A 110670-nucleotide genomic window follows, 5' to 3' on the forward strand; every position below is an offset into this window, starting at 1 on the left:
GCCAGCCGAAGGTCCACCTGCCCCGCGCGGGACGGGAGGCGATCCACGTGGCGGCGAGCGCCAGGCCGAGCGCGGCGGTGTCGGAGAGCATGTGCCCGGCGTCGGCCAGCAGGGCGAGCGAGCCCGAGAGCCACCCGCCGACGGCCTCGACCACCATGACGGTGGCCGTGACGAGGAAGGCCGCGAGGAGCCGGGAGCGGTGGGCCGCGGCGGCGGTGCGGTGGTGGTCGTGGCCCACGTCAGCCCCAGCCGAGCTCGTGGAGTCGCTCGTCGTCGATGCCGAAGTGGTGGGCGATCTCGTGGACGACCGTCACGGCGACCTCCTCGACCACCTCCTCGACGCTCTCGCACATGCGCAGCGTCGGGCCGCGGAAGATCGTGATGCGGTCGGGCAGGGAGCCGGCCGCCCACCAGGAGTCCCGCTCGGTCAGCGGGGTGCCCTCGTAGAGGCCGAGCAGGTCGGGGTCACCCGCGTCGGCCGGCGGCTCGTCCTCGACGAGGACGACGACGTTGTCCATCTGCGCGGTCAGCTCGGGCGGCACGAGGTCCAGGCCGTCACTGACGGCCTCCTCGAACTCCGCGCGGGACATCTCGACCATGGGCCCATCATCACCCACACCCCCGGCGCCCCGGCAGGCCGTCCGGGGACGTGCCGCAGACCACACCGAGGCGTTTTGCTCCTACGCCGTTCTTCCCCCTATGCTTATGGAGGTCTTGGGGCGCCTCGGCGTCACGGGCGTCCGAACGGGCCCCCATCGTCTAGCGGCCTAGGACCCCGCCCTTTCACGGCGGTAGCACGGGTTCGAATCCCGTTGGGGGTACGAACCAGCACGACAGAAGTACAGCAGGAAGCCTTACCACAAGGCCCCGTAGCGCAGTTGGTTAGCGCGCCGCCCTGTCACGGCGGAGGTCGCGGGTTCAAGTCCCGTCGGGGTCGCGGCGGAAGGCCCGGTCAGAGTTCTGGCCGGGCCTTCGCTCACCAGGCTCTGTAGCTCAGTTGGTAGAGCGTTCGACTGAAAATCGAAAGGTCACCGGATCGACGCCGGTCGGAGCCACACCGAGAAACCCCCGCCTCGTGCGGGGGTTTTTCCTTTGCCGGCCTGCGCGGCAGCCGCAGCGGGCGAGGGCCCCGCACCTGGTCGGTGCGAGGCCCCCGCTCGTGCGCTACGAGGTCAGGAGGCCGGGGGGCGACGCACACCCAGGGTGTCGCGGCCGTCGCCGTTCCAGTCGCCCACGTACACCTCGTCACCCGAGCGTCCGTAGACGATCGCGAAGTCGGCGGGGCCGCCGCGCAGGGAGTTCTTCACGTGGAACTCCCGGTCGCGCCGGATCGCGAAGGTGTCCGTGCCGTTGCCGTCCCAGTCCCCGGCGAGGGTGACGTCGTCGGGCCGGCCGTAGGTGAAGACCACGTCGGCGTCGCCACCGGCGATGCGGTTCTTCACGTGGTACGTCGCGCCACGGCGCACCGCGAAGGTGTCCGTGCCGTTGCCGTCCCAGTCCCCGACCACGACGGCGTCGCTCGCGCGGCCGTAGGTGATGACGTGGTCGGCGTCGCCGCCACGCAGGGAGTTCTTCACGTGGTACTGCGCGCCACGGCGCACCGCCAGCGTGTCGACGCCGTTGCCGTCCCAGTCGCCGACGAGGACGACGTCGCCGTCCCTGCCGTAGGTGAAGACGCTCGTCGCGGGCCCGCCCCGGGGCGCGTCGTTGACGAAGTACCGGCTCCCGCGGCGCACCGTGATGGTGTCGCGCCCGTCACCGTCCCAGTCGCCGATGAGCACCTCGTCGGTGCGCCTGCCGTACTGGAAGGCGTAGTGCGCGGTCCCGGACCAGTCGTTGGACAGGAAGAAGCCGAACCGCTGCGCCGGCGGCTCGCCGCCCTCGACCGTCACGGGCACCCGGACGGTGGTGCCGCTGGGGGCGGCCTCCATCTCCAGGGTGTACCCGCCGTCGAGGTCGGCCGGGACCGTGAAGGTGACCGTGGCCGCGCCGTCGGTGACGGGGGCGGTGTGCACGGCCTCGCCCCGCTCGCCGTCCTCGCCGACCAGGTAGACGGCCAGCTCGGTGTTGTCCGGGCTGCCCAGCGAGGTGAGGTCGAGCTGGGACACCTCGAAGGAGACCTCCTCGCCGGCGACGAGCTCACTCGGCAGCGGGTCGACGACCGTCGCGCGGCGCGCGAAGTCGGGCGACAGCGGCGAGCTCTCCCGGATGTAGGCGATCCACGCGTCGCGGTCGATGAGCCCCGTCTGCTGGACGTCCGCGCCATCCTCGAAGACGGTGAAGTTGTCACCGCCCTGCGCCAGGAAGGAGAACGTGCCCACGCGGTAGTCCGCCTCGGGGTCGAGGGGCTGGCCGTCGATCGTCACGGAGGTGATCCGCTCACCGCGCGGCGCCGTCGGGTCCATCGTGTAGGACACGTTGTCCGACAGGCCGAGGTGCAGGAAGGGCCGCGAGCTCCCGTCCGGCTGCCACTGCTGCTCGAGCATCTGGGTGAACTGCTCGCCCGTGAGGGTGACGGTCCACAGGTCGTTGAGGAACGGCAGCACGGCGTTGGCCTCCGCGAAGGTGACCTCCCCGTCCTGCTCCTCCCCGGCGGCCGCGTAGAGCAGCTCGGCCCGGAGACCGCCCGGGTTGACGACCCCGATCTCGGCGGCGCCCAGGCGCTCCTCGCTCAGGGTGTCGCGCAGCGCATCGGCGACGAGGTTGCCGAGCGTGGACTCGCGGCTGCGGTCGTCCCGCACCGGCTGGCCGGTGGCACCGGTGGTGTGCGCCGTCGTGATGTCGGCGGTCACCTCACCGACGACCTCCTTGCCGATCTCCGCCGCCTGCGCGAGCGCGGCGTCCAGGATCTCCTTGACGGCCTCGACACGGGGGTAGGTCTCGACGAGCTCCTCCCAGTGGGTGGCGGTCGCGGGCACGTTGCCGTGGGTGTAGTCGACGACGTCGCCCGTCTCGCGGTCGACGGTGAGGACGACCTGGGAGACGTACTCGCCGTAGCTCTCGCCCTGGATGACGGGGCGGGTGGTGCCCTCGGCGCCGGGGAGGGGGCCGTCCCAGGCGTAGGCCTTGTGGGTGTGCCCGGTGAAGATCGCGTCGACCTCGGCGCTCGTGCCGTTGACGATGGAGGCGAAGACCTCGCTGCTCGCGACCTCCTCCTCGAGGGTCGAGCTGTCCTCGTCGAAGCCGGCACCCTCGTGGTACGCGGCGACGATGACGTCGGCCTCGCCGTTGTCCTCCTCGCCGTCGGTGAGCTGGGCCGCGACCCGGTTGACCGCCTCGACCGGGTCACCGAAGGTCAGCCCCTCGATACCGCCCGGGCTGACGAGGCTGCGGGTCTCCTCGGTGACCGCCCCGATGACCGCCACCCGGACCCCCTCGACCTCGACGGTCGCGTACTCGGGCAGGACGGGCTCCCCGTCTGCGCCGTAGACGTTGGCGCCGAGGTACTCGAAGTCGGCCCAGTCGCTCACCTGGCCGGTGAGGTTGTCGAAGCCGGCGTCGAACTCGTGGTTGCCCACGGCCGAGGTCGCCAGGTCGAGCGCGTTGAGGATCTCGATCGTCGGCTCGTCCTCCTGGAGGGAGGAGGTGAACAGGGAGGCGCCGATGTTGTCGCCGGAGGAGAAGAGGACGGTGTTCTCCTCGCCCTCCGCGGCCCGCAGCTCCTCGATCGTGCCGGCGAAGGCGAGCGTGTCGTTGGTGACGACGCCGGTCTCCCGGTCCGTCACGTAGTCGAACAGCCGGCCGTGGAAGTCGTTGAAGGCCAGCAGGTTGATGTCGACCGTCGGCCCGGGCTCGTCCGCGACGAGGTCGAGGCCCACGATGATCGGGTCGTGGTCGCTGGACCGGTAGGGCGAGGAGTCGTGGAAGTCGGTGACGTTGTAGTTGTACCGGCTGTACTCGAAGGCGATCGACTCGTAGGCGTTGATGTTCCAGATGTCCGCGCCGGTCACCGCCGCGGTGGCCGCCTCGCTGGCGAGGACGTGGTCGAGCGAGCCGACCATCGAGCCGAAGGAGTAGGTCGACTTCTCGGTCAGCTCGTCGCCGAGGTCGGTGTACCCGTTGTCGTAGAAGACCTGCATCGGGTCTTCCTGGGTGTAGGAGTTGAAGTCACCCGCGAGGAGGACCAGCTCGGTGCCGGCGTTCGCGGCGACCTCGTCGGCGAACGTGACCAGTGCCTGCGCCTGGCGGACGCGGTCCGGGTTGGAGGCCCCCTGCCCGTCGCCCTGGTCGGCGTTCTCGCCGGAACCTGAGCCCTTGGACTTGAAGTGGTTGTTGATCACGACGAAGGACTCGGCCCCCTCGATGACCTCACCGGACTCGTCGACCGGCGCGAACTCCTGGGCCATGGGCTCCCGGGCGTTGGCGAACGCCGTGCTCCCGAGGAGGATCTCGGTGCCCCCCACCGGGGCGACGGCGTCGACCTGGTAGATGAAGGCGTTACGGATGACGTCCTCCGCCGCGGGGAACTCCGCGGGCGACGCGACGTACTCCCACCGGTCCTCGCCGGCGCCCGCGTTGAGGGCGTCGACGAGGTCGGCCAGGGCGTGGTCCCGGTCCGCCGGGGCGTCGCCGGGGACGAAGGTGATCGAGTTCTCGATCTCCTGGAGGGCGACGACGTCGGCGTCCAGGGCGTTGACGGCGGTGACGATCTTCTCGGTCTGCCGCGCGAGGTTCGCGGCGTCGTAGGCGCCGCGGACGTCGCAGCCCCGGGCCGTCGTCGGGTTGCCGAGGCGGTCCTCGAAGAAGCCGCAGCCGGCCTCCTCGTCCCCGAGGCTGGTGAAGTAGTTGAGCACGTTGAAGGTGGCGAGAGTGACGTCCCCGCCGACCTCGCCCGGGACCTCGGGGCGGGTGTTCTCCCAGCTGATCGGCTGGACCTCGGCCGCGTTGGCACCGGTGAGACGCGTCTGGGGCTGCAGCGCCCAGGTGGAGTCCTGGTTGGCGACGGTGCGGCGGTAGTCGAGGATGACCGGACGCTCGAACTCGACCGGCGCACCGACGCGGACCGGGTTGTCCGGGGTCAGGTAGGCGACCGGGGTGTTGTGGTCCTCGAAGTCGAAGTTGGTCCAGCTGAAGCTGGAGCCGTCGTCCATCCGGATCTCGCGGTCCGCGTTCGCGGCGACGAGCTCGTCGTAGGCGTCGGTGCGGGGGCGCACGACGTCGGTGGGCTGGCGCAGCGGCTCGGTGCCGGCCGCCAGGCCCACCCAGCCGGTGACGTTGGTGTGGTAGGTGTCGGTGACGGTGAAGTCGCCCTGCGGGGCGAGGAGCATGCCCTCGAAGGCCTCCCGGTCCTCGACTCCGGGCAGGGGGATCTGCGCCGGGACGACGTCCTCGGCCACCTCGTCCAGGACGCTGTAGCTCGCCGCACCGATCTGGGTCAGGCCGAAGTACTCGCCGGCGGTGCCGGTCACCTCGACGACCTCGCCGAGCTCGACGTCGCCGGCGAGGCCGGTGCCGCCGCCGAAGACGAAGATGCCGTGCGAGGCGTCGTGCCCGTCCAGGTCACCGCCGGTGCCCGCGGTCTGGATGAACGCGCCGTTGAAGCCGCCCTCCGGGTACACGCCGGTGACGACGCCGCGGGTGGTGACGGTCTGGCCCAGCAGCGGGGTCTCGCTGCCCGTGCCCTGGATCTCCGCGATGGGCGTCACCGGGCCCGGCTCGAGGTCGGGGTCGGGGTCGGGGTCCTCGGCCGCACTGTTGACGGCGCCGAAGGAGCTCGCGAGCGGGCCGGTCCACACGCCGTCGATGCGCTGGAGCGACTCACCGACCGGGGTGGTGTTCGTCTGGGCGACGCCGATGTCCGTGCTCGCCGTCCCGGCGGCCGGACCGTCGGCGGCCGTCATGACGCCCTCGTAGGAGAGGAACTCGACGACCGTCCCCTCGGGGTCGACCAGGGCGACGCCGTCCGGGCTGCCGTTCTGGATCCCGTCCGTCGGGTACTCCTCCACCACGACGCCGGAGTCGCCGACGACGCCGGACAGGGTCCGCGGGCCGTACGCCGTGTTGTTGCTGCCGTTGTAGAGGACGATCTGCCAGCCGCTGAGGTCGGTCCCGACCGGTGCCTGGACCTCGATCGCCTCACCGACGTCGGTGCCGGCGTTGTCGTAGTGGATCTCGCTGATGAACACGGGTCCCGTGCTCATGAGCGCGGCCGCTGGGGTGACGGCGACGAGCGGGGTGAGGATGAGGGAAGCGACTCCGACCGCGGCCACACCCCCTCTGCCACGGGCGGCGGACCTGCGGGGAACTCGGCTCACGGGTGCTCCTTCTCCGGCCGTTCGGGCCGGCGTCTTCGTGCGCGCGCCGACGCGCGCAGTGGAGGGGTAGGCCCGTTCATCATGTGGCACGGGCCACGTCGCCGTCAACGTCTCACACTCCGAGACATCACCCGTTCACCCGCTCGACGCCGGACGGACACCCGGGCGCGCACCGCGCCGCAGGGGACGGTCCAGGAGCGGCTCGCGGGGCGAGGACGTGCACGGCGCGCCGATCCCCGCGATCATGGGGCAGCAACGACCGACAGCACGTCAACGGCGCTTCGGCGCGGAGAAGAGGGAGACGCGTGAGCACTGCGGGACCGCAGCACCTCGGGACCGGCCAGCAGCCGCCCGGCCGCCCGACCGTCGGTGAGCTGGTAGCCAGGATCTCCGACCAGTTCTCGCGCATCCTGCGCGGGGAGCTCGAGCTCATCCAGGTCAAGGCGGCCGCCAAGGCCAAGAAGGTCGGCGCGGGAGCGGCGATGTTCGCCGTCGCCGGCCTCCTCGGCTTCTTCGCCCTCGCGCTCCTCATCACCACCGCGGTGCTGGGTCTGGCCGAGGCGCTTCCGGCGTGGCTGTCCGCGCTCATCGTCGCGGTCGTCCTCCTCGTCGTCGCCGGCATCATCGCCCTCGTCGGCAAGAAGATGCTCCAGTCGGGCGAGGCGCCCTCCGCCGAGGAGACCAAGGCCAACCTCAAGGCCGACCTCGACGCCGTGAAGAAGGGGCTCAGCTCATGAGCGACCAGGACAAGCGCACCCCCGAGCAGATCCAGGCGGACCTCGCCCGTACCCGCCAGGAGCTGGCCGGCTCCGTCGACGAGCTCAGCTCGATGCTCGACCCGCGCGAGCAGATCAAGGAGGCGAGGTCGAGCCTCAAGGCCGCCCTCGGGCGCACCGGCGAGTCCGCCAGGCACGCGGCGAAGGGAGCCGAGGCCAAGGCCCAGTCGCTCCTGGACGACGCCAAGGGCGGGGACCCCAGGGCCATCGGCATCGTCGGCGCCGGGGTGGCCGCCCTCGCCGCCGTCCTCACGGTGGCGGCACGCCGCTCCCGCTGAGCCCCCACCACCGCACGCGCGCAGGGTCCCGGGAGGCCCTGGCGCGCGCCCCCGCTCAGCCTGCGGTGCGCTGCGCGCTCATGCCGCTCGCCAGGAGCAGCTCGTCCACCTCGCTGCGCCGGTAGCGCCGGTGCCCACCGAGCGTACGGACCGCGGTGAGCTTGCCCGCGTTCGCCCACCGGGTGACCGTCTTGGGATCCACCCGGAACCGCGCTGCCACCTCCCCCGGGGTCAGCAGCGTCTCCTCGCGGAGGTTGTCGTCCATGGTGCACCTCAGTTCCGTCACGGCCCGGGCCGGCTCACCCGCCAGATCACTCACGGTAACTCGCCCGTTTCGGGCGAAAAGCGGACGAAGGTCCCATGTCGGCCGACGGTCCGGACGTGGGGCCGGTGGGCGGAGTGAGCCGCCGCACGTGCGCTGGATGGTCGAACCCACGCTCGACCATGTACCGTGGGCACCACGAACCATGACCACATAAATGGGGCCGCACTGACACCGTCGGTGCCTGCCCCTCTTCTACGTTGGAGGGGGTCGACGCCATGGGGCGCGGCCGTCAGAAGGCCAAGCAGACGAAGGTCGCTCGCCGGCTGAAGTACTACAGCCCGGAGACCGACTACCGAGCGCTCGAGAGAGAGCTCACGTCGCAGAGCCATGACCGGGACATGCACGACTTCGAGATCCCCTCCGCAGAGGATGACGACGACTGGCGTCTCCGCTCGGACTAAGGTTCACCGTCGCCCACGGCGACGGCGTGACAGCGACACCCAGGTCGCCGCTCCCCCATGGGGGACGCGGCGACCTGGGCTGACGGCGACTCTCAGCTGCGGTACTCGCCGTGCATCCGCACGGCGCCGCCCCGCATGCCCTTGGTGCCGGTGACGACGTCGTCGTCCCGGTCGGTGAGGCGCTCCACCGTGCCCAGCTGCCACGCGTCGATGCCGGCCGCCCGAGCGGCCCGCACGGCCTGCTCCGCCGTGGAGGGGGCGAGGACCGCGACCATGCCGACACCGAGGTTGAGCGTCTGCTCGAGGTCGGACCACTCGACCGGCCCGAGACGTCGCACGACGTCGAAGACGGCCGGGACCTGCCACGAGCCGCGCTCCACGTGGCCGACGAGCCCGGCGGGCAGCACCCGGGCGAGGTTCGCCGCGAGCCCGCCCCCGGTGACGTGCGAGAGGGCGTGGAGGCCGTCGTCCTGCGCGAGCTCGAGGCACAGCCGCGTGTAGAGACGGGTGGGCTCGAGGAGCTCCTCCCCCACGGTGCGCCCGAGCTCGGCGACCTCGCGCTCCAGCGAACAGCCGCTCACCTCGAGGACCCGGCGGACGAGGGAGTAGCCGTTGGCGTGCAGCCCCGAGGAGGCGAGCGCGACGAGGACGTCGCCCTCGGCCACCCGCTCCGGGCCCAGCACGCGGTCGGCCTCGACCACGCCCGTGGCGGCGCCCGCGACGTCGTACTCGTCAGGGCCGAGGAGGCCGGGGTGCTCGGCCGTCTCCCCGCCCACGAGCGCGGTCCCGGTGAGGGCACAGGCCTCGGCGATGCCGCGGACGATGTCGGCGATGCGCTCGGGCACGACCCGCCCGCAGGCGATGTAGTCGGTCATGACGAGCGGCCTGGCCCCCACGACGACGATGTCGTCGACGACCATGCCGACGAGGTCGTGCCCGATCGTGTCGTGGACGTCCATCGCCTGGGCGATCGCGACCTTCGTGCCGACGCCGTCGGTGGAGGTCGCGAGGAGCGGGCGGCGGTACTCGCGCAGCGCGGAGGCGTCGTAGAGACCGGCGAAGCCGCCGGCGCCCCCGACGACCTCGGGCCCGTGGGTGGCGCGCAGGGCGCCCTTCATGAGCTCGACGGCGCGGTCACCGGCCTCGGTGTCGACGCCCGCCGCGGCGTAGCTGATGGGGGCTCGGTTCTCGGTGCTCACTGCGCTCCAGCGATCGTCAGGGACCCCGGGTGCCGGGGCGGGAGGACCTGGTAGTCACGCCGCTCGGCCGCGGCCTCGGCGTCCTCCACGGGCACGGGGTACTCGCCGGTGAAGCACGCGGTGCACAGCCGTGCGCGGGGCACGGCGGTGGCCTCGATCATCCCGTCGGTCGAGATGTAGCCGAGGCTGTCGGCGCCGAGCGACGCGCGGATCTCCTCGATGCTCATGCCGTTGGCGATGAGCTCGGCCCTCGTGGCGAAGTCGATGCCGTAGAAGCACGGCCACTTGACCGGCGGGGAGGAGATGCGGACGTGGATCTCCGCCGCCCCGGCCTCGCGCAGCATCCGGACGAGGGCGCGCTGGGTGTTGCCGCGGACGATGGAGTCGTCGACGACGACGAGCCGCTTGCCGGCGATGACCTCGCGCAGCGGGTTGAGCTTGAGCTTGATCCCGAGCTGGCGGATCGTGTCGGTCGGCTGGATGAAGGTCCGCCCGACGTAGGCGTTCTTCACCAGCCCCTGCGCGAAGGGGATGCCGGACTCCTGCGCGTACCCGATGGCGGCCGGTGTGCCCGAGTCCGGCGTGGGGATGACGAGGTCGGCGTCGACGGGGTGCTCACGGGCCAGCACCCGGCCCATCTCGCTGCGGGCCGCGTTGACCGAGCGGCCGGCGATCTGCGTGTCCGGTCGGGCGAGGTAGACGTACTCGAAGACGCAGCCGCGCGGACTGGGCGCGGCGAAGTGCTGGGAGCGCAGCCCGTCCTCGTCGACGACGACGAGCTCGCCGGGCTCGATCTCCCGCACGAAGGTGGCGCCGACGATGTCGAGGGCCGCCGTCTCCGACGCGACCGCCCAGCCCCGCTGCAGCCGGCCGAGCACGAGGGGCCGGAAGCCGTGCGGGTCGCGGGCGGCGTAGAGGGAGTGCTCGTCCATGAAGACGAGGGAGAACGCGCCCTCGAGGAGCGGGAGCACCTTCATCGCCGTCGCCTCGAGGGAGCGGGTGCCCTCGTCGGCGGTCCCGGACAGCAGGGCGGTGATGACGGCGGTGTCCGTGGAGCTGCCCCGTCCGAGCTCGCCGGACAGGTCCGTCCCCGACTGCTCGCGCACGAGCTCCATGAGCCGGCGCGTGTTGGTGAGGTTGCCGTTGTGGCCCAGGGCCACGGTGCCGGTCCCTGCCGGACCGAGGGTGGGCTGGGCGTTCTCCCACGCGCTGGCGCCCGTCGTCGCGTAGCGCACGTGCCCGACGGCGATGTGCCCCTGCAGCGCGGACAGCGTCTGGTCGTCGAAGACCTGGGACACGAGACCCATGTCCTTGTAGACGAGGAGCTGCTCGCCGTTGCTCGTCGCGATGCCGGCAGACTCCTGGCCGCGGTGCTGCAGGGCGTAGATGCCGAAGTAGGTGAGGCGGGAGACCTCCTCGCCCGGCGCCCAGACCCCGAAGACCCCGCACTCGTCCTGGGGAGGGGCTTCCCCCGGGAGCAGGTCGTGACTCAGCCGTCCGTCTCCGCGTCGCACGTGTGCCATGGTCCCACACCCCGGCGGGTGCCACCGGGTCTGTCAGACAGGTGAGAAACGCACCCGCCGCCCCGGGACGTCGACCTCCTCCAGCCGGACGGTCATCTGCTCGCCGAGCGGCAGCCCGGGCGCCCGGACGGAGGCCTCGACCGCGGGCTCGGCGATGACGACGGTGCCGCGGGCGCCGTCGTCGTCCTCGTCGACCTCGACGACGACACCGCGGAACTCCTCCCCGACCCGCCCCTCGAGGACCAGCGCCTCGACCGCGTTGACCGCGCCCCGCTCGTAACGCCCGGCCCGCTGGGTGCCGCGGGCCATGACCCGGGGCAGCTCGGGCAGCGCGGCGTGCACCCACTCGGGAACCGGCTCGCCCGCGCAGACGGCGCGGCACACCTCGAGGCCGGCGCGGTCGACGAGGCGGCGCAGCGGCGCGGTGACGTGGGCGTAGTGGGCGGCGATGGCGGCGTGCCGGGTGTCGCCGTCCTCGTCCTGCCCGAGGACGGCGTAACCGGCGCCGCGGAAGAGCGTGGTCGCCTCGGTGAGGAAGGCGGCGTGGGCGGGGACGGCGGAGTCGAGCGTGGGGAGGAGGTCGGAGTAGGAGACCTCCTCGGGCCACGGGATGCCGAGGCCGTGGGCGGTGCGGCGCAGGCGGGCGAGGTCGCGCGGGTCGGCCGGCGGCAGGGTGCGCAGGATGCCCACGCCGGCGTCGCGCATGAGCTCGGCCGCGCAGATGCCGGTGAGGAGGGAGATCTGGGCGTTCCACTCCTCCACGGGGAGGGTGGCGCGGAAGGCGAGGGCGTAGCCGCCGTCACGGGCGACGACCTCCTGCTCGGGGATCTCGAGGGAGACTCCGCCGCGTGCCCGCTGCTGCGACAGGCGCAGCTCACCGACCCGCCGCAGCAGCCCGGGCAGGGCAGGCGGGACGGCCGGGTCGCTGCCGCCGTCGACGACGCCCTGGACCTGGGTGTAGGTGAGCTGGGCGCGGCTGCGCACGACGGCCCGGCGGACCGAGGCCTCGCGGACCGCGCCGTCGGCGGCGAGCGCGATGCGCCACAGGTAGGCGGGGCGGTCCTGGTCGGGCAGGAGGCTCGCGGCGCCGGCGCTGAGGGTCTCGGGGTGCAGGGGCGTGGAGCCGGTGGGGCCGTAGACCGTGACGCCGCGCTCGTGGACGGCGGCGTCGAGGGCACCGCCGGGCGTCACGAAGGAGGCGACGTCGGCGATGGCGTAGTGGACGACGAAGCCCGCGCCGTCCTCCTCGAGGTGGACGGCCTGGTCGAGGTCACGGGAGCCCGGCGGGTCGACGGTGACGAGGGGGAGGTCGCGCGCGTCCGGCAGCGCGGGCAGCGGGCTGCGGGCGGCCTCCTCCGCCTCCCGCAGCGCCTGGGGCGGGAAGGCGACGGGGATGTCGAGCTCGGCGCGGAGCCGGTCGAGGGCATCGGCGACGCGCGCCGGCGGGGCCGGCAGGTGGAGCTGGCGGGTGCGCACGCCGGGGTCAGTCCCGGCCACGGCGGCGCACGGATCGACGGTCGGCGACCAGCGCCCAGGTGAGGCCCGCGAAGACGCCGACCGTGCCGGTCGCCAGGAGCAGCAGGAGGAAGAGGGTCCCCGGTGAGACGTTGTCGGCCCCCACCGGGAGGACGCTGAGGACGGCCGCGACGACGACGCCGAGGAGGAAGCCGAGGAACCCGAAGCGCCCGTAGCGGGGCGCGCGCCGCACCCGGCTCGGGTCCGCGACGTCGACCACCCGGGCCACGGGCCCGTCCTCGGCCGGCGGGGCGGCGTCACCCGCCGGCGGGGCGGCGTCCGCGTCCGGGGCGGCGGGTTCGGGTGACGCGGCGGAGGCGGGGTCGGGCGTGCTCACCCGGCCAACCTACCCCGCGGCCGGCGCGCTCTCGCTCGCTGCTACCGCGTGATGAGCGGGAGCACACCGGACAGGTCGGCGCGGACCCCGGAGGCCGTCACCGCGCCGGACCTGCGGGCCTCGTCCCAGGAGAGGCGGCCGGTCGCCATGCGCAGCCACGTCTGCATGTCGGTCTCGACGACGTTGGGCGGGGTCCCGCGAGTGTGCCGCGGCCCGGCGATCGCCTGGACGGCCGCAGCCGGGGGCACACGGACCTCGACGGAGCTGCCGGGTGAGCTCACCGCGAGCTCCTCGAGGGTGAACCGGACCGCGGTGCGGACGACGGCGGCCGGCACCTGCTCCCCGGCGTCCTCGGCGCTGCGCCACCGGCGCAGCGCCGCCATGCCCTCGCCCGGGTCGATGCGTCGTCGTGCCACGGACCCACCGTATCGGGGGTCAGCGGCCGGCGAGCGCGGCGCTCACCGCCTCGAGCGTCGACCGGTCGGTGACGTCGTACCCGGAAGGGCCGCCTCCCGGGCCGGTGGGTCCGCCGTCGGGGACGCGGCGTCGCGCCGAGAGGTGGACCGCGTCGACCCCGGTGCCGAGGAGGCCCGGCACGTCCTCGGCCCGGACGCCGCCACCCGCCATGACCTGCAGGCGCCCGCCGGCGGCCTCGACCATGCGACGCAGGGCGGGCACGCCGTCGGCGACGGTCGGGGCACCACCGGAGGTGAGGACCCGGGTGAACCCGAGCCCGGCGAGGTCGTCGACGGCGGCGGCGGGGTCCTCGAGGACGTCGACGCAGCGGTGGGCGGTCACCTCGAGCCCCTCGGCGGCGTACTGCAGCGCCTCGAGCGCGTGCCGGTCCAGGGTGTCCCGCGCGGTGAGGGCGCCGACGACGACGCCCGCGGCCCCGGCGTCGACGATCGCCTCGATGTCCCGCACCATGAGGGACACCTCGGTCGCGGAGTACCGGAAGCCCCCGGGCCGGGGGCGGACGAGGACGTGGACGGGGATGCCCGTGGCCACGACCGCCTCGACCATGGCGATGCTCGGGGTGAGACCGCCGACGTCGAGCGCCGAGCAGAGCTCGACGCGGTCCGCGCCCGTGTCGAGGGCAAGCGCGGCCCCGCTCGCGTCCTGGACCGCGACCTCCAGCTTCACACCCATGCCCCCACGATCCCGCATGTGGCCGGTGGGCGTCGCCCGGGGCCGGCGTGACGGCGGCCTCAGCGCGGCTCACACCTCCGAGGGCCCGACCCGGAGCGTGGCGGCACGCGCCTCCTCGCTCCGTGTCGGGTCGATGGAGGAGCGCGGCGCGTGGGCGTACTTGCGCTCGAGCTCCTCGTCGATGCGGTCCTGCACGGGGTCGTCGGCGGGCACGTGCGTGACACGGACCGGCTCGCGCGGCAGGGTGAGCGCGGCGCCGCGGTCACGCTCCGCGACGGCACCATCACCCAGGACGATCGCGACCGGTCGGCCCGACACCGCGTGCCGGTACCACCACGAGCCCGCGCCGAACGCGGAGCGCAGGTAGGGCACGCCGTCGACCACCATCGCCCAGATCGGCGTCGCGACCCGGCTACCGCCGGCCCGCGTCGTCACCACCGCGACGACCTCGGTCCGGTCGAGGACGTCCCTCACGTCGTCGAAGCTCATGACGAACCGAACCGCGGGAACCCCGAAGGTGTTCCCGCGGTTCGGTGACGACCTCGGTCAGATGACGCCCTGGGCGAGCATCGCGTCGGCCACCTTGATGAAGCCGGCGATGTTCGCCCCGACGACGTAGTCGCCCGGACGGCCGTACTCGTCGGCGGTGGCGGCGCAGCGCGCGTGGACGTCCCGCATGATGTCGGCGAGACGCTCCTCGGTGTACTCGAAGGTCCACGAGTCCCGGCTGGCGTTCTGCTGCATCTCCAGCGCGGACGTCGCGACGCCGCCGGCGTTGGCCGCCTTACCGGGGGCGAAGAGCGTGCCGGCCTCCTGGAAGAGCCGCAGCGCGTCCGGGGTGGTGGGCATGTTGGCGCCCTCGGCGACGGCCACGACACCGTTCTTCAGCAGCGTGCGCGCGTCGTTCTCGTCGAGCTCGTTCTGGGTGGCGCAGGGCAGCGCGACGTCGGTGGGGACGTCCCAGATGGAGCCGTCCGTGACGAGTCGGGCACCGGGGCGACGGTCGACGTAGTCCTTGCCACGGCCGCGGTCGACGAGCTTGATCTCCTTGAGGAGGTCGAGGTCGATGCCGGCCTCGTCGACGACGTAGCCGGAGGAGTCGGAGAACGCGATCGCGGTGGCCCCGAGCTGCACCGCCTTCTCGATGGCGAAGATCGCGACGTTGCCGGAGCCGGAGACGGTGACGCGGCGGCCGTCGAGGTCGTGGCCCTTCGTCGCGAGCATCTCGTTGGCGAAGAGAACCGTGCCGTAGCCGGTGGCCTCGGTGCGCACGAGCGACCCGCCCCAGCTGATGCCCTTGCCGGTGAGGACGCCGGACTCGTAGCGGTTGGTGATGCGCTTGTACTGGCCGAAGAGGTAGCCGATCTCGCGCTGACCCACGCCGATGTCGCCGGCGGGGACGTCGGTGTACTCACCCAGGTGGCGGTACAGCTCGGTCATGAAGGACTGGCAGAAGCGCATGATCTCCTGCGTGCTCCGACCGCGGGGGTCGAAGTCCGAGCCGCCCTTGCCGCCGCCGATCGGCATGCCGGACAGGGCGTTCTTGAAGATCTGCTCGAAGCCGAGGAACTTGACGATGCCGAGGTACACCGAGGGGTGGAACCGCAGGCCGCCCTTGTACGGCCCGAGCGCGGAGTTGTACTCCACGCGGAAGCCGCGGTTGATCCGCACCCGGCCGGCGTCGTCGACCCACGGCACGCGGAAGATGATCTGCCGCTCGGGCTCGCACAGGCGCTCGAGGACGGCGGCGTCGACGTAGCGCGGGTTCTTGCGCAGGACAGGACCCAGGGAGTCGAAGACCTCACGGACGGCCTGGTGGAACTCGGCCTCACCGGGGTTGCGGCGCAGGACCTCCTCGTAGGCGTGCTCGAGCTGCTGTTCCATGGACCACTCCTTCATCTCAGACGTTCAGGGCCCGGCGGGGGCGCCGGGGTGGTGCTCAGCCGAAGTAGGCGGGGAGGGTCGCCGTGGCGGCCTCCCGCAGCTCGCTGAGCGGCAACGTGCCGACACCCTCGATGTCGAGCACGGGACGGCCCTCGTGGGACTCGGGGCCGGTGTCGTCGGTGGTCCCGATGCGCAGCAGGGCCACGCCGCGGGCGGTGCACAGGTCCTGGAGGTGGACCTCCTGGCTGCGCGGGACCGAGACGACGGCGCGTGCCCCGGTCTCGGAGAACAGGGCGGTGGCGAGGTCGACGCCGTCGCGCTCGCACAGCGCGGTGAGGTCGACGCGCGCGCCGACGTCGAAGCGCAGGCACGAGTCGACGAGCGCCTGGAGCAGGCCGCCGGCCGACAGGTCGTGCGCGGACTCGACGATCCGGTCGCGGGAGGCGTTGACGAGCACCTCCGCGAGCCGCCGCTCGGCCGCGAGGTCGACGGCGGGGGGCCGGCCACCGAGGTGGCCGTGGACGACGTCGGCCCACACGGATCCGGACAGCTCCTCGGCGGTCGTGCCGAGCACGTAGACGGCGCGCCCGGGCGCCGTCCAGCCGGAGCGGGTGGCGCGGCTGACGTCGTCGATGACGCCGAGGACACCGACGACGGGCGTCGGGTTGATCGACGAGTCGATGCGGCCGGGCTCACCGGTGCCGTTGTACAGGGAGACGTTGCCGCCGGTGACGGGCACGCCGAGCTCGGCGCACGCGTCGGCCAGGCCGGTGATGGCCTGGACGAGCTGCCACATCGCGTCCGGGTCCTCGGGGGAGCCGAAGTTGAGGCAGTCGGTGACGGCGGTGGGCTGGGCGCCCACGGTCGCGACGTTCCGGTACGCCTCGGCGAGCGCCTGCCGGGCCCCGGTGTACGGGTCGAGCTTGGTGAAGCGGCCGTTGGCGTCGGTGCTGATCGCCACGCCCAGGCCGGTGGCCTCGTCGACGCGGACCACGCCGGCGTCGTCGGGCTGGGCCAGGGCGGTGTTGCCCTGGACGTAGCGGTCGTACTGGTCGGTGACCCACGACTTGCTCGCGAGGTTGGGGGAGGCGACCAGGCGCAGCGCCTGCGCCCGCAGCTCCTCCGAGCTGCCCGGACGGGGCAGCCGCTCGGCGTCGTCGGCGTTGAGGGCGTCCTGCCACGCGGGGCGCGCGTAGGGGCGGTCGTAGACGGGGCCCTCGTGGGCGACGGTGCGCGGGTCGACGTCGACGATCCGCTCGCCGTGGTGGTCGATGACGAGGCGGCCGGTGTCGGTGACCTCGCCGATGACGGAGGCCTCGACGTTCCAGCGGCCGGTGATCGCGAGGAACTCCTCGAGCCGGTCGGGCCGCACGACGGCCATCATCCGCTCCTGGGACTCCGACATGAGGATCTCCCCGGCCGTCAGCTGCTCACGGAGCAGGACGTTCTCGAGGTGGACGTGCATGCCGCCGTCGCCGTTGGAGGCGAGCTCGGAGGTGGCGCAGGAGATGCCGGCCGCTCCGAGGTCCTGGATCCCCTCGACGACCCCGGCCGCGAAGAGCTCGAGGCAGCACTCGATGAGGACCTTCTCCATGAAGGGGTCCCCGACCTGCACGGCGGGCCGCTTGGTGGGGCCCTCGCCGGTGAAGGTCTCGCTCGCGAGGATCGAGGCGCCGCCGATGCCGTCGCCGCCGGTGCGCGCCCCGAAGAGGATCACCTGGTTGCCGACGCCGGAGGCGTTGGCGAGGTGGATGTCCTCGTGGCGCAGGACGCCCACGGCGAGGGCGTTGACGAGCGGGTTGGTCTGGTAGGAGGCGTCGAACTCGGTCTCGCCGCCGATGTTGGGCAGCCCGAGGCAGTTGCCGTAGAAGCTGATCCCGGAGACGACGCCGTGGACGACGCGCGCGGTGTCGGGCTGGTCGACGGCCCCGAAGCGGAGCTGGTCCATGACGGCCACGGGCCGCGCGCCCATCGAGATGATGTCGCGGACGATGCCGCCGACGCCGGTGGCGGCGCCCTGGTGCGGCTCGACGAAGCTCGGGTGGTTGTGCGACTCGACCTTGAAGGTCACCGCCCAGCCGTCGCCGATGTCGACGACGCCGGCGTTCTCCCCGATCCCGACGAGCAGGTGCTCGCGCATCGCCTCGGTGGTCTTGTCACCGAACTGACGCAGGTGGACCTTCGAGGACTTGTACGAGCAGTGCTCGGACCACATGACCGAGTACATGGCGAGCTCGGCGGCCGTGGGCCGACGGCCGAGGATCTCGACGATCCGGGCGTACTCGTCGTCCTTGAGGCCCAGGTCCCGGTAGGGGAGGGTGTGGTCCGGTGTGGCCGCGGCGTTCGCGACGGTGTCGGACCGCTGCTCGTCAGACATCGGTGCCCCGTGACAGGACGGTGAAGGCATGCACGGCGGACAATCTACAGGCCTGCGGGGCGGGTGGTTGAGGCGGCCACCAGGCGGACCTGTGCGGCCGGCGTTCGCCGGGGCAGCTCCACAGGCCCGGCCCGGGTGGGTGCCATCCACGGGACGAGGGCACTTTTCGGCGTTATGCCGCGGGAATGTCGGTGGTCGGTCCTAGCCTGGAGACATGTCCAGCACCGACGCGACCGGCCCCGGTGCACCGCCCGCGGTGGTGCTGGGCGCGGCCGAGGTCGGTGAGATGAGGCGGCTGCTCGAGGGGTTGGCCCCGGGAGGGCAAGGTCTCACCGAGGCCGAGCGCATCGACCTCCTCCGCGAGCTGGAGGGCCTCAAGGCTGCGGCATCCGGTGCGCAGGCGGCGGCCACGGGCCCACCTCGAGGCGAAGGTACGCATCATCGTCGGGCACTCTGGCGCCAGGACGCGCTACGAGCAGGCCAACGATGCCGACACCCACGAGCGCGGCTGCGACTCCGGCGCCCGGCCGCTTCAGTCGCTCGTCGTGTTCAGTGGGTCGCGGACTGCGCGGGCGCCGGCAGGGGCGCCCGCGCGGGATCTAGCCGAGCCGCTCGGGCAGGGCGCGGCGGCGGCGCTGGAGCGCCGCGGCCTCCTCCTGGCGGGCGCGCTCCACGCCGGAGGCGATCGGTGCCCGCAGGTGCTCGGGGGTGTAGCCGAAGGCGTCGACGAGGTCGACGGCGTGCGGCCGCAGCCGAGTGAGCAGCCGGTTGATGTAGCCGGTGACCACCCGGGCGCGCTGGGCGGTGATCCGTCCGTTGACGAGGTACCAGGCGAGGTTGCGCTCGATGCGCTCCAGCCCGTAGAGGTCACGCAGCCAGGTGAGCACCTCACGCGTGGTGCCGGCGGGCGCCTGGTCGAGCGCGGCGGTAAAGGCCTCCCACTGGAGCAGCTCGGCGTGGGCGCGCGCGGCGCCGATGAGGGCGTCCTGGTGCTCGTTGAAGACGGCGGCCGCCTTCTCCGGCGGTGCGTCCCTCACGTCGCGCAGCGCACCGGCGATCTCCGCGACCATCGTCTCGACGCGGTCCTCGAGCAGCTCGCGCTGCGCCTCCGGGTCGCGCAGCTGGCCCACGGAGCGGGCCTTGGAGCCGGAGTCGAGCACCGACTGCGCGGCCCGCCGCAGGGGCGTGCGGTGCAGGGCCATGTCCCCGGCGCGGGCGGCGACGAAGCGGGCGGCACCGGCGATGTCGATCTTCGCCATCGCCCGGCCGTAGTCGGTGAGGAGCCGCTTGCCCACGAGCTGGAGGAGGACGTTGTTGTCCCCCTCGAAGGTGGCGTACACGTCGAAGTCCTGCCGCCAGGTGACGAGGCGGTTCTCGGCCATGTACCCGGCCCCGCCGCAGGCCTCGCGCGACTCCTGGATCGCCTCGAGCGCCAGCCAGGTCGCCGTCGGCTTGAAGGCGGCGGCGAGCGTCTCGAGGTCCTGGCGCGACTCGTCGTCGTCGTGCTCGCCGTTGAAGACCTCGTGGAAGCGCTCGAGGAGGACGCCCTGGGAGAAGGCAGCGGCGTAGGTGCGCGCGACGAGCGGGAGGAGCCGGCGCTGGTGGCGCTGGTAGTCGAGGAGCGTGACCTCGCGGTGCTCGTCCGCGCCGGTGAACTGACGCCGCTCGTCGCCGTAGCGCACCGCGATCGAGAGCGCCGCCTTGCTCACGCCGACGGCCGCGCCGCCCAGCGAGACGCGGCCCTGGACCAGGGTCCCGAGCATCGTGAAGAAGCGACGCCCCTTGCTCGCGATCGGGGAGGAGTAGGTGCCGTCCGCTGCGACGTCGCCGTAGCGCCGGAGGAGGTTCTCGCGGGGCACACGGACGTGGTCGAACCACAGCTGACCGTTGTCCACGCCGTTGAGCCCACCCTTGGGACCGTCGTCCTTGCCGCCGATGCCGCTCAGGAACCGGAGCTTCCCGTGCTCGTCACGCTCGCGGAGCGGCACGTAGAAGGCGTGGACGCCGTGGTTGCGGCCCTGGGTGTAGAGCTGGGCGAAGACGACCGCAGCGATCCCGTGGACGGCGGCGTTGCCGATGTACTCCTTGCGGGCCGAGGGGAAGGGGGTGTGGAGGACGAACTCCTCGGTGGTGGGGTCGTAGGTGGCGGTGGTGGCGATCGATGCGACGTCCGAGCCGTGGCCCACCTCGGTCATCGCGAAGCAGCCGGGCACCTCGAGCCGCATGATCGGCGGCAGCAGTCGCGCGTGCTGCTCGGGCACGCCAAGGTGCTGGACGGCCGAGCCGAACAGCCCCCACTGCACCCCGCCCTTGATCTGGAGGGAGGGGTCGGAGAGGAAGAGCTCCTCGAACCCGGCGAGGTTGCCGCCCGGGTCTCCCCCGCCGCCGACCTCCGTCGGGAAGCCGCGCAGCACCTCGCCGCGGCCCACGAGCTCGCGCAGCTGCCACAGGACACGCTCGCGGTGCTCGGCGACGGTCTGGTCGGGCAGGCGCTGGAAGTCCGGCTCGAGCGCGAGGTCGCGCGAGGCGCGGCGCTGCTCCTGCCAGCGGCCGTCGAGCAGGTCCCCGACGGCGCGGCCGTCGAAGGCCTCGCCGGAGGCCACCGCGGTGTCCGGGCTCATCGCCGACGTCGCGGTGCTCACGGACATGGGCTGCGCCCCGGGAGGGAAGTCGGGCAGGTCCGGTGCCGCCGGGCGGGCGGAGCGCTCACGGTGGACGGCGTCGTCCTCGCGGTGGGTGGTCGTGGTGCTCATGACGGGTCTCCGATCGCGTCGTCGGTCTCGGTGCGGGCGCTGGCGTTCCGGGAGCGACGGGCGACGCCCATCGCTCCCGTCCACAGCCAGTCGGTGAGGTGGGCCGCGAGCTGGGCGCGGTCCATGGCGGCGATGTCGTTCTCGACGGCGGGAGCACCGTCGTCGACAACTCGGCTCTCGGCGGGAACTCGGCTCTCGGCGGGAACTCGGCTCTCGGCGGGAACTCGGCTCTCGGCGGGAACTCGGCTGTCGGCGGGAACTCGGCTGTCGGCGACAACTCGGCTGTCGGCGGGGTGGGAGGCGCTGGCGCGCGCGGCGATCCAGCGCTCCGCGACGCTGCGGACGTGGCCGACGACGCCGGCGCCCCACAGGGCGGCGAGCGCGTCGTCCTTCTCCGCAGCTCCGCCGCCGTGCCGGAGCACGGGCAGCAGCGCCGCGGCGACGATGTCCTCGATCTCCGCGACGAAGCCGCGCAGCGCCCCCGCGGTGGCGGTGGCCTCGGGTTGGGTGACGAACGCGTAGACACCGGCGGAGGACTCGACGACGCCGAGGTAGACGTCGACCATGGCGGCGATGCGGTCCCGCGGCCGGGTCACCCGCGCGCCCACCTCCCCCAGGGCGGTGCGGAGGTCGTCGATGACGGCGGCGCCGACGGCCCCCTGCAGGCCCGACTTGTCGCTGAAGTAGCGGTAGATGATCGACTTCGAGGTGCCGATCTCCGCGGCGAGGTCGTCCATCGACAGGTCCGGGCCCCGGTGGTGCACGGCCCGGCGGGCGGCGCGCACGAGCTCGGCGCGCCGCGAGCTGCGGTGCTCGGCCCAGCGGGCGTCACGACCGTCCACGCGCACGTCGTCCTCGGCAGGTGTGCTCGGCATCACGGAACCGAGAGTATCAGGTACTCTGAGTTTCACGATGGCCAGGGACCTTCGTCCCCTCCCGATCCGAAGGAACAACGCCGTGACCTCATCCATCCGCCCGGCAGTCGTCGTCGGGGCGAACCGCATCCCTTTCGCCCGCGCCGGTGGCCGCTACGCCGCGTCGTCCAACAAGGACATGCTCACCGCCGCCCTCGAGGGCCTCGTCGCGCGCTTCGGCCTCGCCGGTGAACGCCTCGACGAGGTGAGCGCCGGCGCCGTCCTCAAGCACTCGCGGGACTTCAACCTCGCCCGCGAGGTCGTGCTCGGCTCCTCCCTGGACCCCCACACCCCCGCCTACGACGTCCAGCGTGCCTGCGCCACGGGTCTGGAGGCGATCGTCGGGGTGAGCAACAAGATCGCGCTCGGGCAGGTCGAGGTGGGCGTCGGCGGCGGCGTCGACTCCGCCTCCGACGCCCCGATCGTCGTCTCCGACCGACTGCGCCGCACCATCCTGCGTGCCTCCCGCGCCAAGAGCCTGCCCGAGCGACTCAAGGCGCTCTCCGCGATCCGCCCCAAGGACCTCGCGCCGGTGGCACCGGACACCGCCGAGCCGCGCACCGGGCTGAGCATGGGCCAGCACCAGGCCATCACCACCGAGCGCTGGGGCATCACCCGCGAGCAGCAGGACGAGCTCGCCCTGCGCTCCCACCAGAACCTCGCTGCCGCCTACGACCGCGGCTTCTTCGACGACCTCCTCACCCCCTACCGCGGCGTCACCCGCGACGAGTTCCTCCGCGGCGACACCTCGATGGAGAAGCTCGGCAAGCTCCGCACCGCCTTCACCGCCCCGGGCAGCGACAACCCGACGATGACGGCCGGCAACTCCACGCCGCTCTCCGACGGCGCCTCCACCGTCCTCCTCGCCACCGAGGAGTGGGCCGCCGAGCGCGGCCTGCCCGCCCTCGCCCGCGTCGTGGACGCCCAGACGGCGGCGGTCGACTTCACCAGCGGCGCCGAGGGGCTCCTCATGGGTGGCTGCTACGCCGTCCCGCGGCTGCTCGAGCGCCACGGGCTCACGCTCGCGGACTTCGACTACGTCGAGATCCACGAGGCCTTCGCCAGCACGGTCCTCGCCACGCTGTCCGCGTGGAACGACACCGAGTTCTGCCGCGAGCGCCTGGGCCGGGGGCCGCTCGGCACGGTCGCCCCGGACCGGCTCAACGTCACCGGCTCCTCCCTCGCCGCCGGGCACCCCTTCGGCGCCACCGGCGGGCGGATCGTCGGCACCCTGGCCAAGCTCCTCGCCGAGAGCAGGGCCGCGACCGGGACCCCCGTGCGCGGCCTCATCTCCGTGTGCGCCGCCGGCGGGCAGGCCACCGCGATGATCCTGGAGGCGTGATGAGCGACCGCTACCTCGACCTCGTCTCCGGCGGTCCCGGCAGGTCCGCCGCCGGGAGGCTCGGCCTGCCCCAGCCGGTACGCCTGCGCCGCACCGACCCGGGCAGCGTCGACCAGCCGCTCGTCCCCGGCCCGGTGCTCGTCCTGGACGACGGCGTCTCCCAGGGCGCCGCCGACGAGCTCGCCGAGACCCTCCTCGGCTGGGACCTCGACGTCCGGCGCGACCCTCAGGAGCTGGCCAAGGGCCGCCGCTGGGGTGCCGTCGTCCTCGTCCTCACCGAGGCCACCTCCCCCGCCGACCTCGCCGGGCCGGCCCTCGCGCTCGGTGGCGTGCTGCGCCGCCTCGCGCCCGGAGGCCGCGTCGTCACCGTCTCCCGGCGCCCCGACGACGCGAGCGCACCCGCCGTCGTCGCCGTCAGGCAGGGCGTGGACGGCTTCCTCCGCTCCCTGGCCAAGGAGCTCCGGGCCGGGGCGACCGCCAACGGCGTCGTCCTGGGCCGGGACGTGCCCGTGGGCGCCCCCTCGAGCACCGGCGCGCTGCGCTTCTTCCTCTCGGCCCGCTCCGCCTTCGTCGACGGCCAGCTGCTCCACGTCACCTCCGCCGACGGCACCGCCCCGGCGGACTGGACCCGCCCCCTCGAGGGGATGGTCGCCGTCGTCACGGGCGCCGCGCGCGGTATCGGCGCGGCGATCGTCGAGGTCCTCGCCCGGGACGGCGCCCGTGTGGTCGGTGTGGACGTGCCGGCCGCCGGGGAGGCGCTGAGCCGGGTGATGAACGCGGTCCGCGGCAGCGCGCTGCAGCTCGACATCACCGCGGACGACGCCGCCGAGCGGATCCTCACGCACGTGCACGAGCGCTACGGACGCCTCGACGTCGTCGTGCACAACGCCGGGATCCTGCGCGACAAGCTGCTCGCCAACATGACCGACGACCGCTGGAACGACCTGCTCGCCGTCAACGTCCTCGCCCCGCTGCGGATGAACGAGACCTTCGCCGAGGAGCTCGGCGCGGGCGGGCGGATCATCTCGCTCGCCTCGACGTCCGGGATCGCCGGCAACCGCGGGCAGACGAACTACGCGGCGGCCAAGGCCGGGATCATCGGGATGACCCGGGCGCTCGCTCCGGTCGTCGCGGCGAGCGGCGCCACGGCGAACGCGGTGGCCCCCGGGTTCATCGAGACCGACATGACGGCGAGGATCCCCCCGGTCCCGCGGCAGGTGGCCCGCCGGGCGAACTCCCTGCAGCAGGGCGGGCAGCCGGTGGACGTGGCCGAGGCGATCGCGTTCCTCGCCTCGCCGCAGGCGGGCGGGGTCAACGGGCAGACGCTGCGGGTCTGCGGCCAGAACCTGGTGGGGCAGTGATGAGGGAGCAGCGCCTGGAGCCCGTCCCCAGCCTCGGCTCGCTCTACTCGCGGGCACTGGCGGCCACGGCACGCACGACGATGCGCCGCGGCCCGGTCGCCGACCGGCTCCCGGACGTCGCCTACGTCGCGAGCGGCCTGCGTGCCGACCCCGCCCGGCTCTCCGCCTACCAGGACCTCCTCGGGGAGCCGGGCACCGACGAGCTGCCCGCCGGCTACATCCACGTGCTCGCCTTCCCGCTCGCGATGGCCCTCATGGTCCGGCCCGACTTCCCGCTCCCCGTGCTCGGCATGGTCCACACCGCCAACCGGGTCGAGCAGCACCGGCCCGTGCGGCTCGGGGAGGAGCTGAGCGCCCGCGCCGAGGCCCGCTCCCCGCGGGCGCACCGCAAGGGCACGCTCGTCGACCTCGCCGTCACGGTCGAGGCCGGCGGGGACACGGTGTGGGAGGGCGTGTCGACCTACCTCGCTCGCGGTACCCGCCTGCCGGGCGCGGCGGAGGAGGCACCGGCGTCGTCCGCCGGGGAGGCGGGGCCCGGCGGCGACGTCGTCGCGGTGTGGTCGCTGGGTGCGGACACGGGCAGGCGGTACGCGGAGGTCTCCGGGGACCGCAACCCCATCCACGTGTCGCGACTGGGCGCGAGGGCCTTCGGCTTCCCCCGGCCCATCGCGCACGGGATGTACACCGCCTCCCGGGCGCTGGCCCAGCTCGCCCGCTTCCGCGGTGACGCCTTCACCTGGGAGGTGGAGTTCGCCAAGCCCGTGCTCCTGCCGGGGCGGGTGGCCCTGAGCATCGACCCGGCCGGTGACGGCGTGCGCTACGCGGGCCACCACCCGACGTCAGGCCGGCTCCACCTCAGCGGCACGGTCGTCCCGCGCACCTGACGGTGCGGCGCCGGTTCCCGCGAGCCGGCGCCGCCCGAGCGCGGCGGCCATCGCGGCGACGATGAGCAGCGCACCGACCGCGGCGAGCGGTGAGACCGCCTCGCCGTAGACGGCGGCGCCGAGGAGCATCGCGACGACGACCTCCCAGTAGGACATGGCCGAGAGCTCGACCGAGCGCAGGTGCATGCCGGCGACGACGAGCAGCCCGAGCGCGAGGAAGCCGCACACGACGAAGAAGAGGGCGGCCCACAGCCAGTTCTCCGCCGTCATCCCCGACATGTCCGGACGCGTGACGGCGACCATCCCGGCGGCGCCGAGCGCACCGAAGGTGAAGTTCCAGAAGTTGCGGACGTCGGAGGGCATGTCCGCGCGGTAGCGGTAGCACAGCAGCGCGGCACCGTAGAGGAGCCCGGAGACGGCGGCCAGGACGTCCCCGAGGAGCTGCTCGTCGGTGGGCACGGCGGGGGCGGAGTCGACGAGGCCGGTGGCGAGCGCCATCCCGGCGAAGCTGATCCCCAGCGTGAGCAGCTCGATGCCGCGGGCGCGCTCCTTGAGGAGGAGGCGCGCGAGGACCGTCGCGACGACCGGGCCCAGGTAGTGCAGCGCGACGGCCCGCGAGAGCACGGTGAGCACGGTCGCGGACAGGTAGGTGGCGAGGGACAGACCGAGGAAGACACCTCCGAGGACCACCGCCCACGACACCCGGGTGCGGCGCAGCACCGACAGCCGGCGGCCGGCGGCGAGGACGACGACCATGCCGCCGGCGCCGACGGCCATCCGCCCGAGCGTGAGTGCCTCGCCGACGACGGCGCCCGGCGGGGAGGCGAGCCGGCCGAAGACCCCGGCCAGGCCCATGGCGCTGGCCGAGGCGATGACCGCGGCGATGCCGAGCCGTCGGCGCGTGCGGGGGACGGCCGGACGGGTGGTGGGCGCCGCGGCGCGCAGCGGGGTGTCGACAGCGAGAGCCAACGGGACTCCTCGGGATGACGGGCGCGTGTGGGCGCGCGTGAGCAGGGACCGTTCCCCGCTCTGTCATCGGACCTGAGAGTTTTCTACGGGCGATTGCCCGCACTTCCCCGTCGGTGAGCCCGGAGGCTGCTTTCCAGAGGTGCCTCGCCGTGGCGGTATGGGGGCCTGAGAGTTTCCGGGGAGGTTGCTCCTTCGGCGCCCGCACGTGCGGGTCTCTCCCGCCGCGAATCGATGGCATCAAGTTGTCCGGACAAGTCTCTCACGGCCCGAGCCGGGCGAGGGCCGCGGCGACGACGGCGGGGCGTGAGGCCAGGGGTGACTGTCCACAGGCTGCGGGCGCTCCCTGTGTGTATGTGCACAACCCTGTGGACACAACCTGTGGACAGATGACCGGCCGGTGACCACCGGGTGAACACGCACCCCGCCCGGACAGACCTGGGAGGATGCGGGGATGAGGATCGCCGTGCCACGAGAGGTCATGAACTCCGAGGGCCGCGTGGCCATCACCCCCTCCGGGGTGCACGAGCTGGTCCGCCACGGCCACGAGGTGGCCGTCGAGACCGGCGCCGGGACGTCGGCGTCGATCACCGACGCCGACTTCGCCGCCGCCGGCGCCACCGTGCTCGCCGACGCCGCAGCCACGTGGGACTTCGGTGAGCTCGTGCTCAAGGTCAAGGAGCCGGTGCCCGAGGAGTACGGCCTGCTCCGCGAGGGCCAGGCGCTGTTCACCTACCTCCACCTCGCGGCGGACCGGCCACTCACCGAGGAGCTCGTGCGGCGCCGCGTCACGGCGGTCGCCTACGAGACCGTCGAGCTGCCCGACCGCTCCCTGCCGCTTCTCGCGCCGATGAGTGAGATTGCCGGCCGGCTCGCCCCCCAGGTGGGCGCCCACACCCTCATGAGCGCCCAGGGTGGTCGCGGCGTGCTCCTCGGCGGGGTGTCGGGGGTGTACTCGGCGCGTGTCGTCGTCATCGGTGCGGGCGTGGCCGGGATGAACGCCGCCGCGATGGCGATGGGCATGCACGCGGACGTCGTCCTCATGGACCGCGACGTCAGCCGGCTGCGGCAGGCCGACGCCCTGTACCGGGGCCGCTGCCAGACCGTCATGTCCAACGCCTACGAGATCGAGCGGGCCATCGCCCAGGCGGACCTCGTCATCGGCGCGGTCCTGCTCCCCGGGGCGCGCACGCCCCGGCTCGTGACGAACGAGCAGGTCGCGACGATGCGGCCCGGCTCCGTCGTCGTCGACATCTCCGTGGACCAGGGCGGCTGCTTCGCCGACTCCCGCCCCACGACGCACTCCGACCCGACCTACCGGGTCCACGACACGCTGTTCTACTGCGTGAGCAACATGCCCGGCGCGGTCTCCCACACCTCGACCTACGCGCTGACGAACGTCACCGTCCCCTACGCCCTCGCGCTGGCGGACAGCGGCTGGCGCGAGGCGATGCGCGCCGACCGCGCCCTGGCCCTGGGGCTCGCGACCCACGACGGCGCGCTCGTGTCCGCCCCCGTGGCCGAGGCGCACGGGATGGGGCACACGCCGCTGGAGGACGTGCTGGCCTGACTCAGGCGGTGACGAGGACCCCGAGGACGGAGGCGAAGATCGCCAGGCCGTCGGTGCCCGCGCCCGCGGCGGAGTCGGGGCCGAAGCCCGGCTCGACGGCATGCTCGGGGTGGGGCATGAGCCCGACGACGTTGCCCGCGGCGTTGCTGATGCCGGCGATGTCGTGGAGCGAGCCGTTGGGGTTGTGCCCCTCGTAGCGGAAGACGACCCGCCCCTCCCCCTCGAGCTCGGCGAGGGTGCGCTCGTCCGCGACGAACCCGCCCTCCCCGTTCTTCAGGGGGATGGTGATCGTCTGGCCCACGGAGTACCCGGTGGTCCAGGCGGTGTCGTTGTTCTCCACGCGCAGCTGCTGGTCACGGCAGACGAACCGCTGGGCCTCGTTGCGGATGAGCGCCCCCGGGAGGAGGTGCGCCTCGCACAGGATCTGGAAGCCGTTGCAGATGCCGAGGACCGGCAGACCACGGCCGGCGGCCTCGACGACGGCCGTCATGACGGGCGCGAAGCTGGCGATCGCGCCGCAGCGCAGGTAGTCGCCGTAGGAGAAACCACCGGGCAGGACGACGGCGTCGACCCCGCGGAGGTCCTCGTCGGCGTGCCACAGCGCGACCGGCTCACCGCCGGCCAGGCGCACGGCCCGCTGGGCGTCGCACTCGTCGAGCGAGCCGGGGAAGGTGACGACGCCGACGCGCGCGCCCTCCGCCCGTGGCTGCGGCTCGGGGACGTCGAGGCGGTGCATCAGGCGCTCCGGGTGTCGTCGAGCGCGACGACGCGGACGACGTCCTCGATGACGGGGTTGGACAGCAGCATCTCGGCGGCCCGGCGGGCCTGCTCGAGCGCGGCGTCGTCGACGTCGCCGTCGATCTCCAGCTCGAAACGCTTGCCCTGGCGGACCGAGACGAAGCCGTCCAGTCCGAGCCGGGGCAGCGCGCCGGCGACCGCCTTGCCCTGCGGGTCAAGGATCTCGGGCTTGGGCATGACCTCGACGACGATGCGTCCCATGGTGACTCCTGCTCGGGGGTTGCGGGCCGCCGTCGAGTCTACCTGCGCGCCGGGGTCAGACGCGGTACTGGGCAGCCAGTGGACAGGCCCACACGTCCAGACCGCCGCGTCCCACCGTGTTGAGGTAGTTGGAGACGGCGCGGTAGGACTGCACGAGGGAGGTCTCGGTGTAACGGACGCCGAGGTCCTGGCAGTACTCCCGCACCATCGGGGCGACCTTGCGCAGGTTGGGCCGGGCCATCGACGGGAACAGGTGGTGCTCCACCTGGAAGTTCAGCCCGCCCATGAAGGTGTCCATGGCGCGCCCGCCGGAGATGTTGCGGCTCATGAGGACCTGGCGGCGCAGGAAGTCGATCTTGACGTCCGGCGGCACGATCGGCATGCCGATGTGGTTGGGCGCGAAGGACAGTCCCATGTAGAGCCCGAACACGGCGAGCTGGATCCCGATGAAGGCGAGCGCCTTGCCCGGTGACAGGACGATGAAGACCAGGGCGAAGAAGGAGACGAGCCGGACGGCGATGAAGCCGAGCTCCACCCAGCGGCGCTTGAGGCGCTCACGGCTCACCGCGCGCTTGATGCCCTGGACGTGGAGGTTGACGCCCTCGAGCAGGAGCAGCGGGTAGAAGAAGAACCCCTGCTTGGTGGCGAGCCACTTCGTCAGACGCGTCTTGCGCTGCTCGACCGCGTGCTGGCTGAAGGCGAGCACGCCCGGGTCGATGTCCGGGTCCTTGTGGAGCGTGTTCGGGGCCGCGTGGTGCTTGGTGTGCTTGCGCTGCCACCAGCCCTGACCCATCCCCACGAAGAGGTTGATGACGACGAGGGAGACCCACTCGTTCCACTTGCCCGACACGAAGATCTGCCGGTGGGCGGCGTCGTGGCCGAGGAAGGCGATCTGCGTCATGAGCAGCGCGAGCGCCACCGCCGTCACCATCTGCCACCAGGTGTTGCCGATGAGGACGAAGGCCACGGCGAGGCCGAGGCCCAGCACCAGTGAGCCGACGAGCTTGGTCCAGTAGTAGCCGTAGGCGCGCCGCATGAGGCCCGCCTCCTGGACCCGCTTGGTCAGGGAGGTGAAGTCACTGACCTGACGCTCTCGGGCGGTGCCCCGCGCCGTCGTGGGGACACTGGTGTCTGCTGCCATACGTTCGGGCCTTCGCACTAATTCGCGAGCTGACGTCGCGGAGGAGGTGTTACTGCTCTCACAGTCTCGCACGGATCATCCGCGTGGGCCGGGTGGGAGTCCGACGTCACCCGACGAGCCGCGCGGCGGCCTCGAGGTAGCGCTCCCTGGTGCGCTCGACGACGTCGGCGGGCAGCGGGGGCGGCGGCGAGACGCGGTCCCAGCCGGACTCGGGGGAGGTGAGCCAGTCCCGGACGAACTGCTTGTCGAAGCTCGGCTGCACCCGCCCCGGGCGGAAGCCGTCGGCGGGCCAGAAGCGCGAGGAGTCCGGGGTGAGCACCTCGTCGCCGAGGACGACGTCCCCGTCCGGCCCCAGGCCGAACTCGAGCTTGGTGTCGGCGACGATGATGCCGCTGCGCGCCGCCACGTCGGCGGCACGGGCGTAGATCCGCAGGGTGAGGTCACGCAGCTCCTCCGCCCGCTCCCGGCCGAGGAGGCCGGCGACGGCGGCGAAGGTGATGTTCTCGTCGTGGTCACCGACCTCGGCCTTGCGGGCCGGGGTGAAGACCGGCTCGGGCAGGCGCGAGGCCTCCCCGAGGCCCGGGGGCAGCGGCACCCCGCACACCGCCTGGCCCGCGCGGTACTCGGCGAGGCCGGAGCCGGTGAGGTACCCGCGGGCCACGCACTCGACGGGGAACATCTCCAGGCGCCGGCACACCATCGCCCGTCCTGCGACGGCGGCGGGGACGTCGAGGGAGACGACGTGGTTGGGCACGAGGTCGGTGAGCTGCTCGAACCACCACAGGCTGAGCCGGGTGAGCACCTCCCCCTTCCCCGGGATCGGCGTCGGGAGGACGTGGTCGTAGGCGCTGATGCGGTCGGAGGCGACGACGAGGACGACGTCGCCCGCCGGGTGCGGTGCGGCCGGGCGGTACAGGTCGCGGACCTTGCCCGAGTAGGCGTGCTCCCAGCCGGGCAGCGCGGGCGCCGTCACGGGCGGGCCTGCGCGATGTCGGTGCGGTGCTGGGAGCCCGCGAGGCTGATCCGCTCCACGCCCGCGTAGGCGCGGGCGCGGGCCTCCTCCTGGTCCGCCCCGACACCGACGACGGACAGCACCCGACCGCCGGCGCTCACCAGCGCGCCGTCCTCGGTGGTCGCGCAGCCGGCCTGGAGCACGTGGACGCCGGGCAGCTCCTCGGCGGCGGCGACGCCCGCGATGACGTCACCCGTGCGGGAGACGCCGGGGTAGCCGTGGGAGGCGACGACGACGGTGACGGCGGACGCGTCGCGCCACGTCGGGCGGGGCGCCTCGGCGAGGGCGCCGGTGGCGGCGGCGTGGAGCAGCTGCGCCAGGGAGGAGCCCAGCCGGGCGAGGACGACCTGCGTCTCGGGGTCCCCGAAGCGCGCGTTGAACTCGATGACCCGGACGCCGCGCGAGGTGAGGGCCAGGCCGACGTAGAGGACACCGGTGAACGGGGTGCCGCGGCGGGCCATCTCCCGCACGACGGGGCGGGCCACGCGCTCCATCACCTCGTCGACGAGCCCTTCCGGTGCCCACGGCAGCGGGCTGTAGGCGCCCATCCCGCCGGTGTTGGGTCCGGCGTCGCCGTCGCCGAGGCGCTTGAAGTCCTGCGCGGGGGCGAGCGGCACGGCGTCGGTGCCGTCGCACACGCAGAAGAGGGAGACCTCCGGGCCGTCGAGGTACTCCTCGACGACGACGGCGGGGCGCTCCCCGCCGGGGGTGACGGTGCGGGAGAGGCAGGCCCGGGCGTGCGCGAGGGCGGCGTCACGGTCCTCGGTGACGACGACGCCCTTGCCCGCGGCGAGCCCGTCGTCCTTGACGACGTAGGGGGCGCCGAAGGCGTCGATCGCCTCCTCCACCTCCTCGGGGGTGGTGCACACGTAGGCCATGGCGGTGGGGACCTCGGCGGCCGCCATGACCTCCTTGGCGAAGGCCTTGGACCCCTCGAGCCGTGCCGCGGCGGCGTCGGGGCCGAAGCACGGCACCCCGGCGGCCCGGACGGCGTCGGCGACGCCCGCCACGAGCGGCGCCTCGGGGCCGACGACGACGAGGTCGACGCCGCGCTCGACGGCGAGCGCCGCAACCGCCCGCGGGTCGAGGGGGTCGACGGCGACGTTGGTCGCGACCTGCGCCGTGCCCGGGTTGCCGGGGGCGACGAGGACCTCGTGGGACGTGGACTCGGTGGTGAGGGCACGGGTGATGGCGTGCTCGCGCGCACCGGACCCGACGACGAGGATCTTCACGTGCCAGGAGCCTACCGACGGGGCGGGTCGGGCGCTGCACCGTCCACGGGCCAGACCCGCCGGGGAGTTGTCCCCATGCGCGGCCGGCGTCCCGGCCGGGGCTGCCCGGTAGGGTGCGCGGCATGACACCACACGCGAGCACGACCCGTCGCTCCCGCGCCCGGCGCGGGCTGCCGGCCCTCCTCCTCCTCCCCCTCCTCCTCGTCCTGGCCGGCTGCTTCCGGCTGGACATGGGCCTGACGATCAACGACGACGACACCCTCGACGTCTCCATGGAGGTCGGTGACCTCACCGGCATGGCCACGCGCGAGGACATGGACTGCTCCTCGATGGAGTCCGAGCTGGGCGGCGCCCCCGACGAGGCGGAGTTCGCCGTCGAGGACATCGAGGACGAGGACGGCAACTTCGGATGCCGCATCTCCGCGACCGGCGCGCCGATCGACTCGATGACCGGCGAGGGCATGACCATCGAGAAGGTCGACGACACCTACGTCTTCTCCTTCGACGGTGACGAGACCGGCATGGGCGACACGAGCAGCCTCGAGGACATGCCGGCCGGCATGGAGCCCCAGGTGGCCATCTCCGTCACCTTCCCCGGTGAGGTCATCGAGGCCGACGGCGAGATCGACGGCAACACGGTGACGTGGACCGGCATCGAGGCCTTCGCGGCCGGCGGCAGCGCCACCGGCGAGGCCACCGGCAACGGCGGCGGCAGCGCGGGTGGCGTGTCCACCGCCGTGTGGGTCGTCCTCGGCGTCGTCGCCCTGCTCGCGGTCGCCGCACTCATCTTCTTCATCACGCGCAGGAAGAAGGGCGGCGCGTCCGGCGGCTCGGACGCCCCCTACGGCGGTCCCGCCGGTCAGCCCGGCCAGGTCCCCAACGAGCCCGGCCCCGGCTTCCCGGCGCAGCCCGGGGCGGGTCAGCCGGTCGGCGGCTTCGGCCCCACCGACCAGGTCCCGGCCGACCCGGGCCCCGGCTACCCCGGCCAGCAGCCCCCGGCCGCCCCGGCCCCGTCCACGACGGCGGCCGCGGACACGCCGGTCGACCGACCGGAGGGCTCGCCGTTCGCGCCGTCGCCCGAGCCGCCGCACCAGTCCGACGAGGACCAGCAGCGCTGAGTGACACAAGGCCCCGCCGTGCACTGCACGGCGGGGCCTTCGTCGTTCCCGGCGCTCAGTCGAGCAGGGAGTGGCGCACGATCGTGGCGGCGCGGTCGGGGCCGACGCCGATCGAGGAGATCCGCGCCCCGGACATCTCCTCCAGCGCGAGCACGTAGCGCTGGGCGGCGTCGGGCAGGTCGGAGAACTCGCGAGCGCCGCTGATGTCCTCGCTCCAGCCGTCGAGCTCCTCGTACACCGGGCGGGCGTGGTGGAAGTCGGTCTGGTTGGGGGGCATCTCGTCCACGCGCCGGCCGTCGACCTCGTAGGCCACGCACACCGGGATCTTCTCCAGGCCGGTGAGGACGTCGAGCTTGGTGAGGACGAGGTCGGTCAACCCGTTGACCCGGCTGGCGAAGCGCGCGACGACGGCGTCGTACCAGCCGCAGCGGCGGGGGCGTCCCGTCGTCGTCCCGTACTCCCCGCCCACGCTGCGCAGCCGCTCACCGGACTCGTCGTGCAGCTCGGTGGGGAACGGCCCCTCACCGACCCGGGTCGTGTACGCCTTGACGACGCCGACGACACGGTCGATCCGCGTGGGGCCGACGCCGCTGCCGGTGCACGCTCCACCGGCGGTGGCCGAGGAGGAGGTGACGAACGGGTAGGTGCCGTGGTCGACGTCGAGCATGGCGGCCTGGCCGGCCTCGAAGACGACCGTGCGCCCCTCGTCGAGGGCCTGGTTGAGCACGAGGGAGGTGTCGGCGACCATCGGGCGCAGCCGCTCCGCGTAGGCGAGCAGCTCGTCGGTGACCTCGTCGACGTCGACGGCACGGCGGTTGTAGACCTTGAGGAGGAGCTGGTTCTTCTGCACCAGCGCGCCCTCGACCTTCTGCCGCAGGATCTTCTCGTCGAAGATGTCCTGGACCCGGATGCCCACGCGCGCCATCTTGTCGGCGTAGGTGGGCCCGATGCCCCGACCGGTGGTGCCGATCTGCCGCTTCCCGAGGAACCGCTCGGTCACCTTGTCCAGGGTGCGGTTGTAGGACGGGATGAGGTGGGCACCGGAGGAGACGAGGAGCCTGGAGACGTCCACGCCCCGGGCAGTGAGCCCGTCGAGCTCGGCGAAGAGCACCTCGAGGTCGACCACCACCCCGTTGCCGATGACCGGCGTGCACCCCGGGCTGAGGATGCCGGAGGGCAGGAGGTGGAGGGCGTACTTCTCCTCGCCGACGACGACCGTGTGCCCCGCGTTGTTGCCCCCGTTGAACTTGACGACGTAGTCGACCTGGGAGCTGAGCTGGTCGGTGGCCTTCCCCTTGCCCTCGTCGCCCCACTGGGCTCCGACGACGACGACCGCTGGCATGTTCATCCCTTTCGCTGGAGGCGGGCGCCGATCGGCTCCCGGGACAGGTTACCGAACCCGCACCTCCGGCGGTTCGGGGTGCAGTCGGTGGCGCGCCCGCCTAGGCTCGTCGAGGTAAACGGACCGGGCACTGCCGCGCGCGCACCGAGCGCGGCGGCCAGAGGGAGCAGCATGATCGAGATCGCGGCGTCATCGACCACGACGACGGTGACGATCAGCGGGGATCTCGACCTCGCCGAACGCGGTCAGTTCCCCGAGGCGACCGCCCGGGTGAGCGGGCTGCGCCGCCAGCTCCTCGTCATCGACATGTGCGACGTCACGTTCATGGACTCCACCGGCGCCGCGTTCCTCATCGCGCTCGCCGACGCCGCGGGCAAGCGCGGGGGCGCGGCCGTCCTGCGCGGCTGCCAGGACCGCGAGCTCTTCGTGCTCGAGATCTGCGGCGCGCTGGGCAGCTTCCGGATCGACACCGAGCACCGCTGCGAGCGCCAGGCCTCCTGAGCCGGCTACCGCTGGGCGCTGCGCTCCCCCCAGGGCTCCTTGCCGCGCACCCGCGCCCACACGACTTTGCCGGCCGGGGTGGGCCGCCAGCCCCACTCGGCGAGGCGGGAGATGATGTGGAGCCCGAAGCCGCCCACGCGGCCGACCCGCCCCTCGCGGACCACCGGCGGGCTCGGGTTGGCATCCTCGACCTCGATGCGCAGGCCGTCACCGGTGTCGCGCAGCCGCAGGTCCACGCGGCCCCACCCGTGCATGACCGCGTTGGCCACCAGCTCGGAGGCGACAAGCTCGGCGGCGGCGGTGTCCTCGATGTCCCAGGCCTCGCAGGCCCGCAGGACGGCGTGCCGCGCCCGGGCGATCGTCCTGGGGTCCATCGGCATCTGCCAGCGCCGCTCGCGGGGACCGGACCACGAGTGGGTGGGGTCGGAGGCCGGGTCGGGCACCCGGAGGACGACGACGGCGATGTCGTCCTCGGGCGCGTCGGCGAGCTGCTGGAGCAGCTCCTCGCCGATGCCGGCGGCATCCGGGGCGTCGATGCGCTCGGCGGCCGAGACGAGGGCGGCGACGCCGTCGCGCATGGAGCGGTCGCGCCGCTCGACGAGCCCGTCGGTGTAGAAGACGAGGACGTCACCGGGCCGTACGACCGCGTGGCCGGTGTGCCGGGGGCGGCCACCGAAGCCGACGAGCGGCCCGTTGGCCCCCTCGAGCTGGGTGGCGCGCCCGCCGCTGACGTGGACGATCGGCAGGTGCCCGGCGCGGGAGTAGGCGACGTCCCACGTCTCCCCGCCCGGCCGCGGGTGGAGGGTGGCGTAGACGAACGAGGCGGGCCGGGCGATGCGCATGCTCGCGACGAGCCGGTCGACACGGCCGAGGACCTTGCCGGGCTCGACGAACTCGGCGGCGTAGGCCCGCACGACCGAGCGCAGCTGGCCCATCGCCGCCGCGGCCTCGACGTCGTGCCCGACGACGTCCCCCACGACGACGCCGACTCGGCCCTCGCCCATGTCGAGGACGTCGTACCAGTCCCCGCCGACCTGGGCGTGCTCGGAGCTCGGCGCGTAGTAGCTCCACACGTCCACGCCCTCGACGTGGCTCTGCTCGGGCAGCATGGCGCGCTGCAACGTCTCCGCGAGGCGGTGCTCGCGGTCGTAGAGCTGGAGGTTGTCCATCGCCATGCCCACACGGCGGGCGACGAGCTCGAGGACGGTCGTCAGCTCCCCCGCCGGCAGGGTGCTCTCCTCGGTGCCGAGGTCCGGCGGGCGGACGGCGAGCACGGCGAGCACCGCCTTGCGCCCGAGCACGGGCAGGAGCCACAGGGGCCCGTCGTCGGGCGCGGACCCGTCCCGGGCGACGAGCGCGAGGAGCTCCCCGGTGAGGGTGCCCTCCTCCGCGGGCTCACGCGGGTCGACGACGACGGTCTGCATGCGGGTGTCGAGGAAGAGGCCGACGACGGGGTCGGGGACCCCACGCAGCCGGGCCTGACGGCGCAGGTCACGGCGGTGGTAGGAGATCCCGGCGAGATCGGTGAGCTTCTGGAGCTCGGTGCCGTCGGCGTAGAACGCCGCCCAGGGGACGATGCGCCGCTCGAGCAGCGCGGAGATCTCCACGAGCGCGGTCGCGGAGTCGACGTCGGCGAGGATGTCCGAGACCCGCGCGACGAGGCTCAGGCCGCGCTGGGCCCGCTCCTCCACCGCGGCCCGCTCCTCGGCGAGGACGGCGGACGCGAGCTCCTCGGTGGCGTCGCGCACGGTGACGAGCCACCGGTCCCAGCCGCCCGCGCCGGGACCGAGCGGGCTGAAGGACACGGTGGCGCGGTAGGAGGTGCCGTCCCTGCGCGGCACGGAGCGCACGACGGAGACGGGAAGACCCGCGACGAGCGCCTCGCGCAGCGCGGGCGAGCTGCGGCCACGGGAGGTGACGAGCTCGGGCGCGGAGTCGCGCAGCTCGGCGACCGAGTAGCCGGTCATCTCCGCCAGCGAGGAGCTGACCCACACGACGCGGTAACCGGCGGGCTGGGTGGAGAGGTCGACGTCGACGACGTAGGTCGGGTCGGGCAGCGCCTCGAGCAGCTCGCTCGAACGGACGCCGAGCGCCTCGGGCCGCTCCGGCACGTCCTCCGCACGCCGTGCCGGATGGGTGCGGACGGTGCCGTCGGGAGGGGTCGGAGAGTCCACCGGTGCGGGCGCACCGCTGTCCGGTCCGGTCATGTTGTCTCTCCGATCGTCCTGAGTCTCCTAGGATGCCGTGGAGGACGTTCCGGCGCGAACCGCCGGACCAGCAGAAGGAGAGCCTGTGCGCGACGACAGTTCGACAAGCAGCCGCGGCCCCGAGACCGGCACCGCGTCGGTCATGGTGGCCCAGGGGCGCACCCGGCTCGTCCTGTCCGGTGAGATCGACGTCGCTCTCAGCAGCGAGCTCACCGAGGCGGTCGCGGAGGCCGAGTCGTCCCGCAACCCCGTGGAGATCGACGCCCGGCACGTCACCTTCATGGACTCCTCGGGCGTCGCGCTGCTCGCGCGGCTCGCCCACCGCACCCCCGGCCCGCTCACGATGATCAAGCCGCCCGACGTCGTCCGGTTCCTCCTCGACATCACGCGCCTGGGCGACGTCGTGACGATCGTCGAGGACGACCCGGGCTTCCCCGAGCCCACCGAGCCGCCGAGCGGCGACGACGCCGCCTGACCCGTCAGACGCCGAGAGCCGGGTTCCTCCGTGGAGGAACCCGGCTCTCGGCGTCGTGGGAAGGTGCGTCAGGCCATCTTCGTGCCGGCCGAGCGCAGCTGCTGGCAGGCCTCGACGATGCGGGCGGCCATGCCGGCCTCGGCGGCCTTGCCCCAGGCGCGGGGGTCGTAGGCCTTCTTGTTGCCGACGTCGCCGTCGACCTTGAGCACGCCGTCGTAGTTGCGGAACATGTGCTCGACGACGGGGCGGGTGAACGCGTACTGGGTGTCGGTGTCGACGTTCATCTTGATGACGCCGTTGTCGACGGCGAGGGCGATCTCCTCGGCCGTCGAGCCGGACCCGCCGTGGAAGACGAGGTCGAACGGCGACTCCTTGCCGATCTCCTGGCCGACGACGCGCTGGATCTCACCGAGGATCTCCGGGCGGAGCTTGACCGCACCGGGCTTGTAGACACCGTGGACGTTGCCGAAGGTGAGGGCGGTGAGGTAGCGGCCCTTCTCGCCGGCGCCGAGCGCCCGCACGGTGGCCAGGCCGTCCTCGGGCGTGGTGTAGAGCTTCTCGTTGATCTCGGCCTCGTGGCCGTCCTCCTCGCCACCGACGACGCCGACCTCGATCTCGAGGATCGTGCGCGCCTTCTGGGAGAGCTCGAGGAGCTCCTCGGCGATGACGAGGTTCTCCTCCAGCGGGACGGTGGAGCCGTCGAACATGTGCGACTGGAACATCGGGTTCTTGCCGGCGGCGACCTCCTCGGCCTCCATGGCGAGCAGCGGCTTCACCCAGGAGTCGAGGTTCTCCTTGACGCAGTGGTCGGTGTGCAGCGCGATGGTGACGCCGTAGTTCTTGGCGACCTCGTGCGCGTAGGCGGCCAGGGCGCGGGTGCCGGTCACCCGGTCCTTGATCGTGGAGCCGGAGGCGTACTCGCCGCCGCCGACGGAGACCTGGATGATGCCGTCACTCTCGGCCTCGGCGAAGCCGCGGATCGCGGCGGTCACCGTCTGGGAGGAAGTGATGTTGATGGCCGGGTAAGCGAACTTGCCCGCCTTCGCCCTGTCGAGCATCTCGTTGTAGGACTCGGGGGTTGCGATGGGCACGCTGGCCTCCTGTGAAGATCGACGCAGATGAACGTGGACGATTGTGGCACGGTCACCCGGGACGCACGTAGGACCTCCATCACCTGGGACCGGGACCGTGCTGCAGCACCCACGCGTACATGGCGACGGCGGCCGCCGCCCCGACGTTGAGCGACCGCGTGGATCCGTACTGGGTGATGTGGAGGATCTCCGTGCAGGCGGCCCGCGCCTCGGCCGACAGCCCACCCGACTCCTGCCCGAAGAGCAGGACGGCGCCGTCCGGCAGCGCCCGGTGCTCGAGGGGCACGGACCCGGGGACGTTGTCGATGCCGATGACCGGCAGGCCCTGCGCCCGCGCCCACGCGACGAGCCCGGCGACGTCGTCGTGGTGGTGCAGGTGCTGGTAGCGGTCGGTGACCATCGCCCCGCGCCGGTTCCAGCGCCGCCGGCCGACGATGTGGACCGCGGCGACCGCGAAGGCGTTGGCGGTTCGGACCACCGAGCCGATGTTGAAGTCGTGGCCGAGGTTCTCGATCGCCACGTGGAGGCGGTGACGGCGGGAGTCGATGTCCTCGACGATCGCCTCGAGCCGCCAGTAGCGGTACTCGTCGACGACGTTGCGCCGGTCCCCCTCGGCGAGCAGCCGGGGGTCCAGCCGCGGGTCCTGGGGCCACGCCTCCGGGCCGCCGGGCCAGGGCCCGACGCCGACCTGCTCCTCGCTCAAGCGTCGCGTCGCGGGTCGTACCCCCCGCGCTGACCACCGAAGGAGGGGCCGCCGTCGACGGGCGCGGCGGGGCCGGGTGTCTCGCCGGCGGTGAAGTGCACCGAGGGGACGGCACGGACCGCGGGGTCGTTGGCCTCGAAGTACTCCGCGCGCCGGAAGGCGAACATGTTGGCGACGAGGTTCGACGGGAAGGTCTCGGTCTTCGTGTTGAGCTGGCGCACGTTGGCGTTGTAGAAGCGCCGGCCGGCGGCGATGCGGTCCTCGGTGCCGGTGAGCTCGGCCTGGAGGTCGGCGAAGTTCTCCGAGGAGCGCAGCTGCGGGTAGCTCTCCGCGACGGCGAAGAGCCGGCTCAGCGCACCGCTCAGGGCGTTCTCGGTCCGCGCCTGCTCGGCGGGGCCGAGCCCGCCGCCGGCCGCGGCGGCCCGGGCGCGGGTGACCTCGTCGAAGACCTCCCGCTCCTGGGCGGCGTAGCCCTTGACGGTCTCGACGAGGTTCGGCACGAGGGAGTGGCGCCGGTGGAGCTCGACGTCGATCTGCCGCCACGCCTCCTGGACGAGGTTGCGCAGCCGGACCAGGCCGTTGTACGTCGCGATCGCCCAGACGGCGACGACGACGACGAGCACGGCCAGGACGACGAGCACGACGAGCATCTCCACCCGCTCAGCCTGTCACAGGAGGACCCGAGCGACCCGGCGACCTCAGCGGGCGGTGAGCCCGAGGTCCTCCAGGCCGAGGGCGGCGAGGTAGCGGACGCCCGTCTCCTCCACGCGCTCACGCGCGCCGGTGTCGCGGTCGACGACGACGGCGGCGCCGACGACCTCCGCGCCTGCCTCGCGCAGCGCCTCGATGGCGGTGAGCAGGCTGCCGCCGGTGGTCGAGGTGTCCTCGACGGCGACGACGCGGCGGCCGGCGACGTCGGGGCCCTCGACGCGCCGCTGCAGGCCGTGGGCCTTGGCCTCCTTGCGCACGACGCACGCGTCGACGGTGAGGCCACGGGAGGCGGCGGCGTGGAGGATCGCGGTGGCGACCGGGTCGGCGCCCATGGTGAGGCCGCCGACGGCGTCGACCTCCTCCGGACCGAGCCCCGCCTCCTCGAGGAGGTCGAGCATGACGTGGCCCACGAGGGGCGCCGCCGCGTGGTGGAGGGTGACGCGCCGCATGTCGACGTAGTGGTCGGAGGTGCGGCCGCTGGCGAGCGTCACCTCACCGCGGATGACGGCGAGGTCGCGGACGTGCCGGGCGAGGGCGCTGCGCAGGGAGTCGTTGGGGGAGGTCACGGCTGCAGGGTACCGGCCGGTAGCCTCGCCCCCATGCGCCTGGCCACGTGGAACGTCAACTCCGTCCGCACCCGGGTCGACCGGGTCCTGGACTTCCTCGCGCGCTCGGGCACCGACGTGCTGGCGGTCCAGGAGACCAAGTGCCGCGACGACCAGTTCCCCCACCTGCCCTTCGAGGCCGCCGGGTACCACGTCGCCCACCACGGCCTGAGCCAGTGGAACGGGGTGGCCGTCGTCTCGCGGCTGCCGGTGGAGGACGTCGAGGTGGGCTTCCCCGGGATGCCGACGTGGGGCGAGCCGGCCGCCGCCGAGGCCCGGGCCCTGGGCACGACCGTCGCCGGCGTGCGGGTGTGGAGCCTGTACGTGCCGAACGGACGCACCCTGGACGACCCCCACTACCGGTACAAGCTCGACTGGCTGGCGGCCCTGCGAGACGCCGCCGGCGGCTGGCTCACCGCCGACCCGTCGGCGCAGGTCGCGCTCGTCGGTGACTGGAACGTCGCCCCCCGCGACGAGGACGTGTGGGACCCGGCGGCCTTCGTCGGCGCCACCCACGTCTCCCCGGCCGAGCGCGCGGCGCTCGGCGCGCTGGGCGAGGCCGGCTTCGCGGAGGTCACCCGCGAGCACACCCCCGGCGCCTACACCTACTGGGACTACCAGCGCCTGCGCTTCCCCCGGAACGAGGGCATGCGCATCGACCTGGTCCACGCCTCCCCCGCCCTCGCCGCCCGGGTGACCGGCGCCCACGTCGATCGCGACGAGCGCAAGGGCAAGGGCGCCAGCGACCACGTGCCCGTCGTCGTCGACCTCGGCTGAGCGCCGCGCTCAGCCGCGCGGGGGCACCCAGCTGGGGGCGAGGGTGATCTCCGTGCGGTGGTGCTCCCACGTGCGCCACCACTCCTCGGCCCCCTCGGGCAGCCGCTCGGCGGGCACCCGACGCAGCAGGTCACGAAGCGTGTACTTGAGGCCGGCGATCTCGGCGACCCGCTCCAGCCGCTCGGTCTCGGCGGCGTCCGCGGCGAAGGCCGCCTCCTCGGCGTGCCAGATCCGGCGCCGCAGGAGGACGAGCTCGCGGGTGACGGCCTGCTCCTCAGCGCTCGCCCCGAGGACCGCCTCGGCCGCCCGGAGGTAGCCGTAGTCCATCGCGAGCGCGACGAGCCCGGGCTCGATGGTGAGGGTGTCGTGGACGTCGAACTCGGGCTCGATGACGACCGCGCCCGCGGCCCGTGCCCGGACCACCTCGTCACGCTGCACCTCGTCGGTCATGATGGCCGTCGTCGTGCGCATGAGGATGGCGAGCATGTCCTTCTCGTCGTAGGAGTCCTCGCGGCGCAGCCCCGACGGTCCGGCGACGACGGCGTAGCAGGTGTCCACGCCGAGGTGGGTCATCGCGACGTCCACGGGCAGGGACTCGCGGACCCCGCCGTCGACGTAGTTCTCCTCCCCCAGCCGCACCGGCGCGAAGACCATGGGGATGGCGCAGGACGCACGGACGGCCTCGACGAGGTCGACGGGACCGTCGCCCAGGGGACGGTTGTCCCGGTCGACGAGGGTGCCGTCCTCGGTGACGTAGCGCAGCTCCCCGCTCTCGAGGCCGACGACGGCGACGCGCAGGGTGACGCCGGACGCCGCGACGGCCTCGGGCCGGAAGACCTCCGGGTCGACGAGCCGGTCGACGATGGGGCCGGGCCGGTACATCGAGCGCTCACGGCGGGCGCCCTCGGCGATCGTCTCGAGGTCGGCGCTGGCGCGGCTCATCGTGCGGAGCATGTCGATCGACTCGAGGAAGCGGCCCGGCCCGGAGGTCGACGGCTCCGGGCGCTGGTGCGCGTGGTCGGCGCTCGCGGCCTCCTCGTCGGCGGGCTCGCCGGCCGGGGTGAGGCGGCTCGGCGCGATCGGGACGGGCGGGAGGTCGACGGGCTCGGCCTGCGGCTCCTCGGTGTCCGGCCGCTCGGCCCGGCGCCCGTCCCCGTGCGCCGGGCGGACCACGCGCTCGGCGGCCGTGGAGATCTCCTCGCGCAGCACGGCCACCCGCTTGAACGAGCGGCCCAGCGCGCCCTGGCGGCGCTGGCGCCGCTCGAGCGCCTGGGCCCACACCGGGCCGCGCTCACGCAGCCGGCTGAACCACGGCAGCTCCGCGAACATGTCCGAGGAGCTGGTCATCCCCCGCCAGAGGTCCTCGAGCTGGGCCAGGGCGGCCCGCTGCCCGGCGGTCTCGGCCGACTGGGCGAGGACGCCGGCGAGGATCGAGCCCGCCGAGGTCCCCGTGATGACCGAGGGGGCGATCCCCGCGCGGTCGTAGAGATAGCGCAGCGCACCGAGCTGGAAGCTGGCCCGTGCGCCACCACCGCTGAGGACGAGGCCGACGACGGGGGCGTCTGGAGCGGCTGGCATGGCAGCAGGCTAGCGTCAGCGCAGGTCGGTGAGGACGGCGTCGGACAGGCCCGGCCAGAGCCCGGCGGCCCACTCCCCGAAGGGCTCCGCGCCGAGGAAGGCGGTGGCCACCCCGGCCTGCGGGTCGACCCACAGGAAGCTGCCGGACTGGCCGAAGTGGCCGAAGGTCTGCGGCGAGTTGCCGCTGCCGGTCCAGTGCGGCGACTTGGTGCCGCGGATCTCGAAGCCCAGACCCCAGTCGTTGGGGTCCTGGCGCCCGAAGCCGGGCAGCACGCCGGGCAGGCCGGGCAGCTGGACGGTGGCCGCCTCGGCGAGGAGCTCGGGGTCGAGCACGGAGGGCGCGAGGAGCTCACGACCGAACGCGGCGAGGTCCTCGGCGCTCCCGTGGGCGCCGTGGGCCGGGGAGCCCTCGAGCACGACGGTGCTCAGGCCGAGCGGCACGAGGACCGTGTCCTCCAGCCAGTCGGCGAAGTCGGTGCCCGTCGCCTCGGCGACGTGGTCGGCGACGATCTCCATGCCGCGGTTGCTGTAGATGCGCCGGCGGCCGGGGGCGCCCAGGACGTCGTCGGAGTCCATCGCCACGCCCGAGGCGTGGGCGAGCAGGTGCCGCACCGTGGCCCCCTCCGGCCCGACGGCGTCCTCGAGGTCGACGAGGTGGCGGGAGACGGCGACGAGCGTGGCGGTCGCCGTCAGCAGCTTCGTCACCGACGCCCACGGGAAGGACCGGGACACCTCCCCGTGGGTCAGTCGCGTGCCGCCGGTGTCGGTGACGACGACGGCGTGGGGGAAGTCCGGCAGCTCCACCTGGTCGAAAGCGTTCATGGCTCCCAGGGTGCCACCTGTGGACAACCCCCGGTGTCCCCAGCCCCCGGGAGGAGCTCGGCTACGGGAGCGTGGCGACGGCTGCCGTGTCGGCCTCGACGGTGAGGACGAGACCGCCCTCGGGACCGCGGTCGACGGTGACGGTCGCGCCGTCGGCCACCTGCCCGCCGAGCATGAGCCGGGCGAGCTGGTCGCCGATCTCGCGCTGGACGAGCCGGCGCAGCGGTCGCGCGCCGTACGCGGGGTCGTAACCCTCGAAGGCGAGCCACTCGGCGGCCGCCGTCGTCACCTCCAGCGTGATGCGGCGCTCGGCGAGCCGGTCACGCAGCCGGGCGACCTGGAGCTCGACGATCGCGCCGAGCTCCTCGAGGCTGAGCGCGTCGAAGAGGACGACGTCGTCGAGCCGGTTGAGGAACTCGGGCTTGAAGGCCGCCCGGACCGCCGCCATGACCGCCTCGCGCTTGGCCTCCTCCGGCATCGCCTGGTCGACGAGGAACTGCGAGCCGAGGTTGGAGGTGAGGACGAGGATGACGTTGCGGAAGTCCACCGTGCGGCCCTGCCCGTCGGTGAGCCGGCCGTCGTCGAGCACCTGGAGGAGGATGTCGAAGACCTCCGGGTGGGCCTTCTCCACCTCGTCGAGCAGGACGACGGAGTAGGGCCGGCGGCGCACCGCCTCGGTGAGCTGGCCGCCCTCCTCGTAGCCGACGTACCCCGGAGGGGCACCGACGAGGCGGGAGACGGAGTGCTTCTCGGAGTACTCACTCATGTCGATCCGCACGATCGCGCGCTCGTCGTCGAAGAGGAAGTCGGCCAGGGACTTGGCCAGCTCGGTCTTGCCGACGCCGGTGGGTCCCAGGAAGAGGAAGGAGCCGGTGGGCCGGTCGGGGTCGGACAGGCCCGCCCGCGAGCGCCGCACGGCGTCGGAGACGGCCTGGACCGCGGTCCGCTGGCCGATGAGCCGCTGGCCGAGGACGTCCTCCATGCGGAGCAGCTTCTCGGTCTCCCCCTCGAGGAGGCGGCCGACCGGGATGCCGGTCCAGGCGGCGACGACCTCGGCGACCTCGTCCGCGGAGACGCGGTCGGCGATCATCGGGGTCTCGGCCGTCTGGGTGGCCTCGGCGGCCTCGGCCTCGCGGATCTCCCGCTCCACGGCCGGGATGTCGCCGTAGCGCAGGCGGCCGGCGTCCTCGTAGCGGCCCTCGCGCTCGGCGCGGTCGGCCTCCGTGCGCAGCGAGTCGAGTCGCTGCTTGAGGTCACCGACGCGGTTGTGGCCGGCCTTCTCCGCCTCCCAGCGGGCGGTGAGGGCCGCGAGCTCCTCCGAGCGGTCGGCGAGCTCGGCACGCAGGCGCTCGAGGCGGTCCCGGGAGGCGGGGTCGTCGGCGTCGGCGGACTCGACGAGGTAGGCCTCCTCCATCCGCAGCCGCTCGACGGAGCGGCGCAGCGCGTCGACCTCCTCCGGTGAGGAGTCGAGCTCCATGCGCAGGCGGGAGGCGGCCTCGTCGACGAGGTCGATGGCCTTGTCGGGCAGCTGGCGCCCGCTGATGTAGCGGTCGGAGAGCGTGGCCGCGGCGACGAGCGCGCCGTCGGAGATCGTCACCTGGTGGTGGGCCTCGTACTTGGGCGCGATGCCGCGCAGGATCGCGACGGTGTCCTCGACGGAGGGCTCACCGACGAAGACCTGCTGGAAGCGGCGCTCGAGGGCCGGGTCCTTCTCGATGTGCTCGCGGAACTCGTCGAGCGTCGTGGCGCCGACCATCCGCAGCTCACCGCGCGCGAGCATCGGCTTGAGCATGTTGCCGGCGTCCATCGCGCCCTCGGCGGCACCGGCGCCGACGACCGTGTGGAGCTCGTCGATGAAGGTGACGACCTCGCCGTCGGAGTCCTTGATCTCCTGGAGGACGGCCTTGAGCCGCTCCTCGAACTCGCCGCGGTACTTCGCACCGGCGACCATCGAGCCGAGGTCGAGGGCGATGAGGCGCTTGTCGCGCAGCGATTCGGGCACGTCCCCGTTGACGATGCGCTGGGCCAGGCCCTCGACGACGGCGGTCTTGCCGACACCGGGCTCACCGATGAGGACCGGGTTGTTCTTCGTGCGGCGGGACAGGACCTGGACGACGCGGCGGATCTCGGCGTCGCGGCCGATGACGGGGTCCAGGCGCCCGTCACGGGCGGCGGCGGTGAGGTCCTGGCCGTACTTCTCCAGGGCGTTGTAGGTGCCCTCGGGGTCGGCGCTGGTCACGCGACCGGAGCCGCGGACCGCGGGCAGGGCGTCGAGGAGCGTGTCGCGGTCGGCGCCGAGGTCGCGCAGGACCTGCCCGGCCGGGCTCTCGCTGCGGGCGAGGGCGAGGAGGAGGTGCTCCGTGGAGACGAACTCGTCACCGAGGGCGGTCGCCTCCTCCCCTGCCTGCGTGATGACGGTCATCATCGGGCGAGACGGGGAGGGCTGCGCCACGGACGAGCCGGAGGCGCCGGGGAGGGCGGCGGCCGCAGCAGTGGCCCGCTCGACGATGGCCGCGCGGTTGGCGCCGACGGCGTCGACGAGGGCGGGGGCGACACCGCCGGGCTGCTCGAGCAGGGCGACGAGCACGTGGACGGGCTCGAGCTGGGGGTTGCCGGCCGTCGCGGCCGAGCGCATGGCGGAGGCGATCGCCTCCTGCGACTTGGTGGTCAGCTTGTCCATCGGGTCCTCCGGGTGAGTTCTGGTTCCACTGAGGTCAACGCCGCAGGGTTGAGTCTATTCCGCTCAAGTCTGTCCGTGCGCGGGGAGGACTCCCGAGATGCGCCGGGCCGCCGACGGGAGCAGGCTCGGACACGGACCACCGACCGAAGGAGTCACGACCATGTCGACGCTTCCTCCCCCCGGACCCGGCCCGGGCGGGCCCGCCGTCCCGCCGGGCGAGCCGCAGCCCGTGCACGAGCCCGCGGCACCGCTGGCGGACCCACCGCCCCCCGGGCAGCCGCCCACCACGCCCCCGAGCTCACCGTCCGTCGAGCCGCCGGAGGAGACGCCGGGCGGCTCCCCCGGCCCGCCCTCCCCCGGGCAGACGCCCGAGGAGGCGCCGAGCCGGTCCCCCGGCCCGCCCGTGGAGTCACCCGACTGACGAACGGCCCTCTCGGACCGCGCCCCGAGCCGCACCCTCCGCGACCGTGGTGCCACGCCCGCCGGGCGTATCGCCGGCGTGCCCGCCTGCCCGGGGCGGCGCGATCTCGCACCGCCCCGCGCGTGCACGGGCCTCAGGCCGGCTCGACGGGGTCCGTGGGCCAGGGGTCGGCCTCCTCGAGGGCGGCGGCCAGGCCGAGGAGCAGCTCCTCGTCGCCGAGGCGCGTGGCGCCCAGCTGGACGCCGACCGGCAGCGTGACACCGTCCACCTCGGCCCGGTGCAGCGGGATGGTGATCGCCGGGGCACCGAGCATGTTCCACGGGCTCGTCCACGGGGTGAAGGCCTTCTGCGCCTCGAAGTCGGCCGCGGGGTCCGCGTCGTCGCGCATCCCGCCGATGAACGGGGCGGGGGTCGCGAGCGCCGGGGTGAGGACGACATCGAGGTCGCGCCACACCTCGGCCGCCGAGCGCGCCAGGCGCTGGACCGCGGCGACGGCGGTGGCGTAGTCGACACCGGAGTACCGCCGTCCCTGCTCGCGCATCCACCGGGTGAGCGGTACGAGAAGCTCCTCGGCCTCCGGCGGGACCGGCGCGGACAGTGCGCCGACCGCCCACAGCGGGTTGAAGGCGTTCCACTCCTCCGGGCTGAACGGCACCCGGGTGGTCGTCACCGCGTGACCCATGTCCTCCAGCAGCCGCACGGCGCGGTCGACGGCCGCCAGGGACGTCTCGTGCACCGGCGCCTCGTGGACGTTGATCGGCCGGGTGAGGACACCGATGCGCAGCTCGCGCGGCGGGTGGCCGCAGGCCGCGAGGAAGGACGTGCGCGGGCCGGGGAGGAGGTAGTGGTCGCCGGGCCACGGCTCGGAGAGGACGTCGAGGAAGGCGGCGGTGTCGCGCACCGTGCGGGTGACGACGCCGTCGACGGTGAGGCCGGCGCCGTCGACGCCGCGCGGGCCCTTGGAGACGCGACCTCGGCTGGGCTTGAGCCCGACGAGCCCGCACGCCGCAGCGGGGATGCGGATGGACCCGCCGCCGTCGCTCGCGTGCGCGGCGGGGACGATCCCGGCGGCCACGGCCGCGGCCGCCCCGCCGGAGGAGCCGCCCGCGCTGCGGCGCGGGTCCCAGGGGCTGCGCGCCGGGGGCGCCACGTCCGGCTCGGTGTAGGACGGCAGGCCGAGCTCCGGCGTCGTCGTCTTGCCGACCATGAGCGTGCCGGCCTCCCGCAGCCGCACCGTCACGCCGTCGTCGGCGGGGGCGACGTAGCCGCGCAGCGCGGCGCTGCCCGCCTCGAAGGGCTGGCCGGCGACCATCGCGAGGTCCTTGACCGGGACGGGGACGCCGAGGAACGGTGGCAGCTCTCCCCCGTCGCGCAGCCGGCGGGTCGCGGCCGCCGCCTGCTCGCGGGCGAGGTCGGGGGTGAGGTGGGCGAAGGCGCCGACGGCGGGACCCAGGCGCTCGGCCCGGTCGAGGGTGTGCTCGACGACGTCGTCGGGGGCGAGCTCACCGGAGCGGACGGCGGCGGCGAGGGCGAGGGCGCTGAGCTCGTGGATGTCACTCATCCGTCGAGGCTATCGACACGGCCGAGCTCCAGCCGCAGACCGGTGAGCGCGACCGACGCGAGCGGGCGCCGCCCGGCGAGGTGCCCGAGCTGCCCGTCGGGGGTGGCCCGCCAGCCGCAGCGCCCGGCGCTCTCCCGTTGCGCCCACGGGCGGGCGGGCGCACTGTCGGGGGACGAGCCGCGACCCGGCGGCGCAGACGGAAGGGGACCGAGCATGGGTATCGGTGACAAGGCCAAGGACGCCCTCGGCGACGAGCAGAAGAGCGACGCCGCCCTCGACAAGGCCGGCGACGCCGCTGACGCCAAGACCGGCGGCACCCACGGCGATCAGATCGACAAGGCGCGGGACGCCGCCGACAGGAAGGTCGGCGACGAGTGACCCGTGGGCGGCCGGGCCCCACCACGGGGACCCGGCCGCCCACGCGCGTGATGGGATGTCCCCATGACGACTCCCCCCACCGACCCCCACGCCTGGCTCGAGGACGTCGAGGGCGACGCCGCCCTGGACTGGGTCCGCGGCCACAACGACCGGGCCGTCAGTGCCCTGGAGACCGAGCGCTTCACGCAGCTGCGTGAGGAGATCCTCGAGGTCCTCGACTCGACGGACAAGATCCCGGCGGTCGTCCAGCGCGGCGAGCACCTGTACAACTTCTGGACCGACGCCGAGCACGAGCGCGGCCTGTGGCGGCGCACCACGTGGGAGTCCTACCGCACCGACGAGCCGGAGTGGGAGGTGCTCCTCGACGTCGACGCCCTCGCCGCCGAGGAGGGGGTGAGCTGGGTGTGGCACGGCGCCCAGGTGCTGCGCCCCGCCTACGAGCGGGCGCTCGTCGCGCTGTCCCGCGGCGGCGCCGACGCCGACGTCACGCGCGAGTTCGACCTCGTGACCAAGACCTTCGTCGCCGACGGCTTCGTCCGTGAGGAGTCCAAGGGAGCGCTGCGCTGGGCGGACACCTCCGGGGACGTCGTGTACGCCTACACGGACGTCGGGGAGGGCTCGATGACGCCCTCCGGCTACCCGCGCACCGTGCGCCGGTGGACGCGGGGCACCGCGCTGGCGGACGCGCCGGAGGTGTTCGCCGGGGAGCACACCGACATGTCGATCGGTGCCGGCCACGACTTCACGCCCGGCTTCGAGCGGGACGTCGTCTGGCGGGCGCGGGCGTTCTACGACTCCGACATGTACCTCCTCGAGGACGGCGGCCTCACCCGCATCGACGTCCCGCGCTCCGCGGAACCCGACCTCCACCGCGAGTGGCTCACCGTCGAGCTCCGCGAGGACTGGGAGGTCGACGGCCGGGTGCTGCCCGGCGGGGGGCTGCTCGCCATCCGTCTGGACGACTTCCTCGCCGGCAGCCGGGACTTCGCGGTGCTCTACGGGCCCACGGAGTCGACGGCGCTCGTCGGGGCGACGTGGACGCGGCACCACCTCGTCCTCAACGTCCTCGACGACGTGACCAACCGCCTCGAGGTGCTCACCCCCACCGACGGGGCGTGGCAGCGCCGCCCGCTCGACCTCGCCTCCGCCGGGACCGGCTGGGAGGCGCCGGAGCTGGCGACGATCGCCGTCGGCGCCGTCGACCCGGACGAGTCCGACGCCCTGTGGCTCACCGTCACGGGCTTCCTCACCCCGACGACGCTGGCCCGCCTCGACCTCGACGAGGACGCCCGCGTCGTCGGCCTCGAGCCGCTCAAGGCCCTGCCCGCCTTCTTCGACACCGCGGGCCTGCACGTCGAGCAGCACTTCGCCGTGTCCGACGACGGCACCCGGGTGCCGTACTTCCAGGTCTCCCCGACGCCCGTGGCGGACAACGAGGTGGTGCGCCCGCTCCCGACGCTCCTGTCGGGCTACGGCGGCTTCGAGATCCCGCGGCTGCCCGCGTACTCCGCCACCGTGGGGCGCGCGTGGCTCGCGCGGGGCGGGGCCTACGTCGTCGCCAACATCCGCGGCGGCGGGGAGTACGGGCCGCGCTGGCACCAGGCCGCGCTCAAGGAGAAGCGCCACCGCGCCTACGAGGACTTCGCCGCCGTCGCGCGCGACCTCGTGGCCCGCGGCGTCACGGACCCCGCGCACCTCGGCGCGCAGGGGGGCTCCAACGGGGGGCTGCTCATGGGCAACATGATCACCGGCTACCCCGAGCTCTTCGGGGCCATCGTGTGCCAGGTGCCGCTGCTCGACATGAAGCGCTACAGCCACCTGCTCGCCGGGGCGTCGTGGACGGCCGAGTACGGCGACCCGGACGACCCCGAGCAGTGGGAGTTCATCAGGACGTTCTCCGCGTACCACCGCTTCGACCCCGCCGACGAGCACCCGCCCGTGCTCTTCACGACGTCCACCCGGGACGACCGCGTCCACCCCGGCCACGCGCGCAAGATGATGGCGCTCATGGCCGAGGCGGGCAAGGACGTCACGTACTACGAGAACATCGAGGGCGGCCACGGCGGCGCCGCGACGAACGCCCAGGCCGCCTTCATGCAGGCCCTGGCCCACGAGTTCCTCTGGCAGCGCCTGACCGACTGACCTCCTCCTCCCCCTCCGAAACCTTCGCAATTGGTGGGTCGACTGACGCGGAAAGCGACTTCCGGCGTCAGGCAACCCACCAATTGCGAAGTTTCGGGGGGTGCGGCTGGTCAGTACTGGCCGGTGCGGATGCGCTTGTTGACGCGCACGAGCCAGACGATGCCGATGATGAGCAGGATGAAGGCGAGGAAGCCGACAGCCAGGCCGACGAGGACGGCGACGCCGATGCTCGTGAGGTCGCTGATGTCGAGCGGCGGGCCGACGGTGAGGGTCGAGCCGACGCCTTGCGGCAGGTCGCAGTCGACGGTGTGGTCCCCGCCCTGCGTCGTCGTGAAGCCGAGGCCGACCGCGGCGTCGGGCACGTCCAGGCCGAGGGTGTCCGGGGCCGTGGCGACGTCCTGGCCGCCGGGCCCGGTGATCGTGCACTCGATCTGGCTGGCGTCGACCGACGAGCTGTCGAAGTAGATGACGTAGTCGGTGTCGGCCTCGAGGTCGGTGGACCCGCCGTTGGTGATCTGAGCACCACCCGCCATGCCCTCGACCGAGTCGAGGATCGAGGCGATACCGATGAAGAAGCCGATGACGGGCGCTGCGACCATCGCGATCGCGGACACGACGATCATGACGACGGGGCCGGTGCGCTTGGGCGGGGGCCCGCTCGGCCCGGGGCCGTAGCCATAGCCACCGGGCTGGCCGTACCCACCTGGCTGACCGTACCCACCGGGCGGGCCGTAGTTGCCGGGCTGCCCGTAGTTCTGCTGACCGTAGCCCCCGGGCGGGTAGGACCCCGGCTGGCCGGAACCCTGCTGGCCGTAGCCGCCAGGCTGCTGCCCGTAGCCCTGCTGGCCGTACCCGGCCTGCTGGCTCTCGCCGGTCGGCTGGCCGTAGGTCGGCGGCTGCTGCCCCTCGGGCAGGCGCCGCCCGTAGCGCGGCTCGTCCGGTCCGCCCTCGTTCGCAGTCATGTCGGCTCCTTCTCGCATCGGTGGCGGCACCAGCATGCCAGGTGGGGGGGTCACGGACGCCGCGGGAGCCCGGCGAGCCAGCCGTTGAGAGGGCTGGCCGGCACCCACGGCACCGCCTGCGCGTAGGTCGCGCCCGCCACGTCGACGGCGAGCTCCTCGACGATCTCCAGCCCGAGCCGTCGGGAGATCGCACCGACCATGCCTCCCGGGACCCTCGTGTAGGCCCCCTGCCCGGACAGCAGCGCGCGGACGACGGCGACGGTGTGCGCCCGCGGCACGTCGAAGGTGACGTAGGTGTCGAGGTGGACGGCGTCCTCGCCGTCGTCGTGGAGGTGGACCCGCAGGTGCGGCAGGCCGGTGAAGACGACGACGACGGCGCTGTGCGCGTCGAGAGGGTCGTCGGGTTCCCAGGGGTCGGCCTCGGGCACGGGCTCGGGCGGACGCCCGAGGGCGGCACCGGTGGCGTGCAGGTGGCGCAGGACGTCGTCGTCGGCCATGCCCCCAGTGTGCCGGGGCTGCGTCAGCCGCGGTAGGGCGGGCGCCAGATGACGAGGGCGCCACCGGAGCGGCGCGGGCGGCGGCCCGGCGCGAGCTCACTCACCTCGCCGGACGGGTCCGCGGCGAAGACCCGCGCCGTGGTGATCGTGCGCAGCCGCCGGAGCTCGTCGCGGGCCCGGTCGAGCTCACGCTCGAGCTCGATGATCCGGCGGATCCCCGCGAGGTTGATGCCCTCGTCCTGGGACAGGCGCTGGACCTCGCGCAGCGAGTCGACGTCCCGCCGCGAGTAGCGCCGTCCGCGGCCACGAGCGCGCTGGGGGGTGACGATGCCGAGGCGGTCGTACTGGCGCAGTGTCTGGGGGTGCATCCCCGCGAGCTCGGCGGCCACGGAGATGACGTAGAGGGGTGCGTCGTCGTCGATGTCCATCACGCTCTCCTCTCGCGTGTCAGCGTGCCGCGCGGGCCCTGAGGTCGGCGCGCGGGTCCTCACCCCGGGTGGCGTCCGCGAAGGCCTCGACGGCCTTGCGGGCGTCGGCCGGCAGATGGCTCGGCACGGCCACCTGGACGGTGACGAGCAGGTCACCGGTCGCCTTGGGTGTGTCGACGCCGCGGCCCTTGACCCGCAGCGTCCGTCCCGACGGCGTCCCGGCGGGCACCTTCACCCGGACCGTGTCCCCGGAGATGGTGGGCACGTCGATGGTCGCGCCGAGCGCGGCCTCGGCGAAGGTCACCGGCACGGTGACCTTGAGGTTGAGGCCGTCCATCGTGAAGACGGGGTGCGGCTCGACGTGCACGGTGACGACCATGTCGCCGGGCTCCCCGCCGCCGCGGCCGGCCTGCCCCTTGCCGCGCAGCCGGATCTTCTGGCCGTCGCTGACACCGGCGGGGATCCGCACGTTCATCGAGCGGCCGTTGGTGGTGAGCTGGACCGTGGAGCCCTCGACCGCGTTGCGGAAGGGCAGCGTCGCGCTCGTCGTGATGTCCCCGCCCCGCTGGGTGGTGCGCCGTGAGCCGAAACCTCCGCCGCCACCGCCGCCGGAGAACATGTCCTGGAGGATGTCCTCGAAGCCACCGCCGCCACCGGTGGAGAAGCGGGTGCGGCCGCCGCCGCCACCGAACATCCCGCCGAAGAGGTCCTCGAAGCCGGCGCCGCCGGCAGGACCGCCGGCCCCGGCGGAGAAGCGGGCACCGCCGCCGGCCATCGCCCGGATGGCGTCGTACTGCTTGCGCTGCTCGGGGTCGGAGAGCACCGAGTAGGCCTCCCCGACCTCCTTGAAACGCCCCTCGGCAGACGCGTCACCGGGGTTGCGGTCGGGGTGGAGGTCCCGGGCCAGCTTGCGGTACGCCTTCTTGATCGTCGCGTCGTCGGCGTCCTTGGAGACGCCGAGCGTCTTGTAGAAGTCCTTCTCGATCCAGTCCTGGCCGGTCACCGGGCCTCACCTCCTCGTCGTCGTGTCGTGGGGACGGTGCCGGCCGCGCCCACGGAGGGCGGGCCGGCACCTCGCGTCACCGCTACTCGGGGCTGGTGACCGCGACGCGGGCGGCGCGCAGCACCTTCTCACCGATCCGGTAGCCGGGCTGCATGACCTGGGCGACCGTCGTGGACGTCGCCTCCGGGTCCGGCGTGCTCATGAGCGCGTCGTGCAGCTCGGGGTCGAACTCCTCGGCGGGGGCACCGAAACGCTCGAGGCCGAAGCGCTGGACGAGGGTCGCCTCCATCTTCTCGGCTGTCGCGCCGAGCGGGCCGGTGAGGTCACCGTGCTGGCGCGCCAGCTCGATCTCGTCGAGGACACCGAGCAGCGCCTCGACGACCTCGACCTGCCCCGCGGCGCGCTGCTCGGAGGCAGCGGCCTTGGACCGGCGCACGTAGCCGTTGTACTCCTGCTGGAGGTTGTACAGGTCGGCGTTGCGGCGGGCGAGCTGCTCGCTCAGGTCGGCGGCCTCCGCCTTGGCGGCGGCCAGGGCGCCGTCCTGCGGCTGCTCGGGCTGCTCGTCCGGCGCGCCGTCGGTGGCCTCCTGCGCGTTGTCCTGCGCCGGCTCGCGCACCTTGCCCGTCTCCGGGTCGATGCGCCGCTTGTCGCGGACGACCGGCTTGACCTGCTCGGTCTCGGGCGGGCCCTGGGCCTGGGGGTTCTCCTCGGTCACTTGTTCTCGTCCTCGTCCACGATCTCGGCGTCCACGACGTCCTCGTCCGTGCCGGACGGGGCCTCACCCGGGGCGGGAGCGTCCTGGGGGGCGCTCTGCTGCTGGGCGTAGAGGGCCTCGCCGATCTTCTGCGAGACGGTCGTCAGCGCCTGCTGCTTCGCGGTGATCTCGGCGACGTCGTCGCCCTCGAGCGCCTTCTTGAGGTCGTCGACGGCGGAGCGGACCTCGCTGGAGACGTCCTCGGGGAGCTTGTCCGCGTTGTCCGTCAGGAGCTTCTCGGTCGAGTAGACGAGCTGCTCGGCGGTGTTGCGGGCCTCGGCCTCCTCGCGGCGCTTCTTGTCCTCGGCGGCGTGCGCCTCGGCCTCCTTGACCATGCGGTCGATCTCGTCCTTGGGCAGGGCCGAGCCGCCGGTGATGGTCATCGACTGCTCCTGGCCCGTGCCGCGGTCCTTGGCGGACACGTGGACGATGCCGTTGGCGTCGATGTCGAAGGTGACCTCGATCTGCGGCATGCCGCGGGGTGCCGGGGCGATGCCGGTGAGCTCGAAGGTGCCCAGCGGCTTGTTGTCCCGGGCGAACTCGCGCTCACCCTGGAAGACCTGGATGAGGACGCTGGGCTGGTTGTCCTCGGCGGTGGAGAACACCTCCGAGCGCTTGGTCGGGATCGCGGTGTTGCGCTCGATGAGCTTGGTCATCACCCCGCCCTTGGTCTCGATGCCCAGGGACAGCGGGGTGACGTCGATGAGGAGGATGTCCTTGCGGTCACCCTGGATGACGCCGGCCTGGAGGGCGGCGCCGACGGCGACGACCTCGTCCGGGTTGACGCCCTTGTTGGGCTCCTTGCCGCCGGTCAGCTCCTTGACGAGGTCCGTGACGGCGGGCATGCGGGTGGAGCCACCGACGAGGACGACGTGGTCGATGTCCGCGACCTTGATCCCGGCATCGTTGATGACGGCCTGGAAGGGGGCCTTGGTGCGGTCGAGGAGGTCCTTGGTCATCTCCTGGAACTGGGCCCGGGTGAGCTTCTCGTCCACGTGGATGGGGCCGTTCTCGCTCATCGACAGGTACTGCAGCGAGATGTTGGTGCTCGTCGTCGAGGAGAGCTCCTTCTTGGCCTGCTCGGCCGCCTCGCGCAGACGCTGGAGGGCGATCTTGTCCTTGGACAGGTCGATGCCGTCCTTGTTCTTCACCTGGGTGACGAGCCAGTCGACGATGCGCTGGTCCCAGTCGTCACCACCGAGGCGGTTGTCGCCGTTGGTGGCGCGGACCTGGATGGTGGAGAAGTCGTCGTCGTCCTTGCCGATCTCCAGGAGGGAGACGTCGAAGGTGCCGCCGCCGAGGTCGAAGACGAGGATGAGCTCGTCCTCCTTGCCGCGCTCGAGGCCGTAGGCCAGGGCCGCGGCGGTGGGCTCGTTGACGATGCGGGTGACGTTGAGGCCGGCGATCTGACCGGCGTCCTTGGTCGCCTGACGCTCGGCGTCGTTGAAGTACGCGGGGACGGTGATGACCGCGTCGGTGACCGTCTCACCCAGGTACTGCTCGGCGTCGCGCTTGAGCTTGCCGAGGACACGCGCGGAGATCTCCTGCGCGGTGTAGCTCTTGTCGTCGATCTGCTGGGACCAGTCGGTGCCCATGTGGCGCTTGACCGAGGTGATGGTCCGGTCGACGTTGGTCACCGCCTGACGCTTGGCGACCTCACCGACGAGCACCTCGCCGGACTTGCTGAAGGCGACCACCGACGGCGTCGTGCGAGCGCCCTCGGCGTTCGCGATGACGGTGGGCTCGCCACCCTCGAGGACGGACACCACGGAGTTGGTGGTGCCCAGGTCGATTCCGACCGCTCGTGCCATGTGTCGTTCTCCTGTCCTGTGCGCGGGCCGGGAGGTCCCGGCCCTTGAGTCGTCCACGCTCAAGTCTGCGCCTCCTCGCCGACATGTCAACTCGGCGGGGGTGAACTTGAGTCTATGTGGCTCAACCTCACCCCGCGGCGTTTCATTCCCGACGGCGTCAGACGGCGCCCCCGAGAGGCGCACCGCGAGCACACTGGGACCGGGAGGTGACGCACGTGCGGGAGAGACGACGACGCGGGCCCGTGGGCGTGGCACGCTCGGCGGTGCTCAAGGCAGGTCTGCTGCTCCTCGGCGCGTGCGGGACGGTGGAGGGCACCGGCCCGGACGGCACCGAGAGCCCGGCCGCTCGGGGTGGGACCGGGCCGGCGCAGGTGACGGCGGGCGAGGGCTGGCGGCTGCTCGGCGAGGGGCTGACGGGTGAGCCCTACCGGACGGGGGTCGCCACGACCGACGGCCAGCTGCGGTCGCTGTGGCGGTCGGCCGGCCTGGCGGGTGACCCGGCCGAGGTGGAGTGGGAGCGGGAGGTCGCCGTGTGGTTCGGTGCCGTCTACGGCACCGGCTGCCCGGTCCGCCTGGACGGCGTCGTCGTCGCCGACGACCTCGTCCACGGCGACATCGTGGTCCCCGGAGAGCCCGACGCCTGTCACGACGACGCGAACCCGCACGCGTTCGTCGTGGCCGTGTCCCGGGACCTCCTGCCGGACGGCCCGTTCCGGGTCCAGCTGGCGGCGCGCGACCCGTACCCGGGGGAGCCGGAGGAACGCACCCTCGTCGAGGTGGCGCTGACGGCTCCCGGCAGCACGGCCGCCGACGAGCAGATCCGTCCCGACCCGGCGCTGGCCGGCCCGGCGGAGCCGCTGGTCACGGACGGGGACGACCTGCCCGCGGACCGGGCCGTCCGGTACGTCTACCGCGCCGACCCGTCGTGCGACACCCCCGTCCTCGGTCCGCTCGACGGGTCGCTGTGGCGACCCGCCGACGGCGAGGCGCCCTGGGACGTGGCCGACGGCACCGAGCTCACGCTCTACCCGCTCGGCGGTGGGGAGGCCCGCGAGATGGTCGCCTCCTCACCGCAGCTGGACTGGCTCCTCGTGCGCCTCGACAACGGTCACCCCTGCCCCTGAGCGCTCCGCGCTGCCCGCCCCGCGCGGCGGCCGGGCCGGGCGTACGGTGGCGTGCGGAGCCGCCCCGGTCATGACCACTGGGGGCGTGACCGTGAGAGCGGTGCGACTCCAGGGGGTGTGGCAACGATGCGTACACGAGGTGCGAAGGTGGCCGGTGCGGCCCTGGCCCTTGTCCTGGCGGGCGGTGTGGGAGCCGGCTCCCCGTGGTGGGGGGACGACGGGGACCGCGGGCACCACGGGCGGGGTGACGACCGAGGCCGTGCGAAGAACGTCATCTTCATCGTCGGGGACGGCATGGGCATCGCCCACCGCGAGCTCATCCGGCTCGCGACCGTCGGGCGCGACGGCGAGCTGGAGATGAACCAGCTGCGCTACCAGGGCTGGGCGCAGACCGACCCGGCCGACCCGGAGGAGGTCGTCACCGACTCCGCGGCCGGGGCGACCGCCTTCTCCACGGGGGTGCGGTCCTACAACGGCGCGATCGCCGTCGACCTGGACGGCGACCCGGTCCGCACCCTGCTCGAGAGGGCGGAGCGCGCCGGGAAGTCCACCGGCCTGGTCACCACGTCGCAGGTCACCGACGCGACACCCGCGGCCTTCGGCTCGCACGTGGCCGACCGCGGCAACCAGAGCGAGATCGCCCGGCAGTACCTGGAGGAGACCGGGGTGGAGGTCATCCTCGGCGGTGGCGAGGACTGGTGGTACCCCGCCGGGGACGAGGGCCGGTGGCCGGACAACCCGCCGAGCGACCCGACCGAGGCCAGCAAGGGCACGGCCGGCAATCTCGTCGAGCGCGCGCAGGAGCTGCGCTACCGGTACGTCAGTACCGCCGAGGAGCTCGCGGACGCACCGGACCGGGGCAGGCTGCTGGGACTGTTCGCGAACGAGGAGATGTTCGAGCACGTCGGCCCGGCGGCACCGCTCTACGAGCCGTCCGTGCCGCTGCGGGACATGGCGGACAAGGCCCTGGACATCCTGTCGCGGGACCGGGACGGGTTCTTCCTCGTCATCGAGGAGGAGGGCATCGACGAGATGGCCCACCACGGGCACGGTCAGGAGGTGGTCGACTCCGGCCAGGCGCTGGACGAGACCGTCGCCCTGGCCCGCGAGTTCGCCGCGCGCCACCGTGACACGCTGATCGTCGTCGTCGGGGACCACGAGACCGGCGGCCTGGCGATCGAGCTCGTCGACGACGGGGACGAGTCCGGCGAGGGCGAGCAGGCCGAGGAGGGGCCGTTCACGCTCGCGGGCACCGACCTCACCTTCACCGTCGACTGGACCACCGGCGGGCACACCGGTGCGGCCACCCCCGCGAGCGCCGAGGGGCCGGGTGCGTCCCGGATGGTCGACGTGCGCGACAACACCGACATCCACGACCTGGTCCGCGACGCCATGCGCCGCCACTGACGCCCGACCCGCCCGGCCCGCGACCTTCCGGTTGCGGCGCCGGGCGGCGAGGACGAATCTTCCGGCACGAGCCGTCCGGCGGGGACGTGCCCGGGCCCCGAAGGGACGTGGGATGAGCACCTCGACGTCGGCCGGGACGACACCGGACCTCAAGCGGGCCATCGGCCCCAGGCTGCTGCTCCTCTTCATCGTCGGCGACATCCTCGGGACGGGCGTCTACGCGCTCACCGGTGAGGTCGCCGGTGAGGTGGGCGGCGCGGGCTGGGCCGCGATCCTCCTCGCCTTCGGCGTCGCCACCGTCACCGCCTTCTCCTACCTCGAGCTCGTGACGAAGTACCCGCAGGCCGCCGGTGCGGCGCTCTACACGCACAAGGCCTTCGGCGTCCACGTCCTCACCTTCCTCGTCACCTTCGCGGTGCTCAGCTCCGGTCTGACGTCCGCGTCGACCGCCGCGAAGTTCCTCGCGGAGAACGTCATCATCGGCTTCGGCCTGGACTGGGGGCAGGGCGCCGTCACGATGATCGCGCTGACCTTCATCACCCTGCTCGCCGCCATCAACCTGCGCGGCGTGGCCGAGTCCCTCGCTGCCAACGTCGTCCTCACGCTCGTGGAGCTCACCGGGCTCCTCGTCGTCATCCTCATCGGCTTCTGGGCGATGTCGCAGGGGAACGTCGACCTCGGGCGCGCGATGGTCTTCGCGACGAGCGAGGACAAGACCGTCTTCCTCGCCCTCACGTCCGCGACGGCCCTCGCCTTCTTCTCGATGGTCGGCTTCGAGGACTCCGTCAACATGGCCGAGGAGACGAAGGACCCGGTCCGGGTCTTCCCGCGGGTCATGCTCACCGGACTGAGCCTCACGGCGCTCATCTACGTGCTCGTCTCCATCACCGCCGTCGCGGTCGTGCCCGTCGGTGAGCTCGCCGCCAGCCAGACGCCGCTGCTCGAGGTGGTGCGCCGCGGCGCCCCCGGCCTCCCGGTCGACACGATCTACCCGTTCCTGTCGATCTTCGCCGTCGCCAACACCGCGCTCATCAACCTCATGATGGCCAGCCGCCTCGTCTACGGGATGGCCCGGCACGAGGTGCTGCCACCGCTGCTGGGCAGGGTGCTGCCCGGCCGCCGCTCCCCGTGGGCGGCGATCGTCTTCACCACGCTCCTCGCCTACGGGCTCGTCTGGGGTGTCACCCAGGTCGCCGGGGAGGAGACGGTGACGGCCCTCGGCGGCACGACGGCGCTGCTGCTCCTCGCAGTGTTCACGGTGGTCAACGTCGCGGCGATCGTCCTGCGCCGGCGCCCCGTGGAGCGCGAGCACTTCCACGCGCCGACGGTGCTGCCCTACATCGGCGCGGTCACCTGCGCCTTCCTCGTGGGTCCCTGGGCGCAGGAGCCCCTCACGTACCAGATCGCCGGCGGGCTCATCGCGATCGGGCTCCTCCTGTGGCTGCTCACCTGGGCGCTCTACCGCCGCGGGCGGCCCCTGCCGCCACCGGACCAGGAGAGCGAGGGCGCCTGAGGGCGGTCCCGCGGTGCCGCGGCCTTGTGGCCCGCGCCACACGGGAGGACGATGTGATGAGGCGTGGGAGTGAGGTGCCGCCGTGACAGAGCCCGTCAGCGGTCAGCTGGCCCCCGCGGTCGCCCGCAGCTCCGGCATGCTCCTCGCCGACCAGGCGGTCGACGCGGTCCTCCCGCTGCTTACGGCAGCGGTCCTGCACACCGTGCCGGTGGCCTCCGGCGCCGGCATCACGCTGACCGCGGACGACGGCAGCCCGACCACGGCCGCGGGCACCGATCCCGTCGTCACGAGCGCGGACGCGCTCCAGTACGAGCTGGACGAGGGGCCGTGCCTCACGGCGTGGCGCGAGCAGCGGTCGGTGCGGGTCGACGACGTCACCGCGGAGACCCGCTGGCCCCGCTGGACGAGCGCGGTGGCCGGCCTCGGGCTGCGGTCGGTGCTGAGCACGCCCCTCGTCGCCGGCAGCGCGACCGTCGGTGCCCTCAAGCTCTACTCCCGGGACACCAGGGCCTTCTCGAGCACCGACGAGACGACCGCCAAGCTCCTCGCGGCCCAGGCGGCGATCCTCGTCAGCAGCGCCCGCCGGTTCCGCCGCGCCGGGGAGATCGGCGAGGAGGTCCAGGCCCTGCTCGCGCAGCGTGACGCCGTCACCCGGGCAACAGGTTTCGTCATGGGCCGCGACCACGTGCCCGAGGACGTCGCCTTCGCCCACCTCGTGAGCCTGGCACGCAGCGAGGGCCGCAGCGTGCACGCCACGGCCCAGCGGCTGCTCAGCTCCCCGAGGGCGGCCCGGTGACGTGGCCACCCTCAGCGCAGCGCGGCAGCGGGACCGCACCCGCCAGGCCCAGACGCGCGCCGCGTTGAGCACCGACGAGCTGTGGCTGCGGTACTTCTCGCTCGGGGGCACCGCCGGGCCGCTGGAGCTGGACGCCTACCTCAACGGCGCCCTCGAGCTGCCGGGCGCCCAGCGCGACCGGGTGGCGCTGGCGGTCAACGAGCACCTCGACGCCCTGGGCCGCGTCCGCGCGCCGCTGTCCCGGCCGCTGCGCGTGGCCGGACCGCCCAGCGGACACCTCGCAGCCCTCACCGAGCTCCTCCGTGCGACCCACGAGGGCGCGCCGGACGAGCTGCCCGCCGCCGTCGACCGCGCCGCCGCCCACCTCGGTGTCACCTGCGTCGTGCACCTCGCGGACTACGCGAAGGAGACCCTCGCGCCGATGCCCGGGCCCTCCGGGCGGGGTGGGCCCACCCTGGGCATCGGGTCCACGCTCGCCGGGCGCGCCTACCAGCTCGTCACCACCCAGCACGGCGCGGGTACCGATGGGCGGGCGCGCCTGTGGGTGCCGATCATCGACGGCGCGGACCGCCTCGGTGTCCTCGAGGTCGTCCCCGACAGCCCGGACGACGTCCACGACCCCGCGCTGCGCCGGGAGTGCTGGACGCTCGCCCACTACGTCGGCTACCTCCTCACGGCGGGGTCCGAGTGCGGGGACGCGGTCGACGCCGTGCGCCGCACCAGCCCCCGCACGGTCGAGGCCGACCTCGTCTGGACCATGCTCCCCCCGCTGACGGCGCGGACCGGCAAGGTGCTCGTCAGCGGCCACATCGAGCCGAGCGACGACATGGGCGGGGACGTCTTCGACTACGCCCTGTCCTCCCGCTCGGCCTCCTTCGCCATCCTCGACGCGACCGGTCACGACCTGCGGGCCAGCCTCGCGGCGGCCACCGCCCTGGCGGCCTACCGCAACGCCCGGCGGCAGGGCAGGGGCCTGTTCGCCCAGGCCGACCACGTCCACCGGACGATCTCCGAGCACTTCACCGAGCAGACGATGTACACGACCGGCGTCCTCGGTGAGCTCGACCTCGACACCGGCCGGCTGCGCTACCTCGCGGCCGGTCACCCCCACCCGCTGCTCCTCCGCGACGGCAAGGTCGTCAGGTCGCTCGTGGCCGGCCGCCGGCCCATGCTCGGCCTCGACCTGCGCGACAGCTCCCTGGGCGAGGAGCAGCTCGAGCGCGGGGACACCATCGTGCTCTACACCGACGGCATCACCGAGGGGCGCGACGCGAACCGCCAGCAGTTCGGCGTCGAGCGCCTCGTCGACCACGTCGAGCGGGCGGCCGCCGACCGTCTCCCGCTGCCCGAGACGGTGCGGCGGCTGTTCGCCGCCATCCTGCGCCACCAGCAGGGGCGGCTCCAGGACGACGCCACGCTCCTCCTCCTCCAGTGGGGCGCGCCGACGGTCTACGACCCTGCCCCCTGAGACCACTGCTCGACGCTCCGCACGGCGAGGTCGACGATCTCCGCGGTGCGCTCGGGCAGGGGCAGCTCGGCCAGGGGCACCCACCTCGCGAAGTCCGTGGTCCCGCCCGTCTCGGTCGTCCCCAGCTGCCCGCCGACGACGCGGGCGCGGAAGAGGAAGCGCTGGGACCGGTAGGGGCGGGGGAAGGGACCACCGGCCGGTGCCGTGTGGTGGTGGATCGTCAGCAGCGGCCCGAGCTCGACGTCGTAGCCGGTCTCCTCGTACGCCTCCCGCACGACGGCATCCTCGACGGCCTCGTCGAACTCCACGCCGCCGCCGGGCAGGGACCAGCCCGGCGTCCCGCCGTCGGCGCCGCCGTTGAACCAGGTGAGGAGGAGCTCCTCGGCGTCGTTGACGATGACGGCGTAGGCAGCGAGACGGGTGTCGTACTCGGTGTAGTGCACCCGAGGACTGTACGGCGCACGCGGGCCGTGCCAAGGTCGTGTCGTGGACGGGAACGAGCCCGAGGACCTGCACGGACGGACCTTCCGCGGCCGCAACCTGCGCGGGTCGCGCTTCGTCGGCTGCGACCTCGGCGGCGTCGTCGTGCGCGGCAGCGACGTCGCCGGGATGGAGGTCGACTCGCCGTGGCTCCTCGAGGACGGCGGCACGTTCCTCGTCAACGGGGTCGACGTCGTGCCGCTCGTCGACGCCGAGCTCGACCGCCGCTTCCCGGGCCGGGAGCTGCGCAGGGCGGACGACCCGGAGGGGTTGCGGCGCGCCTGGGCGGCCCTCGAGGAGACGTGGGCGGCCACGGTCGCCCGTGCCACCGCGATGCCTGCCGCCACGGTGGACCGGTCGGTCGACGGCGAGTGGTCCTTCGCCCAGACTCTGCGCCATCTCGTCATGGCCACCGACACGTGGCTCGGGCGGGCGGTCCTTCAGCGCGAGCACCCCTTCCATCCCCTCGGCCTGCCGAATGACGACGACGGCGCCGGCACCGCCGCCTTCGACGGCTCGGAGTTCTCCTCCCGGGCACCGTCGTTCGAGGAGGTGCTCGCGGCGCGCGCCGACCGCCAGGCGCTGGTCCGGGCGTACCTCAGCGACGTCACCGCCGAGCAGCTCGACGCACCGCGCCGTAACCCGCACGCGCCGGAGCACGGGGAGACGGTGCTCTCCTGCCTGCGGACGATCCTCGAGGAGGAGTGGGAGCACCACCGCTACGCCGTGCGCGACCTCGACGCCCTGCCGACGTCCGCGTAAGCAGGTCGGCGACGACCCGGGTCTTGGCCCGGGTGCAGGCCTCCCGGCCGTCGACGTCCCGGCGTCCCGGCGGCACTCCCCGCGGACGGGCCGAGGAGTGAGACGAAGGAGTCCGGCATACCGGACTGTGGGACGGACCCGGTCGGGCCGTTGTCACCCCTCAGGGCCGCTCCTAGCGTCGAGCCGTCCACCCCGAGGAGCCCCCATGACCATCACCGCCGTCCGCGAGCACCCCGCCCACGCCGTCGAGCTGGCGGGCGTCACCCGGACCTTCGCCCCGCGGCGGGCCGGCCTGGCGCCCCGCACCGTCCTCGCGGGGGTCGACCTGTCGGTCGGCGCGGGGGAGATCGTCGCGCTGCTCGGTGCCTCCGGCTGCGGCAAGTCCACGCTCCTGCGCCAGGTGTGCGGCCTCGACTCCCCCACGGGTGGTCGGATCACCATCGCCGGCACCCCGGTGAGCGGGGCCGACCCGCGCTGCGCCTTCGCCTTCCAGGAACCGCGCCTGCTGCCCTGGCGCAGCCTGCGCCAGAACGTCGCGCTCGGCCTGCCCCGCGGCACCGACCGGGCCGCCGGCGCGGAGCGGGTCACCGAGCTCCTCGGGCTCGTCGGTCTCGGCGACCGCGCCGAGGACCGCCCCCGCCAGGTGTCCGGCGGGATGGCCCAGCGCGCCTCCCTCGCCCGCGCCCTCGCCCGCCGACCCGGGGTGCTGCTCCTCGACGAGCCCTTCGGCGCCCTGGACGCCCTCACCCGCCTCAACATGCAGGACCTCCTGCTCGAGCTCCACGCCGCCGAGCCCACCACCGTGCTTCTCGTGACCCACGACGTCGAGGAGGCCCTCTACCTCGCCGACCGCGTCGTCCTCCTCGGGCCCGGCCCCGACGGCGCGAGCACGGTCCAGACCGTCGTCGACGTCCCCGGTGCCCGTCCTCGCGACCGCGCCAGCACCGAGCTCGCCCACCTGCGCGCCGAGCTCCTCGAGGGCCTCGGGGTCGACACCCACCACACCTGAGCCCCACCCCACCCGGAAGGCACGCCCATGACCCGCACCACCACCGCCGCCGCGCTCACCGCCGTCGGCGCCCTGCTCCTGTCCGGCTGCGTGGCCGGTGAGGGCTCCGCGATCGCCGACGACGGCGGGGAGGGTACCTGGAGCGCCGACACCCTCACCGTCGACTTCGCCACCTACAACCCCCTCAGCCTCATCATCCGCGAGCAGGGTTGGCTCGAGGCCACCCTCGGCCCGGACGTCACGGTCGAGTGGGTGCAGTCCGCCGGCTCGAACAAGGCCAACGAGCTGCTCCGCTCGGGCGCTGCCGACGTGGCCTCCACGGCCGGCTCGGCCGCGCTGCTCGCCCGCGCCAACGAGTCCCCGATCCACACCATCGCGCTGTTCGACCAGCCCGAGTGGTCGGCGATCGTCGTCCCCGAGGACTCGGACATCGACTCCGTGGAGGACCTGGCCGGCCGCTCGGTCGCCGCGACCCGCGGCACCGACCCCTACTTCTTCTTCGTCCAGAGCCTGGAGGAGCACGGCGTCGACATCGCCGACGTCGAGGTGCAGAACCTCCAGCACGCCGACGGCCGGGTGGCCCTGGAGAACGGCGCCGTCGACGCGTGGGCGGGCCTGGACCCGATCATGGCGGACACGGAGATCAACGCCGGCTCCCGGCTGCTCTACCGGAACGTCGACTTCAACACCTACGGCTTCCTCAACGCGACCGAGGACTTCCTCGAGACGTCCCCGGACCTCGCACAGGTGGTCGTCGACGCCTACGAGAAGGCGCGGGAGTGGGCGGCGGAGAACCCCGAGGAGACGGTCGCGATCCTCGCCGAGGTCGCCGGCATCGAGCCCGCCGTCGCCGAGCGGGTGGTCCTCGAGCGCACCAACCTCGATGTCGAGGCCGTCCCCGGCGACGCGCAACGCGCCGTCCTCGAGGTGGTCGGCCCGATCTTCGTCGAGACCGGTGACGTGCGCACCCAGGAGGAGATCGACAAGGCCCTCGACACGCTCATCGACGACACGTGGGCCCGCCAGGCCGACGCCACGACCATCACCGAGGCGGGGTCCTGACATGGCCGCGCTCACCCTCCCCCGTGCCACCACGCCCCACGACGCGCAGACGACGGCGGAGGCCGCGCCCGTGCAGGCGGGCTCCTCCCGGTGGCGCGCCCTCGCCGTCGTCGCCGTCCCGCTCGCGCTCCTCGGCCTGTGGCACCTGCTCACCGCCGTCACCGGCGTCTTCCCCTCCTACCAGCTGCCCGCGCCCGCGGCGGTGTGGGCGGCGGGCACGGAGCTCGCGGCCGACGGGACGCTGTGGACCCACGTGGCCATCTCGACCCAGCGGGTCCTCCTCGGCTTCGCCGTCGGGGCGGTCGTCGGGCTGGCCGTGGGGGCGCTGGTCGGCCTGTCCCGCTGGGCGGACACGCTGCTGGCCGGGACCGTGGGCGCGGCGCGCGCCGTGCCGTCGCTGGCCTGGGTGCCGCTGCTCATCCTGTGGATCGGCATCAACGAGGACTCCAAGGTCACGCTCATCGCCATCGGCGCCTTCTTCCCCGTGTACACGACGGTGGCCTCCGCGCTGCGGCACGTCGACCCGCACCTCGTCGAGGTGGGTCGGGCCTACGGCTACCGCGGGGTCGGACTCCTCACCCGGGTGCAGCTGCCCGCCGTGACCCCGTCGGTGGCCGCCGGACTGCGGCTCGCGCTGGCTCAGGCGTGGCTCTTCCTCGTCGCCGCGGAGCTCATCGCGTCCTCGATGGGGCTGGGCTTCCTCCTCACCGACTCCCAGAACAACGGGAGGGTGGACCGGATCCTCCTCGCCATCATCGCGCTGGCCGTCCTCGGCAAGGCGACCGACAGTCTCCTCGGGCTCGTCGAGAGGCGCCTGGCACGCCGCTGGTGAGCGGCCCGCTCGGCGCTGCGCACGCACCGACTCTCGCTGGAGCACGGTCCCGCCGGGCCGACATGCCCGGGGGGTCGGTGGCCCGGCACCGCGTGCCGGGCCACCGGCCTCAGCCTGTGCTCGCGCGTTCGGCGGGCTCGATCACCGTTCCCGGACCCGGGAAGAACACCGACTCCTCGCCGGAGCGCGACCAGCGCACGACGTACGGCGGTCCCCCGTCCGCGCCGCGCACGGCGACGACCTCCCCGTCCCGGTCCGCCCCGTGCTGGGCACGGACGACGACGCGGTCACCAGGAGCAGCCGACATGGCTCTCACCTCCCTCCTCGTGAGCGGCCGGCCACCTCGCCGGTCCTCCTCCCATGGTGGCCCGACCGGCGCGCGATCGGAAGGGCTCACGCCTCCAGCTTCCGCGCGACGCGCTGGACCGTGAGCCAGGTACGGACCGTGACGTCCCTGCCGTAGGTACGGCCCACCCACGCCATGAAGTCCGGCGTCGTTCCCGGGTCGCTGTTGTCGACGACGGCGAGGAACGCCCGGGTGACCGGGTCGTAGCCGACGACTCGCGTGAGCGGGTCGGGGTCCTCCGGCAGCACCACCGGGGCCGCGGGCCGGTGCTTGAGGAAGACGACCGTGAGGTAGCTGCCCCGCCCGTGGGTGAGACCGGGGAACGGGTCTGAGTCCAGGAGGGTGCCCAGCTCCTCGCCGGTCCGCACGAGCGTCCCGCCCGGGATGCCGAGGCGCTCGTGCAGGGCGTGCTGGATGTGCTCCTCCAGGGCGGCGGTGTCCTGCGCGGGGGCATGGAAGACGATGTTCCCGCTCGCCAGGACGGAGGCGACCCGTTCGAGGCCGAGCTCCTCGAACACCGCCCGCAGCCGCTCGTTCCGCATCGCGGGGTTCGAGGGCATGATCCCGCGCAGGAGGGCCGCGTAGCCGGTCACGGCGTCGACCCGGGGGGCCCGACCTCGACGGTGGCGTGCTCCCCGGTCCACTGCGTCCCCCGCCGGACCCCGGCACGGTAGGTGACGTCCAGCCCGTCGATGACGACCGCGCCCTCCTCCTGCGCCACGACCTCGACGACGAGCTGGTCGGTGGCGTCGAGCGGGCCCGTGGGCTCACGCAGGGACGCGCAGATGTCCTCGACATGGTCGTGGGAGACGCCGACCGACAGGTACGGGTCGGCGGGGCGGCACACGTGGACCGTCACCCGTGCCGGGGTGTCGTCGGCGACGACCCGCGGCCGGACGCCGATGAGGCTGACGTCGGCATCATGAGGCGCATAGGCCAGCCCGAGGAAGAGGGACCGACCCGGCTCGGTCGATGCGGTCACGCTGTTGCCGGGCCCCTGGAAGGCCTGCGGGTGGCTCCACCACCACAGCCCGGCGCCGAGGACGAGCGCGACGAGCAGCAGGAGGGCGAGGACGCGCCGGCGCGCCCGGCCCGTCCCCGCGGGACGGAGCCACTCCGTCGTCGTCATGGCCGCACAGTAGCCCCGTCACCCGGTCCTCATCCCGTGAACGGGGCCATGTGGGCGCACCGTAGGGATCCGGACGCACTACGGTGCTGACCATGGCAGTGACGCTGAGCATGGTGACCGTCGACACGACCGACGCCGACTCCCTCGCCACGTGGTGGGCAGAGCAGACCGGCGGCGAGGTCGTCGAGCGCAACGACGGCTGGTTCGTCATGGTCGCGGGCGGCACCCTGCCCGTGCTGCTGGCCTTCCAGAAGGTCGAGGACCCGACACCCGGAAAGAACCGGATCCACCTCGACCTCGTGTCCGACGACCTCGACGCCGAGGTGGACAGGCTGCTGGCGGCCGGCGCCACTCTCGTGGCACGCCGCGGCGACGAGGGCTTCCGGTGGGTGACGCTTGCCGACCCGCAGGGCAACCAGTTCTGCGTGGCCGCGGCCGACCACGTGTGAGGCCCTACTCGAGGGTGCCGTAGCCGACGAGCCACGTCGGCTCGATGCGGAACATGCGGATGTCCGCACCCCACGTCGTCGGGTCCGAGCCGTAGTGGGCGGTCCAGTGCTCGATCGTCTCCGCCCACAGCGGGTCCTGCGGTGTGAGCCGCACCGCCCGCCCGTGGCAGAAGACGCCCAGCCGCTCCCCGTCCACGTGCGCGGCGCTCACCGCCGGCCGCGCCGCGAGGTGCTTGGCCTTGGCGGCGCGGCCGTCCGTCCCGAAGGTCCACTGCCCGTGGAGGAGGTGGCCGTCGACGGCACTGACGCGCGGCTCGCCGGCAGCCGTCACGGTCGCGAGGCTGAGCACCTTCATCCCGACGAGCTGCTCGAGGACCTGCTCGGCGTCGAGCCGGCGGGTCCCGCTGACGATCTCGCGCAGGTGGCTGGTGCTGCGGCGGTAGGACGCGTCCATGAGCGCCTGCAGCGCGGCGACCTCCTCGGCGGTCTCCCTCATCGGCGGCCTCCTCGACTCAGTGGGCATCAGTGCGGCCCATCGTGCCACCGGCTGTGGTCCGCCGGGTCCGTCTCGTCCGGTTCTCGACGGCGGTCCGGTCGGCCCCACCCGTCGCTGCCGGTCCCGCGCCCGCTGCCGGGACGACGGCCCACACATGCTTGACGCCGTCGTCCGGGCCCGGGTACCAGCCCCAGGCGGTGGTCACGGTGTCGAGGATGCGGAGGCCGTACCCTCCGGGACGCCCGTCGTCCCGCGCGCGGTGGCCGGGCGGGGTGCGCCAGTTCCCGTCCCGCACGTCGAGGAGCCAGCCGCCGGCCGAGGTGTGGAGGGAGACGGTGACCGGCTGGGACCCGTACTTCAGGGCGTTGGTCGCCAGCTCGGACAGGACCAGCAGGAGCCGCTGTGCCGCTTCGACGCGAGGCTCCGGCAGCAGCACGGCGCTGGCCGCGCGCCGCAGCGCACCGAGCTCCAGGGCATCCGTCAGCGTCCAGGAGCCCAGTGAGGGGCCCGCGTCCGCTGGCGGGGTCGCCGTCGGGCGCGGGCCGTGGGGATCGGCCATGTGCACCCCTGTCTGAGGCGGTCGTCGGTCCGGCGTCCACCGCCGTCCGTGCCCGCGTCACGGTACGTCAGCGACACGGTGCCCGCGCGCCGCGTCGACGGCGGCACCAGCTGGCCGACGGGGGCGAGCTGCACCGCTGCCTTCTCGGGGCCGCCCAGGGAGCGCGAGCCGCAGGGCCGGGGACCGCTCCCTATCGCCGTCCGGCGAGGGTCTCGCGCGCACCGAGCCACGTGAGGCCGGCGAGGAGCGTGATGGCACCCGAGACCGCGAAGGCGACGTCGTAGCCGAAGCGGTCCGCGAGCGCCCCGGCGAGCACCGGGCCGAGGATCGCGCCTGCGTCCTGCGCCATCTGGAACCCGGCGAGCACCTTCCCACCGCTGCGCTCGTTGCCGACGACGTCCGCCACGGTCGCCTGCTGCGCCGGGTTGAGCAGGCCGGCGCCGACGCCCGCGAGCGCGGAGACGGCGAGGACGACGACGATGGCGCTGGACAGGCCGAGGACGGCGGTGAAGACGCCGTTGACGAGGAGCCCGGCGACGACGAGCGGGCGGCGCCCGCGCACGTCGGCCTGGCGGCCCGCGACGTTGAGCGCGAGCGCGTTGCCGACCGCGAAGACCGCGAGCGCCGCACCGGCCGCCCACGGGCCGGCGTCCAGCGCCGCCGCGGCGAAGAGGGGCAGCAGCGCGACACGCACGCCGAAGTTCGACCAGCCGTTGGCGAAGCCGGAGACGAGAGCCGCCCGGAAGGCGCTGTCACGCAGCGCCTCCCCGAAGCGCATCGGGGGCGCGGCCGGCGCGTCCCCCGTGCGGGCCGCGCCCCGCCCACCGGTCTCCGGCAGCAGGCGCCACACCACCCCCGCCGCCAGGACGAGCGCGACCGCGTAGACGACGAAGGGCACCCGCAGGCCCAGCTCGGCGAGGAGCCCGCCGACCACCGGCCCACCGATGTTGCCCAGGAGGAAGGCGGTCGCGTAGAGGGAGGACGCCCGGCCGCGCGCGGTCGGCGGGGCGAGCCGGACGATGAGTCCCATCGCCGAGACGGTGAACATCGTCGAGCCGATGCCGCCGAGGCCGCGGAAGACGAGCAGCTGGACGTAGTCCTGCGCCAGGGCCGTCGCGACGCTGGACAGCGCGACGATGAGCAGTCCGGACATGTAGATGCGCCGCTCCCCGAGCCGGGCGATGAGCGCCCCGCCCGCGGGGGCAAAGAGCAGCCGGCACAGCGAGAAGGCGCTGACGACGAAGGACGCGGCCGCGACGGAGACGTCGAAGGACCCGGCGAGCTGCGGGAGCACCGGTGCGACGAGGCCATAGCCGAGGGCGATGAGGAGCGCGGCGCCCGCGAGCACCCAGATCTCCCGGGGCATGGCGGGGCGCGAGGAGGTCTGTGGGGGCATGTCCCCGCCAGTATCTCCCCGCGGTCAGACGCGCGGCTCCCGGCCCGCGGGCTGGGTCGGCTCCGCGCGCAGCGGTGCCGGGTCCCGCAGGGGGACCGTCACCGGGACCTCCCCCACCTCGTGCCGCACGCCGTCGACGACGACGCCGAGCGGCGCGGGTCCGTCGAGGACGCTGAGCGTGGTCCCCCCCGCCGTCGTCTCCACCCGCAGCAGCGACCCGCGCCAGGTGACGCGGAAGCAGGTCCGGCTCAGACGGGCCGGCAGGAGCGGCGCGAGCTCGAGCTCGTCGCCGATCTCGCGCAGGCCCCCGAGGCCCGCGGTGAGCGCGAGCCACGAGCCACCCAGCGAAGCCATGTGCAGGCCCTCGGCGGTGTCCTCCTGGATGTCGCGGAGGTCGACGAGCGCGGTCTCGCGCAGGTACCGCAGCGCGAGGTCGGGGTGCTGGGCGACGGCGCAGGCGACGGCCTGGGCGGACGCCGACAGCGAGGAGTCGCGCACGGTGCGGGCCTCGTAGTACTCGAGGTCCGCGGCGGCCTCCTCGTCGGTGAAGTCCTCCCGGCACCACCACAGGGCAAGCTCGAGGTCGGCCTGCTTGACCACCTGCCGGCGGTAGAACTTCGCGTAGTGGTTGTGCTCCTCCACCGGGTAGGAGTCGCGCTTGTCGGCGAAGCGCCACTCCCGGTAGGTGGTGAACCCGGCGTTGGCGGGGTGGACCCCGCGGTGGTCGTCCCAGGGGATGTGGACGGCGTCCGCGGCGGCACGCCACGCGCGGACCTCCTCCGCGGTGACGCCGAGCTCGCGGGCCCGCTGCGGCGCGGACTCGCAGGCGTCGGCCGCCCGGATGAGGTTGCGCCGCGCCATGAGGTTGGTGAAGACGTTGTCGTCGACGACGCCGGTGTACTCGTCGGGGCCGGTGACCCCGAGGAGGTGCCACCCGCCCTCGGCGTCCTCGTGCCCGATCGACATCCACAGGCGTGCCGTCTCGACGAGGACCTCCCGTCCGCCCAGCTCGTCGAGCGACGTCCCGGTGACGTTGGCGTGGACCCAGAAGGCACGGGACACGGCCGCGTTGACGTGGACGGCAGCGGTGCTCGCCGGCCAGTAGGCGGAGGTCTCGTGGCCGTCGATGGTCCGCCAGGCGAAGGTCGCGCCCTTCCAGTCGAGGACGGCCGCGCGCTCGCGGGCGGCGTCGAGGGTCGAGGCCCGCCAGCGGAGCAGCTCGGCGGCGGCCTCCGGCACGAGCAGCGAGAGCACGGGCAGCACGAAGCCCTCGACGTCCCAGAAGGTGTGGCCGCTGTAGCCGGCGCCGGTCAGCCCCTTGGCGCCGACGGGCGCGCGGGTGGTCCGGGCCGCGGCGCAGCACAGCTGGAAGAGGTTGTAGCGCAGCGCCTGCTGCAGCTCGGGGTCGCCGTCCACCTCGACGTCGGCCCGCGCCCAGAAGTCGTCGAGGATGCGGCGCTGCTCGGCGAGCAGGCCCTCCCAGCCGAGCTCCCCACCGGCGTCCACGGCGCCGACGGCCCGCTGCACGAGGGAGTCGGCGGGCAGGTCGTGGGACCACGTGTAGCCCAGGGTCTTGGTGATCCGCACGATTTCGCCGGCGGCGAGCGCGGCGGTGACGGTGGTGACCACGCGGTCCTCGCCGGCCTCGGACTCGACCGTGGCGGCGCCGTCGACGTCGTGCTCGACGGCGGCCGCGACCCCGATCCCGGTGCGTCGGGTGCGCAGCGCGAGGTGGCCACCGGTCGGGACCGACCGGGCGGTGAGCACCTCGAAGGGCTGCTCGATCGCCGCGGACACCCGGGGGTCGTCGCTGTGGATCTCGGGCGGGCAGGCCCCCAGGGTGAGCTCGGACCGGACGACGACGTGGGCGGGCCCGTCCACCGCCTCGAGCTCGTAGCGGACGGCGCAGACGGAACGCTCGGACAGGGAGACGAGCCGGCGGGTGCGCAGCTCGAGCACCGTCCCCGACGGCGAGCGCCACCGCAGCCGTCGGTCCAGCGTGCCGGCCCGGAGGTCCAGACGGCGCTCGTGGACCTCCGGCTCGACCTCGCGCGCGTCCAGGGCGGCGCCGTCGACCGTGAGCCGCAGCGGCGTGCCGTCGGGGACGGCGACGATCGCCTGCCCCTCCTCCGGGTGCCCGTACCCTCCCTCGGGGTAGGCGAGCGGGTGGGTCTCGAAGACGCCGGAGAGGAAGGTGGCCCGCTCGACGCTCGGGTCGGCCTCGTCGAGCGTGCCCCGCACCCCGAGGTACCCGTTGGACAGGCTGAACAGTGCCTCGGCCGCGCCGGTCCGGTCCAGGTCCACACGGGGCTCGCGGACCAGCCACGGGTGGACCTCGAGGTGCGGTGCGCTCATCGACGCGGTCAGGGGGTCGGCATGCCGCCGGTGACGGCGAGCGTCTCCCCGATGACGTAGCTCGACTCGGGCGAGGCGAGGAAGACGTAGGCGGGGGCGAGCTCCGTGGGCTGGCCGGCGCGGCCGAGCGGGGTGCTCTTGCCGAACTCGGGCAGCTCCTCGATGGGCTGGCCGTAGGAGGGCTGCAGCGGCGTCCAGATCGGGCCCGGCGCGACCGCGTTGACGCGGATGCCCTTGGGGGCGAGCTCCTGGGCCAGGCCCTTGGAGAAGGTGTTGATCGCCGCCTTCGTCGAGGCGTAGTCGAGGAGCGGCGGCGGCGGCTGGTAGGCGACGACCGAGGTGGTGTTGATGATGGCCGACCCGGGCTGCAGGTGCCGCAACGCTGCCTTCGTCACGCGGAACATCGCGAGGATGTTGGCCTCGAATGTCTCGACGATCTGCTCGTCCGGGGTGTCCTCGAGGCTCTCGTTGGCGATCTGCTTGGCCGCGTTGTTGACGAGGATGTCCAGGCCGCCGAGCTCGGCGACGGTCCGCTCGACGATGTCGCTGCACACGGTCGCCTCGGTGAGGTCGCCGGGGATGAGCACCGCCTTGCGGCCCGCCCCGGTGACGATGCGGGCGACGTGCTGCGCGTCCTCCTCCTCGGCGGGGAGGTAGTTGATGGCGACGTCGGCTCCCTCGCGGGCGAAGGCGACCGCCACGGCCGCGCCGATGCCTGAGTCACCACCGGTGATGAGGGCCTTGCGGCCCACCAGACGGCCGGTGCCACGGTAGGAGTGCTCACCGATGTCGGGCTGCGGCGTCATGTCGGCCTGCAGGCCCGGCTCCGACTGCTCCTGCTCCGGGGGCGTGATCTCCGGGTAGCGCGTGACGGGGTTCTGGAAGACGAGCTGGTCGGTGCGGGTGGTGTCGGCGTCCTCGGAGGCCATGGGTGTCTCCTTCGCTGCGTCGTGACGGGGCCGTCCCAGTCTGCGGAGGGCGCGCCGCTGCCGCATCCGGGCGGGTGGCCCCGGTCGCGTCGTCTCAGAAATCGGGGCACACCGCCGATGAGCCAGGTGTGCGCACCTTCCGCGCGCACCGCCATTCACACCAGGAGACCCCATGGACCTCACCTCGGCCGAGGCCCGGCCCGCCACCGACCCCGCAGCACGCCGCGCGGGTCGGCTGCGCTGGACCATCGGGCGCCGCCTGGCCGCCGGGTACGCGGCCGCGCTGGCCCTCATGGCGGTCATCGGGGTGGTCTCCTTCACCAACACGGCGTCCCTGGTGACGAACAGCGGCTGGGTCGAGCACACGCACGAGGTGCTCAACAAGGCGGAGGAGGTGCTGTCGTCCCTCACGGACGCGGAGGCAGGCCAGCGCGGGTACGTCATCACGGGCGAGGACGCCTACCTCGAGCCGTACACGGCCGCCCGCGACTCCGTGGGCGCTCACCTCGCGGCCGTCCGGGACCTCACGGCGGACAACCCCGCGCAGCAGGCACGGCTGGCCGACCTCGAGCCCCTGGTCGCCACGAAGTTCGAGGAGATGCAGCAGACCATCGACGTGCGGTCCGACGAGGGCTTCGAGGCCGCGCAAGCGATCGTGCTCTCCGACGCCGGCAAGGCTGTCATGGACGAGATCCGGGCCGTGCTGGACGACGTCATGGCCGACGAGGAGGCGCTGCTGGCCAGTCGTGCCGCGGAGGCCGACGCGACCGCAACGACGACGAAGACCGTCGTGGTCGCCGGGACGGGCCTGGCGCTCGTCATCGTCCTCGTGCTCGCCACCGTGCTCACGCGCAGCATCACCCGCCCGGTCAACGCTCTCACCGAGCGGCTCCGCGAGATCGCTGACGGCGACGGAGACCTCACCCAGCGGGTCGACGACTCCCGTGACGACGAGATCGGCGCCCTCGCCACGGTGTTCAACCGGTTCGTCGGGAACGTCGCGACCCTCGTCCGCGAGATCGGGGAGACAGCGACGACGTCGTCCGCTGCTGCCCAGGAGCTGTCGGTGATCACGGCCGAGATGACCCGTCAGTCGAGCGACGCTGCCCAGCAGGCCGGTGCCGCCGCCGCTGCCGCCGAGCAGGTGTCCTCCAACGTGCAGACCGTCGCGGCGGCGAGCGAGCAGATGGGGGCCTCCATTCACGAGATCGCCCGCAGCGCCTCCGAGGCGAGCAACGCGGGACGCACCGCGGTGACCAGCACCGCGGCGGCCAACGCCACGATCAGTCGACTCGGGGAGTCCTCGACCGCCGTCGGGGAGGTGGTCGCCCTCATCAACTCGATCGCCCAGCAGACGAACCTGCTCGCGCTCAACGCGACCATCGAGGCGGCGCGTGCCGGTGAGGCCGGCAAGGGCTTCGCCGTCGTCGCCGGGGAGGTCAAGGAGCTCGCCCAGGGCACCGCCCGCGCGACCGACGAGATCACGGCGCGGATCACCCAGATCCAGTCCGACGTCGACACCGCGGTCTCGGCGATCTCGACGACCACCGACGTCATCGGTCAGGTCAACGACCACCAGGGCAGCATCGCCGGCGCGGTCGAGGAGCAGAGCGCGACCACCACGGCAATGTCCTCCAGCGTCGCCGAGGCCGCCGTCGGCGCCACCACCATCGCCGACAACGTCCGCTCGATCGCCGACAACGCCCAGGGCACGGTCGAGAGCATCGACCAGATCCGCGCCTCGGCGGACGAGCTGGCCCGCACCTCCGAGCACCTCGACGCGCTGGTGGGGCGCTTCCAGGTCTGAGCGGCGCCAGCCGGTCGGGGTGCGGACGAGGGCCGCGCCCGAATGTCAGTGGTCGGTCATAGCCTGGGAGCAGCACGGCAGAGGGGTCGGAACCCGCGAAGGAGGTGGGGTCGGTGAGCACCATCGACGACCACGACCCGCACGCGGCCTGGCTCGAGGACCCCTCCACCTACGAGCCGATCGGCGAGGAGCGTCGCCATCTCGAGGAGCTGTGGGCTCAGGAGGAGGACGCTGCCGACGTGTACCTCGACGGCGGGGACAAGCCGCAGCCGTCGACGCTCACCGACCAGGAGCCGAGCTTCGCGTCGCGCCAGCCCGTGCCGGCCGAGGCCCTCGCAGCCATGGCCCCCGACGGCCAGCTCCTCGCGGAGCTCGAGGACATCGACCCCCGCGAGGTGGACGAGTACTTCCTCGTGGAGATGGCTGCCGGCTACCAGCGCATGGCCGCGTGGGCCACCGCCAAGCTCACCCGGGTGGCAGGGGAGCTGTCCCGGCGCCCGCTCATGAACGGCAGCGGCGCCCTGCCCTCGCACGTCATGGGCGGGAACATGGCCGCGGACGAGCTCGCCCCGCGGCTCGGTCTCACGCGTTTCGCTGCGCAGCGCATCGTGAGCAACGCCCGCGCCTTCGAGAGCGTCTTCTCACTCACCGGCCAGGCCCTGGCGATCGGGCACATCGACGCCCGGAAGGCGACGACGATCGTCTCGATGCTCGAGGACTACCCGGTCGAGATCGCCGTCCTCGTCCAGGACGCCGTCATCGACGACGCCGGGACGCAGACCCACAACCAGCTCGTCGAGGCGATCAAGCAGGCCGTCATCGCCGTCGGCCACGACGACGCCGACCTCTTTCACGCCCGCGCCCGCGCCCGGCGACGGGTCGAGCACCCTCGCCAGCTGCCCGACGGCATGGCCTCCATCCGCGCAGTCGTGCCGGCCACCGATGCCGCGGCCATCGACCTCGCGCTCGAGGCGGCGGCACGTTCCGCGCAGGCCGGCGGCGACGACCGCACGCTGGACCAGCTGCGCGCCGACATCTTCGCCCTCATGGGCCACACCGCGCTCGAGCTCGGGTACGTGGGACTGCCGCCCGGAACCGTGGTGGGTGCCGACCAGCCTGCTGGTCCGGCTGACGACGAGCCCGCTGACGGCGCCGCGCGCGGTGCCGACGAGGAGCCTGACGGACCCGCGCCGCAGGAACCGGAAGCCGTTGACGAGCCGGAACCGCCAGGCCCGGACGAGCCCGGCTCCCCGGCAGCGCCGCCGGCCGATCCCGACCCGCCCGATCGGCGGTCCGAGGGGGCAGCTCCGCCCACGGCCGGCCCGGCCGCACCCCCGCCTCCCGACCCGCCTCCACCCGGTCCGGGCACCGTCCCCCGCCGCTGGCACATGCCTGTGGGCCACATCGGTGGCCACCGCGCGCAGATCCGGGTCACCGTGCCGCTCTCGGTCCTGCTGCCTCCGGACATCGCCCGGCAGCTCGGCCTGCCGGCGTCGAAGCCGGCGGACGGGTCCGGTGCGGAGCTCGCCCCGCTGCCCGACGAGGACGCCGTGCTCGCCCTTCTCGACCGTGAGCCCGCCGAGGTCGCCACGCTCGAGGGCTACGGGCCCATCTCTCCCGCCGTCGCCCGGGCCATGGCGCTGGGTGGCACGTGGCGGCGGATCGTCACCGACCCGCTCAGCGGCACCGTCCTCGACCACGGCCGCACCCGGTACCGTCCACCGGCGGACCTCGCCGAGCTCGTCCGGCTGCGGGACGGCACGTGCGTCCGCGCGGGGTGCACCCACCCCGCCCGTGGCTGCCAGCTGGACCACGTCGTCCCGTGGAGTGCCGGCGGGACCACGTCCATGCTCGGACTCGAGGACCTCTGCTCCCACGACCACAACCTCAAGACCAGCGGCGAGTTCCGGCTCCGCCGGCTGGGCGGCGGCGCCTACGAGGGTGACCCCGAGCGGCCACGCCTACCGCCGTCACCCCGGAGGCCGGGTGACTCGCGTCCGCCGCCGTCAGCAGGGGCTCTCGGAGGCCCCGGCCTTCTGAGGCCGCCGTGACCGGCCGACGTCACCAGCCCAGCCACGCTCGCCAGCCCGCTCACCGCCGACCTCACCGCCATCGGCCGTCACTCGCGGTCGCGGGCCGCCTGGATCGCGTCGGCGGCGCGGATGAGACCGAGGTGGCTGAAGGCCTGGGGGAAGTTCCCCGCGAGCCGCCCGCTCTCGGGGTCGTACTCCTCGGAGAGGAGCCCGAGGTCGCTGGAGTAGCCGACGAGCTGGTCCATCATCCGTGCGGCGTCCTCCACCCGCCCGCTGTACGCGTACTGCTCCACCAGCCAGAACGCGCACAGGAGGAAGGGGTACTCCTCCCCCTCCAGGCCGTCCATCCCGGCCTCGGTGCGGTACCGGTGGACCAGCCCGTGCTCGGCGTCGAGGAGGTCCTCCTCGATCCGGGCGACGGTCCCGAGCATGCGGGGGTCGTCGTAGGCGAGGTACCCGGTGTGTGGCAGCTGGAGGAGGGAGGCGTCGACCTCCGTGCCGTCATACGTCTGCGTGTACGACCCGAGCTCGGCATCGAAACCGTGCTCCTCGATCTCCTCGGCGAGCCGAGCGCGCAGCTCGCGCCACCGCTCGACCGGGCCGTCGTGCCCGTGCTCCTCGACGGCCCGGACGCCTCGGTCGAAGGCGGCCCACATCATCACCCGGCCGTGGGTGAAGTAGTGCGCCTCCCCGCGCATCTCCCAGATGCCGTGGTCCTTGCGCTCGATGTTGTCCTCGCAGTAGCGCAGCAGGCTCTTCTGCAGGCCCCACGTGTAGGTGTCCTCCGCGACACCCGCCTCACGGAGCTCGTGGAGCGCGATCATCACCTCGCCGACGACATCGGCCTGGTACTGGTCGGCCGCTCCGTTGCCGATCCGCACGGGGCGCGAGTCCTCGTAGCCGGCGAGGTGGTCGAGCTCGAGCTCGGTGAGCTCTCGCTCACCCCCGAGCCCGTACATGATCTTGATGTCGTCGGCGTCGCCGGCCACGGCCCGCAGCAGCCAGTCGCGCCACAGCGAGGCGCCCTTCGTCAGGCCGTGCGCGATCGCGACCTCGATGGTGAAGGCCGCGTCGCGCAGCCAGGTGTAGCGGTAGTCCCAGTTCCGCACCCCGCCGAAGTCCTCCGGCAACGAGGCGGTGGGGGCCGCGACGATGCCACCGGTGTCGAGATGGGTGAGGGCCCGCAGCACGAGGAGGGAGCGGATGACCATCTGGGTGTGGTCGGTGCGCACCTCGAGCTGGGAGGCCCAGTCGCTCCAGAGCTCCACGGCCTCGGCGAGCGCCTGGTCGGCGTCCGGCGGCTCCGGCGGGTCCTCGTAGGAGGGGAACCAGGTGAGGTCCCAGTCGAGGGACTCCCCCTCGCGCAGCGGGAAGGTGCCCACGAGACGAGGGGCGCGCTTGCCCTCCTCCTCCCCGTCACCGTGGGCACCCGGCTGCGCCGAGCCGGCGTCGCCGCCCTCACCGTCGGGCCAGTGGAGGAGCGGCCCGGTGATGAGGATGCCGTCCGGTCCGGCGAGCGCGAGCAGGGCCGCCTCACCGTCCTTCCGCTCGATCTGCCGGGTCCACGGCGTCGAGCGCGCGTAGTCGAAGCGCAGCCGCAGGTCGTGCTCGACCTCCACCTCGCCCTCGAGGCACTCCACGCGTCGCACGAGGTCACCCTGGGTGGTGCTCGGCGGCAGGAAGTCGGTGACGCGGGCGCGGCCCGTGGGAGTGCGCCACGTCGTCTCGAGGACGAAGGTCTGCGGGAGGTAGCGGCGCTCGACCACCTCGCCGTCGACGGCGCGCAGCAGCCAGCGGCCGTCGTCCTCGTCACCGAGGAGGGCGCAGAAGACCGCCGGGGAGTCGAAGCGCGGCAGACACAGCCAGTCGATGCTGCCGTCGCGCGACACGAGCGGGCCGGTACGGAGGTCGGACAGGAGGGCGTACTGCTCGAGTGGGGTGCTCATCCCGTCCCATTCGAGCCGATCTCGCCGCCGTCCGCATCCGCTCAGCGGCGCAGGACGTCCCTCAGCGCGGCGAGGACGAGGACGACGGCGGCGTCGTCGGCGTTGGGACCCATGAGCCCGATGCGCCACACGCTGTCGGCATACCTGCCGGCGCCCGCACCGATCTCGATCCCGTACCGCTCGAGGAGCTCGCTCCGCACGGCGGCGGCGTCCACGCCGTCGGGGACGACGACGGTGGTGAGCTCGGGCAGCCGGTGGCCCTCGGGGGCGAAGAGCTCCAGGCCCATCTCCTGCAGCCCCTCCTGCAGACGCCGGCCGGCGCGCTCGTGCCGGGCCCACACCGCCTCGAGCCCCTCGTCGAGGATCCGCCGCAGCCCGCCGTGGAGGCTGGCGACCATCGCCGTCGGCGCGGTGTGGTGGTAGGTGCGCGCACCACCCGTGGTGCCGCCGACGTACCCGCCGAGCAGGCCGAGGTCGAGGTACCAGGACCGCGGCGTCTCCACGCGCCGGGCGAAGGCGCGGTCGCTGATCGTGAAGGGCGCCAGGCCGGGCGGCACGCCCAGGCACTTCTGGGTGCCGGCGTAGCCGATGTCGATCCCCCAGTCGTCCGCGCGCAGCTCGATCCCCCCGATGGAGGTGACGGCGTCGACGAGGAGGAGTGCCTCGCCCTTGAGGCGGCCCAGCGCGGCGACGTCGGAGCGGACCCCCGTGGAGGTCTCCGCGTGGACCATCGCGATGATCGTGGGGGCAGGGTGCGCCGCCGCGACGCGCTCGACGTCCACCGGCTGCCCCCACTCGTGCTCCACCCGCACGACCTCTGCCCCGCAGCGGCGCGCGACCTCGCACATCCGCTCCCCGAAGAGCCCGTTGACCGCGACGACGACAACGTCCCCGTCGTCCACCGTGTTGACGAAGGCTGCCTCCATCCCGGCCGAACCGGTGGCGGACAGCGGCAGCGTGCGGGCGTTGCCTGTCTGCCAGACCTCGCGCAGCATCGCGCATGTCTCGTCCATGACCCGGATGAACTCCGGGTCGAGGTGTCCCAGGAGCGGCGCGGCGAGCCCCGCCGTCGCCTCGGGGTAGGGGTTGGTCGGACCGGGACCGAGGAGACGACGCGTGACGAGGGGCATGGCTCCTGTCTATCTCCGCCGTCACGGCCGCACAAGCACCCGTAGCCTGGACGGACCATGGCACTCGCCGTCTGCCTGCTCCTCGACCCGGCGGACGAGCGTGCGCTCGTGCGGCTGTGGTGGCGGGTCGAGGCCGCCGGCGTGCCGAGCATGGCCACCCACACCCACGGCGGGCACCTGCCGCACCTGTCCTACGCGGTGCTCCGGTCCTACGACGTCACTGCCGTGCACGACGCCGTCGCGACGCTCCCCGACGGCGGTCCGCTCCGCCTCCACCTCAGCGCCGTCGCGACCGCCCCGCGCGGTCGGGTCTGGCTCGTGCCTGCAGCGTCCGCCGAGCTCGTCCGCCGGCAGCGGGCGGTGGCTGAGGCGGTGACCGCGACGGGTGCCGAGCTGCACCGCCACTACGTGCCCGGCCGGTGGCTGCCGCACCTGAGCCTGGTGCCCCGCGCCCGGTTGGCCGACCTGCCGGCGGTGACCGACGTCGCTTACGCGGTCCTGCCGCTCGAGGTGCACGCCACCAGGGCCGCCCTCATCGACAGCGCGACCGGCGAGCGGTGGCCGCTCGGCCCGCTGCCCTGAGGGACGCGCGGCTACTGTCGGTGACGTGGACGGTGACGACGAGCGCAGCTACCTCAGGGCGATGCTCGTCGTCACGGTCGCCCTGGGCATCGTCACGGCGCTCGTCGCCGTGCTCGTCGCGATCGTCCCCGGTGGCGGGGACGAGGAGCCCGCCCCGCCGGGCCCGACGTCCTCGGCGCCGGGCTGGACGCCGACCGACGACGTCCTCCCCGGCTCGCGCGGGGCCGGACGGTCAGCCGCCGACGGCGTTGACCGCGGCGGCGAAGACCCGCGGTAGGCGCTGGGCGGCCGGGACGAGCAGCGGGCGCACCGGGGAGGCGCCGACCGTGAGGAGCGTCTGGGTGAGCAGTCGGTGGCGGCGCACGATCCGCCGCCACTCCCGCTCGTAGGCGCCCGGGTCCCCGGCGACGACGGACCGCACCGCCGCCTGCGCCTGGGCGAGCGCGAGGCTGATGCCCTCGCCGGTGAGCGCGTCGACGTAGCCGGAGGCGTCCCCGACGAGGAGGACGCGCCCCTCGACCCGCCGCCGCGAGGCCTGCCGCAGCGGCCCCGCACCGCGGACCGTGGAGGCCGCCTCGGCCCCGCCCAGCCGCTCGAGCAGCTCGGGGAAGTCGGCGAGCTGCACCTCGTACGCCGCGCGACGCGTGGTGAGGACGGCGACACCGACCACGTCGTCGGCGACCGGGGTCACGTAGGCCTCGCTGTGCGCTGCCCAGTGCACCTCGACGTGGTCCGTCCACGGCGCCAGGCGCACGTGGCGCCGCAGCCCGTAGCGAGCCGGCCCGGGCGTCCGGGCCTCCAGGCCGAGGGCGCGACGCAGCGGGGAGTGGAGCCCGTCGGCGACGACGGCGTACCCGGCGGCGACGCCGTCGACGATGACGCCGCCCGGCGCGTCCCGCAGCTCCCGGACCCGGTTCTGCTCGATGGTGACGCCGGCGTCGAGCACCGCCTCCCGCAGCGCCCGATGGAGCTCGGTGCGGCGGACCCCGCGCCCCGCCGGTCCGCGGAACCTGGTCGCGGCGCTCCGGCCGGGGGAGCAGTAGCGGATCCCGACGATCTCCCGACCGGCCGGCCGGACGCCGAGCGCCGCGAGGTGGGCGACGCCGGCGGGCATGACCCCCTCCCCGCACGCCTTGTCGACGACGCCGGCCCGCGGCTCGCGCACGACCACCGAGAGTCCCGCCGTCGCGGCGTGCAGGGCGGTCGCCAGTCCGGCAGGTCCACCGCCGGCGACGACCAGGTCGGGGGTCACTCAGCCGCCTGCGGGGACGGCGCCGGCCAGGGCACGGTTCTCCGTGCGGATGCGGACGGTGAGCAGCGCCGCGTTGGCCACGGTGAAGACGAGGGCGGTGACCCAGGCGTCGTGGACGAGTGGCAGCGCGAAACCCTCGACGACGACGGCCACGTAGTTCGGGTGCCGCAGCCACCGGTGGCGGTAGGGCCCGTGCTCGACGAGCGGCAGGTCCGGCACGACGATGACGCGCGTGTTCCAGCGCGGTCCGAGCGTCGTGATGCACCACCAGCGCAGCGCCTGTGAGCCGAGCGCGAGCGCGAGCATCACCCACCCGACGGCGGGCACGAAGGGGCGGTCGGCGAGCCACACCTCGAGCAGGCAGCCGACGAGCAGCCCGGTGTGGAGGACGACCATGACCGGGTAGTGCCCGGCGCCGCTCTCCCGGCCACCGCGCGCGAAGGACCACCGGGCGTTGCGCGTGGCGACGACGAGCTCGGCGAGCCGCTCGAGTGCGACCGCGCCGATGAGGACGGTGAACAGGACCTGCGACGTCATCGTGCCTCCAGGAGAACCATCTCGAGACTGAATCCCGGCCCCATCGCCATCATGAGGCCGTGGCTGCCGGACGGGGGCCGCGCGTCGAGCGCCGCCCGCAGGATGTGGAGCACCGACGCGGAGGAGAGGTTGCCGACGGTGCGCAGCGACTCCGTCGTCAGCGCCAGCGCCTCCAGGGGCAGGCCGAGGGTCTCGGCGAGCGCGTCGATGACCTTCGGGCCGCCCGGGTGGCACACCCACCAGCCGACGTCGGCGACCGTGAGCCCGTGCTCGGCGAGGAAGGCCACGACGTCGGCCCCCACGTTGTCCCGGACGAGGTCGGGCACCTCGGCGCCGAGGACGATGCGCAGCCCCGTGGAGCGCACGTCCCAGCCCATGACGCCCTCGGTCCCCGGGTACAGGCGGCTCGCGGAGCCCACGACCCGCGGCAGGTTCCCGGGTGAGGACGGACCGCCCGAGGTCGCGAGGACGGCGCCCGCGCCGTCGCCGAAGAGACCGCTCGCGACGAGGTTGGCGCCGGAGGCGTCGTCGCGCTGCACGGTGAGCGAGCACAGCTCGACGCTGACGAGCGCGCCCACGGCACCCGGCCGGCCCGAGAGCAGGTCGTGCAGCCGCGCCGTCCCGGCGGCGCCGGCCATGCAGCCGAGCCCGATGATCGGCAGCCGCACGACGTCCGGGCGCAGGCCCACCCGCTCGGCGATGCGCGCCTCGAGCGAGGGCACGGCCAGCCCGGTGATGGTCGTGGAGACGATGAGGTCGAGGTCGCGCGGCCTCAGCCCGGCGGCGTCGAGGGCCCGCGTCAGCGCCTGGGCGCCGAGCTCGACCGCCGCGGCGATGAAGGCGTCGTTGGTCTGGCCGAAGTCGAGGAGCTCGGCGTACCGCTCGAGCGGCAGCGCGACGTGGCGGGCGTCGACGCCGCAGCCCGCGTGGATGCGCCGGATGAGCCGTTCGCCGCGCTCGTCCAGGCCGATGATGTCGACGAGCGCGTCGGTGAGCTCCTCCTGCGCGTAGCGGTACTCGGGCAGCACCGGCTCGACGGCGAGCAGCTCAGTCACAAGCCCGAGAGTACGGGCTAGCCTCCACTGGTGCCCCTCGTCACCGCGCTCGCGCGCGCCTCGCACCCCGCGCCGACCGTCGTCGTCACCGCGCTGGCGGCGCTGCTCGCCGTCGGGGCGGGGCACGGACCGGCGGGAACGCTGCTCGTCGGGCTCGCGGTGCTCACCGGCCAGCTGTCGATCGGCTGGTCCAACGACCTCCTCGACGCCGGCCGCGACCGCGCCGTCGGGCGGGCGGACAAGCCGCTCGCGACCGGGGCGCTGAGCACCCGGGTCCTCGGGCTCGCGCTCGGCCTCACCGTGGCGGCCACGGTCGCGCTGTCCCTGGCCCTCGGGGTGCGCGCCGCCCTGGCGCACCTCCTCCTCGTCGGCGGCGGGTGGGCCTACAACCTCGGCCTGAAGTCGACGGTCGTCTCGTGGCTGCCCTACGTCGTCGCCTTCGCCGCGCTGCCCGTCGTGCCGTGGCTGGCCCTGGACCCACCGGTGCTGCCGCCGTGGTGGATGCCCGCCGTCGGCGGCCTGCTCGGCGCGGGCGCGCACGTCGTCAACGTCCTGCCCGACCTCGCCGACGACGCCGCCACCGGCGTGCGCGGCCTGCCCCACCGGCTGGGCGCGCGGGCGTCGGGCGTGCTCGCCGTCGTCATCCTCCTCACCGGCACGGCGGTCGCCGTGCTCGGTCCGCACGGGCCGGTGCCGGTGTGGGCGTGGACGGTCCTCGCCGGTGCGGGGATCCTCGCCGTCGTCTCCCTCGGGCGACCCGGCCGCGCGCCGTTCCACGCGGCCATGGTCATCGCGCTGGCCAACGTCGTCGTGCTCCTCGTGCGGGCTGCCTGACTCAGCCGCCGACGTCGTGCAGGTGGTGCAGGACGTCGTGGAGGAAGTACTGGCTGAGCGTGCGCACGGTGAAGGGCGAGCCGTTGCTCCGCAGGCCGCTGCGCCCCCACCGGTCCTCCGGCACGGCGGCGAAGTCGGCACCGACGGCGCGGGCGTTCGCGGCCAGCTCCGCGGCCACCACTCCCGGGTCCTGCTCGCCGTACCGGCCCGCGACGGCCGCGGGGTCCTGGTCCCAGTTCGGGAAGGTCGGGTCCTCCTCGGTGAGGACGAGCTCGAGACGCCCACGGAACACCGCGCACACGTCGCGCACGTGCGCCGCGTACTCCAGCGGCGACCACGTGCGCTCGTCCGGGCGCCGCGCGACGTCCGGGCGGCGCAGCACCGCCTCCCAGCGCACGACGGCGTCCTCGAGCACCTGCGCCGTCGTCGCCGGCGTGTGGGCGGCGGCCTCGGTCCCGCACTCGGGGCAGGGGCGCTGCAGCACCCAGGTCCAGTCCTTGGTGTCCGGGTCGATCGCCATGCCGGGCATCGTGCCGTGCGCCCGCGGGCACGTCCAGTAGCCTCACGGGACCACCGCGCGAGGGAGGCGACCACATGAAGGCGCTCGTCGTCTACGAGTCCCACTTCGGCAACACCGGCCGGGTGGCCCGGGCGGTCGCCGAGGGGCTGCGCACCGGCGCCGACGTCGAGGTGCTCGACGTCGCGGACGCCCCACCGATCGGTGAGCTCGACGCCGACCTCCTCGTCATCGGCGCCCCCACCCACGTGCTCGGCCTCAGCCGGCCCGACTCCCGCCGCGAGGCGATGGAGCGGGCCGGGCTCGAGGAGGGGTCCCGGGCCGGGGTCCGCGAGTGGCTCGAGGGGGCCGGCGCACTCACCGCGCCCGTCGCCGTCTACGACACGCGCACCCACGAGTCCAAGCTGCCGGGGAGCGCCGCCCGCGCCGTCGTGCGGCGGCTGCGGCAGCGCAAGGTCCCGGTCGTCGCACCCCCGGAGCACTTCGCCGTCCACGGCAGCGAGGGGCCGCTGGCCCCCGGGGAGGAGGAGCGCGCCACCGAGTGGGGGCGCGGTCTCCTCATCCTCCCCGGCGCCTAGGCGAGGCGGGTCTCCGGCACGTTCGTCAGGGACGGGTCCCGCACGACGGAGTCCCCGAGGATGTCGTCGATGCGGGTGAGGACCTCGGCAGGCAGCTCCACCCCGGAGGCCGCGACGTTCTCGGCGACCTGCTCGGGGCGCGAGGCGCCGATGATGGCCGCGGAGACGCACGAGTTCTGGAGCACCCACGCGACGGCGAGCTGCGCCATCGTCAGACCGAGCTCCTCCGCGAGGGGCCGCAGCTCCTGGACGCGGGTGAGGAGGACGTCGTCGTGGAGGTCGCGGTCGATCATCGCGGCGCCGCCCTTGGTGTCCGACGCACGCGAGCCCTCCGGGACGACCTGGCCGGGCCGGTACTTGCCGGTGAGGACGCCCTGCGCGACCGGGGAGAAGACGATCTGCCCGATGCCCAGCTCACGGGAGGCCGGGACGACCTCCTCCTCGATGACGCGCCACAGCATCGAGTACTTCGGTTGGTTGGAGACGAGCTGGACCCCGAGCTCGCGGGCCAGGGCGTGGCCCTCGCGGAGCTTGTCCGCCGGCCACTCCGAGACCCCGATGTACAGGGCCTTGCCCTGCCGGACGATGTCGGCGAAGGCCTGCATCGTCTCCTCGAGCGGGGTCTCCACGTCGTAGCGGTGGGCCTGGTAGAGGTCGACGTAGTCGGTGCGCAGGCGGCGCAGGGACCCGTCGATGCCGTCACGGATGTGCTTGCGGGACAGGCCGGTGTCGTTGGGGCCCTTCTTCCCGATCGGGAAGTAGACCTTGGTGAAGATCTCGAGCTCGTGGCGCGGGACGCCGGCGAGCGCGTCCGCCAGCACCTCCTCCGCGCGGGTGTTGGCGTAGGTGTCGGCGGTGTCGAAGCTCGAGATGCCGGCGTCGAGGGCGGCGTGGACGCAGCGCGTGGCGACGTCGTTCTCCACCTGCGAGCCGTGGGTGAGCCAGTTGCCGTAGACGATCTCCGAGATCTTGAGACCGCTGTTGCCGAGGTACCTGTGCGCGACCATGGGCGCCAACCTACCCGCCACCTCGGCCCCCGCCCGTCAGCCATCGCCTGAGACGACGTTCTCATATAGCGGTCACGTCCAGTACGCTTCTCCGACGCGTACCGTGCCCCTGGAAGGACCCCCCAATGACGCGCACCTCCCTCCGCCTGGCCGGCGCCCTTGCGGCCTCCGCCCTCCTCCTCGCCGCGTGCGGGAACGACGACGGCGGTTCCGGGGACGGCACCGGATCCGACGGCGGCGACGACGCCCGCACCTACTCCATCGGCGTCACGCAGATCGCCGCCCACCCGTCGCTCGACGCCTCCCTCGTCGGCTTCAAGGCCGCCCTCGAGGACGCGGGTCTCGACGTCGAGTACGACGAGGAGAACGCCCAGGGCGACCAGTCGACCGCCATCTCCATCGCGAGCGGCTTCGCCTCCGCCGGGCACGACCTCGTCCTCGCGATCGCCACGCCCACGGCGCAGGCGGCCGCGCAGGCGATCACCGACGTCCCGATCCTCATCACCGCCGTCACCGAGCCGGAGGCCGCCGGCCTCGTCGACAGCTGGGACGCCCCCGGCGCCAACCTCACCGGCACGAGCGACCTCAACCCGGTGGCCGAGCAGCTCGGGCTCCTCGCGGAGATCGCCCCCGACGCCCAGACCGTCGGCATCGTCTACAGCTCCGGCGAGGTGAACTCCGAGGTGCAGGTCGAGCTGGCCCAGGAGGCCGCCACCGAGCTCGGCCTGGAGATCAGGACAGCCGCGGTCACCAACTCCGGTGAGGTTCAGCAGGCCGCCGACTCCCTCGACGTCGACGCCTTCTACGTCCCCACCGACAACACCGTCATCCAGTCCTTCGAGGCGCTGCTCCAGGTCGCCGAGTCCAAGTCGCTCCCGCTCGTGTCCGCCGACGGTGACACCGTCGAGCGCGGCGCGATCGCCACCTACGGCATCGACTACGAGCAGCTCGGCTACCAGACCGGCGAGATGGCCGTGCGCATCCTGCAGGACGGCGCCGACCCGGCCGAGATGCCCATCGAGACGCTCACCGACTGGCCGCTCGTCGTCAACCCCGCCGCCGCCGAGCGGATGGGTGTGGAGCTGCCCGCCGAGCTCGTCGAGCGCGCCGACACCGTCATCGAGTAGCACCCGTGTCCGCACTACCCGCAGCCGTCGAGCTCGGCCTCATCTACGCGGTGATGGCGCTGGGGGTCTACCTGACCTTCCGGATCCTCAACTTCCCGGACCTCACGGTGGACGGCAGCTTCACCACGGGTGCCGCGACCGCCGCCGTCCTCATCACGGGCGGCACCCACCCGGCCCTCGCCACGCTCGCCGCGGGCGTGGCGGGGCTGACGGCGGGCGTCGTCACCGGCCTGCTCCACGCCAAGGGCGGGATCAACCCGCTGCTGGCGGGCATCCTCACCCAGATCGGCCTGTACTCGATCAACCTGCGGATCATGGGCGGCGCCAACGTGCCGCTGCTGCGCGAGGACACACTCATCACACCGCTGCGGGAGAACGGCCTGCTCGGTGGCGCCGTGGCGATCGGGATCTTCGGGGCGGTCGCGATCCTCGTCAAGCTCGCCCTCGACTGGTTCCTCCACACCGACACCGGTCTGGCCCTGCAGGCCACCGGTGACAACGAGGCGATGATCCGCAGCTTCGGCGTCAACACCGACCGCACGAAGATCCTCGGCCTGGCCCTGTCCAACGGGCTCGTCGGGCTCGCCGGCGCGGGCGTCGCCCAGTACCAGGGCTTCGCGGACATCTCGATGGGGATCGGCCTCATCATCGCCGGCCTCGCCTCGGTCATCCTCGGCCAGGCCGTCTTCGGCTCGCGCCTCATCGTCATCTCGACGCTCGCCGTCGTCCTCGGCTCGATCCTCTACCGGGTGGCGATCCAGCTCGCCCTCCAGGTGCCGTGGCTCGAGGCCAACGACATGAAGCTCGTCTCCGCCGTCCTCGTCGTCACCGCGCTGCTCCTGCCGCGGTGGGGCGTGTTCCGACGGGTGGGGGCGCTGCGCTCGCTGCGCCGCACGGCGGCGACGACCACGACGACGGCGGGAGGCCAGTGACCATGCTCGCGATCGACTCGGTCACCAAGACCTTCTTCCCCGGCACCCCCAACGAGCGGGTCGCCCTCGCCGGCATCTCCCTGCGTCTGGCGCCCGGCGAGTTCGCCACCGTCATCGGCTCCAACGGCGCGGGCAAGTCGACCCTCCTCAACACCGTCGCCGGCCGGATCAGCCCCGACTCGGGCACCATCACCGTCGCCGGCGACGACGTCACGCGCCTGCCCGACCACCGCCGCGCCGCGCACGTGGGCCGGGTCTTCCAGGACCCGCTCGCCGGCACGGCCCCGGACATGACGATCGAGGAGAACCTCGCGATCGCCTACGCCCGCGGCAAGAGGCGCGGCCTGCGGCTCGGGGTCACCCGGGCCAAGCGGGACTTCTTCCGCACCGAGCTCACCTCCCTCGAGCTGGGCCTGGAGAACCGGCTCAAGATGAAGGTCGGCCTGCTGTCCGGTGGTCAGCGACAGGCGCTGTCGCTGCTCATGGCGACCTTCAGCGAGCCGAAGATCCTCCTGCTCGACGAGCACACCGCGGCCCTGGACCCCCAGCGTGCCGACCTCATCACGCGCCTCACCGCCGAGGCCGTCGAGCGCCACCACCTCACCACGCTCATGGTCACCCACAACATGGACCAGGCGCTGCGGGTGGGCACGCGGCTCATCATGATGCACGAGGGCCGGGTGGTCGTCGACATCGCCGGCGAGCGCAAGGAGCGTGCCTCGGTCCAGGACCTGCTCCAGGCCTTCTCCCAGGCCGGCGCCGGGCTGGACGACCGCACCCTGCTCCAGTAGCCGCCCTCAGCGCCGCACGCGCCGGCCGGTGACCTCGGTCATCGGCACGGCGACGGGTACGGTGGACGCCAGGTCCGCCCAGACGTCCGCCGCCGGTGCGCCGGGGTTGACGAGCTCGTCACCCAGGAGGTGTGCCCGCCCGGTGACGGTCACCGACCAACCGGTCCGGGTCTCCTCGTCGAAGTGCCCGGCGGCGAGGGTGATGAGCCGACCCTCGACGACGGCGGTGAGCGAGCGTCCGTAGTCGCTGCGTACGACGACCTCGTCGCCGTGGACGACGAAGTTCACCGGGACCAGGTGGACGGGGCCGCCGGCGCAGTGGGCGAGCCAGGCCACGGACACCTGGTCGAGCAGCTGGCGGCAGGCGCGCTGGTCCAACACCTCGAGCGTCATCTCGGCTCCCGTCGGCGGGCTTCCAGCATCCCACCGGTGGCAGGGCGGCGGGCCGAGTTCGGGCCGGCGGGAGGGTCAGGCGGGGTCGGTGACGTCGGCGACCTCGGCGCCGAGCGCCGTGACGAGCGCAGCGCCGTCGACCGTCGCTGCCACGCCGTGGGCGCCCGCCCCGATCGAGACGGTGCCCCGGACGCGCTCGTCGGCGACCACCGGCCAGCCGCGCAGCGCCCCGAAGGGCGTGATCGTGCCACGCTCGTAGCCCGTCACCTCGCGCGCGGTGGCGGCGTCGGGCAGGGACAGGCGGCTGACTCCGAGCAGCGCCCGCAGCTTGGGCCAGGAGATGGCCCGGTCCCCGGGGACGAGCACGAAGAGGTAGTCCTCCTCGGCGCGCCGCACGACGATCGTCTTGATGAGAGCCGACGGGTCGACACCGCGTGCCGCCGCCGCCTCGGCGAGGCTGCCGACGCGCCCGTGCCGGGTGAGGGTGTGCGCCAGCCCCGCGGCCTCCATCGCGGCGACCGCCTCCGCCTCGCCGGGGGCGCTCACGACGCGCTCCGCGCGACCGACAGCGGCTCGCGGCCGGCCGGCCGCGGGGTGCGCCCCACCGGCTGCGGCGGCGCGGCCAGCAGCGGCTCGCGCCGCTGGACCGGGCGGGTGACCGGCTTACCGGCGCGGACGAGGATCTCCTCGTCGTAGACCCGCATCGTCATCCCCTCCCCGTTCCCGCTGGGCAGCGTGCACGTCACCTGCTCGTGGTCGGCCTCCACCTTGACCGCCATGCCGTGCCACAGCACGCGGAAGGCCAGGCGCGTCACCGACGCCGGCAGCGCGGGTGCGACGCACAGCTGGTCCCCGCGCTCCCGCATGCCGCCGAAGCCGTCGACGAGCGCCGTCCACGTCCCCGCGGAGGAGGCGATGTGCACGCCCTGGTCGGTGTTGCCCTGGAGGTCGCGCAGGTCGACGAGGGCCGCCTCGTGGAGGTAGGCGTGGGCGAGGTCGAGGTGCCCGACCTCCGCGCACATGACGGCCTGCGTGCAGGCCGACAGCGAGGAGTCCCGCACCGTGCGGCGCTCGTAGTAGTCGAGGTTCCACGCCTTGTCCTTGGCGGTGAACTCCTCCCCGCACCAGTGCATGGCGAGGACGAGGTCGGCCTGCTTGACCACCTGCTTGCGGTACAGCTGGAAGTACGGGGCGTGGAGCATGAGCGGGTAGGGGGTCTCGCCGTTGTGGAAGTCCCACTCCCCGTACCTGGTGAAGCCCTCGCACTGCGGGTGGACGCCGAGCTCGGCGTCGTAGGGGATGTGGACGCCCTCGGCCGCCGCCCGCCACGACTCGCGCTCGTCGTCGTCGACCCCGAGCGCGGTGGCGACGTCGGGGTGGCGCTCGCAGGCCGCGTCCGCGGAGCGCAGGTTCCGCGCGGCCATGAGGTTGGTGAAGACGTTGTCGTCGATGACGGCGGTGTACTCGTCGGGCCCGGTGACGCCCTGGACGTGCCAGGCACCGGACCGGTCGTGGTGGCCCAGGGACATCCACAGGCGGGCGGTCTCGACGAGCACCTCGGCCCCGCACTCGCGGTCCAGGCTCTCGTCCCCCGTCGTGAGGCGGTAGTACTCGAAGGCGCGCGCGATGACGGCGTTGAGATGGAAGGCCGCGGTGCCGGCCGGCCAGTACGCCGAGGTCTCCTCCCCCTGGATGGTGCGCCACGGGAAGGCGGCGCCGGCGAGCCCGAGCGTGGCGGCACGCGCCTGGGCGAGCGGCAGCGTCGAGGCGCGCCACCGCAGCGCGTGCGCGGCGGCGTCCGGTGCCGTCATGACGAGGACGGGCAGGACGAAGCCCTCGATGTCCCAGAAGGTGTGGCCGTTGTAGCCCGTCCCGGTGAGCGCCTTGGCGCCGATGGCGCGCCCCTCGGCACGCGCTCCCGCCTGGAGCACCTGGAAGAGGCAGAAGCGCACCGCCTGCTGGAGGATCGGGTCGCCGTCGACCTCGACGTCGGCCGAGCCCCAGAAGTCGTCGAGGTAGGCGCGCTGGTCACGGACGAGGGAGTCCCAGCCGGCGTACCGCGCGCTCGTGAGCGCGGCGGCCACCTGGTCGCGCACGGCGTGCACGCTGCGGGTGCCCGACCAGCCGTAGGCGATGTTCTTGACCACCCGCAGCCGCTCCCCCGGCTCGAGGACGGTGACGACGGTCGTGCGCGCCCAGTCCTCGCGCGCCTCGTGCTCGACCTCGTACTGGTGCGGGCACTCGATGTCGTGGTCCATCCCCGCCGCCACGAGCAGCCCGCTCGTGCGGGTCCGGTGGAGGAGGATCGCCCCGTCCTGCTCGACGTCCTGGGCGACGGCGGCGAGCGGGTCCTGGAGCGCGGCGGCCACCCGCGGGTCGCCGTCGTCGTCGACGTCCTGGGGTCCCTCGTTGGCGACGAGCTCGGACTGGACGATGACACGTGCCGGCCCGTCGACGGGCTCGACCTCGTACTCGACGGCGGCGACGGCCCGGTGGGTGAAGGAGACGAGCCGGGTGGAGCGCACGATGACCCGCCGCCCGGCCGGGGACACCCACTCCGTCTCCCGGCGCAGCGTGCCGGCGCGCAGGTCGAGGACCCGCTCGTGGGAGACGACCTCGCCGTAGCGCATGTCGAAGGGCTCGTCGTCGACGAGGAGGCGGACCAGCTTGCCGTTGGTGACGTTGACGATCGTCTGCCCGGACTCGGGGTACCCGTAGCCGCCCTCGGCGTAGGGCAGCGAGTGGTGCTCGAAGAAGCCCGACAGGTAGGTGCCCTGCTGGTCCACCGGCTCGCCCTCGTCGAGGTTCCCGCGCATCCCGAGGTGTCCGTTGGACAGCGCGAACAGCGACTCCATCCGCCCGAGCGTCCCGAGGTCCAGGCCGCGTTCGCGCAGGCACCAGGGCTCGACCGGCAGGGTAGGGCCCGTCACAGCAGCTCCTCGAGGTCCGCGACGACGACGTCGGCACCCTGCGCGCGCAGCGCGTCGGCCTGGCCGAGGCGGTCGACGCCGACGACGTAGCCGAAGCCGCCCGCCCGGCCCGCCGCGACACCCGCGAGCGCGTCCTCGACGACCGCGGCCTCCGGCGGCGTGAGGCCGAGGCGGCGCGTCGCCTCGAGGAAGGTGTCCGGGGCCGGCTTGCCGGGCAGGTCGAGGGCGTGGGCGAGCGAGCCGTCGACGAGGACGTCGATGCGCTCCTCGAGCCCGGTGACGTCGAGGACGAGGGCGGCGTTGGCGCTGGAGGAGACGACGGCGCAGGGCAGGCCCGCCGCGCGCGCGGCGTCGAGGTACCGCACCGAGCCGGGGAAGACCTCGACGCCCTCGGTCGTGATGAGCCGCAGGACGCGCTCGTTCTTGCGGTTGCCGATGCCGTTGAGGGTCTCCCGCTCGGGGCTGTCCGTGGGTGTGCCGGTGGGCAGGGTGATGTCACGGCTGCCGAGGAAGTCACGCACGCCGTCGACCCTCCGCTTCCCGTCGACGTAGGCGGCGTACTCGGCCACCGGGTCGAAGGGGACGAACGGCTCGCCCGTGCGGCTGGCGTGGTCCCGGAGGAACTCGTCGAAGGTGTCCGTCCACGCTCTCGCGTGGAGGGCGGCGGTCCGGGTGAGGACGCCGTCGAGGTCGAACAGGAGCGCACGCACGCTGTCGGGTAGGCCGAGCACCACTTCTCCCTTCGGTGGAGGTCCGCCCCAGCCTTGCAGGATTCGGCCCGTCCCGCGCCCCCCACCGCCGTGTCGGGGGTGGGGGCGTCGGTCAGCGGAGGCGCTCGAGGGTCTCGGCGACGTCCACCAGGACGTCGAGGTAGCGGTCGAGCTCGGTGAGGAGCGGCTCACCGGGGAGCCAGCCGACGAGGGCGCCGCGCTCCACCCGCAGCGACAGACCGGTCGGCGCCCGCTCGCTGAGCCACGCGCCGCCGGCGGCACCCAGCTCGTCGACCGGGACGCCGTCGGTCATCATCTGCGCCACCGGCGCGTCGACGCGCAGCTCGACGGTGAGGACGTGGGTGACCTCGCGCGGCGGCGCGGTCTCGAGCCGGAAGGACGTCGCCTCCCGGCCGCGGTACGGCCCGGCGACGGCGTCGTCCACCTCCCGCTCGGGTGCGGTGAAGGGCGGGCACCGCCACCGGCCGAGCACCTCAGGGGCGGCCCCGAGCACCCGCCAGCCCCGCGGGGAGGCCCAGATCTCCAGGCGCTCCGTGCGCCGCACGGCACCGCCCAGCCGCCGCCGCGAGCGTGCCAGCAGCAGCGCCGGCACGGCGACCACCGCGACGAGCAGGAGCAGCAGCAGGGGCTCGGTCACCGCGGCACCACCGCGACGTGGTCGGCGGCGACGCGCACCCGGGCGGTGTGCGGCACAGCGCCGTCGGCCGGTACCCGGACGACGGCGCCCTGGCCGTCCGGCAGCGTGACGTCGAGCTCGCGCTCCCCGCGGCGCACCCGCCACCCGCGCACGGGGAGGGGTGCGCCGTCGTCGTCGGGGACGAGCGCCCGCGGCCCCAGGGCGAGGCGCACCTCGCCGTCCGCGCCGCCCGTCCGGCCGGCGACGGACCCGAGCGGGCCGTGCACCTGCCCGTCGACGACGACGGCGTCGACCACCGGCCCGTAGCCGAGGAACCGGGCGACCTCCTCGCTGACGGGCACGCGCCACAGCCGCTCGGGCGTGTCCGCCTGCAGGACGCGGCCGCGGGACATGACGGCGATGCGGGAGGCGACGGTGAAGGCCTCGTCGTGGTCGTGGGTGACGTAGACGGCGGTCGTGCCGGTCGCGTGGATGATGTCGCGCAGCTCCCCGGCGAGGTGCTCGCGCAGCGAGCGGTCCAGGGAGGAGAGCGGCTCGTCGAGGAGGAGCAGCCGGGGGCGCGGCGCGAGCGCGCGCGCCAGGGCCACCCGCTGCTGCTCACCGCCCGAGAGGGTCGTCACCGGCCGGGCGCCGTAGCCGCCGAGGCCGACGAGCCGCAGCAGCTCGGTCACCCGTGCCTCGCGCTCGCTGCGCGGCAGCCCGGCGATGCCGTAGGCGACGTTCCCGGCGACGTCGCGGTGCGGGAAGAGCTGGCCGTCCTGGAACATGAGCCCGAAGCCCCGCCGGTGCACGGGCACGCCCGCGAGGTCGTCCCCGTCCCAGCGCACCCGCCCGGACGTCAGCGGCTCGAGCCCCGCCACCGCGCGCAGCAACGAGGACTTCCCGCAGCCGGACGGCCCGAGCAGGGCGAGCACCTCACCGGACGGCACCTCGATGCTGACGCCGTCCACGGCCGTCGGGCCGCCGGGGTAGGTGAGGACCGCCTCGCGGACCTCCAGTCCGTTCACCACGTGCCCATCCTGTCTCCTCGGAGGCGTTCGGCCAGCATCATGACGCCGGCGGTGAGGGTCGCGAGGACGACCGACGCCGCGAGCGCCATCCCGTAGTTCTCCGCGCCGGGACGGCCGATGAGCCGGAAGATGACGACCGGCAGCGTGGGGCTCTCGGGGCGGGAGAGGAAGGCGGTGGCACCGAACTCCCCGAGGGAGACCGCGAAGGCGAAGCCCACCGCCAGGCCGAGGCCGCGGACGAGGAAAGGGCCGTCGACGGTGGCGAGCACGCGTCCCGGGGACGCGCCGAGGACGGCCGCGGCCTCCCGCAGCCGCGGGTCGATCGCCCGGAGCACCGGCAGCACGGTGCGCACGACGAGCGGGACCGCGACGACCGCCTGCGCGACCGGCACGATGAGCGCTGTGCCGCGCAGGTCCAGCGGTGGGGAGTCGAGGGTGATGAGGAAGCCGAAGCCTACCGTCACGGCGGAGACCCCGAGCGGCAGCATGAAGACGGCGTCGAGCACGCCCAGCGCCCGCCTGCCCTGCGGGGAGCGCGGGCGGCGGGAGACGACGATCGCGACGAGCGTGCCGACGACGACGGCGATGACGGTCGCGTCCACGGCGGCCCGCAGGGAGTTGAGGGCCGCCTCCCACACCGTGACCGTGAGGGCGTTGGCACCGCCCGTCGTCGCCAGCCGGCGGAAGTTGCCCAGCCCCCACCCCTCCGGGGTGCGCAGCGACCCCACGAGGAGGTGGGCGAGCGGCAGGACCAGCAGCCCGAGGACGACGGCGGCGGTGACGGCCGCCGCGGGGGCGTCCGGTCCCGGCCGGCCGGCCTGGCGCAGCCGCAGCGGGCGGGTCGCGGAGCGGTCGGCGCGCAGGTGGAGGGAGCGGTCGTAGTGCCGGCGGGCGCGGGAGGCGAGCAGCAGGGCGGCGCCGACGACGACGAGCTGGAGCACGGACAGCACCGCGGCCGCCCGCAGGTCGAGGAACTGGGTGGTCTGGATCCACACCTCGGTCTCGATCGTCCCGTAGCGCAGCCCGCCCATCGTGAGGACGACGCCGAAGGACGTCGCGCAGAAGAGGAAGACGACGGCGCCCGCGGAGACGACGGCGGGGGCGAGCGCCGGCAGGGTCACCGTGCGGAACGCGCGCCACGGGGAGGCGCCGAGGCTGCGCGCCGCCTCCTCGGCACGCGGGTCGAGCCGCTCCCACAGCGCCCCGACCGTCCGCACGACGAGCGCGTAGTTGAAGAACACCAGCGCCGCGACGACGGCCGCGAAGGTGCCGTCGATGCCGAGGAAGCCGAGCGGCCCGGTCTCCACGAGCAGCGAGCGGAACGCCACCCCGACGACGACGGTCGGCAGCACGAAGGGCACGGTGACGAAGCCGCGCACGAGCCGGCGGCCGCGGAAGCGGCAGCGGTAGAGGACATAGGCACCCGGCAGCCCGAGGAGCAGCGCGAGGACGGTCGCGGTGAGCGACTGGCCCACCGTGATCCCGATGACCCGCCAGGTCCGCCGCCGGGAGAGGACCTCGGAGATCCCGCCGAGGTCGAGGACGCCGTCGGGCAGGAAGCCGCGGGCGACCATCGTCGCGACCGGCCACAGGAAGAAGACGGAGAGGAACGCGAGCGGCAGCCCGGCCGCGAGCACCCAGGCGAGCGCACCGGCCGGGCTGCGGCGGGTCAGCCGACGACGATCTCGGTCCACGTCTCGATCCAGCGGTCCCGGTTGTCCGTGATGGCCTGCGGCTCCACCTCGTGCGGGGCCGGGCTCACCGGGGCGTGGTCGGCCCACTCCTGGGGCAGGGCGACGCCGTCGAGGACGGGGTACATGTACATGCTGCCCGGGATGTCGGCCTGCACCTCCGGGGAGAGGAGGAAGTCGACGAACTCCTGGGCGCCCTCGACGTTCTCCGCCCCTGCCAGGACGCCGGCGTACTCGGTCTGCCGGAAGCACGTCTCGAGCAGCGCCCCGGTCCGCGGCGCGGAACCGCCCTCGGGCACCTCGGCGGCGGGCGAGGAGGAGTAGGACAGCACGAGCGGCCGGGGTCCGGCGCCCTCGGAGCCGGAGAAGTCGACGTAGTAGGCGTCGGACCAGCCCTCGACGACCCGCACGCCGTTGGCGGTGAGGTCTCGCCAGTACTGCTCCCAGCCGTCCTCGCCGAAGGCACCGACGGTGGCGAGGAGGAAGGCCAGACCGGGCGAGGACGTCGCGGGGTTGGTCACCACGAGCAGGTCGGCGTAGGCCGGGTCGGTGAGGTCCTCGAGCGTCTGCGGCTCGGGGACGCCCTGCTCGCGGAACCACTCGTGGTCGACGTTGACGCACACGTCACCGAAGTCGACGGCCGTGAGGGCGTCGTCCATGACGGTCGTGGCGTCCGGGGAGCGGTAGGCCTGCAGGACCCCCTCCTCGACGGCGCGCGCCGCGAAGGAGTTGTCGATGCCGTAGACGACGTCGCCCAGCGGGTTGTCGCGGGTGAGGACGAGCTGGTTGACGAGTGCGCCGCCGTCGCCCGGGCTGATGTGCTCGACGGTGTAGCCGGTGCGCTCCTCGAAGTCGGCCAGCAGCCCCTCGCTGAGGCCGAAGGAGTCGTGGGTGACGACGCGGAGCACGTCCGCGCCCTCGTCCCCTCCCCCGCCCGAGCCGGTGGCGCTGCACGCCGCCAGCGCGAGCGTGGCGACGAGGCCGGCGGCAACGGTGCGGGTGCGGTGGGTGGTCATGCGTCCTCCTCAGGTGCAAGGAGGGGTCCGGGCGTGGGCGTCCACGTCCCGGGGAGAGAATCCCGACTTCCTTCGCCGGTGCTAGCCGGAGCAGGTTCGAGGGTCTGCGGCCTCGCCGCACTCTCAGCACCGTCCGGTGCTCCCCTGTCGTTCACCTCCGATGCTACCTCCCGGCCAGGTGTGCACGGCACCACGGCCTTCGTTAGGTTTGTCCCCAGCCCTCAAGGACGGAGTGACATGGACATCGGGTGGAAGATCGTCAGCACCGGATCGGCGGTCCTCGCCGGTCTGCTCGCCAACAAGCTCCTCGACCTCGGCTGGAAGGCCGTCACCGGCCACGAGCCGCCCGGTGACGACAACGACCCCGCGGTCAGCCTCACCGAGGTCGTCGTCTTCGCCGCGGTCAGCGGCGCGGTCATCGGCCTGAGCCGGCAGCTCGCCCAGACGGGGGCGGCGAAGTGGTACGGCGGGCCGGTGGAGAAGAAGTCCCCGAACCCGGTGACCGGGACCTAGCGGCCGCGGGACGTCAGTCGTCCGTGATGCCGCGCGCGTCGCGGCCCTCGTCCGCGAGGGCCGCGTCCCGCTCCCGCTCGAGCTCGAGCCGGTCGAGCTCGTCGAGCTTCTCCGCCCGCTCGAGGTCCTCGGTGAGCTCGTCGACGACGAGGAGCGAGTGGTCGACCTTGCCGGTGCGGTAGCCGGCACGGCTCAGCATGTGCGCCGAGATCGGACCCGTGACGAGCTGGAAGGCGACGACGAGGAACAGGGTGATCCCCGCGGTCACGCTGCGCAGCTCGATCCCCAGGCCGGTCATGAGGAGCATGAGCCCGAGCACCTGCGGCTTGGTCGCGGCGTGCATGCGGGAGAGCAGGTCGGGGAAGCGGACGATGCCGAGGCCGGCGACGAGGGCGAGGAGCGCCCCGCCGATGAACAGGGTGCCGGCGACGACGTCGAGGACGGTGTCGGTGGTCATCGGTCCCTCCTGCGGTGTTCCTCGTCGTCGTCGGACTCGACGGAGACGATGATCGCCCCGCTCTCCTCGTCCTCGGTCGGGGAGTCCTCACCCTGCGCCTCACGCTGCGCGAGGATGTCCTCGAGCTCGTCCTTGGTGAGGATGCGCTTCTCCTCGGCCGACTCCGCGGCGGCGAACCGGGCGATGGAGACCGCGCCGATGAAGCCGACGAGGGCGAGCACGATGAGCACGGGCACGAGGTCCCCGCGCTTGGTCGCCGCGGCGATGAGCGCCACCGTGCCGATGAGGACGGCGGTGGTGACGTCCACCCCGAGGATGCGGTCGAACATGCTCGGCCCGCGCTCGACCCGGGACAGCGCCATGAGGGCGGCCACCAGGAGGATGGCGAAGCAGATGACGTAGACGACGGTCATGACTCCTCCTCCCGCCGGGCGTCCATGTCGGCCTCGACCCGGTCCCCGGAGGTGCTGCGCTGCTTGCCGGCGCGTGCGGAGCTGCCCGGCGTCAGGCCGGCCTCGATGAGCTCCTCGCGGCTGCCGAAGGCGCGCAGGATGCGCTCCTCCTGGTCGAGGACCGACTGGTGGGCCCGCTCGAGGCCCCCGTGCATCTCGACGTCGAGGATGTGGTGGTAGAGCGTCCCGGTGATGCGGTGCGCCTCGATGACGACCGACCCGGGGACCAGGGACGTCATGCCGGCGACCATCGTGAGGTAGACGTCGTTGTGGCTGCGCAGCCGCACCCGGATGACCGCGCCCCTGGGCGGCGTGCGCCGCACCGCCAGGGCCGCGACCTCGACCGACGCCTTGACGACGTCCCAGAGGAAGTGGGCGAGGAGCAGGACGACACCCCAGGGACGGAAGCGGCCGTCGAAGGGCGTGGTCGGCAGCGGGAGCACGGCGGTGACGAGGACGGCGAGGAAGGCGCCGATGACGACGTTGGCGAGGGTGAGGTCGCCCCACAGGGCGACCCACACGACGGTGAGCCACAGCAGGACGCCCCAGTTGGCGCGGGGCCGGAAGCGGTGGCGCGGACGGTGCTCGGTCGGCTGGTGCTCGGCCAGGTGCGGGCTCACGGCACCTCCTCCCGGGTCTCCTGCTCGTCGCTGATCTGGCCGGACTCGCCGTGGCGCTCGGCCTCCTCGGTGAGGTCCGAGGACTGGCCCGAGCCCCTCAGGCCGTCGGGGAGCACCGTGGTGACGTACGGGGTCTGGGCCCGCAGGTCCCGGGCCGCCCGGTCGGTGTAGTCGAAGAGCGGTCCCGCGACGACGGTGAAGGCCAGGGACATGGCGACGAGGGCCGCCGTGGGGCCGACCATCGAGCGCGGGGTGGTCGTGTCGGGCAGCGGCTCGGGGGCCTCCTGCCAGAAGGCCTGGTTCCACGCCTTGCTCACGGCGTAGAGCGTGAGCAGGCTCGTGGCGAGCGCGGCGGCGATGAGCGTCCAGTCCAGTGCGCCGCCCCGCTCGGCCCCGGCCTCGATGAGGCCGACCTTGCCGAGGAAGCCGGACATCGGCGGGATACCCGCGAGGTTCATCGCCGGGACGAAGTAGAGGACGGCGAGCAGCGGCGCCACCCGCGCCAGCGAGCCGAGCCTTGCGAGTGACGTGGTGCCGCCCCGGCGCTCGATGAGGCCCGCGACGAGGAACAGCGCCGTCTGGACGGTGATGTGGTGGACGACGTAGAAGATCGCCGCGGACAGCCCCGCCTCCGTCGACGTCGCCACACCCCACACCATGTAGCCGATGTGGCTGACGAGGGTGAAGGACAGGAGCCGTTTGATGTCCTGCTGGGCGACGGCACCGAGGATCCCGATGACCATGGTGAGGAGCGCGAGGACCATGAGGACGTCGTCGGCCCGGCCGTCCGGGAAGAGCAGGGTCTGCGTGCGGATGATGGCGTACACGCCGACCTTGGTGAGCAGGCCGGCGAAGACCGCGGTGACGGGCGCGGGCGCGGTGGGGTAGGAGTCGGGCAGCCACGCGTGCAACGGGAAGATGGCGGCCTTGATCCCGAAGGCGACGAGCAGCATGAGCTGGAGGACGAGCTGGGTGCCCGGGTCGATCTCCCCGAGGCGCTGGGACAGCTGGGCGAGGTTGACGGTGCCCGTGGCCGCGTAGACCAGCGCGATCGCGGCGAGGAAGAGGATCGAGGAGAGGATCGAGACGACGATGTAGACCGTGCCGGCTCGCACCCGCTCCCGCGACCCGCCGAGGGTGATGAGGACGAAGCTCGAGACGAGGAGGATCTCGAAGCCGACGTAGAGGTTGAACAGGTCCCCGGTGAGGAAGGCGTTGGAGACACCGGCGGAGAGGATGAGGTAGGTCGGGTGGTAGATCGCCACCGGTGCGCCCTCGTCGCCGTCGGCGTTGCCCTGCGCCAGGGAGTACAGGAGCACGCCGAGCGTGACGGCGACCGACACGACGAGGAGGAGCGCCGAGAGCCGGTCCGCCACGAGGGCGATGCCCACGGGAGCCGCCCACCCGCCGATGTCGACGGCCATCGGGCCGTCGTTGACGAGGACGAGCAGCGCGATGGCGACGCCGAGCACGGCGGTGAGCGCGGTGAGCGTGACGATGCGCTGGACGTGCGGGAACCGGGCGAGCGCGAGCGCCAGACCCGCTGCGACGAGGGGGATGAGGACGGGCAGCGGCAGGAGAAAGCTCATCGCAGCTCCTCGTCGTCCAGGCCGATGCCCGGACGGCGGCGCCTGCGGCCGTCGTGGTGGGGCAGCACGAGGGTCTCGTCCCGGGACAGGGCGGCGTCCTCGGCCAGCGAGGTGCCGGCGTCGTCCGTGCTGCGGGCGGGGACCTCGTTGCTCTCCGCCAGGCGGACGATCCGGCGGTCCTCGAGGTCGTCCTGCACCTCGTCGTGGCCGTTGAGCTGCCAGGCGCGGTAGGCGACCGACAGGAGGAAGGCGGTGAGACCGAGGGTGATGACGATGGCGGTGAGCACGAGGGCCTGCGGAAGGGGGTCGCTCATGTTCTCCGGGGCGGTCGTGCCGACGAGCGGGGGGCCGCCGGCCCGGCCGCTGGCGACGAGGAACATGACGTTGACCCCGTTGGAGATCATCGAGATGCCGATGATGATCCGCGTGAGGCTGCGCTCGAGGAGGAGGTAGACGCCGGCGCCGACGAGCACCCCGACGAGGAGCACGAGGGCGAGGCTGGGGGACGTGTCGATCATCGGGGGCCTCCGTCCGTCGATCGGGGGCCCGCGGCCCAGCCGGCGGGCGCGGCCTCGGGGGCGGCGTCGTCGCTGGTGACCTCCGGGGAGTCGAAGGGCACGTCGGGAGCGACGTCACCCTCGCGCTCGCCCTGGCGGTCCACCTCGGCACCGAGGGTGCGCAGGATGTCGAGGACGAGACCGACGACGACGAGGTACACGCCGATGTCGAAGAAGATCGTCGTCACGAGCTTGAGCTCGCCCATCGGCCCGAGGTCGGCCTCGACGAGGGCCGACTGGAGCACGTCACCGCCGAGGAAGAGCGGGATCGCGCCGGCCCCGGCGGAGAGGAAGAGACCGGTGCCGAGGATCCAGCCGGCCTGCACCGGCAGCGCCTCGCCGAGCTCGTAGCGGCCACCGGCGAGGTAGCGCACCGTGAGGGCGATGCCGGCGATGAGCCCGCCGGCGAAACCGCCACCGGGCTGGTTGTGCCCGGCGAAGAGCAGGAAGAGGGAGAACACCACCATCGTGTGGAAGACGAGGCGCGTGCCGACCTCGAAGATGACCGAGCGCCGCTGGGGGGCGAGGGTGGGGATGGCGCTGAGCCACTGACGCCCCCGGCCCTCCGCCTCCGCCTGGTCACCGCGCGCGGTGAGCCGGCGGTAGAGGCTGACGTTCCGGTCGGGCACCGGGCTCTCCCAGACCCTGGCCTGCTGCGGGTCGCTGAGCGTGGTCGCCCGGTCGATCTTGCTCGCTCGTGCCCGCAGGAAGATGAGCGAGGCCACACCCGTGGCGGCCGCCAGCAGCACCGAGATCTCACCCATCGTGTCCCAGGCCCGCATGTCGACGAGCGTGACGTTGACGACGTTGCGCCCGTACCCGTACTCGTAGGCCTCCTCGGCGAAGTCGACCGAGACGGGCACGTGGATCCGCGAGCCGGCGGCGACCATGGTGAGCCCGGCCGCGGTGACACCGACGAGCGCACCGAGCGCGGCACGCCACCACCGGGAGGCGGCGAGCGGCCGGTTGGAGAAGTAGGCGGGAAGCCGGCGCAGGACGAGGATGAACACGACGAGCGTGATCGTCTCGACGAGCACCTGGGTGAGCGCGAGGTCCGGGGCGCCGTGGATCTCGTAGAGCAGCGCGATCCCGTACCCGGAGACGCCGAGGAGGAGCACGGCCTTGAGCCGGCGCCGGGCGCGCGCCGCGAGGAGGGCGGCCAGGGCCACGACCGCGGCGACGGCGGCCTGCACACCGCTGTCCCACGGCCGGACCTCGCCCGGCAGGGTGGCGTAGGCGATGGCCGCTCCCCCGGCGAGGGCGACGGTCACCGTGAGGATGGTCGACAGGTAGGCCGGCAGCGAACCGCGCTGGGTGACGGCGGTGACATCTGCCGCGAAGCGCTCGGTGCCGCGGATGATGCGGCGGTAGGCGCCCGCTGCGCCGTCGAACTCCCACAGCGCGCCCTGGAGCCGCTCGACGGGCGCCCGCCACAGGAACAGCACGACGCCGACGGCGACGACGAGCACGGTGAGGTAGAGCGCGGGCCCGAAGCCGCCCCACAGGGTGAGGTGGCCGGGCTCGCCGGGATAGGTGTCGGCGTGCGGCGCGAGCACCCGCTCGACCCCCGCGGGCAGGGACCCGACGACGACACCGGCGACGGCGAGGACCACGGCCGGGGTGACGATGAGCCGGGAGGTGCGCTGCGCCGATCCCAGCTCGACGCCGGGCTTGGTCGCGAAGGCGCCCCACATGAAGCGCATCCCGTAGGCGAAGGTGAGGATCGAGCCGAGGACGACGAGGACGAGCGCGGCGGTCCCGAAGCCGTCCTCGGTGTGGAGCATCGACTCGAGCGCCGCCTCCTTGGCGACGTAGCCGAGCGTGACGGGCAGCCCGACCATCGACGCCGTCGCGAGGGCCGCGGAGGCGGCCGTCAGCGGCATCCGACGAGCCAGGCCGGTCAGCTCGCGGAGGTCGCGGGTGCCCACGGCCCAGTCGATGGTCCCGACGACGAGGAAGAGGCAGGCCTTGAACAGCGCGTGCGCAGCGAGCAGCGCGAGGCCGGCGAGCGCGGCGGCGCGGGTGCCGAAGCCGGTGAGCAGGACGATGAAGCCGAGCTGGCTGACGGTGCCGAAGGCGAGCAGGAGCTTGAGGTCGTGCTGCCGCAGCGAGCGGTAACCCCCGAGCAGGAGCGTGCCACCGCCGAGGAGCAGCACGGTCCAGCGCCACAGCGGCACGTCGGCGAAGCCCGGGGCCAGCCGCGCCACGAGGTAGACACCGGCCTTGACCATCGCGGCGGCGTGGAGGTAGGCGCTGACGGGCGTGGGCGCAGCCATGGCGGACGGCAGCCAGAAGTGGAACGGGAGCAGGGCGGACTTCGTCACCGCACCGAGCAGGACGAGCGCCACCGCCACCTCGACGATCGTGCCGCCGGGCGGGGACGCGACGAGCGCGCTCAGCGAGTAGCTGCCGCCCTCGACCTCGCCCAGGGCGACGAAGCCGGCGAGCATCGCCAGCCCGCCGAAGGTCGTGAGGACCAGCGCCTGGACGGCGGCGCGTCGCGAGCTCTGCCGGTCGTGGTAGTGCCCGATGAGCAGAAAGGAGGTGATGGTGGTGAGCTCCCAGAACACGTACAGGAGCAGCGTGTTGTCCGTCGTCACCAGGCCGAGCATCGAACCGGCGAAGGCGACGAACACGCCCGCGAACCGCCCCAGCCCCTGCGCGGTGGCCGAGAAGTAGGCGGCGCAGTACACGAGGACGAGGGCACCGATCCCTCCGACGAGCAGCACCATGAGCCAGGCGAGGGTGTCGAGCCGGAAGGTGAGGTGGAGGTCGAGCGCGGGCACCCACGAGACGTCGACGACGGGGTGGTCCCCCCGCAGCACGGCGGAGCTGTGAGCCGCCGCCCAGACCGCCGCGGACGCGGGGACGAGGGCGAGGACGAGGAAGAAGCGGCGCCCCCACAGCCGCATGCACGCAGGCGCGACCACAGCCACCACGAGGTGGAGGATCAGCAGCTGCAGCACCGGCGGCTCCGTCAGTTGTCGTCGGTCAAGATCGGGGTCCACGCCGGCCGTACCACGCAGGACGAGCCCCGCTCACAGGCGGCTCGCGCAGCGACGGGGACAGGTGCACTGTACCAACCAGACGCTGCCCCCACGCCGCGACGCGGACGAGCCGCGCCTCACACCGACGCGGTTGCGAATCGGTTCCGCACAAGCCGTGCCGTCTCGTCCCGCGCGCGGAATGTCGCGGCTGTCATTCAACGGACGGGGCGACGTCGTCGGGCGTTTCAAGAGGCGCGCTGACGCGATTGGTACGACCCTGGTCAAGCGCCTCGACGACCACGAGGCCGGATCAGCACCGAAGGGACTGAACCACATGACCGAGGACTTCACCCGCCCCGCGGGAAACCCACAGGCACTTGGGCAGGAATCCGGGGCTCCGGGACGGCCACCCGTCGGACCGCCTCCGCCGGTCGCCCCGCCCGCACCCGTCACCCCGCCCCCGCCCGGCGCGCCGGCACCGGTCAGCACCGGCCCCGCCCACCTCGTCCAGGACGACGAGGGCGGTGGCGCCAAGGAGGCCGCGAAGGAGGAGGCCTCCAAGGTGGCCGGCAGCGCCAAGGAGCAGGCGGCGAACGTCGCCGGCACCGCTAAGGACGAGGCCAAGCAGGCCGTCGGTGAGGCCAAGCGCCAGGCGCAGCACCTCTACCGCCAGGGCGCTTCGGAGGTCTCCGCCCAGGCCGGCACCCAGCAGCAGCGACTGGCGAGCGGCCTGCGGTCCTTCTCCTCGGAGATGAACCAGATGGCCGACGGCTCCGAGGAGCCGGGAGTCGCTACCAACGTGGCCCGCTGGGCCTCGCAGGCTGCCGACGACGCCGGTCGCTGGCTGGAGGACCGCGAGCCCGCCGAGCTGCTCGAGGAGGTGGGCCGCTACGCCCGCCGCCACCCGGGCACCTTCATGCTCATCGCCGCGGGGCTCGGCCTCGCCGCCGGCCGCATCGCGCGCAGCGTCAAGGACATGGGCGACGACGGCGGCGACACGTCCACCGGCGCGGGCAGCGACGGCACCGGCCGGCTCGGCACGACCGGGACGACCACGACCCCCGTGGGCTACTCGACCGGCACGTCCCCGCTGAGTGGCACCGCCACGCCCCCGCCGCCGATGCAGACCTACGGCACGGACACCGGCACGCGCATCGAGGGCGACCAGCCGGGCGGGCTGCGATGAGCACGCCCCCCGGCCACACTCCCCCCGCAGGGGCTCCGGGCACCGGCCCGTACGTCCCCCCGGCAGGAGCTCCGGGCGCGAGCCCGTACGCTCCCCCCGCGGGAGCCCCGGGCACGAGCCCGCCGCCCGAGGACGCGAGCCTCGGTGAGCTCATCGGCAACATCAGCGAGGACTTCTCCACGCTGGTGCGCCAGGAGATGGAGCTCGCCAAGGCGGAGATCTCCCAGACCGTGAGCAAGGCGGGCAAGGGCGCCGGGATGTTCGGCGGCGCCGGGCTCGCCGGGTACTTCACCCTGCTCTTCCTCTCTCTCGCCCTGTGGTGGGCGCTGGGGGCGATGATCGGCGACGGGGACGCCCAGCCGGCTCTCGGCTGGTCCGCTCTCATCGTCGCGGTGATCTGGGCAGTCGTCGCCGCCGTCCTCGCGGTGACCGGCCGCAAGGAGATCAAGCAGGCCGAGGGCCTGCCCCGCACGCAAGAGACCGTGAAGAAGATCCCGGACGCAGTGAAAGGACAGGACCACTGATGGCGACCAACGATCCCGATGCGATCCGCAGTGACATCGAGCGCACCCGCGCCGACCTCAGCCAGAACGTCGACGCGCTCGGCGAGAAGGTGAGCCCGAGCAACATCGCCCACCGTCAGGGCGAGAAGGTCCGCGGCGCCGTCACCGACGCCAAGGACAAGGTGTTCGGGACCGCCACCGACGCGAAGGACAAGGTCTTCGGTGCCGCGTCCGACGCCGCCGGCTCGGTCCGCGGCCAGGCCGGCCGCGCTGGCGACATGGCTCACGACGCCCCGCACCGCGTCAAGGACAAGGCCGAGGGCAACCCGATCGCCGCCGGGCTCATCGCCTTCGGCGCCGGCCTCCTCGCGGCTGGGCTCATCCCCTCCAGCCGCAAGGAGCGCGAGCTCGTGGGCGAGGCCCGCGAGAGCGACGCCGTCGCCAAGGCGACCGAGGAGGTGAAGTCGGCTGCCCAGGACACCGCCGAGCACCTCCGTGAGCCCGCTCAGCAGGCCGTCCAGGACCTCAAGGAGACCGCCACGGAGGGCGTCCAGCACGTCCGCGAGGAGGGCACCGGCGCGGCCCAGGACGTCAAGTCCCAGGCGCAGGACTCCGCCGAGAACGTCCGCGACTCCCGCTGACACCCCGCGCACGCGGCGGCCCCCACCGGGGGCCGCCGCGTCGTCACGTCTGGGGCAGGGCGACGAGGAAGGCGTCGTCGTCGACGACCTCACCGCCGACGACGGCGTGCAGGGCCGCGGCGACCCGCTCGACGAGGGCCCGCACCTCCTCGCGCTGCCGCCGCAGCGCGAGCGGCGGCCGGGGGCCCAGCGCGAGGGCCGGCTCGTCCGGGCGCCAGCGCACCTCGTAGCTGATGACACCGCCGCGCGCCCACGGCAGGCCGCGCAGGACGAGCGGGGTGTGCTCGTCACCGCCCACGCGCACCTCGAGCACCCCGCCGGGAACGGGCGCGTGGTGCGCGTAGCCGTCGACCACCTGCGGCTGGGCCAGCACCGCGGCGTCCAGGGCATCGGCCTCGGCGTGCAGCCACGCCCGCTCGCCCTCGTCGAGGGCCGCCACCGCGCGGGCGCGGTGAGGGCTGACGTCGGCCCGGAGGCGGTCGACGGACGGAGCCGGCACGTCGGGGACGTCGGGGGCCGTGACCCCCGGCAGGATGGTGGCGAGCACCCGGGCGCAGGCCTCGGGCTGCAGCCACACGGTCGTGTGGATCGTGAGGTCGACGGCGGAGGCGGGGTCGGGCACGAGGACCGTCCCCGTCCCGGAGACGCGGAGCGCACCGGCCAGCCGGCGGGCCTGGGCAAGAAGGTGGTCGAGCACGCGGCGCTCGAGGCCGACCGGCTCACCGTCGGGGAAAGCGTCGAGCAGGCCACCGAGGCCGCGCAGCTCGGGCGGGACCGGCGCCCCGCGCTGGACCGGGCAGCGCAGCAGCATCGCCGTCGCCCCCCACGCCGGCAGGTCCAGGGCCGCCCGGACGCGGTCGTCGAGCCGCCACGGGCCGGTCAGCTGGACGTCGCCCGTCACACGCAGCGTCGCGGGGCCCAGCCAGCCGGCGTCGTCGAAGTGCGAGACGGCGAGCGCCTCGACCTCCTCCGGGGCCACCTCGGCGGACAGGACGAGCAGGTGCCGCGGCTCGGCGAGCGCGCGGTCGAGGGCGGGCAGCTCGTCGCTCATCAGGCCAGGGGGATGCGGCTGAAGTTGAGGTGCGAGCGGGAGGCGGTGGGCCCGCGCTGCCCCTGGTAGCGGGAGCCCTGCGCGCCGGACCCGTAAGGGTGCTCCGCGGGGCTGGAGAGCCGGAAGAAGCACAGCTGCCCGATCTTCATCCCGGGCCACAGCGTGATGGGCAGCGTCGCCGTGTTCGACAGCTCCAGGGTGACGTGCCCCGTGAACCCGGGGTCGATGAAGCCGGCGGTCGAGTGCGTGAGCAGGCCCAGGCGCCCGAGGGAGGACTTGCCCTCGAGGCGGGCGGCGACGTCGTCGGGCAGGGTGACGAGCTCGTAGGTCGCGCCGAGCGCGAACTCGCCGGGGTGGAGGACGAAGGGCTCCTCCGGCGCGACCTCGACGAGGCGCGTCAGCTCGGACTGGTCCTGCGCCGGGTCGATGACCGGGTAGCGGTGGTTGTCGAAGAGCCGGAACCACCGGTCGAGCCGGACGTCGATGCTGGCGGGCTGGATCATCGCCGGGTCGTACGGGTCGAGGTGGACCCGCCCGCCCTCGATCTGGGCGCGGATGTCACGGTCGGAGAGAAGCACGCAGCGATTGTGCCTCACCCGGCGCCCGGCCCGCCGTCAGCGAGCGGACATGACGAACGGCCGGGCCCTGCTGGGACCGGCCGTCTGAGCGGGTGACGGGAATCGAACCCGCGCCGTCAGCTTGGGAAG

At 73.5% G+C, this 110670-nt stretch carries 106 protein-coding genes, 4 tRNA genes and 2 riboswitches (2 of these 112 cut by a window edge); of the genes, 40 read left to right on the plus strand and 70 right to left on the minus strand.

Annotated features, from left to right (window positions below):
• Together GD632_RS02795 and GD632_RS02800 are read right to left on the minus strand one after the other, a co-directional pair.
• Positions 1-238: the start of a cation diffusion facilitator family transporter gene (locus GD632_RS02795; RefSeq protein ID WP_152188510.1), read on the minus strand. The gene continues 671 nt to the left of window position 1, outside the view; only the first 238 of its 909 coding nucleotides appear in the window; its start codon is at positions 236-238; its stop codon lies beyond the left edge, outside the window.
• 1 nt (position 239) lies between these two features.
• A complete protein-coding gene (locus GD632_RS02800) occupies positions 240-599 on the minus strand; it encodes a metallopeptidase family protein (protein ID WP_152188512.1) in 360 nt (119 codons plus the stop codon).
• 149 nt (positions 600-748) lie between these two features.
• Between GD632_RS02800 and GD632_RS02805 the strand changes: the two genes are divergently transcribed.
• The 3 genes from GD632_RS02805 to GD632_RS02815 all read left to right on the plus strand — a co-directional run bounded on the left by GD632_RS02805 (position 749) and on the right by GD632_RS02815 (position 1055).
• Positions 749-821 (plus strand) — tRNA-Glu (locus tag GD632_RS02805).
• Positions 822-863: 42 nt separating this feature from the next.
• Positions 864-937: transfer RNA gene (locus tag GD632_RS02810), tRNA-Asp, on the plus strand.
• A gap of 45 nt (positions 938-982) precedes the next feature.
• A tRNA-Phe gene (locus GD632_RS02815) sits at positions 983-1055 on the plus strand.
• Positions 1056-1172: 117 nt separating this feature from the next.
• Here GD632_RS02815 and GD632_RS02820 read toward each other — a convergent pair.
• The gene (locus tag GD632_RS02820) at positions 1173-6254 is read right to left on the minus strand and encodes an ExeM/NucH family extracellular endonuclease (RefSeq protein ID WP_226924468.1); all 5082 of its coding nucleotides are present in this window, start codon (positions 6252-6254) and stop codon (positions 1173-1175) included.
• A 305-nt stretch (positions 6255-6559) separates the two neighbouring features.
• Here GD632_RS02820 and GD632_RS02825 point away from each other — a divergent pair, with 305 nt between their 5' ends.
• Positions 6560-6991 (plus strand): phage holin family protein, encoded by a 432-nt coding sequence (locus GD632_RS02825; RefSeq protein WP_152188514.1) that lies wholly within the window; start codon positions 6560-6562, stop codon positions 6989-6991.
• Positions 6988-7308 carry a DUF3618 domain-containing protein gene (locus tag GD632_RS02830; RefSeq protein WP_152188516.1) on the plus strand — a complete coding sequence of 107 codons (321 nt, stop codon included), beginning with the start codon at positions 6988-6990 and terminating at the stop codon, positions 7306-7308. The genes GD632_RS02825 and GD632_RS02830 overlap by 4 nt, the downstream gene beginning before the upstream one ends.
• Before the next feature lie 55 nt (positions 7309-7363).
• Here the strand turns inward: GD632_RS02830 and GD632_RS02835 are convergent, their stop codons facing one another.
• Entirely contained in the window at positions 7364-7573 is a 210-nt protein-coding gene (locus GD632_RS02835) for a BldC family transcriptional regulator (protein ID WP_152188518.1), read from the minus strand.
• Between the two features lie 275 nt (positions 7574-7848).
• Here GD632_RS02835 and GD632_RS02840 point away from each other — a divergent pair, with 275 nt between their 5' ends.
• Complete coding sequence (locus tag GD632_RS02840; protein ID WP_152189272.1) at positions 7849-8034, plus strand: DUF3073 domain-containing protein; 186 nt, start codon at positions 7849-7851, stop codon at positions 8032-8034.
• A 92-nt stretch (positions 8035-8126) separates the two neighbouring features.
• On the opposite strand, the gene purM is transcribed toward GD632_RS02840, so the two are convergent.
• The 11 genes from purM to GD632_RS02895 form a co-directional block, all read right to left on the minus strand.
• Positions 8127-9233: a phosphoribosylformylglycinamidine cyclo-ligase gene (gene purM / locus GD632_RS02845; protein ID WP_152188520.1), complete on the minus strand. Its 1107-nt coding sequence runs from the start codon at positions 9231-9233 to the stop codon at positions 8127-8129.
• Positions 9230-10747 (minus strand): amidophosphoribosyltransferase, encoded by a 1518-nt coding sequence (gene purF, locus GD632_RS02850; protein WP_226924469.1) that lies wholly within the window; start codon positions 10745-10747, stop codon positions 9230-9232. Before purF ends, purM begins: the two co-directional genes overlap by 4 nt.
• Positions 10748-10789: 42 nt before the next feature.
• Positions 10790-12253: an RNB domain-containing ribonuclease gene (locus GD632_RS02855; protein ID WP_226924471.1), complete on the minus strand. Its 1464-nt coding sequence runs from the start codon at positions 12251-12253 to the stop codon at positions 10790-10792.
• Positions 12240-12608, minus strand: a complete 369-nt coding sequence (locus GD632_RS02860) for a hypothetical protein (protein WP_152188524.1) — start codon at positions 12606-12608, stop codon at positions 12240-12242. The genes GD632_RS02855 and GD632_RS02860 overlap by 14 nt, the downstream gene beginning before the upstream one ends.
• Before the next feature lie 41 nt (positions 12609-12649).
• The gene (locus GD632_RS02865) at positions 12650-13024 is read right to left on the minus strand and encodes a sterol carrier family protein (protein WP_226924473.1); all 375 of its coding nucleotides are present in this window, start codon (positions 13022-13024) and stop codon (positions 12650-12652) included.
• 19 nt (positions 13025-13043) lie between these two features.
• Positions 13044-13757 (minus strand): copper homeostasis protein CutC, encoded by a 714-nt coding sequence (locus tag GD632_RS02870; protein WP_152188526.1) that lies wholly within the window; start codon positions 13755-13757, stop codon positions 13044-13046.
• A 69-nt stretch (positions 13758-13826) separates the two neighbouring features.
• Complete coding sequence (locus tag GD632_RS02875; protein WP_152188528.1) at positions 13827-14246, minus strand: DUF2255 family protein; 420 nt, start codon at positions 14244-14246, stop codon at positions 13827-13829.
• Between the two features lie 57 nt (positions 14247-14303).
• The gene (gdhA, locus tag GD632_RS02880; RefSeq protein WP_152188530.1) at positions 14304-15641 is read right to left on the minus strand and encodes an NADP-specific glutamate dehydrogenase; all 1338 of its coding nucleotides are present in this window, start codon (positions 15639-15641) and stop codon (positions 14304-14306) included.
• A gap of 55 nt (positions 15642-15696) precedes the next feature.
• Positions 15697-18018, minus strand: a complete 2322-nt coding sequence (gene purL, locus GD632_RS02885) for a phosphoribosylformylglycinamidine synthase subunit PurL (protein WP_226924474.1) — start codon at positions 18016-18018, stop codon at positions 15697-15699.
• A 599-nt stretch (positions 18019-18617) separates the two neighbouring features.
• Entirely contained in the window at positions 18618-20666 is a 2049-nt protein-coding gene (locus GD632_RS02890; protein ID WP_152189279.1) for an acyl-CoA dehydrogenase family protein, read from the minus strand.
• Positions 20667-20767: 101 nt separating this feature from the next.
• Positions 20768-21646, minus strand: a complete 879-nt coding sequence (locus tag GD632_RS02895) for a TetR/AcrR family transcriptional regulator (protein WP_193311316.1) — start codon at positions 21644-21646, stop codon at positions 20768-20770.
• A 37-nt stretch (positions 21647-21683) separates the two neighbouring features.
• Here GD632_RS02895 and GD632_RS02900 point away from each other — a divergent pair, with 37 nt between their 5' ends.
• The 3 genes from GD632_RS02900 to GD632_RS02910 are packed head-to-tail and all read left to right on the plus strand — an operon-like array spanning position 21684 to position 25272.
• The gene (locus GD632_RS02900) at positions 21684-23027 is read left to right on the plus strand and encodes an acetyl-CoA C-acetyltransferase (RefSeq protein ID WP_152188536.1); all 1344 of its coding nucleotides are present in this window, start codon (positions 21684-21686) and stop codon (positions 23025-23027) included.
• Positions 23027-24388 carry a 3-oxoacyl-ACP reductase gene (locus tag GD632_RS02905; protein WP_152188538.1) on the plus strand — a complete coding sequence of 454 codons (1362 nt, stop codon included), beginning with the start codon at positions 23027-23029 and terminating at the stop codon, positions 24386-24388. Before GD632_RS02900 ends, GD632_RS02905 begins: the two co-directional genes overlap by 1 nt.
• A complete protein-coding gene (locus GD632_RS02910) occupies positions 24388-25272 on the plus strand; it encodes a MaoC/PaaZ C-terminal domain-containing protein (RefSeq protein ID WP_152188541.1) in 885 nt (294 codons plus the stop codon). The genes GD632_RS02905 and GD632_RS02910 overlap by 1 nt, the downstream gene beginning before the upstream one ends.
• On the opposite strand, the gene GD632_RS02915 is transcribed toward GD632_RS02910, so the two are convergent.
• Complete coding sequence (locus GD632_RS02915; RefSeq protein ID WP_226924482.1) at positions 25228-26241, minus strand: DMT family transporter; 1014 nt, start codon at positions 26239-26241, stop codon at positions 25228-25230. The two genes, GD632_RS02910 and GD632_RS02915, sit on opposite strands and share 45 nt — an antisense overlap.
• Positions 26242-26384: 143 nt before the next feature.
• A riboswitch (glycine riboswitch) is annotated at positions 26385-26472 on the minus strand.
• 220 nt (positions 26473-26692) lie between these two features.
• On the opposite strand from GD632_RS02915, the gene ald reads away from it, so the two are divergent.
• Positions 26693-27808, plus strand: coding sequence for an alanine dehydrogenase (ald, locus tag GD632_RS02920; protein ID WP_152188543.1), 1116 nt, complete (start codon positions 26693-26695; stop codon positions 27806-27808).
• 1 nt (position 27809) lies between these two features.
• On the opposite strand, the gene purQ is transcribed toward ald, so the two are convergent.
• The 5 genes from purQ to purD all read right to left on the minus strand — a co-directional run bounded on the left by purQ (position 27810) and on the right by purD (position 32192).
• Positions 27810-28544 (minus strand): phosphoribosylformylglycinamidine synthase subunit PurQ, encoded by a 735-nt coding sequence (gene purQ / locus GD632_RS02925; protein WP_152188545.1) that lies wholly within the window; start codon positions 28542-28544, stop codon positions 27810-27812.
• Positions 28544-28807 carry a phosphoribosylformylglycinamidine synthase subunit PurS gene (purS, locus tag GD632_RS02930; RefSeq protein WP_152188547.1) on the minus strand — a complete coding sequence of 88 codons (264 nt, stop codon included), beginning with the start codon at positions 28805-28807 and terminating at the stop codon, positions 28544-28546. Before purS ends, purQ begins: the two co-directional genes overlap by 1 nt.
• A gap of 55 nt (positions 28808-28862) precedes the next feature.
• Positions 28863-29948: a fatty acid desaturase family protein gene (locus GD632_RS02935; RefSeq protein WP_152188549.1), complete on the minus strand. Its 1086-nt coding sequence runs from the start codon at positions 29946-29948 to the stop codon at positions 28863-28865.
• Between the two features lie 106 nt (positions 29949-30054).
• Positions 30055-30921 (minus strand): phosphoribosylaminoimidazolesuccinocarboxamide synthase, encoded by an 867-nt coding sequence (locus GD632_RS02940; protein WP_152188551.1) that lies wholly within the window; start codon positions 30919-30921, stop codon positions 30055-30057.
• The gene (gene purD / locus GD632_RS02945; RefSeq protein ID WP_152188553.1) at positions 30918-32192 is read right to left on the minus strand and encodes a phosphoribosylamine--glycine ligase; all 1275 of its coding nucleotides are present in this window, start codon (positions 32190-32192) and stop codon (positions 30918-30920) included. The genes GD632_RS02940 and purD overlap by 4 nt, the downstream gene beginning before the upstream one ends.
• 122 nt (positions 32193-32314) lie before the next feature.
• Between purD and GD632_RS15870 the strand changes: the two genes are divergently transcribed.
• Positions 32315-33310, plus strand: a complete 996-nt coding sequence (locus tag GD632_RS15870; RefSeq protein ID WP_193311317.1) for an LppM family (lipo)protein — start codon at positions 32315-32317, stop codon at positions 33308-33310.
• 55 nt (positions 33311-33365) lie between these two features.
• Here the strand turns inward: GD632_RS15870 and GD632_RS02960 are convergent, their stop codons facing one another.
• Entirely contained in the window at positions 33366-34652 is a 1287-nt protein-coding gene (locus GD632_RS02960; RefSeq protein ID WP_152188555.1) for an adenylosuccinate synthase, read from the minus strand.
• 171 nt (positions 34653-34823) lie between these two features.
• Between GD632_RS02960 and GD632_RS02965 the strand changes: the two genes are divergently transcribed.
• Complete coding sequence (locus GD632_RS02965) at positions 34824-35153, plus strand: STAS domain-containing protein (RefSeq protein WP_152188557.1); 330 nt, start codon at positions 34824-34826, stop codon at positions 35151-35153.
• Positions 35154-35158: 5 nt separating this feature from the next.
• Here GD632_RS02965 and GD632_RS02970 read toward each other — a convergent pair whose 3' ends face one another.
• Positions 35159-37360: an ATP-binding SpoIIE family protein phosphatase gene (locus tag GD632_RS02970; RefSeq protein WP_152188559.1), complete on the minus strand. Its 2202-nt coding sequence runs from the start codon at positions 37358-37360 to the stop codon at positions 35159-35161.
• An 85-nt stretch (positions 37361-37445) separates the two neighbouring features.
• Between GD632_RS02970 and GD632_RS02975 the strand changes: the two genes are divergently transcribed.
• On the plus strand, positions 37446-37835 hold the full coding sequence (locus GD632_RS02975; RefSeq protein WP_226924483.1) for an STAS domain-containing protein: 390 nt from the start codon (positions 37446-37448) through the stop codon (positions 37833-37835).
• Between the two features lie 68 nt (positions 37836-37903).
• Here the strand turns inward: GD632_RS02975 and fbaA are convergent, their stop codons facing one another.
• From fbaA to pyrE, 4 genes are all read right to left on the minus strand, one after another.
• Positions 37904-38926 carry a class II fructose-bisphosphate aldolase gene (fbaA, locus tag GD632_RS02980; RefSeq protein ID WP_152188561.1) on the minus strand — a complete coding sequence of 341 codons (1023 nt, stop codon included), beginning with the start codon at positions 38924-38926 and terminating at the stop codon, positions 37904-37906.
• Between the two features lie 79 nt (positions 38927-39005).
• Positions 39006-39629, minus strand: a complete 624-nt coding sequence (locus tag GD632_RS02985; RefSeq protein WP_152188564.1) for a TrmH family RNA methyltransferase — start codon at positions 39627-39629, stop codon at positions 39006-39008.
• Positions 39626-40279: a LemA family protein gene (locus tag GD632_RS02990; RefSeq protein ID WP_152189285.1), complete on the minus strand. Its 654-nt coding sequence runs from the start codon at positions 40277-40279 to the stop codon at positions 39626-39628. Before GD632_RS02990 ends, GD632_RS02985 begins: the two co-directional genes overlap by 4 nt.
• Before the next feature lie 48 nt (positions 40280-40327).
• Positions 40328-40906, minus strand: a complete 579-nt coding sequence (gene pyrE, locus GD632_RS02995; protein WP_152188566.1) for an orotate phosphoribosyltransferase — start codon at positions 40904-40906, stop codon at positions 40328-40330.
• Between the two features lie 33 nt (positions 40907-40939).
• On the opposite strand from pyrE, the gene GD632_RS03000 reads away from it, so the two are divergent.
• Complete coding sequence (locus tag GD632_RS03000; protein ID WP_152188568.1) at positions 40940-41722, plus strand: exodeoxyribonuclease III; 783 nt, start codon at positions 40940-40942, stop codon at positions 41720-41722.
• Positions 41723-41731: 9 nt separating this feature from the next.
• Here GD632_RS03000 and GD632_RS03005 read toward each other — a convergent pair whose 3' ends face one another.
• From GD632_RS03005 to clpB, 3 genes are all read right to left on the minus strand, one after another.
• Entirely contained in the window at positions 41732-43300 is a 1569-nt protein-coding gene (locus tag GD632_RS03005; RefSeq protein WP_152188571.1) for a patatin-like phospholipase family protein, read from the minus strand.
• A gap of 15 nt (positions 43301-43315) precedes the next feature.
• Positions 43316-44122, minus strand: a complete 807-nt coding sequence (locus GD632_RS03010; RefSeq protein ID WP_152188574.1) for a serine hydrolase domain-containing protein — start codon at positions 44120-44122, stop codon at positions 43316-43318.
• A gap of 61 nt (positions 44123-44183) precedes the next feature.
• Positions 44184-46802, minus strand: a complete 2619-nt coding sequence (gene clpB / locus GD632_RS03015) for an ATP-dependent chaperone ClpB (RefSeq protein ID WP_152188576.1) — start codon at positions 46800-46802, stop codon at positions 44184-44186.
• A 160-nt stretch (positions 46803-46962) separates the two neighbouring features.
• Between clpB and GD632_RS03020 the strand changes: the two genes are divergently transcribed.
• Positions 46963-47223 carry a hypothetical protein gene (locus GD632_RS03020; RefSeq protein ID WP_152188578.1) on the plus strand — a complete coding sequence of 87 codons (261 nt, stop codon included), beginning with the start codon at positions 46963-46965 and terminating at the stop codon, positions 47221-47223.
• Positions 47224-47356: 133 nt separating this feature from the next.
• Here the strand turns inward: GD632_RS03020 and GD632_RS03025 are convergent, their stop codons facing one another.
• Complete coding sequence (locus GD632_RS03025) at positions 47357-48784, minus strand: amidase (protein ID WP_152188580.1); 1428 nt, start codon at positions 48782-48784, stop codon at positions 47357-47359.
• Between the two features lie 213 nt (positions 48785-48997).
• Here GD632_RS03025 and GD632_RS03030 point away from each other — a divergent pair, with 213 nt between their 5' ends.
• Both GD632_RS03030 and GD632_RS03035 read left to right on the plus strand, forming a co-directional pair.
• Positions 48998-49162, plus strand: a complete 165-nt coding sequence (locus GD632_RS03030; protein WP_152188582.1) for an antitoxin — start codon at positions 48998-49000, stop codon at positions 49160-49162.
• Positions 49163-49225: 63 nt separating this feature from the next.
• Positions 49226-51304 (plus strand): prolyl oligopeptidase family serine peptidase, encoded by a 2079-nt coding sequence (locus GD632_RS03035; protein ID WP_152188584.1) that lies wholly within the window; start codon positions 49226-49228, stop codon positions 51302-51304.
• Between the two features lie 110 nt (positions 51305-51414).
• Here GD632_RS03035 and GD632_RS15875 read toward each other — a convergent pair whose 3' ends face one another.
• The 6 genes from GD632_RS15875 to dnaK all read right to left on the minus strand — a co-directional run bounded on the left by GD632_RS15875 (position 51415) and on the right by dnaK (position 56759).
• Positions 51415-52266: a hypothetical protein gene (locus GD632_RS15875; RefSeq protein WP_193311318.1), complete on the minus strand. Its 852-nt coding sequence runs from the start codon at positions 52264-52266 to the stop codon at positions 51415-51417.
• 50 nt (positions 52267-52316) lie between these two features.
• On the minus strand, positions 52317-52763 hold the full coding sequence (locus GD632_RS03045) for a hypothetical protein (protein ID WP_152188586.1): 447 nt from the start codon (positions 52761-52763) through the stop codon (positions 52317-52319).
• A gap of 23 nt (positions 52764-52786) precedes the next feature.
• Positions 52787-53191, minus strand: coding sequence for a heat shock protein transcriptional repressor HspR (locus GD632_RS03050; protein WP_152188588.1), 405 nt, complete (start codon positions 53189-53191; stop codon positions 52787-52789).
• A 19-nt stretch (positions 53192-53210) separates the two neighbouring features.
• Positions 53211-54194, minus strand: a complete 984-nt coding sequence (locus GD632_RS03055; RefSeq protein WP_152188590.1) for a DnaJ C-terminal domain-containing protein — start codon at positions 54192-54194, stop codon at positions 53211-53213.
• An 82-nt stretch (positions 54195-54276) separates the two neighbouring features.
• Positions 54277-54909, minus strand: coding sequence for a nucleotide exchange factor GrpE (locus tag GD632_RS03060; RefSeq protein WP_152188592.1), 633 nt, complete (start codon positions 54907-54909; stop codon positions 54277-54279).
• Positions 54906-56759: a molecular chaperone DnaK gene (gene dnaK / locus GD632_RS03065; protein ID WP_152188594.1), complete on the minus strand. Its 1854-nt coding sequence runs from the start codon at positions 56757-56759 to the stop codon at positions 54906-54908. Before dnaK ends, GD632_RS03060 begins: the two co-directional genes overlap by 4 nt.
• 215 nt (positions 56760-56974) lie before the next feature.
• Between dnaK and GD632_RS03070 the strand changes: the two genes are divergently transcribed.
• The 5 genes from GD632_RS03070 to GD632_RS03090 all read left to right on the plus strand — a co-directional run bounded on the left by GD632_RS03070 (position 56975) and on the right by GD632_RS03090 (position 63067).
• Complete coding sequence (locus GD632_RS03070; RefSeq protein WP_152188596.1) at positions 56975-57883, plus strand: hypothetical protein; 909 nt, start codon at positions 56975-56977, stop codon at positions 57881-57883.
• Between the two features lie 126 nt (positions 57884-58009).
• Positions 58010-59290 (plus strand): alkaline phosphatase, encoded by a 1281-nt coding sequence (locus tag GD632_RS03075; protein WP_152188598.1) that lies wholly within the window; start codon positions 58010-58012, stop codon positions 59288-59290.
• Positions 59291-59402: 112 nt separating this feature from the next.
• The gene (locus GD632_RS03080) at positions 59403-60803 is read left to right on the plus strand and encodes an APC family permease (RefSeq protein ID WP_152188601.1); all 1401 of its coding nucleotides are present in this window, start codon (positions 59403-59405) and stop codon (positions 60801-60803) included.
• Between the two features lie 82 nt (positions 60804-60885).
• Positions 60886-61599 (plus strand): GAF and ANTAR domain-containing protein, encoded by a 714-nt coding sequence (locus GD632_RS03085; RefSeq protein WP_152188603.1) that lies wholly within the window; start codon positions 60886-60888, stop codon positions 61597-61599.
• Between the two features lies 1 nt (position 61600).
• The gene (locus tag GD632_RS03090; protein ID WP_152188605.1) at positions 61601-63067 is read left to right on the plus strand and encodes a PP2C family protein-serine/threonine phosphatase; all 1467 of its coding nucleotides are present in this window, start codon (positions 61601-61603) and stop codon (positions 63065-63067) included.
• On the opposite strand, the gene GD632_RS03095 is transcribed toward GD632_RS03090, so the two are convergent.
• Positions 63049-63510, minus strand: a complete 462-nt coding sequence (locus tag GD632_RS03095) for an NUDIX hydrolase (protein ID WP_152188608.1) — start codon at positions 63508-63510, stop codon at positions 63049-63051. The genes GD632_RS03090 and GD632_RS03095 overlap by 19 nt on opposite strands.
• A 43-nt stretch (positions 63511-63553) precedes the next feature.
• Between GD632_RS03095 and GD632_RS03100 the strand changes: the two genes are divergently transcribed.
• From GD632_RS03100 to GD632_RS03115, 4 genes are all read left to right on the plus strand, one after another.
• Positions 63554-64309 (plus strand): DinB family protein, encoded by a 756-nt coding sequence (locus tag GD632_RS03100; protein WP_152188611.1) that lies wholly within the window; start codon positions 63554-63556, stop codon positions 64307-64309.
• A 205-nt stretch (positions 64310-64514) separates the two neighbouring features.
• Positions 64515-65318, plus strand: coding sequence for an ABC transporter ATP-binding protein (locus GD632_RS03105; RefSeq protein ID WP_152188613.1), 804 nt, complete (start codon positions 64515-64517; stop codon positions 65316-65318).
• Positions 65319-65345: 27 nt separating this feature from the next.
• Positions 65346-66380, plus strand: coding sequence for an aliphatic sulfonate ABC transporter substrate-binding protein (locus tag GD632_RS03110; RefSeq protein ID WP_152188615.1), 1035 nt, complete (start codon positions 65346-65348; stop codon positions 66378-66380).
• 1 nt (position 66381) lies between these two features.
• Positions 66382-67212: an ABC transporter permease gene (locus tag GD632_RS03115; RefSeq protein ID WP_152188617.1), complete on the plus strand. Its 831-nt coding sequence runs from the start codon at positions 66382-66384 to the stop codon at positions 67210-67212.
• Between the two features lie 109 nt (positions 67213-67321).
• On the opposite strand, the gene GD632_RS03120 is transcribed toward GD632_RS03115, so the two are convergent.
• From GD632_RS03120 to GD632_RS03130, 3 genes are all read right to left on the minus strand, one after another.
• On the minus strand, positions 67322-67519 hold the full coding sequence (locus tag GD632_RS03120; RefSeq protein WP_152188619.1) for a DUF1918 domain-containing protein: 198 nt from the start codon (positions 67517-67519) through the stop codon (positions 67322-67324).
• A gap of 86 nt (positions 67520-67605) precedes the next feature.
• Positions 67606-68151 (minus strand): DUF1697 domain-containing protein, encoded by a 546-nt coding sequence (locus GD632_RS03125; RefSeq protein ID WP_152188621.1) that lies wholly within the window; start codon positions 68149-68151, stop codon positions 67606-67608.
• Positions 68148-68687, minus strand: a complete 540-nt coding sequence (locus tag GD632_RS03130) for a hypothetical protein (RefSeq protein WP_152188623.1) — start codon at positions 68685-68687, stop codon at positions 68148-68150. Before GD632_RS03130 ends, GD632_RS03125 begins: the two co-directional genes overlap by 4 nt.
• Before the next feature lie 92 nt (positions 68688-68779).
• Here GD632_RS03130 and GD632_RS03135 point away from each other — a divergent pair, with 92 nt between their 5' ends.
• Positions 68780-69136, plus strand: a complete 357-nt coding sequence (locus GD632_RS03135; protein WP_152188626.1) for a VOC family protein — start codon at positions 68780-68782, stop codon at positions 69134-69136.
• Positions 69137-69140: 4 nt separating this feature from the next.
• Here GD632_RS03135 and GD632_RS03140 read toward each other — a convergent pair whose 3' ends face one another.
• The 5 genes from GD632_RS03140 to GD632_RS03160 form a co-directional block, all read right to left on the minus strand.
• Complete coding sequence (locus GD632_RS03140; protein WP_152188628.1) at positions 69141-69632, minus strand: pyridoxamine 5'-phosphate oxidase family protein; 492 nt, start codon at positions 69630-69632, stop codon at positions 69141-69143.
• Between the two features lie 16 nt (positions 69633-69648).
• A complete protein-coding gene (locus tag GD632_RS03145) occupies positions 69649-70191 on the minus strand; it encodes an ATP-binding protein (RefSeq protein ID WP_152188630.1) in 543 nt (180 codons plus the stop codon).
• 190 nt (positions 70192-70381) lie between these two features.
• On the minus strand, positions 70382-71587 hold the full coding sequence (locus GD632_RS03150) for an MFS transporter (RefSeq protein WP_152188632.1): 1206 nt from the start codon (positions 71585-71587) through the stop codon (positions 70382-70384).
• A gap of 24 nt (positions 71588-71611) precedes the next feature.
• Positions 71612-73942 (minus strand): glycoside hydrolase family 65 protein, encoded by a 2331-nt coding sequence (locus tag GD632_RS03155; RefSeq protein WP_152188634.1) that lies wholly within the window; start codon positions 73940-73942, stop codon positions 71612-71614.
• 8 nt (positions 73943-73950) lie between these two features.
• Entirely contained in the window at positions 73951-74871 is a 921-nt protein-coding gene (locus GD632_RS03160) for an SDR family oxidoreductase (RefSeq protein ID WP_152188637.1), read from the minus strand.
• A gap of 172 nt (positions 74872-75043) precedes the next feature.
• Between GD632_RS03160 and GD632_RS03165 the strand changes: the two genes are divergently transcribed.
• Positions 75044-76678, plus strand: coding sequence for a methyl-accepting chemotaxis protein (locus GD632_RS03165; protein ID WP_152188639.1), 1635 nt, complete (start codon positions 75044-75046; stop codon positions 76676-76678).
• A gap of 113 nt (positions 76679-76791) precedes the next feature.
• On the plus strand, positions 76792-78729 hold the full coding sequence (locus tag GD632_RS16345) for an HNH endonuclease (RefSeq protein WP_152188641.1): 1938 nt from the start codon (positions 76792-76794) through the stop codon (positions 78727-78729).
• Between the two features lie 68 nt (positions 78730-78797).
• On the opposite strand, the gene GD632_RS03175 is transcribed toward GD632_RS16345, so the two are convergent.
• Both GD632_RS03175 and GD632_RS03180 read right to left on the minus strand, forming a co-directional pair.
• Positions 78798-80657: a glycoside hydrolase family 15 protein gene (locus tag GD632_RS03175; RefSeq protein WP_152188644.1), complete on the minus strand. Its 1860-nt coding sequence runs from the start codon at positions 80655-80657 to the stop codon at positions 78798-78800.
• A 41-nt stretch (positions 80658-80698) separates the two neighbouring features.
• Positions 80699-81787, minus strand: a complete 1089-nt coding sequence (locus GD632_RS03180; protein ID WP_152188646.1) for a pyridoxal-phosphate-dependent aminotransferase family protein — start codon at positions 81785-81787, stop codon at positions 80699-80701.
• Positions 81788-81844: 57 nt separating this feature from the next.
• Between GD632_RS03180 and GD632_RS03185 the strand changes: the two genes are divergently transcribed.
• Both GD632_RS03185 and GD632_RS03190 read left to right on the plus strand, forming a co-directional pair.
• Positions 81845-82369, plus strand: coding sequence for a 2'-5' RNA ligase family protein (locus GD632_RS03185; RefSeq protein ID WP_152188649.1), 525 nt, complete (start codon positions 81845-81847; stop codon positions 82367-82369).
• Between the two features lie 25 nt (positions 82370-82394).
• Positions 82395-82646 carry a hypothetical protein gene (locus GD632_RS03190; RefSeq protein WP_152188651.1) on the plus strand — a complete coding sequence of 84 codons (252 nt, stop codon included), beginning with the start codon at positions 82395-82397 and terminating at the stop codon, positions 82644-82646.
• Here GD632_RS03190 and GD632_RS03195 read toward each other — a convergent pair.
• From GD632_RS03195 to GD632_RS03205, 3 genes are read right to left on the minus strand one after another with little or no spacing between them, the layout of a single operon-like run.
• Positions 82602-83621, minus strand: coding sequence for an NAD(P)/FAD-dependent oxidoreductase (locus GD632_RS03195; protein WP_152188653.1), 1020 nt, complete (start codon positions 83619-83621; stop codon positions 82602-82604). The genes GD632_RS03190 and GD632_RS03195 overlap by 45 nt on opposite strands.
• Positions 83622-84158 carry an isoprenylcysteine carboxyl methyltransferase family protein gene (locus GD632_RS03200; protein WP_152188655.1) on the minus strand — a complete coding sequence of 179 codons (537 nt, stop codon included), beginning with the start codon at positions 84156-84158 and terminating at the stop codon, positions 83622-83624. It lies immediately after the preceding gene.
• Positions 84155-85213: a type III polyketide synthase gene (locus tag GD632_RS03205; protein WP_152188657.1), complete on the minus strand. Its 1059-nt coding sequence runs from the start codon at positions 85211-85213 to the stop codon at positions 84155-84157. The genes GD632_RS03200 and GD632_RS03205 overlap by 4 nt, the downstream gene beginning before the upstream one ends.
• Positions 85214-85243: 30 nt before the next feature.
• Here GD632_RS03205 and GD632_RS03210 point away from each other — a divergent pair, with 30 nt between their 5' ends.
• Positions 85244-86047 (plus strand): UbiA family prenyltransferase, encoded by an 804-nt coding sequence (locus GD632_RS03210; RefSeq protein WP_226924485.1) that lies wholly within the window; start codon positions 85244-85246, stop codon positions 86045-86047.
• A 1-nt stretch (position 86048) separates the two neighbouring features.
• Here GD632_RS03210 and GD632_RS03215 read toward each other — a convergent pair whose 3' ends face one another.
• Positions 86049-86567 carry a DinB family protein gene (locus tag GD632_RS03215; RefSeq protein WP_152188661.1) on the minus strand — a complete coding sequence of 173 codons (519 nt, stop codon included), beginning with the start codon at positions 86565-86567 and terminating at the stop codon, positions 86049-86051.
• Between the two features lie 74 nt (positions 86568-86641).
• On the opposite strand from GD632_RS03215, the gene GD632_RS16350 reads away from it, so the two are divergent.
• The gene (locus tag GD632_RS16350; protein WP_152188663.1) at positions 86642-87142 is read left to right on the plus strand and encodes a flavodoxin family protein; all 501 of its coding nucleotides are present in this window, start codon (positions 86642-86644) and stop codon (positions 87140-87142) included.
• Here GD632_RS16350 and GD632_RS03225 read toward each other — a convergent pair.
• The gene (locus GD632_RS03225) at positions 87139-88149 is read right to left on the minus strand and encodes an aldo/keto reductase family protein (protein ID WP_152188666.1); all 1011 of its coding nucleotides are present in this window, start codon (positions 88147-88149) and stop codon (positions 87139-87141) included. The two genes, GD632_RS16350 and GD632_RS03225, sit on opposite strands and share 4 nt — an antisense overlap.
• Before the next feature lie 125 nt (positions 88150-88274).
• Here GD632_RS03225 and GD632_RS03230 point away from each other — a divergent pair, with 125 nt between their 5' ends.
• From GD632_RS03230 to GD632_RS03240, 3 genes are read left to right on the plus strand one after another with little or no spacing between them, the layout of a single operon-like run.
• Complete coding sequence (locus tag GD632_RS03230; protein ID WP_152188669.1) at positions 88275-89276, plus strand: ABC transporter substrate-binding protein; 1002 nt, start codon at positions 88275-88277, stop codon at positions 89274-89276.
• A 5-nt stretch (positions 89277-89281) separates the two neighbouring features.
• Positions 89282-90208, plus strand: coding sequence for an ABC transporter permease (locus GD632_RS03235; protein WP_226924486.1), 927 nt, complete (start codon positions 89282-89284; stop codon positions 90206-90208).
• A gap of 2 nt (positions 90209-90210) precedes the next feature.
• Entirely contained in the window at positions 90211-90999 is a 789-nt protein-coding gene (locus GD632_RS03240; protein ID WP_152188671.1) for an ABC transporter ATP-binding protein, read from the plus strand.
• Between the two features lie 6 nt (positions 91000-91005).
• Here the strand turns inward: GD632_RS03240 and GD632_RS03245 are convergent, their stop codons facing one another.
• From GD632_RS03245 to GD632_RS03280, 8 genes are all read right to left on the minus strand, one after another.
• The gene (locus GD632_RS03245) at positions 91006-91392 is read right to left on the minus strand and encodes a pyridoxamine 5'-phosphate oxidase family protein (RefSeq protein ID WP_152188674.1); all 387 of its coding nucleotides are present in this window, start codon (positions 91390-91392) and stop codon (positions 91006-91008) included.
• A 75-nt stretch (positions 91393-91467) separates the two neighbouring features.
• Entirely contained in the window at positions 91468-91902 is a 435-nt protein-coding gene (locus GD632_RS03250) for an aminoacyl-tRNA deacylase (protein WP_152189289.1), read from the minus strand.
• Positions 91903-91934: 32 nt separating this feature from the next.
• Complete coding sequence (locus tag GD632_RS03255; RefSeq protein ID WP_226924488.1) at positions 91935-94322, minus strand: glycoside hydrolase family 65 protein; 2388 nt, start codon at positions 94320-94322, stop codon at positions 91935-91937.
• On the minus strand, positions 94319-95053 hold the full coding sequence (locus GD632_RS03260) for a beta-phosphoglucomutase family hydrolase (RefSeq protein WP_152188676.1): 735 nt from the start codon (positions 95051-95053) through the stop codon (positions 94319-94321). The genes GD632_RS03255 and GD632_RS03260 overlap by 4 nt, the downstream gene beginning before the upstream one ends.
• A gap of 91 nt (positions 95054-95144) precedes the next feature.
• Positions 95145-95690 carry a hypothetical protein gene (locus tag GD632_RS03265; RefSeq protein ID WP_152188679.1) on the minus strand — a complete coding sequence of 182 codons (546 nt, stop codon included), beginning with the start codon at positions 95688-95690 and terminating at the stop codon, positions 95145-95147.
• The gene (locus GD632_RS03270; protein WP_152188681.1) at positions 95687-96700 is read right to left on the minus strand and encodes an ABC transporter ATP-binding protein; all 1014 of its coding nucleotides are present in this window, start codon (positions 96698-96700) and stop codon (positions 95687-95689) included. The genes GD632_RS03265 and GD632_RS03270 overlap by 4 nt, the downstream gene beginning before the upstream one ends.
• Positions 96694-98394, minus strand: coding sequence for an ABC transporter permease (locus GD632_RS03275; protein WP_226924496.1), 1701 nt, complete (start codon positions 98392-98394; stop codon positions 96694-96696). The genes GD632_RS03270 and GD632_RS03275 overlap by 7 nt, the downstream gene beginning before the upstream one ends.
• Positions 98370-99407 (minus strand): thiamine ABC transporter substrate-binding protein, encoded by a 1038-nt coding sequence (locus GD632_RS03280; RefSeq protein WP_152188683.1) that lies wholly within the window; start codon positions 99405-99407, stop codon positions 98370-98372. Before GD632_RS03280 ends, GD632_RS03275 begins: the two co-directional genes overlap by 25 nt.
• A gap of 50 nt (positions 99408-99457) precedes the next feature.
• Positions 99458-99563, minus strand: a riboswitch (TPP riboswitch).
• An 81-nt stretch (positions 99564-99644) separates the two neighbouring features.
• Here GD632_RS03280 and GD632_RS03285 point away from each other — a divergent pair.
• Positions 99645-99920 (plus strand): DUF4235 domain-containing protein, encoded by a 276-nt coding sequence (locus GD632_RS03285; RefSeq protein WP_152188685.1) that lies wholly within the window; start codon positions 99645-99647, stop codon positions 99918-99920.
• Positions 99921-99933: 13 nt separating this feature from the next.
• Here the strand turns inward: GD632_RS03285 and mnhG are convergent, their stop codons facing one another.
• Genes mnhG through GD632_RS03315 form a run of 6 tightly spaced genes read right to left on the minus strand, consistent with a single transcriptional unit; the run spans position 99934 to position 106561 of the window.
• A complete protein-coding gene (mnhG, locus tag GD632_RS03290) occupies positions 99934-100377 on the minus strand; it encodes a monovalent cation/H(+) antiporter subunit G (protein WP_152188687.1) in 444 nt (147 codons plus the stop codon).
• Positions 100374-100790: a monovalent cation/H+ antiporter complex subunit F gene (locus GD632_RS03295; protein WP_152188690.1), complete on the minus strand. Its 417-nt coding sequence runs from the start codon at positions 100788-100790 to the stop codon at positions 100374-100376. The genes mnhG and GD632_RS03295 overlap by 4 nt, the downstream gene beginning before the upstream one ends.
• Positions 100787-101449 carry a Na+/H+ antiporter subunit E gene (locus GD632_RS03300; RefSeq protein WP_226924498.1) on the minus strand — a complete coding sequence of 221 codons (663 nt, stop codon included), beginning with the start codon at positions 101447-101449 and terminating at the stop codon, positions 100787-100789. Before GD632_RS03300 ends, GD632_RS03295 begins: the two co-directional genes overlap by 4 nt.
• A complete protein-coding gene (locus GD632_RS03305; RefSeq protein WP_152188692.1) occupies positions 101446-103038 on the minus strand; it encodes a Na+/H+ antiporter subunit D in 1593 nt (530 codons plus the stop codon). Before GD632_RS03305 ends, GD632_RS03300 begins: the two co-directional genes overlap by 4 nt.
• The gene (locus tag GD632_RS03310; protein WP_152188694.1) at positions 103035-103556 is read right to left on the minus strand and encodes a Na(+)/H(+) antiporter subunit C; all 522 of its coding nucleotides are present in this window, start codon (positions 103554-103556) and stop codon (positions 103035-103037) included. The genes GD632_RS03305 and GD632_RS03310 overlap by 4 nt, the downstream gene beginning before the upstream one ends.
• Positions 103553-106561 carry a Na+/H+ antiporter subunit A gene (locus GD632_RS03315; RefSeq protein ID WP_152188697.1) on the minus strand — a complete coding sequence of 1003 codons (3009 nt, stop codon included), beginning with the start codon at positions 106559-106561 and terminating at the stop codon, positions 103553-103555. The genes GD632_RS03310 and GD632_RS03315 overlap by 4 nt, the downstream gene beginning before the upstream one ends.
• Positions 106562-106916: 355 nt before the next feature.
• Here GD632_RS03315 and GD632_RS15880 point away from each other — a divergent pair, with 355 nt between their 5' ends.
• From GD632_RS15880 to GD632_RS03330, 3 genes are read left to right on the plus strand one after another with little or no spacing between them, the layout of a single operon-like run.
• Entirely contained in the window at positions 106917-107768 is an 852-nt protein-coding gene (locus tag GD632_RS15880) for a hypothetical protein (RefSeq protein ID WP_193311319.1), read from the plus strand.
• Positions 107765-108292, plus strand: coding sequence for a phage holin family protein (locus GD632_RS03325; protein WP_152188699.1), 528 nt, complete (start codon positions 107765-107767; stop codon positions 108290-108292). The genes GD632_RS15880 and GD632_RS03325 overlap by 4 nt, the downstream gene beginning before the upstream one ends.
• Positions 108292-108912 carry a DUF3618 domain-containing protein gene (locus GD632_RS03330; RefSeq protein ID WP_152188702.1) on the plus strand — a complete coding sequence of 207 codons (621 nt, stop codon included), beginning with the start codon at positions 108292-108294 and terminating at the stop codon, positions 108910-108912. Before GD632_RS03325 ends, GD632_RS03330 begins: the two co-directional genes overlap by 1 nt.
• A 43-nt stretch (positions 108913-108955) precedes the next feature.
• Here GD632_RS03330 and GD632_RS03335 read toward each other — a convergent pair whose 3' ends face one another.
• From GD632_RS03335 to GD632_RS03345, 3 genes are all read right to left on the minus strand, one after another.
• Positions 108956-109963, minus strand: a complete 1008-nt coding sequence (locus GD632_RS03335; protein ID WP_152188705.1) for a hypothetical protein — start codon at positions 109961-109963, stop codon at positions 108956-108958.
• Complete coding sequence (gene dcd / locus GD632_RS03340) at positions 109963-110541, minus strand: dCTP deaminase (protein ID WP_152188707.1); 579 nt, start codon at positions 110539-110541, stop codon at positions 109963-109965. Before dcd ends, GD632_RS03335 begins: the two co-directional genes overlap by 1 nt.
• A gap of 87 nt (positions 110542-110628) precedes the next feature.
• A tRNA-Gly gene (locus GD632_RS03345) sits at positions 110629-110670 on the minus strand (it continues 29 nt past the right edge of the window).

The sequence above is a fragment of the Georgenia satyanarayanai genome, assembly GCF_009193135.1.
Taxonomy (GTDB): domain Bacteria; phylum Actinomycetota; class Actinomycetes; order Actinomycetales; family Actinomycetaceae; genus Oceanitalea; species Oceanitalea satyanarayanai.

Excerpts from the sequence above, each read along its gene's own strand:
- GD632_RS03110 (WP_152188615.1), top strand. The coding sequence starts at position 65,346 with ATGACCCGCACCACCACCGCCGCCGCGCTCACCGCCGTCGGCGCCCTG.
- GD632_RS02900 (WP_152188536.1), top strand. The coding sequence starts at position 21,684 with ATGGCCAGGGACCTTCGTCCCCTCCCGATCCGAAGGAACAACGCCGTG.
- GD632_RS02935 (WP_152188549.1), bottom strand. The coding sequence starts at position 29,948 with ATGGCAGCAGACACCAGTGTCCCCACGACGGCGCGGGGCACCGCCCGA.
- GD632_RS02875 (WP_152188528.1), bottom strand. The coding sequence starts at position 14,246 with ATGAGCTTCGACGACGTGAGGGACGTCCTCGACCGGACCGAGGTCGTC.
- clpB (WP_152188576.1), bottom strand. The coding sequence starts at position 46,802 with ATGGACAAGCTGACCACCAAGTCGCAGGAGGCGATCGCCTCCGCCATG.
- ald (WP_152188543.1), top strand. The coding sequence starts at position 26,693 with ATGAGGATCGCCGTGCCACGAGAGGTCATGAACTCCGAGGGCCGCGTG.
- GD632_RS15880 (WP_193311319.1), top strand. The coding sequence starts at position 106,917 with ATGACCGAGGACTTCACCCGCCCCGCGGGAAACCCACAGGCACTTGGG.
- GD632_RS03305 (WP_152188692.1), bottom strand. The coding sequence starts at position 103,038 with ATGAGCTTTCTCCTGCCGCTGCCCGTCCTCATCCCCCTCGTCGCAGCG.
- purL (WP_226924474.1), bottom strand. The coding sequence starts at position 18,018 with ATGTCTGACGAGCAGCGGTCCGACACCGTCGCGAACGCCGCGGCCACA.
- GD632_RS02870 (WP_152188526.1), bottom strand. The coding sequence starts at position 13,757 with ATGGGTGTGAAGCTGGAGGTCGCGGTCCAGGACGCGAGCGGGGCCGCG.
- GD632_RS03135 (WP_152188626.1), top strand. The coding sequence starts at position 68,780 with ATGGCAGTGACGCTGAGCATGGTGACCGTCGACACGACCGACGCCGAC.
- dnaK (WP_152188594.1), bottom strand. The coding sequence starts at position 56,759 with ATGGCACGAGCGGTCGGAATCGACCTGGGCACCACCAACTCCGTGGTG.
- GD632_RS03310 (WP_152188694.1), bottom strand. The coding sequence starts at position 103,556 with ATGATCGACACGTCCCCCAGCCTCGCCCTCGTGCTCCTCGTCGGGGTG.
- GD632_RS03010 (WP_152188574.1), bottom strand. The coding sequence starts at position 44,122 with ATGAACGCTTTCGACCAGGTGGAGCTGCCGGACTTCCCCCACGCCGTC.
- GD632_RS03145 (WP_152188630.1), bottom strand. The coding sequence starts at position 70,191 with ATGGCCGATCCCCACGGCCCGCGCCCGACGGCGACCCCGCCAGCGGAC.
- GD632_RS03280 (WP_152188683.1), bottom strand. The coding sequence starts at position 99,407 with ATGACCACCCACCGCACCCGCACCGTTGCCGCCGGCCTCGTCGCCACG.
- GD632_RS03000 (WP_152188568.1), top strand. The coding sequence starts at position 40,940 with ATGCGCCTGGCCACGTGGAACGTCAACTCCGTCCGCACCCGGGTCGAC.
- GD632_RS03030 (WP_152188582.1), top strand. The coding sequence starts at position 48,998 with ATGGGTATCGGTGACAAGGCCAAGGACGCCCTCGGCGACGAGCAGAAG.
- GD632_RS02970 (WP_152188559.1), bottom strand. The coding sequence starts at position 37,360 with ATGACCGGACCGGACAGCGGTGCGCCCGCACCGGTGGACTCTCCGACC.
- GD632_RS03160 (WP_152188637.1), bottom strand. The coding sequence starts at position 74,871 with ATGGCCTCCGAGGACGCCGACACCACCCGCACCGACCAGCTCGTCTTC.
- GD632_RS03225 (WP_152188666.1), bottom strand. The coding sequence starts at position 88,149 with ATGGTCGCGCACAGGTACCTCGGCAACAGCGGTCTCAAGATCTCGGAG.
- GD632_RS03035 (WP_152188584.1), top strand. The coding sequence starts at position 49,226 with ATGACGACTCCCCCCACCGACCCCCACGCCTGGCTCGAGGACGTCGAG.
- GD632_RS03175 (WP_152188644.1), bottom strand. The coding sequence starts at position 80,657 with ATGAGCACCCCACTCGAGCAGTACGCCCTCCTGTCCGACCTCCGTACC.
- GD632_RS03020 (WP_152188578.1), top strand. The coding sequence starts at position 46,963 with ATGTCGACGCTTCCTCCCCCCGGACCCGGCCCGGGCGGGCCCGCCGTC.
- GD632_RS02960 (WP_152188555.1), bottom strand. The coding sequence starts at position 34,652 with ATGCCAGCGGTCGTCGTCGTCGGAGCCCAGTGGGGCGACGAGGGCAAG.
- GD632_RS03285 (WP_152188685.1), top strand. The coding sequence starts at position 99,645 with ATGGACATCGGGTGGAAGATCGTCAGCACCGGATCGGCGGTCCTCGCC.
- GD632_RS03080 (WP_152188601.1), top strand. The coding sequence starts at position 59,403 with ATGAGCACCTCGACGTCGGCCGGGACGACACCGGACCTCAAGCGGGCC.
- purQ (WP_152188545.1), bottom strand. The coding sequence starts at position 28,544 with ATGCACCGCCTCGACGTCCCCGAGCCGCAGCCACGGGCGGAGGGCGCG.
- GD632_RS03185 (WP_152188649.1), top strand. The coding sequence starts at position 81,845 with ATGGCACTCGCCGTCTGCCTGCTCCTCGACCCGGCGGACGAGCGTGCG.
- GD632_RS03165 (WP_152188639.1), top strand. The coding sequence starts at position 75,044 with ATGGACCTCACCTCGGCCGAGGCCCGGCCCGCCACCGACCCCGCAGCA.
- GD632_RS02910 (WP_152188541.1), top strand. The coding sequence starts at position 24,388 with ATGAGGGAGCAGCGCCTGGAGCCCGTCCCCAGCCTCGGCTCGCTCTAC.
- GD632_RS03120 (WP_152188619.1), bottom strand. The coding sequence starts at position 67,519 with ATGTCGGCTGCTCCTGGTGACCGCGTCGTCGTCCGTGCCCAGCACGGG.
- GD632_RS02895 (WP_193311316.1), bottom strand. The coding sequence starts at position 21,646 with ATGCCGAGCACACCTGCCGAGGACGACGTGCGCGTGGACGGTCGTGAC.
- GD632_RS02890 (WP_152189279.1), bottom strand. The coding sequence starts at position 20,666 with ATGTCCGTGAGCACCGCGACGTCGGCGATGAGCCCGGACACCGCGGTG.
- GD632_RS03330 (WP_152188702.1), top strand. The coding sequence starts at position 108,292 with ATGGCGACCAACGATCCCGATGCGATCCGCAGTGACATCGAGCGCACC.
- GD632_RS02835 (WP_152188518.1), bottom strand. The coding sequence starts at position 7,573 with ATGGACGACAACCTCCGCGAGGAGACGCTGCTGACCCCGGGGGAGGTG.
- GD632_RS03155 (WP_152188634.1), bottom strand. The coding sequence starts at position 73,942 with ATGAGCGCACCGCACCTCGAGGTCCACCCGTGGCTGGTCCGCGAGCCC.
- GD632_RS02990 (WP_152189285.1), bottom strand. The coding sequence starts at position 40,279 with ATGCTCGTCGTGCTCGTCGTCCTGGCCGTGCTCGTCGTCGTCGTCGCC.
- GD632_RS03325 (WP_152188699.1), top strand. The coding sequence starts at position 107,765 with ATGAGCACGCCCCCCGGCCACACTCCCCCCGCAGGGGCTCCGGGCACC.
- GD632_RS02800 (WP_152188512.1), bottom strand. The coding sequence starts at position 599 with ATGGTCGAGATGTCCCGCGCGGAGTTCGAGGAGGCCGTCAGTGACGGC.
- GD632_RS03045 (WP_152188586.1), bottom strand. The coding sequence starts at position 52,763 with ATGGCCGACGACGACGTCCTGCGCCACCTGCACGCCACCGGTGCCGCC.
- GD632_RS16350 (WP_152188663.1), top strand. The coding sequence starts at position 86,642 with ATGAAGGCGCTCGTCGTCTACGAGTCCCACTTCGGCAACACCGGCCGG.
- GD632_RS03250 (WP_152189289.1), bottom strand. The coding sequence starts at position 91,902 with ATGGAGGCCGCGGGGCTGGCGCACACCCTCACCCGGCACGGGCGCGTC.
- mnhG (WP_152188687.1), bottom strand. The coding sequence starts at position 100,377 with ATGACCACCGACACCGTCCTCGACGTCGTCGCCGGCACCCTGTTCATC.
- GD632_RS02965 (WP_152188557.1), top strand. The coding sequence starts at position 34,824 with ATGATCGAGATCGCGGCGTCATCGACCACGACGACGGTGACGATCAGC.
- GD632_RS03130 (WP_152188623.1), bottom strand. The coding sequence starts at position 68,687 with ATGACGACGACGGAGTGGCTCCGTCCCGCGGGGACGGGCCGGGCGCGC.
- GD632_RS03105 (WP_152188613.1), top strand. The coding sequence starts at position 64,515 with ATGACCATCACCGCCGTCCGCGAGCACCCCGCCCACGCCGTCGAGCTG.
- GD632_RS02840 (WP_152189272.1), top strand. The coding sequence starts at position 7,849 with ATGGGGCGCGGCCGTCAGAAGGCCAAGCAGACGAAGGTCGCTCGCCGG.
- GD632_RS03335 (WP_152188705.1), bottom strand. The coding sequence starts at position 109,963 with ATGAGCGACGAGCTGCCCGCCCTCGACCGCGCGCTCGCCGAGCCGCGG.
- GD632_RS03140 (WP_152188628.1), bottom strand. The coding sequence starts at position 69,632 with ATGAGGGAGACCGCCGAGGAGGTCGCCGCGCTGCAGGCGCTCATGGAC.
- GD632_RS02905 (WP_152188538.1), top strand. The coding sequence starts at position 23,027 with ATGAGCGACCGCTACCTCGACCTCGTCTCCGGCGGTCCCGGCAGGTCC.
- GD632_RS03025 (WP_152188580.1), bottom strand. The coding sequence starts at position 48,784 with ATGAGTGACATCCACGAGCTCAGCGCCCTCGCCCTCGCCGCCGCCGTC.
- GD632_RS03295 (WP_152188690.1), bottom strand. The coding sequence starts at position 100,790 with ATGACCGTCGTCTACGTCATCTGCTTCGCCATCCTCCTGGTGGCCGCC.
- gdhA (WP_152188530.1), bottom strand. The coding sequence starts at position 15,641 with ATGGAACAGCAGCTCGAGCACGCCTACGAGGAGGTCCTGCGCCGCAAC.
- GD632_RS03240 (WP_152188671.1), top strand. The coding sequence starts at position 90,211 with ATGCTCGCGATCGACTCGGTCACCAAGACCTTCTTCCCCGGCACCCCC.
- purS (WP_152188547.1), bottom strand. The coding sequence starts at position 28,807 with ATGGGACGCATCGTCGTCGAGGTCATGCCCAAGCCCGAGATCCTTGAC.
- GD632_RS03005 (WP_152188571.1), bottom strand. The coding sequence starts at position 43,300 with ATGCCAGCCGCTCCAGACGCCCCCGTCGTCGGCCTCGTCCTCAGCGGT.
- GD632_RS03115 (WP_152188617.1), top strand. The coding sequence starts at position 66,382 with ATGGCCGCGCTCACCCTCCCCCGTGCCACCACGCCCCACGACGCGCAG.
- GD632_RS03200 (WP_152188655.1), bottom strand. The coding sequence starts at position 84,158 with ATGACGTCGCAGGTCCTGTTCACCGTCCTCATCGGCGCGGTCGCACTC.
- GD632_RS15875 (WP_193311318.1), bottom strand. The coding sequence starts at position 52,266 with ATGACTGCGAACGAGGGCGGACCGGACGAGCCGCGCTACGGGCGGCGC.
- GD632_RS03150 (WP_152188632.1), bottom strand. The coding sequence starts at position 71,587 with ATGCCCCCACAGACCTCCTCGCGCCCCGCCATGCCCCGGGAGATCTGG.
- GD632_RS03180 (WP_152188646.1), bottom strand. The coding sequence starts at position 81,787 with ATGCCCCTCGTCACGCGTCGTCTCCTCGGTCCCGGTCCGACCAACCCC.
- GD632_RS03050 (WP_152188588.1), bottom strand. The coding sequence starts at position 53,191 with ATGGACATCGACGACGACGCACCCCTCTACGTCATCTCCGTGGCCGCC.
- GD632_RS15870 (WP_193311317.1), top strand. The coding sequence starts at position 32,315 with ATGACACCACACGCGAGCACGACCCGTCGCTCCCGCGCCCGGCGCGGG.
- GD632_RS03215 (WP_152188661.1), bottom strand. The coding sequence starts at position 86,567 with ATGGCGATCGACCCGGACACCAAGGACTGGACCTGGGTGCTGCAGCGC.
- GD632_RS03245 (WP_152188674.1), bottom strand. The coding sequence starts at position 91,392 with ATGACGCTCGAGGTGTTGGACCAGCGCGCCTGCCGCCAGCTGCTCGAC.
- GD632_RS03230 (WP_152188669.1), top strand. The coding sequence starts at position 88,275 with ATGACGCGCACCTCCCTCCGCCTGGCCGGCGCCCTTGCGGCCTCCGCC.
- GD632_RS02830 (WP_152188516.1), top strand. The coding sequence starts at position 6,988 with ATGAGCGACCAGGACAAGCGCACCCCCGAGCAGATCCAGGCGGACCTC.
- GD632_RS03075 (WP_152188598.1), top strand. The coding sequence starts at position 58,010 with ATGCGTACACGAGGTGCGAAGGTGGCCGGTGCGGCCCTGGCCCTTGTC.